An 88,403-nucleotide genomic window follows, 5' to 3' on the forward strand; every position below is an offset into this window, starting at 1 on the left:
GTTTGACTTGAGCAGGGCACGCTTTTGTCCTGTCGGACAAAGCTTCAGTGGGTCTTGAAGGCCATCCTAAGACATTATGGCTTCACCGGTCGTTTTTTCCTTAACCTAACAGCATTGCCCTCCGCCGAGGGGAACCAGAGGACTTTGCCCTCTGGACTCCCCTTTTCGTGCTTGCACGTTTGTTCGTGGTCGGCGGGTAGGCTCGATCGAGGCACGCTTTTGTCCTGTCGGACAAAGCTTCAATGGGGGGTTAACGGACGTTTCCCCTTAATCTAACAGCATTACCTTCGGTCTAGCCATCGCCAGGAGCGGCCCGGTAATCGGACGGCGAGAGCCCGTAATAATTGCGGAACGCTTTGCTGAAATAGTTCTTGTCCTTGTACCCCAGCATGTCGGCAATCTCCTGAATCTTCAAGCCGGGATCGCCCAGCAGCTCCTTCGCCTTGTCCATCCGTACCTTCTGCATATATTCATGTATGCCGACCCCGTACTGCTGCTTGAACAGCTTCATGAGGTATTCGCGGCTCAGGTAATACTTCTCCGTGAACATGGAAATCTTGATATCTTCGAAGTAATAACGATCGATATAGTCCCGCACGTCCGTAATCTGAAAAGGCCGGCTGCCGGCCGCGCTCTCCAAGATGCGCTCCCCGTACTGCTGAAGCATCGCGGCCATCGCCGCCTCGAATTGCGCGAAGTCCGCGAAGTCCGGTCCTCCGCCCCGTTCGGTCTGGCCGCCGGTTCCCGCGCCGGGCAGCAGCTCCGTCCCCGCGCCCAGCTCGGCGGCCAGATCGCCAAGCAGCACCTGGAACTCGCGAAGCCGCACATCCGCTTCGGCCAAGCTGAACGAGCCCGATTGTCTTAGCTGCCCGAGATAATCGGCCAGCACGCTGCGTGCCTGCAGCAGGTTGCCCGCCTCCAGGGCGCTCCGGAATTGGCCCATCCTGCCCGCAAGTCCCAGCGTCGTGCCTCGGGATTCTCTGCCTGCAGATATGCCGCCAGCCTCCGCAGCGGTGCCGGGCTTCAGCAGATTGATCCGCTTCAGCGCGGACTTCGCCTCCTCGTAGGAACCCGCTAGCTCCAGTACGTCCGGACAAGGCGTGCCAAGCCCGAACGCGACCTGCATCCCGAATAGATCGGCCAGCGTGGCGACGGCTTGCTTCACCAGAATGCCCGCCGTGAAAGCCAGCTCGTCCGCATAGCCGCCGTCCGCGGAATAGACGACGATGATCTCGCGGGCGAGCTTCGGATCGGCGAAGCTGAACGCCTGCAGCCGCTTGCCGCCCACGTCGCTCAGTACATTGGCGACGGCGAACTGCAGCAGCGCGTTCTCTTGGTTGAATCGTCTGGCGCAGATATCGTCGAAATTCATCACCCGAAGCACCGCGGCCATTTGGCGTCCATTCGTCTTGTCCGCGCCGATGAGCGGCAGGAACGCCTCGTTCGACTGCCGATTGAAGCTGCGCTCGAAGATCGAGAGATACAGCTTCTCCTTCAGCTTGGGCAGCGACATATTGAGCGTAATGTTGCGGTTAATCAGCTCGCTCTGGCGCTCGCGCCTTGCTTCGAGTACCTGAACCGCCTTGCGCAGCGCCTGATTGAGATCCGCGCGATTGACCGGCTTCAGCAAATAATCGGCGACCTTCGAGCGAATGGCCTGCCGCGTAAACTCGAAATCGTCGTAGCCGCTGATGACGATCGTCAGCAGATCCGGATGATCCCGCTCCGCCTGCCGCAGAAACTCGACTCCGTTCATTTCCGGCATCTTCATATCCACCATGACCACGTCCGGCTTGCGCGCCGCAATCATGTCCAGCGCGCTTCGGCCGTCCGCTGCCTCTACAATTTGCAAGACGCCCAAGCCCTCCCAGTCCCCGAGAATCCGGATCGCTTCGCGCACATGCTCTTCGTCGTCTATGATCAAGACCGTGTACATCTCGTTATCCTCCTCCTCGCGGCAGCGTCATCGTCATGCGAGCGCCGCTCTCGCCTGCTTCGATCGCAAGTTTCGCCGCCTCGCCATACAGCAGCTTCAAGCGCATATGCAAATTGTGCAGGCCGATGCTCTCGCTCTCCCGCTCGTCCCAATCGGCGGCCAGCAGCCGCTGAACCTCCTCCAGCCGCTCTGGCGTAATGCCGGGTCCGTCGTCTTCCACGACAATGACGGCGTGATCGTCCGCAAGCTCCGCGCGGATGACGACGGAGACGGGACGAGATACCCGTTCGACGCCGTGCTTGATCGCGTTCTCCACGAGCGTCTGCAGCGACAGCTTCGGCATCCGCAATTCCGTTAGTCGCGAATCCCATTCCGTCGCGATGAGCAGCCGGCTGCCGAATCGCGCTTTCTGCAGCGAGAGATACCGTTCCATATGCCGCAGCTCCTCTTGGGCGAGCACGATATCTTTGCCGCTGATGCAATACCGAAGCGTCATCGCGAGCGCGTCGACCATATCCGCCACCTCGTCCGTCCCCTGCTTCAGCGCCTTGGTCGAGATCGCCTGCAGCGCATTATAGAGAAAATGAGGATTGATCTCCGCTTCGAGCGCCTTGAGCATCGCGTTCTTCTCCACCAGCTTCATCCGGAACCGTTCGTTGATCAGCTCGTTCGTCCGTACGACCATCTGATTGAAACGCCGGGTCAGGAACGCGATCTCGTCCCGGCCCTTCACCTGCGCGGCCGCGTCGAACGTGCCCTCGCTGAATTTGCGCATCTGCACGGACAGTTTCTTCAGCGGCAGCGTAATGGCATTCGCGGTCAACGCGACGAGAATGACGGCAATGACGAGGAAAATAAGTCCGATCATATAGCTGACGTTGCGTGTAGCGTTCGCCGCCGCATAGATTTCGCGGTAAGGAATCGGCTTGACCAGCGACCACCCCTCCACTTGCCCTGCATGGTGAACGACCATATATGCGTCGCCCGTCCCGTCCCAATCGTACTGGCCATTGCCATTGCCGCTGCCGAGCAGCCGGATCGTCAGCCCTTCCTCGCGAGCCTGCCGATAGAACGAGACGTCGTCGACGTAGAAAGGCGTTCGCGCAGGATCGAGCAGCATTATATGCTCGCCCTCGCTAAGCGGCACGTCCCGCATCGTCTCCTCGATCGCCTTGTCGTTGAAGTAGAACGACAGCACCGCCTGCGGCTCGCGGCTGGCGATCGAGCGCAGCACTTTGTGGAACGCCATGAACACCTTAGCTGGATTCACGTCATAACCGGTCGTCTCGCCGGGCAGCACGAACGATTGATACGCGCGATTCTGCTTGCTCGCCATCATTTGCTTGTACCAGTGCTGCCCCGTAATCGACGCATCCGTTCCAGTCCCGCTCGATATCGTATAGGTCTCCCGGTAGATCGTATAGTATTTGCCTTCCTCTACGAGATAGAGATAGATCGCCTCCAGATCGTTCCGGGAGAAGAACAGATCGCGAAGATAGTTCTCCAAATATTGGCGCGACGCATAGTCCTCCGCTTCGTTCTTGATCGCGTGCACAATCTCGTCATAGCGTAGCTGCGGCTGAGACAGCGCTTCCATTCCGGCGAGATATCCTTCGATGTTTTTGTTGACGAGCGCCAAATTGTTCGTCGTGCTGGCGATGCTGCTTGCGACCGACTCCCGCTGGCTCATCTGGTAGGAAATTACAGTCAACGACCCGACGACAAGAATAATGATGCTCGTAAACAGCAGAATCAGCTTGTTGACGAGTCGACGTGTCGCGCGGTCGACAACAGCTGTCATGGCTCTTTTGATGCGGTCGATCACTCGTTTCGCCCCTTTTCGTTCCCCGGTCTGCACAGTTCACCTTTTTACCCTTAACAGTCCCCTTTCCTCCATTCTGCGTGCCCGGCCCCCTAATTTATAATCCATTATAGCGAAAACCATCCCGAAGCAAAGACAAAAAAAAGAGGTGCTCTATGCGCAATCTAAGTAGAAAATGGGGCGACAAGCTCGAATTCGGCATCTTTACGCTGCCCGTGCTTATATGCGTGGCGATCGCGTTCTACATCCCGTTCGCCATGACGGTACGTTACTCGCTCACCAAGTGGAACGGGATTTCCAAGCACCCGAAATTCGTCGGCCTGGACAATTTCAAGCAAATTTTTCTGCACGACGCGAACTTCGCCCACGCGGCCTGGTTCACCGTCAAATACGCGGTGCTGTACATCGTGCTCGTCAACGTGCTGGCGATTCTGCTCGCGCTCGTGCTCGATATGAAGCTGAAATCGTCGACATGGCTGCGGATGGCGTTCTTCACGCCGTATATTCTGAGCCTCGTCATCGTCGGCTTCATCTGGAAATTCATCTTTATGCAGGGCTTCGAGTCGCTCGGCGCCAGCACCGGATGGGGCATTTTCGACCTCAGCTGGCTGGGGGAGCCGGGACTTGCCTTCGTCTCCATCCTCGGCGTATCCATCTGGCAGTCGATCGGCTTCTATATGGTCATCTACATCGCGGGTCTCCAATCCGTGCCCGACGACTTGAAGGAAGCGGCGGTCATGGACGGCGCAGGCCCGATCCGGCGGTTCTTCAGCATCACGCTGCCGCTGCTCGCCCCGTCGATCACGATCTCGGTGTTCATGGCCTTGACGAACTCGATCAAGATCTTCGACGTCATCCTGTCGCTGACCGGCGGCGGACCGGGCGGCACGACGTACAGCGTCGCCTACGACATCTACCGCGACACGTTCCAGAACAATCTGTACGGCTACGGCACGGCCAAAGCACTCATCCTGTTCGTGGCGGTGCTGCTCATTACGATCGTCCAATTAACCATCTTCAAACGCAGGGAGGTTGAAGCCTAATGAAGCCCAATAGAACCGGACGTCTCCTGCTCGAGGTCTTCATGGTCCTCCTGTCGCTCGTCTTTATTTATCCGCTCTTGCTGACGATCATCAATGCGTTCAAAAGCTTCCAGGAGGTCATGACCGACGTCATTGCCCTGCCTAAGAAGCTGTCGTTCGCGAACTATGCGTACGTGTGGGATTTCATCGATTATCCGCGGCTGTTCCTGAACAATACGATCATTACCGTGCTCGGTCTGGCCGGCATCGTCCTCGTCTCGTCGATCGCGGCCTACAAGCTCGGCCGTACGAAGACGCGGATCAGCGCCCTGATCTACATGCTCTGCATCATGCCGATGCTCATTCCGTTCCAGTCGATCATGCTCACCGTGCTGCAGCTGGCCAAGGATCTACATCTGTCGGAGAGCACTTGGGGGCTCGGCCTGCTGTATTGGGGCTTCGGCGCGCCGCTGGCGGTATTCATCTACCATGGCTTCGTCAAAGGCATTCCGCTGGAGATCGACGAGAGCGCCAAGATTGACGGCGCTTCCGGCTTCCGCCTATTCTTCAGCGTCATCTTCCCGCTGCTCAAGTCGGTGACGACGACGATCATCATCATCGATGTCATGTGGATCTGGAACGACTTCCTGCTGCCGCTGCTCATGGTCAACGGCTCCCCGTCCACGAAGACGCTGACGCTGGCCGCCTACACGTTCGTCGGGCAGTACACGTCGGATTGGCAGTATGCGATGACGGCCATGGTCATGGCGGTGCTCCCGTCCATCGTCGTGTTCATGCTGCTGCAGAAGTATATTGTCAAAGGCGTTGTGGCCGGGGCGGTGAAAGGGTAACAACCGCCCAAAGCACAAAAAGGGATCCCGAAAGTCATCCAGGATGACAGCGGGATCTCATTTTTTTCTTAAAAATATGCGGTAACCGTATCCACTCTAATAGTTTATGACAAGAGTTGTCACGATTAGCGAATACAATAGACCTCGAGCCCGGCATTGTCGTCCGAGCACAACGAATCGAGAAGGAGCTGTTGAATCATGACGTTTCAAGTTACGCCTTTTATCACGCTGAACGGAAATGCTAGAGAAGCGATTCAATTTTACGAATCCGCGCTGGAGGCCCGCGTCGTCTTCCTGCAGACGTACGGAGAAGGACCCGAGGATCCGTCTCACCCGCTGCCGGTACACGCGAAAGATCGGGTCGCGCACAGTGTGTTGAAGATCGGAGAGGCGGAATTATTCGTGGCGGATTCGATCTCGGACGAGCCGAATGCAACCGGCGATCGCTTGCAGATCTGCATCACAACCCCCGATGCCGCAACATCGGCCCGCTTCTTCGATGCTCTCCTGGAGGGCGGCCAAGTGGTGATGCCCTTGCAAGAAATATACTTTAGCCCCGCTTTCGGCGTCATAACGGACCGATTCGGCATCACGATCCAAATCTTTACCCCAAGAGACAAAACGTAGGACGGGACGGCGCTAAGGCGGCTCGTCACGTATTCGGCAGATGAATGAAAAACAAACTGCCAGCGTCATACACGCAACGAACCAAAGCCGGTCTGCTCCGCGTTGGAGACGACCGGCTTGTTCGAGTAAATCTCAAGACGGGCGTTGAGTCATCTTCGGCTCATTGTTTCCATATGGACCCCCAGCTCAAAAATCCCCATTCTCTCCCCGGGAACAATCTCGCCAAGCAGATGCTCGTTCACAAGCAATCCCTCCAATGTTCAATATCCCTATATTGACAAAATTCCCTATGTTCTGAAACCCCCTCCTGGTTATGATCATTTTCTGTTGACACCATTTTTCGCCAATGATAGAATGCTAGCAATAAATTCCTATATTTTCAGTCGGAATAATACGCGTTCAGGAGGCATGTCCGATGGTACATCCGTTCATTCGTTCGAAAAAAGCGCTCGCCGCCGCTCTTTCGTTATCCTTGCTTGCCGCGCTCCCCGCGCAAGCCCTGGCAGCCGAAGCTGCCGCCAAGCCGGCCTCTTCTACAGCCGCATCCGTGCAATCGTCCAGTCAGAAAGCCGCGCTTCCCGAGAATTACGCCCTGTTTCTAGAAGACAAGTTCGGCATCCAATTTGGTTCGAACCTCACCCGCGGCGAATTCAGTATTGCCCTTGCAACCGCTCTTGAGCTGACGGCGAAGAGCGAGGAGGCCGCCGCTAGCGGTGCAAGCCGCGCCGCTTCAGCCATTGCCGCGCTTCAGAAGAGCGGAATTATCAGCACGACGGACATTCCAGCCGATCAAGCGCTGACTACCCTGCAGGCCGTATTCCTGGCGGTCAAAGCCGCAGACCTGAAGGAACTTGCCTACACATATCCGAAAGACAAAGCCGCCGCCTCGTTGAAACGCGCCAGTCTAAGCCTCGCGCAGTTCGGCTCCCTCTCTGCCGCTCAGGAAGTCGCGGCCGCGATCGATACGGGACTCGTCGACGCAGCGTCTTACAACCAGCTAGCCCCGGGAACGAAAACTTCCGCCGCTTTCGCAGCAAAGCTGCTCGGCCGCGTGCTTGAAGCGAAAGGCTTATATAAGCACTATCTGGGCGAGACGTCCGATTTCGATATCTATGCGAAGCTGACCGACGCATACCGCACGTCCGATATTCTGAAGGGCGGCGAGCTCGAGGAGATCGCAAGCGGCGCCCTACAGCAAGGACTGGTTACCGGTTATAACCTGAAGGACAGCCGCTACGACGCGAATTTCGTGGACGCGCTGTCGCTTACATACGGGCATTCCGATCTCAAGCATGCGATTCAGCTGATCGGCCTGCTGCGCAGCGAAGGCATCCATGCGAAGGTGCAGTTCGAGCCGAAGACGTCGGCGTTCGTCCATCTCATCGAATGGGGCGAGCCGGAGCCGTCGGAGGATTACCAGTACAAGAAGCTCGATAACGGCAACTATATTGCCTCCGCCAAGGAATATGATATCGCCTTCGAATTCGATTCGGCGGCGGATAAGGCACGCTTCCAACCTGTCATTTTGCAATATGCGAAGAAGAACAGCGAGGATGCGCAAGGGCTGATCAGCGGCTCCTGGTGGCAGCCGCTCTACTACTCCAATACGAAGCTGGCCGACTACGACGTTATCACGAACAACAAGCTGCTGGGCGACGGTTATGTGTATGCCCAATCCTTCTCGCTGAACAAAGATTCGGCGGCCGTCATCGCCGGCTTCAAGAAGCTGAATCCAAGCGCGAACGTCGTTTCCTACGAGTTCTGGGTCGATCATCCGTTCCACAACTATCTGACCGGCGAATCCCATCTGTAAACGAAAAGGCATGTGCTCTGCCACCTTGGCAGAATGCATGCCTTTTTTGCGCTCGCACGACTGCTTTCCCGGCCCCGAGCTCCGCTGGCTAATTACGCGCTCCGGTTCGTAGAGCCGGGGGCGGCCCCTGCCGGGTAAGGGGAACGGATTTTCCCGCGCCGGCCCGACCAAAGCGCATAACCGAGCCAAACCAAAGCCAAGCCCATCGGCACCGCTAACAATCGGTCGAGCGGGTGCGGTAGCAGCGAAGACGAGAGGGTTGCCACGGTGGCAAAGGCTAGCAGAGCGGCTGCCCCGCGAGGCAAGATACCGGCGCGATACGCAGCAACGCCGAACAGCAGGCCGCCAAGAATGTACAATCCTCCTGCCAGCGGGGCAACAGCCGGGAGAACGCCGAGGTTCGCCTCGCCGGCGCCTCCGCTGAAAATGCCCAAGTAGCCCTCCACGAATCCCGGCGCATCGTCCGGAAGCAGCGGCAAGATAAAGGCTTCGACGAATGTAAAAGCTATCGTCGCGATCCAAAAGAGGCTTAAGAAGAGAAAGCCGGCCAATCCAAGCCATCCGGCCTCCTTCACTTGAATGGCGTATAGGCCCGTAATACCGATCAGACCGAAGAGCGCCATGACGATGGTTAAATAATGGACGATTGCCCATCTGTCAGTCGAGACGGACGAAAGGGTTTCAGGCGGATGAATCGCCTGTATGCCGATGAAGAGGATGCCTGCCAATATGGCGGCTAATCCCGCCCCGCGGGCGAGAGTCGAGGTTGTGATCATGGTTTTGCGCTCCTTTGTTTAGATGTAATTTTTGTTGCGTGAATGCGTTACGATCTCTTCGCCGACATCCGCCGGCATGACCGAGATCAATGGCAGGCCGAGGTCTCGAACTTTCCTCAGCAGACCATGTAAGGCGGCCTGATCGGCCACAGGTCCGGCAAGAATCGTTGTTCCATCGTTCTCGTAGCCGAAGCTCAGGCCTTCGAAGCTTTCCGACCACCGGTCATGGACATGTCCCTTGACCCGAATTTCGTATGCCGTTGATACGCGTGCTTCTCTCATTTTGCGTCTCCTCCTTCTTCCCGCATGCATTCGTTTCGGGGTGGCTTACCTTTAAACTGAAGATACACGAACAAGCGGGGAAGAGGCATCACCACATGTGGTGATTTAGATGGTGATCGAGGGGAAGAACGGGCATTTTGGGAGGCCGTGAGTTTGGATGAAATGAAAATAGCCCCGGCACGGTTGATTAACCTGCCGGGGCCGGGACTAGCGATATGAGGCAGCTAGATCAGATCGAGTTCTTGAGCCAGACGAACCGCCGATCGGCGGTTGTTGACCCCAAGCTTGTCGTAGATGTTCTTGGTGTGAGTCCGCAAGGTGTTCAAGGAGACATGCAGTCGCCGGGCAATGTCCGGACCGCTCATGTCGGTTTCGAGCAGCCGAAGCACTTCGCGTTCTCGTTCGCTCAGCTGCTCCGTGATCATGGGCTTAGCGACGGGCGTATGACCTTCCGCTTTGCCGAAGACGGCCAGGAGCCGGCGGACATAACTTGGCGCAATTCCTTGTTTGGCAGCTGTTTCCAGCAGTTCCGCCATAGGTCGGCCTTCGTCCGCAAACATGCGAACATAGCCCTCCGGCTCAGCCAGCGTCAGAGCCTTCCGCAACGGCGCAAGCGAAGCGGAGGCGTCGCCTCGCCTATGCCGAGCCAACGCCTGAACGATCAGGATTTCGATGACGCTTCCCGTTCTCCCGCCTTCTTCGGCTGCCGAAAGGAGCCGCTCCGCAAGTCCCAAAGCCTCCGATATGCCGCCATCCTCGCGATCACGCTCATGCCGGGCTAACAGCACCCTGGCCAAGGTGATATGTTCGAATTCGCGCAGGTAGGAAAGGTCGTCGCAGGCGGATAAACGCCGCTCGCGCACCCAATCGAGAGCCTCGTCCAAATTGCCCTGCGCGAGGCGAACCCGTGTCTTCAGCGCCGCCAACGGACGCACATTCGGAAATAGACCGCCTTTATATACGCGTTCTGCCTCGCCAAGCAGGTTGAGCGCGCCGTCCAGGTCCCCTTGCGCCTCACGCATGCGGGCCATGGCGATAAGCCAGCGGTACCTGCCTTCGCCCATTTCCTTGCTTCTCGACAGGAGTTCCATAGCGAGCTGCAGCTCGTCATGCTCTCGATAAAGCTCGCTCATCCCCGCGTAAATATCCGCCGCTGCCTGACAGACAAGCTTGTCCTGCCCCTTCGCAAGCTCTAACCCCCGTTCATAGGTTCGCATCGTTTGGCGGAGTCTGCCTTGCGCCATCCGGATGTCGGCCAATGCGGCGATGCCTCCGATCGCGTCGTAGACGTTGCCGGCCAATTGAACGCTAGCCATGCCATCGGCGAATGTTTGGTGCGCCGTTTCGAGATCGCCGATCGTCCAGGAGGCAAGTCCCAGAAGAGCGGTTGCCGCCCCCCGCCGAAGATAGTCGTCCGCAGGCGCGAGATCAAGCGTAAGCCGGGCGTATTTCATGGCGGCGGCAATATCGCCCTGCGCTTGGGCAAGCACGGCGCGATAACCGGCGATCGTACCGGGGAGACAATGGAATTCCTCTTCGTCGACAATGACCATTTCCCCTGAAGCGGCACTTGGCCTCGCAAGCGGGTCTTTCGTCAAAGCCAGCCATCGTTCGGCGTCCAGCAGCCGGTCTTGAGCGGCTTTGAGCTCGCCGCGAGTCAGCAGCGCCCACGCATAGGCGGCGCTGAGAACGGGTCTGCGGCGGACCAGCTCGTCCGGAATGGACTTCAGCCAGCTTAACATCGCCGCTCCCCGCTTCCCCTGGCGCATGGCCGGCCACGCCAGCTCGAGCAGGTCCGCCGCTCGCGCGAAATCCGCGGCGGCCAGCGCATGACGTATCGCTTCGTCGGCCGTGCCATGCTGCTCGAACCAGGCGCTCGCGCGCCGATGCAGCGCGGCCGCCAGCTCAGGCTGGTCTGCCTTCAAATGCGCGGAGAGTACCTCGGCAAAAAGATGGTGATAGCGATACCAATGCCGCGCATCATCCAGCGCGACGATAAAGAAGTTCCCCCGCTCCAAGGCATGGAGCCGCGCGCTTCCTCCCTCTTGCCCGGTTACGGCATCGCACAGCGGTCCATGCAGCCGGTCAAGAATCGAGGTTTGGAGCAGAAAACGCCGCATAGGCTCGGATTGTCGGTGAAGGACCTCTTCGACCAGATAGTCCACGATATACCGGTTATCCCCGGCGAAGGCCTGAATAAAGGCGGGAATGTCCTTACGACCTTGCATCGAGAGCGCCGCCAGCTGAAGCCCCGCGATCCAGCCTTCGGTTCGGCCTTCCAGCATGGTAATTTGGCTGGCCGCGAGTCCTAAGCCCATCGCCTGGTTGAGGAATTCGGCCGCTTCGCCGGGCGTGAAGCACAAGTCCGCGACGCGCAGCTCGGTCAAGTGTCCCCGGGCGCGCAGCCGGCCCAGCGGAAGCTGCGGGTCTTCGCGAGTCGCGATGACCAGGTGCATCTGCGGCGGGGCATGCTCGAGCAGGAAGGTAATGCTATCCTCTACCGATTTGGCCCTGATCGTATGATAATCGTCAAGCACCAGAACGAATGGATGCGGGAGAGCCGAAATTTCATTGATCAGCATCGTAAGCATCGACTCGGTAGATGGCGGCTGCGGAGATAAGAACGCGCGAATAACGCCTCCTCCAATATGCTCCGCGATCCTCTGCAAGGCCGCGATAAGATGAGTCAAGAAACGAGGGAAATCGTTGTCCCCTTCATCGAGGGTCAACCATGACAGCGGCCGTTGGCAACCGGCTGCCCATTCGCTCACCAGCGTCGTCTTGCCGTAACCGGCCGAAGCCGCAATAAGAGTCAGTTTGCGATCCAGTCCCTCGTTCAAACGTTCGAACAGGCGCGGCCGGAAGACAATCTTCGTCCTTGGCGCGGGGATATGAAGTTTAGTGGCTAAAACGGCAGTTGGCCCGTTCATTAATTCGTACCTGTACGAACATGGCGTTCGCCCGCATATTTCCGCATCGTTGATTGCCCCATTCTAAGAGATCTTATCCATCATGATAGCTTCCATCGGCGACTTTCTTCACAAGGGTCTGCTTCGGCACGTTCTCGACACGGTGAACAAAGAAACCGACTAGGGTCCCTTGGCCGTAATCGGTTTATACTCGAACGTTTTGTTCCTATGATTACGTTGACGCCGACCGAAACCCCTCAAGCACATGCAGCACCAGCTGCTCCACATACGCATCGTCAACCGGGTCGCCGGATACGAGCAGCCGGTAGAAGATCGAGCCGTAGATCATATCGGTGATCAAGGCCGCGTCGAGGCTTGCCGGCAGCTCCCCGCGCTGCTGTCCCTTCTCTAGAATGCCTCGAAACTCCAGCCGGCGCGGTTGAATGTAACGGGTTCGGAACGCTTCCGCCAAGGAAGCGTCGACCTGACCTTCCCCGATAATTTCCAGCAGAACCACGCCTTCCCGGCTTCGCGTGAAGCGGGCCATATTGGTCGCATGCGCAAGCATGTCGCTTCTTACCGAGCCCGTGTCCGGCACGGGCAATCGCGCGGTCGCCGCGAATAGGAAGCCGTCCATAACGACCGCCGCCTTGTTCGGCCACCATTTATAAATCGTCGCCTTGCTCACCTTGGCCCGCTCGGCGATTTTCTCTACGGTGACCGCGTCAAATCCGCATTCGAGCAATAAATCATAAGACGCGGTCAGAATCGCGTCGTGCGTATCCATATTGCGAGGCCGTCCTCTTTTCGCCTGCACAGCTAGTCCTCCCTGGTTGTTTCCGTCTAGGCTTCTTCAAAACGATACGTTTAGTATACGAAAGACAAGCGGTGAAAAAAAGCCTATTTACAAAACGGTACGTTCAGTATATGATTTGGAACAAATAATTACTGAACACCGCGTTCAGTATATACCGCGGAGGTGGATTAGGATGCGCATAGAATCCGGTAATCAAGAACGTCGCATTTCGAAATGGATGGTGCTGCTGCTGGCGGCCGCGTGCGGACTGATCGCTGCCAATCTATACTACGCGCAGACGCTGGTAGGACCGATTCGCGACGCGATCGGCCTCTCTTCGACCGCAACCGGGTTCATTGTGACCGTAACCCAGATCGGGTACGTCATTGGCCTGCTGTTCATCGTGCCGGTCAGCGACATCGTGGAGAATCGGCGGCTCTCGGTCGGGATGCTGCTCGTCGCGGCGCTTGCGTTACTAACGGCCGCTTTCGCGACCACGGCGCCGTTGTTTCTCCTTGCCGCCCTCCTGATCGGCATCGGTTCCGTCGTCGCGCAAATTCTCGTCCCTCTAGCCGCCTCCTTGGCAGCGGAAGAACAGCGCGGCCTCGTCGTCGGCAACGTCATGAGCGGTCTCTTGCTCGGCATCATGCTTGCCCGGCCGGCAGCCAGCTTCGTCGCCAGCTTATGGGGCTGGCGGGCCATCTTCATCCTATCTGCCGTCGTCATCGCGCTGTTAACCGTACTGCTCGCTTACGTGCTTCCGGCGCGCAAGCCGACCAAGACCGTTCGTTACGGCAAGCTGATTCTCTCCTTGGGGTCGCTATGGCGGCATACGCCGGTGCTGCGCCGCCGCGCCTTGTATCAAGCTTCGTTGTTCGGGGCGTTCAGCTTGTTCTGGACCGTCGTTCCGCTGCATCTGGCCGACCGGTTCGGCATGTCCCAGCAAGGCATCGCCTGGTTCGCGCTCGTCGGCGTCGGCGGCGCGATCGCCGCGCCGATCGCGGGACGGCTGGCGGACCGCGGCTGGAGCAAGGCAATGACGGTGACCGCGATGGTCGTGGCGGTCCTGTCCTTCCTGGCGATTCATCTGTTCGACCGTCATTCCACGCCGGCGCTCATCTTGCTCTTCGTCTCCGCCTTCACGCTCGACATGGCGGTGTCCGGCAACCTGGTCGTCGGCCAGCGCTCGATTTATGCTTTGGGCAATGAAGCGAGAGGACGCCTGAACGGCCTGTTCATGTCCGTGTTCTTCACGGGCGGCGCGATCGGATCGTCCGTGGGCGGCTGGGCATATGAACAAGGGGGCTGGGGGCTCGCTTCCTGGATTGGAACGGCGCTGCCGCTGCTTGCATTGGGATACTTTCTTACGGAGAGACGTTTGGAGAAAGTCGGCAAGGCAGCCGAAGGGGTCTCTTCCGCCGGTTAGCGCGGCTGGTAATCGGATCGCGGAAGATGATTGCATATTTGCCGATGACGAAAAAAGATGATTCCTGTCCGGTTCAGGAATCATCTTTTAAGTGCGTCTACCTTTTTTCAAAGGGGCTCTGACGAAGGGGCCGGTCACACTCCGCTGTACCCCTTACGTTGTATAGTGATGTGCTTCGCTATCGTCATGCGTAGGTCTTCTTCTGCTTGTCATATTGATAATAACTGTACAGGAACGTGACGAAGCAGATCACAAAAATCCAGGCCGGCAGGAAGCGAAGCATCGCGAACGGGGTCTCGAATAGAAAGGCGCGCCAAAAGGAAGCTCCCTCCCTCTCCCATAAGCCATCCGTCAGATAGCTTGCTTTGATATTGAACAATCCGGTGAAAATATTGCCGTTGAACACGACGTTGGCGTAAATGAAGAAGAGACATGCCGTACTCGCCGCATATTGGGTCAGTCGCTTATAGAAGGCTACTAACGAGCCGGCATCGGAGAAAATCTCGTCGCGTCCGTCGGAAGGCTTTTGCCAATATTGCACGCTCCCCCATCGGCTGCCCTTCAGAAGGGTCCATCCGAAATCCTCGTAGGTTATCTTGTAGTCCTCGTATTTCGCTGCGCTCATCCGATTCTGATAGTCGAGACGGATCACCATCTTGCGGCTGGAAGGTTCAAAGGTATATCCGCCGAGCAGACCGACCCGCTGGCAAGCGTACCCTTCGGCCAGTCGGTCGTTGAGCCACTGCTCCTCTTTCAGCAAGTTAATGAACCATCTACGTTTTCTCATGAGTATCCCTCGTTTCATAAAGTGATAGCAGATGCTCGATCCTTCTTCGCTCGATTTCCAGGATACGTTGTCCTTCCTGCGTAATCCGGTACACTTTTCGGCGGCCCGTCTCGCCCGGCACCGGCTCGATCCAGCCGTGCTTGCTCAAGTTCTCCGCGGCCCCGTACAGCGTTCCGGCCGCCAGGATGACGGTGCCCGCGCTTATCTGCTCGACCGTTTGCATAATCGCGTACCCGTGAAGCGGCTCTTTAAGCGAGAGCAAAATATAATGCATCGTTTCCGATAGCGGCAGCAGCGGATGCTTCATGCAGCGCCCCCCTTCCCTCCTGCATTTCCAACTATACAGTTGAACTTCATAATTTCATTATATACAGTTGAACTATACATTTCAACTGTATACTAAATATTGGGCAACAATGAGGACGAAAAAAAGATGACTCCTGTCCAGTACAGGAATCATCTTCTACGTGCGTCCAAATCCTTTTTGTCAAGATCTCTTTGTCGGAGAGGCCGGTTTATATCTCGCCTCTTCTTTATGCCCCTCTTCCGCGGCCAGCTCTGGATTTGCTGTAATCCGATACTTTCTTAACCGTCAAGCCGCCCTGTACGTCTTCCATTTCTTCCTCCGAAAGCTCTTGGGTAATATCCTCGATCTCTGTCGTGTTCGGCTGCTGTTCTTCTGGTTTTTGATTGTCTGGCATCATCGCACCTCCGGCTATAATGAAGCCATTTTAACATGATTCGACACCGAAGAAGTATACCCCGAACGGGTGATAGAAGCGGCCAGGTTACCCCTCCTCGAACCGGTTCTTGTATTCCGTCGGATTGATCCCGTGATACTGCTTGAAGATTCGCGAGAAATGGATGCTGTTCTCGTAGCCGACCCGATCTGCGACTTCGTAGCTTTTCAGGTTCGTTGTCAGCAGCAGGTCGCGGGCTTTGCGCATCCGGACGTTGATACAGTACGTCCAGATCGTCATCCCCGTCTCCTCCTTGAACAAGATGGCGAGATAAGATCGGCTCATCGCCACGTGATCGGCCACATCCTGCAGGTTCCATTTGCCTGCATAGTGCAGCTCGACGTAATGCTTGACCTGGTCAACGACGCTTTGCTTCTGGAGGTTCTTGTTCTTCCTCGCGCCGGCCATGAGCAGATTGGCCACCTCCTCGAGACGCCGAACCGCGCATAGCCGAAAATAATGCCGCACGCCCCGGCTCTCCAGCAGCTCCCCACCCAGACCGTCGTCCGCGCCTTCTTCATACTCGATAACAACGCCATGCTTCTTCAACTCGTCGATCACGAGTCCTGTCCACGCCATCGCCAGCTCGCCAAGCAGCTCATGGCGCCCATCCAGCCAGTCCTCGAACGCGGCCAGCGTCTCGACGATGAGCAGCGGCTGGCGGTGCAGGAAGACCGACAGCACCATGTCCACCCATTGATCGAGCAGCGGCTTACACCCCGGCAACCTGCGGAGCAGCAGCTGGCCCGCTTCGTAACGGCGACGGGTATGAAGCTGCGCGCACGCCTTCGCCACCACCTCGGCGAGCGACGCCTGCTCGATCGGCTTCATGATGTAGTCGACCGCGCCCAATTGCAGACTGCGCTTGGCGTATTCGAAATCATCATGGCTGGAGATGACGATGCAGCTCATCCACGGGTATCGCTCGTTAATCGCTTCGATCAGCTGAAGCCCATCGACGAGCGGCATCCGAACGTCCGTCACGCAGATGTCGGCGAAGTGGCCGTCCAGCCACTCCAGCGCCTTCTGTCCGTTCGCCATGGCCGCCGAGACGCTCACGCCCTGCACTTCGGACAACCGCATGGACAAGCTTTGACGAATGAGATGCTCGTCGTCCACGACCAAGATTCTATACATCGCACCAATCCTCTCCTCCCGTGCTCTTGTTGTCGAGATGCAGCGGGAGTGTAACTTCGACGACGGCTCCGCCCGCAGGTCCGTCATTATAGAACGCGATGTCCGCTTCGCCCCCGTAGAACATGTGCAGACGATAGATCAAGTTCGATAGACCGACGCCCGTCAACGGATAGGCCTGCAGGCCGTCTCCACGAAGCTCCCTGCGCAATTGGATCAGCGCTTCCTCCGAGAATCCTGCGCCGTTATCCCGTACGGATAGCTTGAGTTTGTCCAACCCTCCCACCTCCGCCGCGACCCGGATCGTCACCGCCTCCGCCGTCGTCTCCCGCGTATGCTTGATGCAATTCTCGATGAGCGGCTGCAGCAGCGCTTTGGAGCAGCGGGCCCGCCTCAGCTTAGGCGGAATATTCAGCTCATAGGTCACCTCGTCGCCGAACCGGACGTTCATAATGCCGAGATAATCTTCGGCATGCCGGATTTCGTCTTCGAGCGTCACTTCCCACTCCTTATAGTTCGACGTATAGCGCAGCATGTGCGAGAGCGACACGGCAACCGTGCCGATATCCGGATTGCGCGAGATGAGCGCCATCGAATTGATCGTCTCGAGCGTGTTGTACAGAAAATGCGAATTAATTTGCGATTGCAGCGCCGTGATCGCCGCCTTATGCTGCTGCACCCGCGTCTCGGCCAGATCGTGGACCGATCGCTCGAGGTGGCCGAGCAATTTGTTGAACGACGCGCCAAGATCGGTCACCTCGTCGGTCCCCTCCACTTGCGCGCGCAGGTTGAAATCGTTCTTCACCTGCGTCAACAGCATCGCCTGCCGCAGTTTCGCGATCCGCTTGACGACTGAACCGGCTGCCCAATAGGTCAGAATCACCGCGATAATGAGCGCGATGACCGAGATGACGATCGTCGTATTGCGTACATGATAGAGGCTGCCCGCGATTTTCTCATAAGGGATGATGGCAAGGATCTGCCAGCCTGTGCGCGCGATGGACTGGTAGACGATCAGCTCTTGCCGGGACGAATCGTAGATCGACCCCTGCTGTTTCGCCGCCAGCAGCTTCACGACCCGCTCGTCCATCCGCTTCATCACTTCGCTCGAATCGGAATGGTGGATGATCATGCCGCTTCCGTCGATGACGGCCGCCACGCTCGAATCGACGATATTAATCCGGTCCATGACGTTCTGCGACGGGGTCAGCGAAATATCCATGCGAAGATAGCCGTCATAGAATCGCTTGAACAGCGTCAGCACCGGCTTCGCCATCCTCTTGTTCGACCGGTCCATATAATAATCCGCGATTCTCGGGATGAACTTCACTTTGTCGTACTGCCCGCTCTCGCCCAGGAACGCCTCGCTGCGGATGCTGTAGTCATCTGCCAGAATCGCCGCGTTCGTGAAATGCTGCTCCAAGCCGCCCGGACTGTACATCGAGACGGATATCACTTCCGGATATTGCAGGAATACGCGATTCAAGTAATTCTCCTTGATGCGCTCGTAGTAGCGAACCGATAACGACGTCAGCGATGGCTGGCTCGAGGCATGCAGCCATTCGCGGTATTCCAGGCTGCTCCCGAGCAGGAGGAAGATCATCTCGTACTCCGTATAATAACGGTCGAGATTCATGTTCGCTTGAGTCAAAATCTGCTTGCTCAAACGATCGATATCTTTGCCTACGGAACGCATCGTCTGGTTGTAGCCGACATATCCGATCGCCGACACGGTCAAGATCAGAATCGCCGCGATCATCGTCACCAGCTTCCATTTGAGCGATTGTTTGACCTTCTTCGTGATGCTAGCTAGCAAACCGGCAGACCCCCTGTCGAAACTTGTACCGCCACTTCCACTGTAACCGACGCGCGTGTTTTAGGAAAGACAGGGTGAAACGCCATTGGCAGCGAACCGCTCCTACCGTCTAGCGAGCCGTATTCTACTAGGGCGCCTCGAACACCGCACTCGCCGTGCTCGGCCCCAGCGTCGTCCAGTTGCCGGCCGCATCCGACGCCTCCACGTTATACGCCGCTTCTGCACCGTCCTGCCCCGCATCGGTATAACTTGTCTTCCGGCCGTCCACCTGCGCAATGATTACCCCGTCCCGGTACAGGCGGTACTGCGTCACCTCCGTGTCATCTTCAGCCCGGTCCCACCGCAGCTTCACGCCGTCTTTGCCAAGCGTCGCCATAATCCGGGATTCGCTCGGCCATTGCGGGAAGATCGTATCCCGCGCAAGCGTCCGCAGCTTCTCCGCCTTGAGCGGCTTGGAGACGTTACCGGCCGCGTCGACCGCGACAATATGGACATAATAGGAACTCTCTTCCTGAAGACCTGTGATGAAGTAGCCGCGCATCGTCTTCCCGACCTCGACAACCAGGCGATCGTCCACGTAAATCCGGTAGACTTCCACTTCCGTCTCATCCACCGCTTGCGGCCATGCCAGCCACCCGCCGGAGACCGATTCGGACGAGACGACGGCCTTGCTGCCCGCGTTCCACTTCGGCGGTGCGGTGTCGGCGGCCGTGATCGTCAGCTTGAGCGCGGCGCTCTCCGTCTCGTTGCCTGCGGCATCTCGCGCGGCAATGCGGATCGTATAAGCCGTTCCCGGCCGCAGACCGGCAAGCGGGTAGGCGATCACCTTCCCCGGCAGCTCCGCCACGGCCTTCGTCCCGTTATAGACGACATACGTCTCGACGCCGTAATTGTCGCTAGCGGACGGCCATTGGATCGTCGCGTTGAATCTGCCGATATCGATGGCTCGCGGCGCCGAATTCGCCGGCCACACCGGAGGCGCCGTATCCGCGACCGGCATCGCGATCCGCAGCGTCGGCCCGTTCGTCGATTCCTGCGCAGCATCGAACGCCTCGACTTTGAAGACGTACGACGCGGACGGACGCAGTCCTTTCACCTCGTAGGCCAATTGATCCGCCGCGACCGTTCCGATCGCGATCCCTTCCTGATAGATGCGATACCCGTTCACGCCCGCATTGTCCGCCGCGGCGGTCCAGGCGAGCGTCGCGCTGTGCGGCTTCACGCTGCCCGCCTCAAGCCGGCCGACATTCCACACTGGAGCTTCGGTATCGGAGGGGACGTCTTCCGTACCGATCAGCAGATAAGGCTTGAACGCAGCATTCGCCCCGGAAGCTTCTCTGGCGTACATGTCCACATTCTGATCGAGCCACTTGTCGTCCGTCAGTTTGAAGCTAACCACCCGATCTCCGTTTATCTCCGAGACGACGTAACCGGTGACCGGAATCGACTTCCAATAGCCCGCGTTCCGTACGACCGTGCCGCCGATCCGACTCCCATCGGCCGGCTTGTTCTTCCAATTGATCGTCGTCTCCGTCCAATCGTCGCCGGTCGCATAGACATCGAGTCCAATATCTACATTTGGCGTCTGGACCGCGTAGACGTACAGATTCAGCGTCGCCGAATCGATCGATCCTTTGATGTCGTGCAACGGGAATTGCAGATAGACCCGCCGATTGTTGCCCGTATTCCGGTTCTGCTCGCTCCCCGATGCGCCCGCGGCGTTCTTGTACCGCAAGTAGCCGAGGGCGTTCTGGTTCGTGCCGTCGCCTCCGAATACGGCGGGAGCTTGAATGAAGGCGTCGCCGCTCGGATACACCTTCGTCTCGCTTCGAACGACGCCAGCTGGCGTCGTCACTGCGACGGACGGTCCGCCGGATGACCAGTTGCCGGCGTCATCCCCGGCTTCGATCCGGAACGCGTATGTGCGCCCAGACTCCAGCCGCTCTACCGCATATTCTTGGACGCCGCCTTCTACGGTCGCAATGACATCGCCATTTTGCACAATCCGATAGTTGGCCACATCTTCGTTATCGGCAGCGGCCGTCCAATGCAGCGTAACGGACCGGTCCGTTAGCGAAGCGTATTCCAGCTTGCGGCTCGAAGGCCAGCTCGGCTTCGTGACGTCACGCGATGCGGAAGGCGTCACAATCGTCAGTCTCGGCCCCGTATCCGACCAATTGCCCGCGTCGTCGGATGCTTCCACACGGAACGTGTAGCCGCCCTTCTCGGACAGGCCCTCGATCCGATAAGATGCTTCCGACGGCGGCAGTGTAACGATCTCCCGGTCGCCCTCGAAAAGCCGGTAAGCCGCTACGCCAACGGCATCTTGCGCGCCGCTCCAGTGCAGCGTTACGCCGTCCGCGGTCAGCTCGGTAGACGTCAACGCCGGCTGCATCCATGCCGGAGCCGCTGTATCCGTCGCCCAATTCGTCCGGAACGCTGCGACGAGACCATCTTCGGACAAGTTGCCTTTATTATCCTTCGCCACCACGCGAACGGTGTACGGCGTATTCGGGGACAAGCCGTTCAGCGTATAATCGCGCGCAGCCGTCTCGCCTTCCAGCTGACCGTTCACGTAGATTTTGTAGCCGATAACTTTGCCTTTGCGGTCGTCGGCGGCCGGCCACTTCAGCTGGACGCTTGTCTCGCCGGGCTCGCTCAGCTTGAGCAGCGAACCTCGCTTCCAGCCAGGAAGCGTCTGGTCCGCATCGGACAACGTCTTCACGGGCATATTCCCGCCCAGAACCGAACGATTGCCGGCTCCGTCCACCGCTTCGACGGCGAACGTGTAGCTCCGGCCGGGCGCAAGCCCCGTCACATCATAGCGGGTCACGTTCGCCGCCGTCTCGAGCAGGAATGTCCCGTCCTTGTAGATCCGGTAGCTCTTCACCGCGATATTGTCCCGCGCGGCCGGCCAGCTGAGCGTCACCGACGTTGGCGACGGATCCGACGCGCCGAACGCGCTGCCGTAAGGCCAGACGGGCGCCGTCATGTCCACGCCCGTCGCGGGCAGCGGCAGCGGCTCGAACGGTTTGGCCGGCTGCGGCTGCTCGCCCAGAACGACGGTTACGCGACGCTCGCCGTTCTTCAGGAAAGAAACCGGGGTCGTCTGACTGACGCCATCGTAGGTCACCCTTACTTCATAGTTGCCGTAGAAGCCTCGTGCTGCATATACGCCGCTCGTGTCGGTCTCACCCTCTGCTTCCGTCCACCAAGCGTCGTAGATCAGGCTGCGCCACGCTTCGCCCGACGGCTTCAAGCTCCAGTCGCTGCGGAACAGCGGAGCGTTATTCTGCCAATGTGCGCCGTCCCAGAAGCCCCACAGCGTGAACGACGTCACGTTCGGATGGCTGAACATCGCCAGCAGCAGGTCATGCGTGAACTTCCCCTGGATGTCCTCGCGCGGGGAGTTCATATCGAACTCGGTAATCGCAATCTCCGGCGCATATTGAGCGAAGTGCGTCACCTGGTCATAGAACGCCATCGGACTGACCGGCGTGCTGCCGAAATGCGCCTGGATGCCGACGCCGTCGAGCGGCGCGCCTTGATCCTTCAGCTTCTGCAGCATCGAAGAGAAGCTGGCGATGACCGGCGCGTCCACGCCGAGAATTTGCGTCTCGTTCACGAACAGCTTGGCGGCCGGATCGGCTTCTTTGGCCCGCTTGAACCAGTCCGCCGCGATGGCGTCGCCGTATTGCCCCCGAATCCAATGGTTGAGCACAGGTTCGTTCAGCACATCCCAATCCAGCAATCGTCCGCGGAAGAAGCCCGCCGTCTCGTAGATGTGATTGGCGATTCGCTCCTCCAGCTTGACGCTGTCCTGCAGCAGCCCGCCGATATCCGCAGGCAGCCGGCTTTCGCTGTCCCACAGCAAATTGTGCCCCCGCACGGAGAAGCCGTTCTCGCCGACCCAGTTGTACAGCTTAACCGCCCGGGACCGATCTGCTTCCCACCACGGCCACTTCATCTCGTTCTCCATGACGGCCGAGTTGAAATTCTCCTTTAGCTTGGTTCTGTATTGCTCGGCGTTCGAGTCGGTCCCCATCACCATCGCGCTGTTGACCGCCGAGCCGAATTTGAATTCATGGTTCGTCATGTTAAGCCGAACATCCGCTCCTGCCACGGGCTGGCCCTGCTTGTCTACGACGACGATCTCGAAGTCGCCTTTGCGGTATTGCTCGATCCGCTGGTTCGCTTCGGCGCGCCAAGGCGCATCATCCTCCATTCCTTCGTAGCTGATCGGCGTGCTCGGCAGCTGATCGAACGTAACCGCTTTCATAAAATTGGTAAGCGTAAGCCCCCCAATCTCGACCGTCTGCGGCTTGAAGCCCAGTCGCAGCGCCAGCTGCGATTGCCCTTTCGGCATGTCCACCGCGGCCCGGATCGGCACGATGAACTTCTTCCACTGCGTCGGAATCGCGACCGTCTCGGTAAGCGACTTCTCCCAGGTCCCTGTCTTCTCCAGCACGAGCGCCATCTGCCCTTCGCCCGTCTCGACGGTCGAGCTGACCGTCCGGGCATAGAACGTCGCGAGCAGCACGTCGTCCTTCGCGATCGGTGCATCAATAGGCAGCACGTATTGGAGCAGATAGGTGCTGGCCGGCTGCGTGACCGTCCGGAACCGGAGCGCTTCCGCGAAAGACTGGCCCTCGGCTGTTACGCTTTCCATCGTCCCATAGGCAGCTGCCTCCGCATTCAAGGCCGCGCCTTCCTTGCGCAGATCGTCGATCAGCACCTGGCTGCCTTCGATAGCCCCCAGCTCTTCTTCCGTCAACGGCTGGGCGAACGCCGCGCTTGCCAAGCAGGACGTCCAGATCAATAGGCCTACCAGCAGCATCGTGATTCCTTTGTACGACCGGTGAAGCATCATGCTCACCCTTTCCGGGAATTAAGTTTTCCCTCTCCGCAGGTTAAGGAGGGCTCCGCCCCTTTGACTCCCCCTTCCCCCTCCGCCGAGGGGAACCAAAGGACTTTGCCCTCTGGACTCCCTTCTTCGTGCAGCCATGATTGTTCGCGGTCGGCGGGTGGGCTTGAGCGGGGCACGCTTTTGTCCTCGCGGACAAAGCTTCAGTTGGTTTTGAAAGGCAGTCCTCAGATGTCAGCGTGTAGAAGCCTGTCAGCTTAGGCCACAAGCGGCTTTGTCGGACGTTTCCCCTTAACCTGACAGCATTGCCCTCAGCGCGGGAAGAGGGACATCCGTTCAAACTCGCTTCTTTGGCTGAATGCTGCATTCTCGGTCTTTCGACCGTGAACGCAAACCAATCAGCTTCATTAGCTGAATGCTGCATTCCCAATCTTTCGATTGGGAACGCAAACCAATCAGCTTCATTAGCTGAATGCTGCATTCCCAATCTTTCGATTGGGAACGCAAACCAATCAGCTTCTTACTTCCGGTTCTCGTTGTACCAAGCCGTCATTTCCTCGATCGCCTGCTCGCCGCCCTGCTTCTTCCAGCTCGCGACGAACTCGTCGAAGTAATCGAGCGGTTTCTCGCCGAGCACGATTTTGGCCGCCGCCTCCTGGAACAAGCTGCCTTTGAACGACAGCTCCGCGTTCTGGGTCATCGCCGGGGAAGGCGCCATGCCTGCCGTCGGGTTCTCGATCCCTTCGCTGCGCGACGTCTCGATCGTCGCCATTAGCTTGTTGAACGCTTCCTCGTTGTTGATCTTCACCTTCTGCGCCGCTTCGTTGAAGCCGTGCAGCGTGAAGACCGCCTGTCTCCACTTCAGATCCTTGTCGGCCTCCGCGTTATACGTCAGCTGGTCGCCCGCTTTCGTGAACGTCTCGCCTTCGATGCCCAGATCGGCGAACAGCTGGCCTTCCTCCGTCGCGAGCCAATCGAACATCCGGACGATCGCCTCCGGATTCGCGGCGTCCTTCTTGACGACGAACGTCTTCAGCACCGATTTCTCCACGCGGCCGACATCGCCCTCGTAACCAATGCCCTTCGGCGTCGGAATCGCCACGACGTTCGGCTTCTTGTCCGCCAGCAGCGTGCTCATCTCCTTCTGCCAGGAGTCCCAGACGCCGAGCACGACGTGATTCCACGAACCGACGAGATCGGATTTGATTTTCTGATCCCACACCGCCCGCGAGTTGGTCAGAAATTCCGGATCGATCAGCTTCTCTTCGTACATCGTGCGAAGCAGCCCGAGCGCCTGCTTCATGTTCGGCGTGACGAAGCCGGGCATCACCTTCCCGTCGCTGACTGTATTCGAGTCCAGGTTCACGCCGTACATGCCGAGGACGTTGTCCATCCATTCGAACTTCTCGCGGCTCGCGAACGGAATTTCATCCTTCTTGCCGTTGCCGTTCGGGTCCTTATCGCGAAACGCCCGCAGCATATTCAGGAATTCGTCGGACGTCTTCGGCACGGCGAGGCCGAGTTTATCCATCCAATCCTTGCGGACGTAGAGAACCCGTTCAGCCGGCGCGTTGCCTTGGGCGACCTGCGGAATGGCGAGGATTTTGCCGTCCAGCGTCACCGCGTCCCAAGCGGATTGCGGGATTTCTTTCAACAAATTCGGGCCGTACTTCTCCAGGTATGGCTTCAAATCGAGCGCGAGGTCGTTCGTCACCAGCTCCGAATTCTCGATGCCCCATACCATATGAACGTCGGGGATATCGCCGCCCGCGAACTTGAGGCGCAGCTGCTCCATGTAGTTCTCGTGCGGCAGGAACGTAATGTCCAGATTCGTGTTCGTTTTGCCGGCCAGATACTTCACCGTGGCCAAATCCATCGACTTGCCGGGCGGAATTTGCTCCGCGTTGTTGGAGACGAACAAGCTGATCGAAGCCGGTTCGGCGGCAGCCTCGCCTTTATTGGCCGCAGCATTGGAAGCGTTGGCGGCGGGTGCTGCTTCGTTATTGGCTTTGTTATTACTTGCTTCACCGCATGCCGTGCCGGTGATCGTTAGAGCTGCGATGCATAGTGCCGCTAATCTTTTTTTGTACGCTGCTTTCATAAGAGTATGACCCTCCTTGGAATGAATGCATGATGATGCCTGATGCTGCCTGGTCTGCCGCCTCGTGCCGATCGTCGATGCCGCCATCACCTCCTTGCATAACGGAATTCGAGTCGCCTCCTCGGCTCCCCTTATTCTTTCACGGAGCCGAGCAGCGCCCCTTTGATGAAATGCTTCTGCAGGAACGGATAGATGATGACGACCGGCACTGTGGCCACGACGATCGTCGCCATCTGCAGCCCTTGCGGCGTCAGCCGGGAGGAAAGTTCCAGCACCGATTCGCCGCCGGCCGAGTCCATATCGAATTGAGAAATAAGATTATATAGGTAGAGCTGCAGCGGCTGCTTGGACCGGTCGGTCACGTACAGGAGCGGTCCCAAATAATTGTTCCAATGGCCGACTGCATAGAACAGCATGAGCGTTACGTTAATCGGCATCGAGAGCGGCGTCACGATGCGCCATAGGATCCGGTATTCGTTCATGCCGTCGACGCGCGCCGCCTCGAACAGCTCCTCCGGGATCGACCGCAGGAAGGTGATGCACAGCAGCATGTTGAAGGCGCTGAGCGCGCTCGGGATGATCAAGGCCCAGATCGAATCGAGCAGATGCAGCTCTTTGATCAGCAGATACATCGGCACCATCGGCGCCTGGAAAATCATCGTGAAGATAATGAACAGCATAATCGGCCTGCGTCCGCCCAGCCACGCTTTGGACAACGGGTAGGATGTCAGCAAGGTCATGACCATATTGATTGCGGTGCCGATGACGACGATCATGATCGTTACGCCGAACGAGCGCCAGAACACCGCATTATGAATGACGAAATCGTAATTGTCCAGATTAAAGCCGACCGGCCACAGCCGTACCTCGGAATGCATGATCGCCTCGTTCGAGCTGAGCGAGCCGGCCACCACGTAGAGCAGCGGGATCGCGACGGCCAGACAGCAGATGGCTAGCAGGATCGCATTGACCGCGTCGAACGTTCTTTCTCCCATGGAGCGTTTGATTCTCATCGCGTCTTCAGTCCCTCCATCCTAATAAATGCCTTCGCCGGTCGTCCAGCGGCTGACGCGGTTGGCGATGACGAGCAGGACGAAGCCGATGACCGACTTGAACAATCCGATCGCCGTCGTGATGCTGTACTGCCCCTGCAAAATGCCGACGCGGTATGTGTAGGTGTCCAGCACGTCGCCCGTCTCGAACGCGGCGGGAGTGAGGAACTGATAAATCTGCTCGAAGCCGGAGTCGAGAATATGGCCGATTTTGAGCAGAAGCAGAATCATGATCGCGGGCAAGAGGCCCGGCAGCGAGATGTGCAAGAACTGCTTCCACCGGTTCGCCCCGTCCATCTTGGCCGCCTCGTACAACGATGGACTAATACCGGCCAGCGCCGCGATGAAGATGATCGCATTCCAGCCCATCTCCTTCCAGATGCCGGAAATAATGATGACCGGTCGGAAGTATTCGGATTGCTGCAGGATGCCGCCGTCGGCGCCCATACCGGAGAAGATCGACGCGAACAGGCCGTTCGTCGGCGAGAGCAGCATGTACGACAAGCCGAAGACGATCGTCCACGACAGGAAATGCGGCAGGTACAGCACCGTCTGCACGATGCGCTTGTACGCCATCTGGCGTACCTCGTTGAGCATCAGAGCGAGCAGAATCGGCAGCGGGAACGCGAACACGATCTGATACAGGCTGATGACGAGCGTATTCTTAATCAACCGCCCAAAATTCGGGTACTCGATCAGCTGCCGGAACCACTTCAAGCCGACCCATTCGCTGCCCGAGAAGCCTTTGAAAATATTAAAGTCTTGAAAGGCGATGAAGCTGCCCGTCAGGGGCAAATACTTAAACACCAGGAAGTACAGCAGGCCGGGCGCCAGCATGATGTAGAAGGCGCGGTGACGGAGGAAGTACCGCCACGGCCCTCTCCTGGCGGCAGCTCGTTCGGCACCCGGTCGTGCCGCTTTCGCGAGCGAGGTCGTCGTCATTATCAGGTCTCCCCTAATGGTATTTGTCGTTCGTAAGCTCATTATAGGTTGACCGCCGGACCCCAACAATGTGGGTGGAATTCGATTTAGTGCAGTGATCGTCCACTTTCTTCCTCGCCCCTTCCCCCTCCAGTGGAGGGGAACCAAAGGGCTTCGCCCTCTGGACACCCTTTTTCGTGCTGCCACCATTGTTCGCATTCGGCGGGTTGGCTTGAGCACGGCACGCTTTTGTCCTGACGGACAAAGCTTCAGTGGGTCCTTTCGGATGGAGCCCGCTTGTCCTTCGGGCAGGCTGTTGTTCGAGCTTCGTTCGCCACGTTTTGCCTTGTGTTGGTATCCTGTTGGGTTTATGCGTTTGATGAGGCTCTGCGCTGACCTTCGCTTTCGTCCGCTTGGGCGGACACGCTTTACTATTTCTTATCCCCCAAAAAAATCCGACACGGCCAAAAAATGCGGCGCTTACGCAATCGAATGTAAGCCTTTACAATTCGGTTTACAGGAGCAAGCAAGCGAAGCCATTCACGTGCGGCTCACTCACGAACAGCGTTACTGGCCCAAGGAGGGCTTGGCTCTAACGCGCCGAAATCAAAGGAGGCATTCACAACGATGCGTGCGAAATCCAAACAAGTACTGACCGCGGCGACAAGCCTGATCCTCGTCGCCGGACTGGTCGCGGGATGCGGCAACAACGCGAATTCGGGGAATAACGCGAACTCGGGCGGTGCCGAGCAGACGAACAATGGCGGCACGGAAACGAATGCGGCGGCAAACAGCAACGCGCCGGCCGACGGCGCAAGCTCGGAGCGTTACGCAGAGACCGTCACGCTGAAGATGCTGATCGACAATCAAACCTCGACCGAAGGACTCAAAGCCGTCACGGACGAAATCGAGAAGCGCTTCAACATCAAGACCGAATACGAGCTCCGTCCGGGCGGGGGCGAAGGCGACAATCTCGTGAAGACGAGACTCGTCTCCGGCGAAATGACCGACCTGAACTTCTACAATGCCGGCTCCCTCTTCAAGTCGCTCCAGCCGGAGAAATATTTCGTCGATCTGACGAGCGAGCCGTTCATGCAGAACGTCATGGACTCGTTCCTCCCGACCGTCAGCGTCGACCGCAAAGTCTTCGCTGCGCCAAGCGGCTCCTCGCAAGCCGGCGCATGGCTGTACAACAAGAAGGTCTATGCCGAGCTTGGCCTCGCCGTGCCGAAGACGTGGGACGAATTGATGGCGAACAACGAGAAGATCAAGGCCGCCGGCAAAACCGCCGTCATCGGCTCCTACAAGGACAGCTGGACGTCCCAGCTCATCCTGCTCGCGGACTACTACAACGTTCAAGCCGAGATGCCGACGTTCGCGGACGACTTCACGAACAACAAGGCGAAATTCGAAACGACGCCTGCGGCGGTGCGCGGCTTCCAGAAGCTTGCGTCCGTGAAGAATTACATGAACAAAGACTACCTGGCGACGACGTACGACCAAGCGCTCAAAATGCTCGTCGACGGAACCGGCGTCCACTACCCGATGCTGACGTTCGCGCTCTCCAACATTTTCGCCACCTACCCGGACAAAATCGACGACATCGGCGTCTTCGCCCAACCGGGCGATAGCGCGGACAAGAACGGTCTGACCGTCTGGATGCCGGCTGCCATCTCCATCTATAAGGAGAGCAAGAATATCGAAGCCGCCAAAAAATGGATGTCCTTCTTCGTCACGCCGGAAGCAATGGCGCTCATGGCAACGAAAGCAAAGCCGGAAGGTCCTTACGTGATCAAAGGCGCCATGCTGCCGGACGACGCCTACGGCGGCGTCAAAGATATGATGCCGTACTTCGATAACAACGCCAACGCGCCGGCGCTGGAGTTCCTCTCCCCGCTGAAGGGACCGAACCTGCCGCAAATTACGGTCGAAGCCGGCGCGGGCATGAAATCGCCGGAGGACAGCGCGAAAGCCTATGATAAAGATGTCGAGAAGCAAGCGAAGCAGCTCGGAATCGCCGGCTGGTAAGCGAACGGAACCGACCGACGGGGGCCCTGCCGAGCGCAGGGTCCCTGTCGTAAATAGGATTTGGGAGCGATCATAATGACAAAGCTGAGCAAGCATTACTATAGCTATGCGTTCATCCTGCCCTTGGGCATCATCTACTTCATCTTCTTCCTTCTGCCGACCGTCATGTCGTTCTTCTTCAGCTTGACCCGCTGGGATCTGGCGGACTGGGAATTCATCGGCTTGGAGAACTACGTCACGTTCTTCTCCGAATCGTCGCTGACGATCGGATTTCGCAACACGCTCATCTACGCGGTCGTCACCTGCGTGCTGAAGGTCGCGCTTGGCCTGCTTTTGGCCGTTGCGCTGACGTCCAATTTGAGAAGCAAAGGCTACTTGCGCTCCGTCGTCTTCTTCCCGACCCTGCTGAGCACGATCGCCGTCGGCATCGCGTTCAGCACGTTGATGCATCCGACCCAAGGCTTGATTAATCAAGGCTTGTCTTACTTGAATATCGTCGGACCCGATTGGCTCGGGGATACGAGCATCGCGCTGCTCTCCGTCGCCTTCGTCGATGTATGGAAAGGCGTCGGCATGGCAACCGTCATCTATATCGCGGGCATCATGTCCATTCCGCAAGACTATTCCGAGGCGCTTCAGATCGACGGCGGTACTGCCTTCGACAAGTTCAAGCACATTACGATTCCCCTGACCGCCCCGGCGATGAATTCGGTAATCATCCTGTCCTTCATCGGCGGGCTCCGCTCATTCGATCTCGTCTGGGCGATGACCAAGGGCGGACCGGGCTTCAGCACGGACCTGATCGCTTCGATTATTTATAAGCAATACCAAGGCGGCTTCTACGGCCTCGCGACCGCAGGCAACGTGATTCTATTCATCGGCGTCTCCTTGCTCGCCTTCCCGCTGTTCATGCTGCTGTCCAAGAGAGAGGTAGACCTATGAAGAAACGCAGCGCAGTCCGCTTATTCTGGGAAATCGTCGCCATCGCGCTTTCGGTCGGCATTTTCTGGGTTCCGTTCTATTTCGTCATCGTCAACTCGTTCAAGGACCGGACGGAGTCGTCCCTGCTCAACATCGATTGGCCGAAGTCTTTTCATATTGTCGATAACTATAAAGAGGTGCTGACCGCGCAGGACGGCATGGTCATCCGCGCCTTCTGGAACAGCACGCTGATCACGCTGCTCTCCATCGTCGTCCTGGTCATCGTGTGCGCCATGGCCGGATACGTGCTGCAGCGACGCGCCGACCGCTGGTCCGGGCCGATCAATTTTCTCATTCTGGCTGGATTAATGATCCCGCCGGCGATCGTGCCGACGATCTGGGTGCTCGACTCGATCCATCTGTACAAGACGATCACGGGTATCGTGCTCATCGAGACCGCGCTCGGCGTGTCGTTCGCAACGATTTTGTACAAAGGCTTCATGGCGACCATCCCGCGGGAGATCGACGAAGCGGCGCTGGTCGACGGCTGCGGTCCGGTCCGGATGTTCTTCCAAATGATTTTCCCGCTGCTCATGCCGGTCAACTCGACGGTCATCGTGCTGTCGGCCGTCGGCATCTATAACGACTTCGTCAATCCGCTGTACTTCCTGCCCGGCGCGAAGAACGCCACGATCCAGCTGACGCTCTATAACTTCACGAGCATGTACAACACGTCGTGGAACCTGCTGTTCGCGGATATCATCTTAATCTCGCTGCCGCCGCTGATTTTGTTCATTTTCTTTAATAAACGGATTGTGGCGGGGATGACGGCTGGGGCGGTGAAGGGGTAGTACCCCTTTGATCCCCTTTTCTCACGCAACCCTCGGTGTTTCTACCTCCCCCTTCCCCCTCCGCCGAGGGGAACCATAGGACTTCGCCCTCTGGACTCCCCATTTCGTGCTGGCTTGTTTGTTCGCGGTCGGCGGGTTGCTTCGAGCTGGCACGCTTTTGTCCTCGCGGACAAAGCTTCAGTCGGTTTTGAAGTCTAACGTTTTTCCTTAACCTAACAGCATTGCCCTCCGCCGAGGGGAACCAAAGGGCTTCGCCCAAGCGTATGCTTCCGAAGTGCGTTTTCCGTTGAAAAACGCTCAGGACACCCAATTTCGTGCTGCCACGATTGTTCGCGGTCGGCGGGTTGGCTTGAGCTAGGCACGCTTTTGTCCTGATGGACAAAGCTTCAGTAGGTTTTTCATTTAGTTAAACTGATGTGTCTTTTCTGAGGGCAGCTCGCTTGTCCTTCGGACAGGCTCTTGTTCGAGCTTCGTTCGTTACGGTTTGCCTTGGGTGGTATCCTGTAGGGGTTCTGCGCTTGATGCGGCTTCGTGCTGACCTTCGCTTACGTCCGCTTGGGCGGACACGCTTTACGCCCTCGGAGCCACTGTTCAGTGAAAATTATGTTCTAGACTGAAAACCTTGATCAGACGGGTTTAAATAGATTGGAAATCGTCAGACTTCGAAATTTAAGTATTAGACTGACTATAAAAATGAAAGAGCGGCGGACCAAGACTTGAAAAATAAAGTCTTAGACTGCCGCTGTCTGAGTTCAACTAACGTTCTTATAGCTTAACGGCTGCGGCCAGTCTACAACTTTATTTTCACGGTCTAATACTTTATTTTTCAGTCTAATACTTTATTTTTACCGAACAGCCCGTACGGAATCGTCCGCACCGGGCAATGGTATCCGGGCTCCCTCCCAGAGTCTGCGGAGCCAAGTCTCAGGGGCGGCTTGTTCGGAGGAGAATTACGATTCGTTAGAATAACGGGGGATTTTTCCCCCTAGCCTGACAATTCTGTATTCCAATCGCCGTATTCTATGACAAAACGTTCAACTTTTTCGCACATACTTAACGATTCGTCAGAGCGTGATATAATTTCCAACAAGGAGGATTGTCATGGACGAAATCGATCTTCAGATCTTGCGGTTGCTTGAAGAAAACGGAAGACTCACTCACGAGGAGATCAGCCGGCTGCTGCATATTTCCCGCCCGACCGTTCACCAAAGGGTGAGCAAGCTGGAGAAAAACGGTGTAATTCGGGGATACCGGTGCGTGGTGGATTGGAGGAAGCTGGAACAGAAAATCAAAGCCCTTATCTTCGTCAAGGTCAAATGCCAGAATTACAGCGAGCTGGCGGGCATCGTTGTAGAGCTGCAAATCCCGGGTGTCACCCTCCTGGAATGCCAGCGTCTTGCGGGCGAGTGGTGTATGCTCTTGAAGGTGCGGGTTTCCGCCCCGGAGGATATCACCAGGCTGATCGATCATTTGGTCAAGTTCCCGGAAATTCTGGAAACCTCCACAACCTTCATCCTGTCTACCATACTTGAAAACGAAATAAAAGAAATATAAGAATCACGAGCAGAGGAGAAGAACCGAATTGAAAACACGGAGTGTACCGGATCAAGTTTCATCTATTAAGGGTTCAACACCTTGGATCGTTATCATCGCTCTGTTATCCGTCTACATATTCTGGGGCGGCACTTACTTGGGCATGAAGGTAGCTATCGAAACCATGCCTCCATTCTGGATGGCGGGAACCCGGTTTCTCATAGCCGGAGGCGTGCTTTACGTCTTAGCCCGGATGCAAGGTGAAGGCCGGCCCTCTGCCCGGGAATGGCGAGGAGCCGGGATCGTAGGGGCATTGCTGCTGTTGGGAGGCAACGGGATGGTGGCATGGGCGGAGCAGCGGGTCCCTTCGGCTATCGCATCCATGCTGGTCGCGACCGTTCCTCTATGGATCATCGCCTTCAACTGGGCTGGCAGCCGAAAGGCGCCCGGCATAGGGACTATTGCGGGTGTCATCCTGGGGTTCAGCGGAATCGTGGTTCTGGTCTCGCATACAGGCGGTGAATCCGACAAAAGCCTGGATGCCATTGGTCTGATCACCCTAGTGATTGCCTCCATCTGCTGGTCGGCCGGCTCCATGTACTCCCGCAGAGCCCGTTTACCCAATTCGCCGATGATGTCCACGGCGGTCCAAATGCTTGTGGGCGGTGCCCTGCTTCTCATCGCTTCCTATTTTATGGGGGACTGGTCCAAGCTTCATCCGAGCGACATCTCCCTGCGTTCTTACCTGGCATTGGGCTATTTAATCTTCTTCGGCTCCATATGCGGCTACACCGCCTACATCTGGCTGCTGAAAAGTGCGGATCCCACCTGGGTATCCACCTACGCCTTCGTCAATCCGATTGTCGCGTTATTCCTGGGCTGGTGTCTGGCCGATGAGCAGCTTACCGTCAACTCTTTGGTAGCCTCCGTCATTATTATCGCTGCGGTTATTGTGATCACCGTATTCGGGAGGAAGCCGCAGAGCTCTACTACTCGGATTCAACCATCAAACGTTACCGCAGCTGCAACCTCCAAAAGATAATTCTCAAGCCTCCTATGGGACATCCATGGGAGGCTTGTTTGCTTGTTTGGCTAGAGCAGCTCTTTATGGCGCGGGATAAGATACTCGCGTTCACCGGAAATCACAGCTAATAGTTAGCAGCCAGAAATTCATAGAAACTCCATTAGAGTTCAACAACTACCCGAGAATTTTACGGCAATCACTACATGTTCTTGTCATTTACGGCTAAGGATATATGTTCTTGTCATGCACTTTTGACAAGAACATATATCCTTAAAAAGAAAAAACCGCAACATATGCGGCCTATAATGAATATATGTTCTTCCTCCGACAATGGCAGTAAATGACAAGAACTTATATAGTTATCCGATCTCCCTGTATGTTTGTAAGCTGCCCTCTCAGTGATTATTAAGCTAATGTCTCCAGTTAGCTTAACAACTTAGTGCGAATTGAGGAAAAAGTGAATATCGTCCAACGCACTTGTTGCATGGGATCTAACAAACTCATTTGGATCATTTAATGCGTTACGTACAATGGGAAGAACTTTGTCTTGTTCCAGATCACCGTGAATCCTGGCAAGGTGACCAAAACACAAGATCGCTATCCCTCTGACGTTTGGATTCTGGTCGGAACTGCAGCGAATACATATTTCCTGTACAGCTTTCCAATCATCATTATGAAAGGTAAGTGCCAGTAGAGCATCTACGACTTTCTTAACTTCACCCGAGTGCAAAGCCTCCATCGCTTTGTCGTAATTGTATCCGTTAATTTCTTGGTAACGTTCGTTATTCAGTCTTCTCACCGCCTAACATGATCATTAAGCTATCGTTCCCAGTTAGCTTAATCACCGCTTAACTGCTTTGAGATATATTCCCTCGGTTTTTACTGCTATCGCTGATTTTACGTCTTGTTCTTTGATTTTATACAATTCCGTACCTATCTGATAAGTGTTTGAAAAAGCATCTACAACATAGTGCTGTCCACTTTTATTGGAATACGACTTCACTTCTCCGACTTTCTGTTCAATACTTTCGTCCTTCACTTCCTCATCAGTTACCATGTAGTTCAATCCCTGAAAAATGACGATTTTCAATGATTGTTCATCTGTTACTTCTGCGTTGTCGCTATCCGTACATGAGGATAACAAGCCTATAAACAAGACAAGAAATAAACTGAGTATGATTCTTTTCTTCAAAAAATTCTCGCCCCCCGTTCTTGCGATTATAAGTACCCTGTTAGACGAACCTGTTTTACATAATGTTGCTGTAATCTGCCCGTTAGCGCAACGACGACAGCCGATCTATCTGGCCGGCTGCCGTCGTTGGTTGTTGAGCTATCGTTCTCCGATAAGTTGAAGGAAGTGGGTCTGAAATAGCCTTAATTTTTCAAATCCGGATTCTTAATTGCATCCAATACCCCCATGGAATACTCTAAGAGCTTGAGAGTGCTTTTCGGATAAGCAGCGTCTGGTATATTGACCGGTTTGAAGCTCAAATTTTCCAGTTCCTCTATTATTATCTTTTCAATATCTTCGGTCAGCTTGGATATATCCGCAGGATGATGAACTCCTCTTGATATTATTTCACCGACCTGTTGACCGAACAACGGCAACTTGAGGAATTCTCTATAAAGCCACTTTTCATATGGAGCATACCTATGATTCAGTAGAAAAACAACTTTCATAATATGTTCTACATATCTGCCCCATAACAGACTAGCTGAAATGATATCTCCGCGCTTAACTGACCTTTTTACATATTGAACATCCCATTTCCATGCTTCTTGAAGATGAGAAGCCAACCGCTTTTTCCAAACATCTTCAGAGTAGTATTTTTTAAACGAATCAAATCGGTTAGACATTTCTCCGAATTCATCGTAAAAAATGGGGTAGTGCGTTATTTCGAAGAGTTTTTCCTCAGAAATATTCAACCATTCAGTATCAGAAACCGGAGCATAAGTGACTCCAATCTTAACCATCATAAACTCGTCATTATTCAAGATTGGACAGGAGTACTTAGCCTCTTCAGGATTTGACCAACCATACCCCAAATATTGTTTCGGTAAGAGCTCGAGAGCTATCCTTAAATTCTCTATATAGCTTGATTTAATTTCTTTTGGCAACCAAATTGCAAAGCCTGGTCCCCATCCGTGGTCACGAGAAACTTCGTCATCGTTCCCATGGCATTGTGACCCTCCTCCTAATCCTGCTGCTAAGTAGGGTAATACTTCTGGGGCAGTTTCTTTAATCCTTGGCAATCCTTCTTGAAAAAAGAATAGCTTACAAAGTTCAAGCCCTTTCATAATTCCCCTCCTTGTCGCTTGCGTTTATCGCCCCTCCATATTAACACATATTGGAATTAATCTGCCCGTTAGCGCAACAACGACAGCCGATCTTTCTGGCCGGCAAGGTCCCCCACCTTTCGTAACAAAAAACGAAGAAGCCATAAAAAGGTAACACCGTTTGCAAAAAAAAAGAAAAGACACCCCCGCGGGATGCGGGGATGTCGCTAGCTGCATGTCATTCAATGATCGTTTGAGGCGGTCGCTGCATGGTAACGCGCTGATTTTTGTTTTCCGTTCAGCCGGCAAATGAGGAGAGCGGCCACAATCGCAACCGCGACACCTGCCGCGCCAAGCCATGGAGTGAACGAAAGCGAGACCGTTTCGATCGCGGCCCCGCCGAGTCCAGCGCCCGCAGCCATTGACAGCTGCATCATGGACTGATTCAGGCCGAGCATAACGCCGGTCGCTTCAGGCTCAATAGTTGTCAAATGATACTGCTGCGTCGGCCCCGTCGACCATGCGGAGAACGACCAGACCAATAGAATGGCGATAACGCCAGCCGGTGAATCCGTCACAAGCGATAGAAGAACCAGCATCAAGATATGAATCGCCATCCCGCCGAGCAATGTGCGATAAACGCCCCACCGGTCCGTACTATAACCGCCGAGTTTGGATCCGATCAGACTGGCAATTCCGAATACGAGCAACGTTCCGCTCAGATAACGCTCAGGCAGCCCCGATACCTGAAGCAGGAACGGAGACAAGTACGTATAGGCGATGGAATACCCTCCGACCCAGAAGAAGGTAACCGATAATCCCAGCGCGACTTTAGGCTTCTTCAAGAGACTGAGCTGCTTCCGCAGCGGGATAGGCGCATCCCCTTTAACTTCAGGAAGCGTAAGCGCAAGGATGACAATAGCGACGATGCCAAGCATTGCGACTGCTGCAAATACGGTCTTCCAGCCATAAACGTTCGCGATCACCCGGCCAAGGGGGACGCTGATAATTAACGATGCGGTAAAGCCCATAACAACCGTGGCGATAGAACTCGCCTGCCTCCCTTCGGGAGCGATTTTAGCAGCAATATTCAGTGCGGTCACAACAACCGTCCCTGCGCCGACGGCCATGAGAATGCGAGCGCCCATAAACCACCCATACCCTGGAAGCACAAAGGCGAATATGTTGGAAATCACAAATAACCCCACACTGTACAAAATCAGTTTCTTCCTGTCCATCCTGGCCGTCATTGCCATGAGGATCGGCGTGAATAGCCCGTAGACCAAAGAGAAAATCGTAATCAATTGCCCGGCTGCAGCAAGAGAAACATCCAAAGCGCCAGCCACCCGGTCCAGAATCCCGGATAAAACATACTCGGACGTACCGATCAAAAAGCTGACAAGGGCAAGTAAATAAATTTTCCAACTGTTTGACATTGGAATATCTTCAACTCCTTTATTCAAATTCGATTTATACAAAGATGATTCGTGAATTATCGATATGTTAATTTCAATAAGACATATCGCAAATTATCGATGTATCACACCAAAAAAAACGGATTCGCATCACGAACCCCTTTTTCTCCTACATATCCTCTCGCATGTAATCGGCAAGCCTGGATATCGCTTCCTCATTTCGCAGATAGTACGTATATTTGCCGATTCGTTTGGTCTTAATTAAGCCCGCCCGCTGAAGCATTGTAAGGTACTGGGATGCGGTCGACTGCGTCATGTTCAGTTTTTCGGTAATTTGACTTACGCACACCCCGATTTGTTCCATATCCACTCCTTCATGGGGATGAAAATGAAGATTGGGTTCTTTCAGCCATTGCAAAATCTGGAGCCTTGACTCATTCGACAACGCTTTAAAGACGTCTATTGGTTTCATACGCCTTATTATATCGATCTTTCTCGATATGTCAATTGATAAGACCGTCTGGATTTGCACGGACTTGAGTCCGAATTTCAATCCCACTATCTTTTTAATCGGCCGCCGCAGTGATTTATAAAGCTATCGTTTCTACGTTAGGACTTCATTTGACCCAAAAAGATAATTTAGTCCAAGGCTTGGATAACCCATTCTCCATTCGATTGTTTTCTGATCCAGAGCATAAACGTTCTATACTCCTCGCCCTTACTATTTTTGCAATTTGCGTATGCTGTTGCGAATGTTCCCTCTTTATTAAAGGTAAACTCAGCATCGGTGAAGGTTACCCCATCGCTTATCTCTTCTAAATACCTCCAATAATCATCCACTGCCTCTTTCTCGGTAAACTTTTTGGAGAACTTAGTTATGTCATTCGACACGTAAGCATCAACTAATTCCTTGACAATCGAGTAGATTTCCTGATTTCGCTCATCATTCGGATATTTAACTTCTTTCATTATAGATGCTTTATCAATATGTTTTGGCGCTAGCTGGGTATCACCATACGCATGAGCATCTAAACTGAAACTAAGCACTAAGACTGAAATCATACCCCGCCAAAACAACGGAAACACCTCCATTTATCTTCCTAATATTCCTAACTTTTATCGAATTATCCTGACAGTTAGCGTACGGTAGCGGCTGTTCTACAACTTTATTTTCACGGTCTACTACTTCATTTTTCAGTCTACTACTTTATTTTCAGCTCACAGCCACACCTCGAACAAAAATAGCAGCCTCAGTCGGTTTTCCGACCAAGACTGCCATGCTATTACTCCGTTTTCTCCGCCTCCGCCAACTGTTTGTTCGTCCGATCCAGCTCGAGCTGCCCTTCGTTCTGAATGGACGTCATCGCCTCGTCCAGGCTTTTGCTGCCGGATACGACCGCTTGCAGCTCTTTGCCCGTAAGCTGTCTGAACGATCTGTTGAAATCGCTCAGCGTGTGCATATGCACGGACTGTCCTCTAGGTTGCAGCGTATAGAAGGGATCATAATTGACGCCATCATTGGACGTATTATACTGTGTCCGGGTCATTAAGTTCCCGTTGTTGGTTTTTGACAGCAGCTTCGCAGCCACATCCCCGTTGATATCCTTCACAAGCTGCCATGCCGCCTTCTTATTCGCCGAATTCGCATTCACCCCGTAGATTTCCGTTAGCGCAAACGAGGAGGAAACGTCGGGATTGGCCGGATCATAGGGTTCCGTGAGCCACCCCCAATTGATCGGTTTCTTCCCCAGCGTTGCATACACCTTCATGGTTCCGGCATAAGAAGTTCCTTTCAGCGTCATCGCGGCTTTGCCCGAGAAGAACAAGTCTGCATTCAAATACTCGTCAAAACTCAGTTGCGAATAATCCAGATCACCCGGAAAATAGAAGGCACCCGACTTCTGAGCATCCACGGCCATTCCGAAAGCTTGCTTCCACCCATCGGTCTGAATGGTCACCTTCTTGCCGAACGCATCGGTGTATCGAAAACCTGTCGTGTCGCCGATCGTAAACCCGAGACTCGACAAATGATCATCCATCGTAAATCCATAAACCCGTTCTTCCTCGCTGCCTGTCGTCGGGAACCGCTTCGCCAGTTCGATCACTTCCGGCCAGGTCATGCGCTCGGTCGGAAGCGGCACCTTGAATTTGTCGAACAGGTCTTTATTATAATAGAGGGCATTGGCGGAAAAATACGGCGATATCCCGAATAATTTGCCGCTGCCCTGCTCTCTTAACAACTGCAAGGAAGCGGCCAACAGATCGGCGCTCTTGAAATCTTCCTCGACGAGCATCGGTTCCAAATCCAACAGGGTGCCCTTCTCAACAAGCTCGCTATATTGCGTCACGGTGTTCATCAAAATCACGTCGGGATTTTCCTTCTCGATGAGATCAGGTTGAGCCGCCACGACTTCAATCTCGATATTGGGATACTTCAGATTGAACGCATTGCCATATTGCTGATTGAACGTATCCTCATCAACATACATGACCTTCAGCTGCCCTGCTTCATTTGTATCTAAGGCATAATCCTCATTGTCATCGCCGCTGCAGCCTTGAACTAAAACAGCAGAAACGACCACAAGTGACGCGAACACCCTTTTGGGCCCCTTCATCTTCAACCCCCTCCTTTCTTTGTCTTATCGGCCTTTCGCAAGCCTCTTGTTCAGCATATCCAACTCGAGCTGCCCTTCGTTCTGCAGCGTCGCTAACGCCTCGTCCATGTTCTTGCTGCCGCTTACGACTGCCTCCAGTTCTTTATTCATAAGCGGTCTGAACGATCTGTAGAAGCTGCCCAGTTTGTACAACATCGACTGCCCTCTTGGCTGAAGCGAATAGAACGGATCATAATTGACGCCTTCATCGGGCTTATTGTATATTGTGCGGGTCATCAAACACCCACTGTTATTGGATCGAGAAAGCAGTCTAGCAGCCTCATCCCCATTAATTAACTTCACAAGCTGCCATGCCGCCTCCTTATTGGCCGAATTCGCATTTACCCCATAGATCTCATTGAGATAGAACGAGGAGGAAACATCGGGATTGGCTGGATCGACAGGTTCCCTGAGCCATCCCCATTTGACCGGCTTGATCTTCCCGGACGTTGCGACATGCTTCATATAGTCGGCATAATAAAATTCTTTAAGCGTCATCGCGGCTTTGCCGGATATGAACTTGTCTGCTTTCAAGGACTCTTCATAACTTAGCTTGGAATAGTCCAGATTTCCTGGGAAATAGAAAGCTCCCGACTTTTGAGCATCCGCAACCATTCCGTAAACTTGCTTCCATCCATCCGTTCGAACGGTCACCTTCTTGCCAACCGAATCGGTGGTCTGCAGTCCTGACGTCTCTCCGATGGTTAACCCAAGGTCAGACAAATAAGTGTTCATCGTAAACCCGTAAATCCGCTCTTCCTCACTGCCTGCCGTCGGGAACCGCTTCGCCAGTTCAATCACTTCCGGCCAGGTCAAGCTCTTGGTCGGAAGCGGTACCTTGTATTTATCAAACAGGTCTCTATTGTAATAAAGGGCATTGGCGCAAAAATACGGCGATATCCCGTATAATGTGGTGCCGCCCTTCTCCCTTAACAGCTGCAAGGAACCTGGCAGCAGATCGGCGCTCTTAAAGTCCTCCTCTAGCAGCATCTGTTCCAAATCCAACAGTTTGTTCTTCTCCGCTAGTTCGCTATATTGATTTAACGTGTTCATCAAGATCACGTCGGGCTCTTCCTTCTCTATTAATACCTTGTAGTCCTCCTCCGTATTGACGTCAAGCGTATACAGCTGTTGGGTCCCTACGATTTCAATTTCAAGATTAGGAAACTTTGAGCTGATCAAATTGCCATATCTCTGATTGAATGTATCCTCATCCTGATACATGACCTTCAACTTCCCGGGTTCCTCTGGATTAAAGGAGTCATTGTCGCTACACCCTTGAACGAGAATGGCGGAAATGACTATAAGTGACGTTAGCACCCCTTTGGAAAACTTCATTTTTCACCCCCCACGTTATAAAAATACAGCTAGATTCTACCAAATTCCTTTAATTTGTCAATTTTCACTACCGCCTTCTTTTTGGCCGAGTTGATTGATAGTCCTTTTGAGGAAACCTTTATTCTATGGTCTGTAAACAAGATTAGGAAATAAGACGTAAGTCTCGTAGCATTCTAGTCGAGTATCGCTCGCTGAACGGCAACGCCCTTGCATTCATCCGTTGATGAGATCACGGGTGTTTTTGATTGCATACAAAAAAGCTTGATTTCTCAAGCTTTGTTCACTCCTGCGTCAGCGCCTCCCGCAGCTCCTTCATATACATCTCCGGCGTGTAGTCGCGATTGGCGACGAGCAGCTGGGCGTTATCCCACGCGACTTTCTGGGCGGCGGGCGTGAACAGCGCCTCGAACCAGAGCGCTCCGTTCCGGACGCCGCTTATTTTCTCCTGCACCATCTGGGTCAGCGGCGACATCGAGGCGGGCATTCGGTCGAGGTTGAAGCCGGTCAGAAAGCCCATCTCGTTCATCGCTTTGTCGCCATAATTGCTGAACACGTGCTTCATCCAGTCCTTCATCTTGTCATTGTAGGCGTCGGCGGAGAAGGAGGTCGTCAGTCCCGCATTCAGCAGCCAGTCGTTCATCGTGCCGACTCCGCCTTCCACGAGCGGAATATTGAAAAAGCCGATCTGGTCCGCGCCGATTTTATTTTGAGCCGGATCGTTGAAGTCCCGCAAGCTCCAACTGCCCGAATAGTACATCGCCGCCTTGCCCTGCAGAAACGACGAAGCCGCGGAGTTCAGATCCGTCATGTTGACGTTGTCGCCGAGATACCCGTTCAGCCCCATGCTCTGGACGACGCTCGCCGCCTTAATAAAGCCCGGATCGGTCACCTTGAGCTCGCCCTTGGCCACCCGCTGCATGGCGTCATAGCCGTACAGGCGGATGACGTAGCCGTTAATGAGCCGCGTAATCGGCCATTTCACCGAACCGGCGACCGAGAACGCCTGAATGCCGCTGGCCTTGAAGACGGCGGCCGCCTCCAGCATCTCGCTCCAGGTGCGCGGCTCCTGCAGCCCGTATTTGGCGAACAGCCCTTTGTTATACCAGAAGCCTTCGAGATTCATTTCGAGCGGCAGGGCGTATAGCCCTTTGCCTCCGACCATGGACTTCATGAGCTTCACCGCCGTCGGGTTCAGCTCCTCGTACAAGCCCAGCTCCTTGAACGCCTGCTCGAGATCCAGCACGAAGCCGTTGTCCGCCAGCACCTCCAGCGGCTTCCCCGATTCGAAGGCGAACATCTCGGGCAGATCGTTGCTCGCGGCGAGCAGCTGGATTTTCTGCAGCAGATCGGTCGTGTTGACGTTCTCGAATTCATACCGGACATCCGGATGCGCGCTGCCGTATTCCTCCGCCAGCTCGCCGATGATTTTGGCGCTGCCCTGATAATCCAGCATGGACGACACGTATTGAATCGTCTGCGTCTTGTCCTCGACCGTGTTCTGACGGGGAATCTGGCCGGCGCCGGCCGCGCATCCCGACAATAACGCGCCGGTCAACAGCGCGAGCGCGAATGTAACGCATCTTCTCCTCATGCCTTACGTTTGACCTCCTCCGTGCTTAAGCTCATGCTGCTCCCGGTACTGGCTCGGCGTATAGCCGTAATGCTTCTTGAACAGCTCCGTGAAGTGCCGGTACTTGTAATAGCCGACCTTCTCGCACGCCTCGCCCACCTTGAGACCGCTCCGCAGCAGCGCTTTTGCCTGCTCCAGCCGGATACGGGTCACGTACTTGATATACGAGGTGCCGGTCTTCTCTTTAAACAACAGACTGAAGTAGGTGGCATTCATTCCGACGTGATCGGCGACCTCCTGCAGGCTCAGATCGAGATGGTAATGCTTCCGGATATAGTCCTGCGCCTTCTCGATCAGCTGATGCTTCGGCGCCCGGCGCGCTTCTTCCGCCCGCTCCATGAGCGTCTCCATATGGCGACGCAGCCAGGCGAACATCGCTTCCCGCGTGTGCATGCCGCTCAATTCCTGATGCTGAATCGCGGCCGGCTTCCCGGGCTGTCGCGCATCGATGCCCATCTCCTTCACCGCCTGCATGCCGATGTAGGCCAGCTTCAGCATCTCCTGCTCCGCATGCTCGGGATCCAGCCGCTCGCCGACCATCCAGCTATTGAACGCCTCCAGCTGCCCGATCAGGCCGGCTTTATTATTCGTGCGCATATGGAAGAGGATCGCTTCCTCATGTTCGGACATGTTGCCCGGGTCGGCCGCCGTGCCGCCCACATGCTCGATCCGCACCCAGCCCGGCTCTTCCAGGAAACGGCCGTAGCGCAGCGCCCGCTGCGCTTCCAGGTAACTTAGCCTCGCGCCTTCCACATCCCCGTAAGTCTGGCCCGAGCCGAACGTCTCCGACATTTCGGCCGATGCGGACGCGAGCTCTTCCCACGCCGCCTCGACCGGCCACTCCATATGAACGAGCAGCACCGCCCATACCGCGCCCAGCTTCATCACGATATGACGGCAGCCGAGCTGGGCGCTGACGGCGCTCGGAGAGCTCGGGAACACCAGCACGGTTACCGCCGCGATCTGCCGGGCCTCCTCGCCGAAGCAGGCGCGGAAGCGATCGGCCCCCTCCTCCCCGAGCAGCAGCAAATCCATCGCGGCTTTCGCAAGCAGCTCCTCCCGGCTTTCCGCAAGCCGGCTTTCCAGGGCGCTGACCTGCTGCCGCTGGCCAAGCTTCCGCATCGTCCGTTCGAGCGCCTCCTCGACTTTCTCGATCGTGACGGGCTTCTCCAAATAATCGACCACGTCCAGCTTCATCGCGGTCTTGATATAGTCGAATTCGTTAAATCCGCTGAACACGATGCAGATCGTACCCGGCTCCTCTTGCATGACCTGTTCGATCAGCTGCAGTCCGTTCAATCCCGGCATGCGAATATCGGTCATGACGATATCCGGCTTCACCCGCCGGAATAGATCGAGCGCCTCCAGGCCGTTGCCCGCCGTACCCGCGAGCTCGATGCCGTAGCTTGCCCAATCGATATGCTCCTTCAGTCCCTCCAAGACAATGTATTCGTCGTCGATGAGCACCGCTTTCAGCATGCGCGCCGCCCTCCTTCTTCTCTCCGTCTATAAGCGGAACCGGATTTCGATGGTCGTCCCCGCGTCAACCTCGCTCTTGATCGTGAAGCTGCTGGTCGGGCCGTAATAGAGCGCTAATCTCTCTTTGACGTTGCCAATGCCGTAGCCTTGATGAATGGCGGACATCTCTTTGATGCCGATCCCGTCATCCGCCACGATGAACGTGACGATCCCGTCCTCGAGGCGTCCGGTCAGCCGCACGGTCCCTTCTCCGAGCTTGGGCTCCAGGCCATGATAGATCGCGTTCTCGACCAGCGGCTGGAGCAGCAGCTTCAGCATGTCCAGATGCATTAGCTCCGGCGCCACGTCCCCGATATACGTAAACCGGTTTTTGAAGCGCAAATTTTGGATCGTTATATAATGCTCGATATGCTTCAGCTCCTTGAACACGGGGATCGTCTCCTTCCCCTTGTTGAGGCTGAGCTTGAAGCTTTCCGACAGCGCGACGGCCATGGCCGCAATATCGCGATTGTTCTGCTTGATGGCCATCCAATAGATCGAATCGAGCGTGTTGTAGAGAAAATGCGGCTTGATCTGCGATTGCAGCGTCTGCAGCTCGGCCTCGCGCTCCTTCAGCTGGGCATGGATGAGCCGTTCCTCCAGCTGCTGGTTCTCCGAGGAGATCCGCTTGAACGTCTCGCCGATCGCGCCGATCTCATCCTCCTCGAAGGAGGCTAGCTGGGTCTGCGCGCCCGAGCCCTTCGACCAGTCGACCATCAGCTTCTTGATTCGCAGAAGGGGTCGGATGATGCTGCCGGACAGAATAAGGGACAAGATCATCGCGACTGCCGCAATTAAAGCGGCGAACACCCAGGTAATGCTTCCGATCCGGTTCGCGTCCTTCAGCAGCGAACCGCTCTCGACGATATGCATGAGCGTCCAATCCGTCGTCTTGTTGCGGTAGCCGATCGACAGATAACCCTCGCGGCGAAGCTGCTCGAACCATGTTTCCTCGGACATTCGTTCATCTATACGGCTCGCAAGCCCCGGCATCTCTTCATACACGGGCTGCATGCTGCCGCCCGTCGAGTCGAGTACCATCAAGCCGCCATCCTCCGTCTCGTTGACCGCTTCGCGAAACATCGACGTGCGGATATTGATGACCAGCATGCCGAGCGTCTGGAACCGGTCGGGGTCGCGCAGCAGCTTGACGCTGGAGAACGCCTGGCCGGTCGTCGAGCTTTGAAGCACGTTATAACCGAAGAAGACTTCCTTCCCCTTGGCCGCGGTCGCCTGCCGGTACCAGTCGCTGGATGCGATCTCGCGCCTGCCTTCTTGCGTGACGTAATACCCGGTGAAGGCATCCGTGCTGCCGTAGCATACCGACTGGAAGCCCCGGTCGAACAAGCAGATCGAATCGATGTAGCGGGTATCGATCAAGTTCGTCACGACCAGATTCTGCAGCCGGGTCGAGGTGCGGACATCCAGCGGCCGATTGCCGGCATAGCTGGCTTTCAGCTCCGCCCGCAGCTCGGGGTTGGCTAGAATGAGCCGGTGCATATTAATGACATTGCGCAAGAGCAGATCGGCGACTTCGCTGGCGGTCTTCAAATTTTGCACATTGGTGGTCATATGGTTCGCCACGATCGTCGCCCTCGAAATATTCGTCGATATAAAGCCTAGCAGGAGCAGCGGCGGAACGGACAATAGGACCATCGCGGCGAGTATGCGCGTTCGAAGCTTGCGCGGCTTGATGCGCAGCCATAGCTGGCGAAGTGAAAGCTTCATCCTATAACCGCCTTATGGATTAGTCAGGTACAATCCTTTCTATTGTAAGCGATGTCACGTCTAGCGGCGCATGCGAAAAAATCAAAACAAACAATGGCCGTCCAAGCAGCCATTGTTCGTGCGGCAATGTTCATTCTACAACCCATAACGGCGAATCAGGTAAGTCGGCGTGCAGCTCCAGGCATGGCAGTAGCTGTTGATGAGCGGGCTGCCGTAAGGGGAGAAGCTCTTATTGTTCGGGTCATACAGCTCCCAGAACGTATCCGCGCCGTCCTGCGCCATCGCGCCCCAATAGGCTTTCATCTGCGCGATCGCTTCCTCCTTGCAGCCCGCGATGAGCAGCGCCTCGACGAAATGATGCATCATATACGGCGTCATCATCCCGACCTCCGGGCTTTCGGCCTGCAGCCGCAGCAGCAGGTCGCGATTGTCCGCATCGGGCAAAATTTCGGCTAACGCCATCCACACTTGGCCGGCCCACGAGATCTGGCGGTCCGATCCGCTGACGAAGAAGCGCCGCTCCGGGTCCCACAGCTCTCGCATCGTCGCGGCCGCCAGCTCGTTCAGCTTATCCGACAGCAGCGCGGCCGTACCCTCTTCGCCAACCGCCTCCGCCAGATGGACGGCACGCTTCAAGGTGTACAGGAGCACCCCTTGCGACGGCGCTTGCTTGTTTAACCGGTCCTGCCAGTCGATGAACGACCACCACGACTCGTCATCGCGGACGATCCCCGTTTCATCCACCTTCTCAAGCGCCAATTGCACCTGCCTGAATGCGGTCGGCCACAGCTCGCGAAGCGTCTGCCGGTCGTTCGTCGCGGCGAAGTAATCGTACAAGCTGGCGGTGAAGAACAACGAATAATCGAACAAGTACGTGTCGTCCGCGATGACCGACGGCTGGATGAACAGATTGGCCGATACGCGGCCCTGCTCATCCGGCACGCCGGCGAACAAATACAAGCATCGTTTCACCAGATCGTTCTGATTGAACGTCTCGTAATTCGCGAGCGCCTGCAGCCGGAGATCGCCGAGCCATAAGCGCCGGTCCCGCTTCGGGCCGTCCTCGAACACATCCTGCATGCAGTCCGCCAGCGTCCGAATGCTGATCCGGTCGAGCTGCTCGAGCACCGGGTCGGCATGATGGAGCGGGGCAACCTTGCCGCTGTCGGCGGACGTAACCGCTCTGCAGCCGACATCGTGGAACGAGACTTTATACTTCTGCGATGTCGCCATAATCTCGACCTTCACGTAACGGAAGCTGTAACGCCGAGGCAGCTCGACGCGATGCGGCATCACGTCGATGAATATCGTCTCCTCCTGCAGCCAAGCGCTGCTAATCCAGCCGTCATAAGTATCGAAGGGCACCGCGACCTCGACCGGCATTTCGCCGAAGGTCAGCTTGAGCTTCAGCGGAGCGTCGGGCGGACTTCCTACCGTTCTGACATCAAAGGACATATAACCGACCCGATGATCGCCAAAGTCGAGAATGAAGGAATCTCCCTTGCCGAAGCTTCTTGCTTCTAATTCGGCCGCATCCGCAACCGGATTGCAGCGATAGCCATGCACGGCGGCCGAGTCGGCTTCGATCTGAACCAGCCGACGCGGACGAGCAATTGTCTCATTGAGTAGCGGCTTTAGTCGCTCTGCTTCTTCCAGGAACGCTTCGTTACGAATAATGACGGCAGTCGAAGCTTGCATCTTGGCTTGCTCGGTCATGGCGCATAAACTCCTCTCTCATTAGACAGCTCCGAACCGTGCAGCACGGATGGGCACCGGTTGGCGGCTTCCCTTAGGGCAGCAGACGGGACGACCTCCGTCTCCAGCACGAATTTCCCGGACGATTCGCCCACCAGAACGCGGAACGCCCCCGCCGGCACCACCCATCGGTCCTGTCTCGGATCCCAGCCGCTGAAGGCTCTTGCGTTCAAGACCAATTCGACCGTGACCGTCTGGCCGGACTGCACCGGCAGCTTGGCGTAATTCTTGAGCTGCGCCGGCGGTTCGCCAGCCTCTTCAGGGAAGGCGACGTAAATCTGCGGCACCGCTTTGCCATCGCGATCGCCTTCATTGCGGACATCGAAGCTCACTTGCAGGCTCGGCAGACCCTTGATATTCGTCTCTTGAACGCGCAGGTTGCGGTAACGGAATTCCGTATACGACAAGCCATGCCCGAACGGAAATAGCGGTCTCTCTTTGTTGGCGGCGAACCACCGGTAGCCAACATGCAGCTTCTCCGTGTACACGGTGTCTTGTCCGATACCGGGATATTGCCCCATTGTCGTCACGGGACCTTGTCTTTCCGAACTCGGGAAGCTCATCGGCAGACGCCCGGATGGATTGACCTCGCCGAACAGCACCTTGGCGATCGCTTCGCCGCCCTGCATGCCCGGGTACCAAGCTTGAACGACGGCCTTTACGCCGTCCAGCCACGGCATCGCTGCCGGACCGCCGGTATTGAGCACGACGATCGTCTGCGCATTGGCCGCGGCTACCGCTTCAATGAGTCGATTCTGCGAACCCGGTAAGTTCAGGTTCGGTTTATCGAAATTCTCGGTCATATAGTCGTTCGCGAACACGACCGCGATATCGGCTTGCGAGGCTGCCTCGACGGCTTGGGCGATGAGCGCTTCGTCTTCTCCGGCGAACCATTCCAGCGCGATCGACGGCAGCTGGGCTTCGCCGCCGCCGGATGCGTAATGCACCTCGACCGCGACCGGCCGCCCTGCTTCGAGCCGCTTCACCCCCGTCTTATACAGCGAACGCGGCTCCCAGTTATCGATGACGAGCTCTCCGTCCAGCCATAAGCGGGACGCGCCGGAAGTCGGTAAATAAACCCGCCGTCTCCTGCGGAACGAGCGTCCCCGTCCATCTGGCGGAGGCGGGATGCGGCACGCCGGCGAACTGCCAGTTGATGTTCAGATTCGCAGCGGTCTCGGCGCGGACGGGTTCGCCGCTCAGATCGGGCGTGTCGTACGACAAGGCGGCCAGACCGTTCTCGAATGCTTCCGCGGGCACGGTCAGGAACGCAAGCGGCGAAGGATAAACGAAGGACGGACCGGTCGGGACGGGCGCCGTGCCCTGTGCGTACAGCACCTTTCGCCCTTTCCCGGCGCGGCGTTCGATGGCTTGAAGCGGCGTACCCTTCGCCCCGCTTGGCACATGAGCGCTGCCTCCCCCGGACGCGATGAGGTGGACCGCCGCTTGTCCGATGACGGCAATCGTGCCTTGGGCGCCGATCGGGAGCAATCCGCCTTCGTTCTTCAGCAGCACGATGGATTCTTCGGCCAAGCGCAGCGCTTCTTCTTCGCGCATCGTCAGCTGCTCGGCAGGCACCATCCCTTCGCCCGGCGCGCGATCGAACAATCCGATGCGGAACATCTCCTTCAAGACCCGGCCGGCGCTCGCATCGATCAGCGATATCGGCACGAGACCTTGCGCAACGGCTTCCTTGAGCGGTTCGCCATAATAGCGCTTGAACGGAAGCGTCAGCTCATAGTCCAACCCCGCGTGAATCGATTTGACCGTGCTTTGCGTGGCCAGGAAATCGGAGACGACGAAGCCTTCGAAGCCCCAATTATCCTTGAGGATGCGCGTGAGCAGCGGCTGGTTCTCCGCGCCGTGCGCGCCGTTGATCTTGTTGTAGGAAGCCATGACCGAGGCGACCTGGCCTTCCTTCACCGCTGCTTCGAATGCGGGCAAATAGATTTCGCGGAGCGTCCGCTCGTCGATGATGCTGTTCTGCGTGAAGCGGTCGGCTTCCTGATTGTTCGCCGCGTAATGCTTCACGCACGCCATGACGCCCTGCTCCTGAATGCCCCGAATGACCGCCGTTCCCGTCGCGGCCGACAAATACGGGTCCTCGCCGTACCCTTCGAACGTCCGGCCGTTCAGCGGCGTGCGCGCGATATTCACGGTCGGCCCGAGCAGCAGCGAGGTCCCCCGCTCCCGCGATTCCTTGCCGATAATCTCGCCATATCGATAGGCGGCTTCCTGATCGAACGCCGCGCCCAGCGCGACGGGGGCGGGGAGCTGCGTGCCCGCCGCTTCCTCGGGTCCGGTCACGCCGCCGGGGCCGTCGTTCAGCTTCAATGCCGGGATGCCGAGCGCGGCATCCGGCGTGCCTCCGTGCATCATCGCCAGCTTGTCATCCAACGTCATCGCGTCAAGCAGCCGCTGCACCCGCTCGTCCACTGACAGTACCTTATTCATCCAAGGCTTCATGCTCGATCCGCCCTTCCCGATAGCAGTTCTCTATTTACAGTCAACTTTGGCGCGCCAATCCGCTTGCCGGATTACCCGATGCTCGAATATCCGACAGCGGAGGATGGCGCTTGTTAGCGCCGTTAAATCAGGGTTTTACCGTGAACCATCTCCAAGTGCTTGCATGCATCTTCGTATCGCGATATCTTTATTAAAACGCTTTCGCCGGCCGATCACAATTCCGCTTTTACGGATCTCATTCTTCTTTTTACAGCTATTATGCGCAAGATGTGCCGGGACAAGTTCGACTTGGAATGCGATACAAGGTGGAGGATAGCCATGGACCCTATCATGCTGGATCACTACTTGAGGGCAATCAACGAGGTCGAAGCCGAGCAGCTCGCGAGCGGGGAGAACGTGAACGACTTGCCGTTCCCGAATGGACCGGAAGACGGAGAAGCTTATTTTCGCATGCCGGATACGCCCTTCTTTCAGAACGGGCCGATTCATATCCGCAAGCATCATCGCTTCGCGCCCATGCCTCCGCATTATCACAGCTTCATTGAATTGAATTATATCTATTCGGGGGTATGCGAGCAGCGGATTAACGGGGAGAAGGTCGTTTTGCGGGAAGGGCAGGTGTGCCTGCTCGATTCCGAGGTCGTGCACAGCATCGAACCGATGGGCCACGACGACATTCTGATCAACATCATTATGAAGAAAAGCACGTTCTTGTCTTCGTTCTTGAGCCGCTTCGGCTCTAGAGGTATCGTCTCGGACTTCCTGGCGAACGCCATTGCTTCGAATACGAACCACAACCGCTATATCGTGTTCGAATCCGAGCACCACGAAGACCTCCAGCTGTTCATGCGGCAGATGATGTGCGAAGCGTTCGGCAGCCGGGCCTACGCTCAGGAAATGATCTACAACTATATGATGCTGATCTACACCGAGCTCATGCGGGTCTACACGTATCGGACGAACGAGGAGCACCGGCAGCGCCACTCGCGGACGGATCTGCTCCGAATTCTCGACTATATTGAGAAAAACTATCAAACGTGCACGCTGACCGAGCTGGCGAACGCCTTCAACTTCAACGCCAACTATCTGGGCAATCTGCTGAAGAAACGAACGGGCAAGACGTTTATGGAGCTGGTGAAGACGCAGCGCATGATTCACGCCGCCGGCTTGCTGGCCAACACCGAGCAGTCCGTCGCGGATATCGCGCATGCGGTCGGCTATCAGAGCATGGGGTTCTTCTACCAGACGTTCGCCGATTTCTACCGCATGACGCCGTTGGCCTATCGGAACCAGTGGGCAGAGCACGGGGAGGGGGAGCGGACATGAGCATAACGTGCCGAAACAGGTAAAAGGCTGTTCTCCGATCTACGGAGAACAGCCTTTTCATTCACGTTTACATGTCTTCAGACCGGTGAGTTTCAGAATCTCATTTTGATCATAAACAAGTAATAATAGATGGCAGGTAATACAACGACAGCAGATAGTATGGTAATTACAACATGTGCCTTCATTTCGTCTCGTAATACGAATCGCAAAAGCTTATATCCCATAATCCCAATCCATCCACCTAGAGAATTGAGAATGACGTCATCAATATCTGCCGTTCCAATGCCCAGAAGCCCCTGAATGATTTCGACCAATAAACTCACGATAACGATAGTCAACAGATTGAATGCTGCGTTTTTTTTATTTTTAAACAACGCCAAATAGCCGCCAACGGGAATGAAAATAAGGATATTGCCCGCCACATTAGCAAAAGCAAAATCTTTTAAATTAGCAGAGCCGCCAGATATAAATTCACTTATGCTATAAAAGGGAATAAGATTGATTGACCTCATTATTGACCTTTGGCTATCAAATAGTTCCCAAATCGAAACTCTCGATAAGAACAGTATTTTGATTAACAAAAGGTTGTAACAGATGAAAACGCCATATAAAAAGACGCTTTGTATTCGTTCCCATTTATTCATGATGTCTCCTCCTTTTTTCATTATGTTGGATTACATCCGCAATTAGCCGCGATAGGCGTTATAAGTACGTGGAAAGCCCTAGAGAACAAATACCGCTGTGCTTCTTCCACCTCCCAATCCGCGAGAAGAATAGCTTTGTTAGACACATCTTCATATGTAACGATATCGGCAGGCGTTTGGTTGAGATTATGCGAAACCATGCTGGTTCTTTCCCTCAAACGGCAAACGATATCTATTATTGTCACCCGAAGCGCCCTCTTATGAGGAGACGGAAAAAGCCTGCAGGAAGGACTCTGAGCCTTACGTAAAACCGATACTGCGGCTTGCAGTCATGCCAAAAAGGCCGCCCGAAAGATGAGCGACCTCTACCGCTAGATGCTACATGCTATCCCTTCGATCTCGATTCCCCTGCCTACGCATGCCAGACGCGCGGCATCGGCATGGCCTCCTTGCCAAGCTCGGCCCAGGCGTATTTCAGCAGCAGCTCCGACTTCAGGCCGGCGTAATCCGGATCGGCCCATCGGTTGCGAAGCTCGCCCGGGTCCTCCTGCAGATCGAACAGCTCGCCGTACGTCTGGCGGTAGTAGACGGTCAGCTTGTAACGGGCGTCGACGTACGTCTTCTGGTGAATCGTCGTCGGCTCGTGGCGGAATTCGCACAGCGCGTGATCGCGCGCCGACGATTGCAGTCCCCGCCATACGTCGCTCTGATCGACGCCGGTCATGCCGGGCGGGGGCTCGATCCCGCACAGCGACAGGAAGGTCGGCGCCAGATCGACCAGCGACTGGATCGCCGGGTTCTGCGCGCCAGCCGGCACCTGTCCCGGATACCGCACGAGGAACGGCAGCCGGATCAAGTCCTCGTAATGGAATCCGCCCTTGTACTGAAGGCCGTGCTGGCCGAAGAAGTGACCGTGATCGGTCGTGAAGACGACGATCGTGTTCTCGGTAAGTCCCAGCTCGTCGAGCTTATCGAGTATTTTCCCGATATATTTGTCCATCAGACTGATCATGCCATAATAGGTGGCGACCAGCTGCTTGGCTTCGTCGTCCGGCACCAGATGCGAGCGATAGCCGTGAATGCCGTGCCCGGTCTCCAACAAGTGAGCGAAGTCCGGCTCCTGCTCCTGCGTCATGCGAAAATGCGGCGGGTTATGGTCATGCTCGCCGTCTACGAGACCGGGAATCGTTAGCGTGTTCGGATCGTACAGCTTATCCCAAGGCTCGGGGACCAGATAATCGGGATGCGGATCGAAGAAGCTCGCCCACAGGAAGAACGGCTCCTCTTGGTCGCGGTAGTGTTCCAGCCAAGCATTCGTGCGCTCCGCGATCCACGTATTGTAATGAAACTCTTCCGGTATCGCCCACGTGTGCGTCACCGAGGGATCCATCGTGCCGGTCGGCGGCAGGAAATAATCCCGCCAGTTCGTACATCCCTTGTCTTCCATCCAGAGGGCGTAATGCTGGCCGACATGCGCTTCGTTCGTATGATTGCGCGCCAGCTCCACATGATCGAATCCATAGTATGGCCCGTGGAAGGAGCGCCAGAATTCCAGATCCTGCAGCAGCGGGTACGCTTCCAGCGAAGGATATTCGTCCGTCCCCCGCAGCGGCTGAAAATGGGCTTTCCCGATCAGCGCCGTCCGGTAACCGCTCGCCTGCAAGTCCTCGCCGACCGTATGACGGTCCTCGAGCAGCTTCGTCCCGAGCGTCCACGCGCCGTGCTGACTCGGATACATGCCCGTAATGATCGACGATCGGCTCGGCGTGCACACCGGACTCGGACAATACGCCCGGCTGAACGTCGTCCCTTCCCGGGCCAGACGATCCAGATTCGGCGTCTTCAGCTCCGGATTGAACGCGCCGATCGTATTCCAATGCTGCTGGTCGCTCGTAATCAATAGAATGTTCGGTTTGCTCATCCTTGCATCTCCCTCCATGGGCGAGTTCCGTCCATCATTCGCATCATTCGATCTCTTCTCCCCTCCCGCGCTTCGCCTTGAGTTCGAGCGCGTACACCGAGGCGGGGCGCAGCGGGTAACCGCCGTGCGTCCAGACAGCTGCCGGGACGATGCGCTCCCGGGCGGCGATGCGATCCGGCGCGAAGACGGAGTTGATGTCATCGATTGATTCTCCCGTGATTTCATGCAGCACCGCATCCGCTTCGAACTCGAAGCCAGTCAAGCTCAGCTCGGCCGTTACCTCCCGCAGGCTGCGGTTGACGATGAAGACGGTGACGACGCTCCCGTCTTCGCTTGCGCAGGCGGCGACGTCCAGGTCGGGCAGCGCGTCCAGCGCGACCGGCGCCGGCTTGGCCGACCGGACCGCGAAAGTGCCGCAGGCGGCTTCGGCTGGCAGCATCCGACTAATGTTCCGGCTCGCATACAGCTTCATGACTTCATAGGTAGGCGTACCATATACAGTAAGTGGATGACCGCTCCACCCCGGCACCTTGCCGCAATATTGATCCGCATAATAGTCGCCTACCCGAATACAGCCTCCGAGCCAGCCGTTCACGAGATCGGAGAAGCTGCCGATGTCGACGATGTCGCTTGCGCGCAGCATCTCGTTCAAGTTCGCGGCGTTCGCGACCGCGGCTCCCAGCGTGTGCTCGTCCGGCAGCCCTTTGCGGATCGTGTTCGGATAATACATCGTATTGTACTCGGTGATGGCCAGCTTCACGTGACGATGCTTGGCATGCGCGCGAATCTGCGTCTGTGTCCGCCGAATATTGTCCCGGGTCCATTCCGGGAACGAGGCGATCGCCTTGTACCGCTCCTCCGCGGGGGTATCCCGGTTCATCCCGAACCGCCCATAACCGTGGTACAGATGGAGGGTCAAATAATCCATATGCTCCCCGGCGATGTCGAGCACCGTCCGGTTCCAGGCCTGGTCGGTATGTCCGCAAGCGAGCAGGATCACCGAAGGGTCTGCCGCCTTCATCGCCTGCGCGAACGCAACATAGCGCTTCGCGAATTCATCCGCGGAACAAGTGCCGACCTGCCAGTCGCCCCACACCTCGTTACCGATCTCCCAATACCGGACGTTGTACGGCTCAGGATGTCCGTTCGCTGCTCGGCGCGCGCCCATCGGCGTGTCGACGCCGCCGTTACAGTACTCGACCCACTGTGCGGCTTCCTCCGGCGTGCCGGAGCCGTCGTTCACGCAGATGAGCGGCTCTACCGCAAGCTCCCGGCAGAACCGGATGAATTCGTCCGTGCCGAAATATTTGCTCGCCCAGCCGCCCCACGCTTCGTTGTAATTGACGGGACGCTCCAGTACGGGACCGACCCCATGCTCCCAGTGGTAAGCGCTGATGTAATTCCCCGCGAGCCGCATCATGCCTGCGTTCAGGGGCCTTGCCATCTCGATAACCTCGCGCTTCACCTCGCCGACGTGATCCTCCGGCAGCAGCGACACATGGTCGAGCCAGAGCATGCCGGTCGACACGTGATCGCTCCATCTCGGGTGTTCGGCCGGCACGTATACGCGGAGTTCGGCATCGTGACAGGCGCGGGCGATGTCCAGCCGCGCCTCGTAAGTCCGCCAGTTATGGCTGATAAGGTCGATTCGGACCAGACCAAGCCGCTCCTCCGAGCGCCGGTCGACCGCTTCCACAAGCACGTAGCGGAGCTCAATCGAAGCCCGCGCGACCAAGCGAACCTCGTAGCCGAGCGGACCTCTGAGCGCAGCCCGCTGCGCAAGACCCGCATACGCCTCGTCGTCGCTTCGAATATGAATGCGCTGCGCGCGGCCCGAATGCCGGGGAGCCGGCGACTCGAGCGCATAGCGCGTATTCCGTCCGTTCGTGTAGGCGCTCCAACTGCCGGATACCAAGGCCGTCCCTTCGGCTTCGCTCTCGAAATCCATATCCTTGAGCGGATAAGCAAGCATCGCGTCCATATGGTCGCGAATGTCTTCCACGAAGTGGCCGAACAAGAACGGGTTGATCGTATGCCCGCTCTTCGTTCCGCCGTCAATCGTAATCCTCGCGTTCGTCATTCCCTTCAACCTCCCGGATGTGTTAGCCTTTGATCGACCCAATCATGACGCCTTTGACGAAATGCCGCTGCACGAACGGATACATCAGCCACACGGGCAGACTGGAGATGATGATGACCGCGTATTTGATGCTTTCGGCCAGCAAAATTTTGTCCTCCAGCCCCACGTTGCCGTCAATGGCATCGGATTGGCTGATCATCAAGATTTCGCGCAAAATGAGCTGCAGCGGATAGAGCGATTCCGTCCGAATGTAAATTAGCGCGTTAAAAAACGAGTTCCAATGGCCGACCGCGTAGAACAACGCCATGACGGCGATAATCGGCTTCGACAGCGGCAAAATAATGTTCAGCAGCAGCCGCCAGTTCGTGCAGCCGTCGATGAGCGCCGCTTCCTGCAGCTCCCAGGGGATGCTCGACTGGAAATAGGTACGCATAACGATCAAATTGTACGTCGAGATCGCGCCGGGAATGATGAGCGCCCACATTGTATCGACCATGCCGAGCGACTTGACGAGCAAGTAGGTTGGGATAAGCCCGCCGCCGAAGAACATGGTAAGCGTAATGAACAGCATGAGCGCCTTGCGCCCCGGCAGATCCGGCCTCGACAGCGGGTACGCCGCCAAGATCGTCATGATCAGATTGATGGCCGTGCCGACCACGGCGTAGAGGATCGAGTTGCGGTAGCCGATCCATAATTTCTCGTTCTGCAAAATATTCGCGTACGCATCCGCCGATACGCCCTTCGGCAGCAGCCAGACCTCCCCGGCGAGCACCTTCGCCGGATCGCTGAACGAGGCGCTGACGACGAACAGCAGCGGGTACAGCACGATGGCGATAATGATGGCCGCGACGGCATACACCGCCGCGTTGAACAGCCGCTCCTCCGACAGGCGGCGGACCGCAGCTGGCTTGGACATGTGGTCGCCCCCCCTTTACCAAAGACTCGTCTCGGACGTCTTGCGCGCAAACCGGTTCACCAGCAGGAGCAGCACTAGATTGATGACGGAATTGAACAGTCCAATCGCGGCCGTATAGCTGTATTCCCCTTTGAGGATGCCCGTCGTATACACGAAGGTCGAGATGACGTCGCTAGATTCGAGATTCAAATTGTTTTGCATGAGCAGCACTTTCTCGAAGCCGATATTCATGAAATGGCCGATATCCAATATGAGCAGAATGACGATGACCGGCACGATCCCGGGCAGGGAGACGTGCCAGATGCGCCGCAGCCGGGAAGCCCCGTCCATCTTGGCCGCCTCGTACAGCTGCGGATTGACGCCGGCGAGCGCCGCGATATAGATAATCGACTGCCAGCCCATGTTCTGCCAGATGTTCGACCCGATGAAGATCGTCTTGAACCAGCCTGCTTCCTCCAGGAAGCGGATCGGCTCGCCCCCGAACGTCTCGATCAGCGTGTTGACCGGACCTCCCTTAGGCGAGAGGAACAGCGTCAACATGCCGACGATGACGACGATCGAGATGAAATGCGGCAGGTAGGTGATATTTTGCAGCCACTTGCCGAACGCCTTGCTCGGAATTTCGTTGATGAGCAAGGCCAGGAATATCGGGATCGGGAAGGCGATCAGCAGCGAGAACAGGTTGATGGAGAGCGTGTTCCACAGCAGCCGCCAGAAGTAGTACGAGTTAAAGAACCGTTCGAAATGCTCGAAGCCCGCCCAGTCGCTTCCGATGATCCCTTTCGCCGGATTGAAATGCTTGAACGCGATCTGCAGCCCGTACAGCGGCCCGTAGTGAAAGATCAAATACCAGGCGATTGGCAGCAGCAGCATTAAGTAGAGATCGTATCGCCTGGCCGCCTGCTTGAGCAGCCGCGGAACGGGTCTTGAACGAGACTGTGCGGCAGCGGTTGTCCGCCCGACCTGCGCCGTCTTCATAGGCTTGCTCCTTCCGCTATGTTATTTCTTCATGGCGTCATAGGCCGTTTGGTAGATCTGCTCCAGCTCGTCGATGTTCAGCTTCGCAAGCGTCGACTCGAATTTGTCCCATTCGTCGAAGCCGATGGCGCCCGCGATGAATTTCGTGCTTTGCTCCTCGTAATACTTGTCGATATCGGTGCGGAGCACGTCGACCCTGCGAGCCGTCTCCTCGTCGAACATCGGAGCCGCGTAGCGGATCTTCGGCATGTACGGGTCCAGCTTCTTCTGCGCTTCCTGCACCTGCGGCGGGTTAATGAAGGACGCGACCTTCTCGCTGATCAGATGCGGCGCGCCGCCGCCGGCATACGGCGTGATTTTCGCTTGATTGCCCGATTTGAGGAAATCCTCTTTGTAGTACGGAATGCCGTCCTTCAGCTCGTAATGCTCGCCTTCCCGCCCGAAGCGGAGCAGCGTCGAGCCTTCGTCGCTGTAGAAATAATCGACCCAGCGCAGCGCGGCTTCCGGCGTCTTGTTGACCGAGGTGATCGCGAACGAGCCGAAGTCCCGCGGCACCGGCGCGCCTTGGCTCTGGATGCGATCCCCGTGCGGACCTTCGAGCGGCGCGATGCCCGTATATTGATCGGCGATCTCAAGGAACGGGTTGTTCGTCTGGTCGAAGAAGAAGCCCGCGTTGCCGGATCCTTGCTTGGCGAGGTAGTCCGCTTCCTTGTGCGAGAACACCTCGGGGTCGAGCAGCTTCTCGCTGTAGAGCTTATTCAGATATTGCAGCAGCTCCTTGTTGCGCTCGCTGCCCATCCAGATGTCTACTTTGCCATCCGTCAGGTTAATGTTGTAGCCGAGCTGATTGTCCAGGCCGAACGACCCGCTCATCATGTTGACGACCGGCAGCCCAAGCCCTGGCCCGCTGCTTGCGCGCGCCGTCATCGGGATTTCGTCCGCCTTGCCGTTCCCGTTCGGATCGCCGTCCCGGAACGCGACGAGCACGTTGTACAGATCCTCGGTCGTCACGGGCTCCTTCAAGTTCAGCTTCTTCAGCCACGCCTGATTGATCCACTTCTTGTCCGTCCGCGCCGCGCCGAGCGTCACGATCGTAGGGAGGGAATAAATATGCCCTTCCGGCGTCGTAATGGCGGAGCGAATCTCCGGATACTGGTCCATCAGCTTCTTGAAATTCGGCGCGTAATCGTCGATCAGCTTCTCCAGCGGAATAAGCTGGCCGGCCGTGCCGTAACGGATCGTCTCAAGCGGCGTAAGTCCGGCGCGGAACAGCACATCCGGGAGCTCGTTGGACGCGAACAGCAAGTTCTTCTTTTCCTGGAAGCCGTCCGTCGGCACCTCGGTGAATTCCGCGTGCACGTTGCTCAGCTTCTCATAATCTTGGAAAACGGGCATATCTTTGAATGGACCGTTCACCGGCGCGATCCGGGCGAACATCTTCTGCACCAGCGGCTGCGCGACGATCGGGAATCCCGTTTTGCTCACGTCCGATGCTGCTTCTTCTTTGGGCTTGTTCGCCCCATTCCCGTTCGCATCCGCATTCGCGTCTGTGTTCGACTCCGAACTGCACCCCGCAAGCACGAGACTCAGCGCAATCGCCGCGCCCAGCGTTGTTTTTCTCCAATGGTTACTCATCTAATGCCGCCTCCCCAAAATCATAGTAATCTAAGTTATATAGTAGGTTTTAAGTGCTATATTTAGCATAACGTATCGGGCGGCACATAGAAATGACATTTCGTTGTCACTCATTTAGCATTTCGTTCGGTAGGAAGAGGCGGGCGCGATATTTCGAAGGCGACATGCCATAGAACGTGCCGAACGCGCGCGAGAATGTATACAAGTCCGTATAGCCGAGCGAATGCGAGATTTCGGTGACGGATAATGTCCGGCTCCGCAGCATTTCGCCCGCGCGCTCCATCCGCAGCTTGATCAAATAATCCCGCGGACTCATGCCGACGCTATCCTTGAACCTGCTGGACAGATGGGAGCGGTTCATCCCGGCGAATTGCGCGACGTCCGCGACCGTAATGCCTTCGGCGTAATGCGTCTCCATGTGCCGCAAGCATGCACGCAGCCAATCCTTGTCCTCCGCCGCATGAGGAAGCGGCCGCGATAACAGCTCGAATAACCGGTACAGCATGCTCTGCAGCTGCAAATCCCCTTCGTTCTGCGAATTGTCCATCCGCTGCATGCAGCCTTGCAGCAGCCCGGACAGCTCAGCCGTGAGCTTGTTGCGCATATACGGTCTGCGTTCCGTCAGCCCGATGCGGCTCACCAATAGCTCCGCCTGCGGTCCCGTGAACGCCAGCCAGCGCAGCCGCAAAGGCTCGTCGGCGTCGTATTGCGAGACCCAGTAGCTGTGCTTCACATCCGGGAAGAGACAGAACATGCTGTCTTTCGTCAAGGTGACCGTCTCTCCCATGGTGGACAGCGTGACCGCGCCGCTTAGGACGAAATGAAAGGAATAGCATTCGATTACCCTCGGCCCCACGCTGTAGTTGGCCTTCGCCACGTTGTGCCCCGTGCGCAGCGGCCAGAGCCCGCCCAGCTTCTCGAACTCGCTCGGCGTGTAGAACAAAATATCCGCGTATTCGTGGCCTAAATCTTTCATAAGTTTTTTCAACTCGCCCCTTCCCCCTCCACTCGGAGGGGAACCAGAGGGTTTGCACCCTCTGGACTCCTCAATTAAGCGTAATTCGATTCGCGGCCGTCCCTGATGTGTCCTTTCGAAGGGAGCCCGCTTGTCCTTCGGACAGGCTCTTGTTCGAGCTTCGTTCGTTACGTTGAGCCTTGTGGTGGTATCCTGCTTCGTTCCGACTCTCTTGGTGCTTTCGTGCTGACCTTCGCTTTCGTCCGCTTGCGCGGACACGCTTTACGTTGAGCTGTTGCATAATCTCCTTAACTCTTAAACAATAAAAAAAGACATGGCAGAATAAAACCTGCCATGTCTCTAGTTTTCTAGTCGACACTCGGAAGCTTGGAAGCTTGCTCGCTGGATTGAATAAGACTCTATTATACGCCCTCTTCACCAGCTCGTCGACAGCCGCACGATGTCCGTCTCGTCTTGCACCTGCCCGATTTCGACCTGCACGCACAGCAGCGCCGTGTCTGCCTGCACGCCATGGCGCGCGCCGCGCGGGAATCGCATGACCTCCCCTGGCCCCAACTCGTGGATTTGGTCCTCCAGGATGAAGCGCCCGCGCCCGGACAGCACCGTCCACACTTCCTCTTTCCTCGCGTGCGAATGGTAGCTGGTGCGGCCGCCGGGATGCAGCTCGACCCGCCGCGTGAGCACGCCTCCCTGCTCTGTCTCCATGTAATCGAGCGTCCGGCATATGCCCCATCGTTTCTCTTCGTACATCGGCATGCGCGCTTCCTCGCCCAGCAGCGATTTGACAAGGTTGGACTCACTCTTCCTCGCGACAAGGATGCCGTCCGGGCTTGCCGCGACAATCGCGTCCGGCACCCCGAGAACATAGATTGGGCGATCAAGCTCGTTGACCAGGTGCGTGTTCGGCGAGTCCTCGCCGACGTGTCCCCGGCCGACCCGCCGCTCCTCCATATGCCGCGTGAACGTCTCCCAGCTCCCGAGATCATGCCAAGGTCCCTCATAGACCAGCGCGATTCTGCGCGCGGACCGCTCGACCACTTCCTCGTCGAAGCTCGCCTCCGGCAAGCCGGCGTACTTGTCCGCCCACTCCGCCGGCGTCGTCGGCTGTCCTTCCCCTCGCATTCTCTCCAGCATATGCCCCAGTCGAAAAGCGAACACGCCGCAATTCCATAGCGCCCCCTGCTTCATCAGCTTGGCGGCGGCTGGCGGGTCGGGCTTCTCCGTGAAACGCTCGATCCCGATCCAGCCCGGCGCATCCGTACCTTCCGCTCCGGAGGGGACGGCGCCTGCCCGACCCCGCCGTCCGGAAGCCGCCTTGCGCCTCGGCACCATATAGCCGTATTGGCTCGAAGGATGGGAAGGCGGGGTGCCGATCAACCCGATGTCGGCGTCCGCCTGACGCAGCGCCTCCGGAAGCTGCCGCAGCACGCGGAAGAAGGAAGACTCCACGAATAGATCGACCGGCAGCACGACAATCGTTTCGTCCGGCGCAGCCTTCATCTCGGCCGCTAGGACCGAGCATGCCAGCGCGATCGCCGTATACGTTCCCCGTTTGAGCGGCTCCTCGATAATCGGAATGTCCGCTCCGGCGTGTCTGCGCGTGATCTCCGTCTGGCTGCAGTGGGTGACGATAACGGCCCGCTCGAGCAAGCCCGCTGCCTCAAGCTGCCGGCAGACGCGCTGCATCATCGATTCCGGCTGGCCGTCCTCGCCCGGAAGCAGCTTCAAGAACAACTTGGACCGGATCTCGTTGGACAGCGGCCACAGCCGCTTGCCCGAACCCCCGGATAATAGCACGATTCGCAACGTTGTTCGATGCCCCCTTTCTGTTCATGCGCGCATCTATCGAGGATGCCGCCTGATGCTGCTGCCCAGCCACGGTTGGCGGTTCTGTTCCGGGTCCCCTGCACGTGGCCCCCCGGCCCTCGCCGCCTTCGGCACGGCTTTCCCTTTCAGCAACACCCCGCCTGTCAGGCGCGCCACTCGCGGTCCGCGACCATCCGCCACGACCCGAGCAAGCACGGATGCCATGGCGCGTCCAGCCGCATTCCAGCCTAGGCCCAGCATGTCCCGGCGCGCCAGGCGTCCCTTCTCGCGGCAGAGCGAGGGATTCGCATAGGCACGGCGCATTTGCATCTTCAGCATGCCAAGGTCAACCTCGGCCCACAGCTGATCTTGCTCCGCAAACAGCCCGCTAAAGGAACGGGAAATAGCGGAACTCTTGCCCATGGAAGCCGCTGGCCGCATAAGCCGGTAAGGGACAAGGAAGGAATTGGACGGCGTCAAGAAGTCCATCTGCCCGCCCCATGCCGTCGCGATCGCCGGAATGCCGCTCGCCATCGCTTCCATGAACGGCATGCCGACGCCTTCGCCCCGGGTGGGGAGCACGAATGCATGTGCCGCGGTATAGAGACCTTTCATCGCGCGGCTGTCCATATGGCGGGTCAAGAGCAGCAGCGGCGCCGGACGATGGGGAATACGCAGCGATGCGCGGTAGCGGCTGATCTGGCTTCGGATCCATGCTCCGTCCTCGCTGGCGCCGTATCCGCTCGTCTTGATGACGAGCAGCACGTTGTCTTGATCCGTGAATTCCTCCCAGTAAGCGCGCAGCAGAGCCTCGGGATTTTTGCGGTGCTGGAAGCCGAATACGGAGAGGAACACGAATTTGCCCTTGCTCCCGAGCAGCCGGGCAGGCGGATTCGACGGGCGATAATCACCCGTATTCACGCCATGCGGCGCCAAATATACGGGGACATGGACGCCGCTGCTCTGCATCGCCGTCACGTTATGACGAGTCGGTACCAGCACGGCGTCATAGCGGTTAATCGCCTGGCGCCAGTTGGCCGGAATCCTCGTTGTTTCCCATACCGTGTTGAGGACGACCTTGTCGTAGCCAAGCCCCCTCGCGCGTTCGGGGTTCATCGTATGCGGCGCGTAATGATAGACCAGCACGCGCTTCTCGCGGGAGGCGGGCGGCCGCGGGATTAGGAGGGAAGAGCTGGCGTGAACCGGAATGCCTTGGCGCCGAAGCGCCCCCGCATAAGCCTTGCTGGCCCCGCCCAGCCCCCCTCTCCGGTGAAGGGGACCGTGCCAATAGACCCGATACCGCGGCGAGCGGGCGGCACCGGCCGCCAAGCCGCGCATTCCTGCCCGCCGCTTGCGATATCTGTTCGCCGCCATCCGCTCAGCCTCTGCGCGCAGCTGCCGTCTTGCCGCGCTTCAATCTGATTCCGCTCCGCGATGGTTGGGAAGGCGCCGGACGAGAAGACGCGCTCCGAACGTATCCTTTACGTTCATGGAAGCTTACGGAGCGGTATCGGGCCGCCAGTGTTTTATAGCGCCGAGCCGTCATCCGGCCTACGCGCGTGTGCAGCGCGCGGTTGAGAGCAGGAAGCAAGCGGACGCTGTTCGGATAACGGGTGTACACGTAGTTGCCGTAGGTCTCGTATTCGCTAAAGCCGAACTGCTTGGTCCGGTCGATGCTGTTGAGGATGGCTCTGTACCAGCTCGTGCCGTGTCTGGCTTCGATGACCCGCTTCATCTCGCGCAGCTTGCTTTTCTCGAACAGCATGTAATGGGTGACCAAGGACCGCGGCGACGAAGCTTCTCTTCCCATCAGCTTCCGGTACGTCCGGAAATATTCCGGCTGGCTCCATCCTCGCGTGTAGAACGTCGTGCGTCCGCCCGAGTGGAATCGGTGGGGCCGAATCAGCACCGTGTCCGCGTCGATGACAAGAAAATGCTCCGACCTTACGAGCTTATCGCCGCTCAGTTTCAGCAGCTGTTGGAACAGCCATCCCGATCGCTCCCAGCGGGCCGAACGGTAATGAATATGCTTCTTCGTAATCGGCAGTACCGTGTTCTCGTCCACGAATCGCCATCCGTGGGCGCGGCAAGCGGCCATGATGGCCTCCTCCCGCGGCGCGACGATGACGACTTCGCCGATCTTATGGCGCGAGTGGCGGCGAACCGCCTCTACGACGTGCGGCAACGTCTTCAGATCTTTGCTGATAGCAGGAATAAGAACGTCGATCCGAATGCCGGATGCACCGGCTCCCTCTGATTGATTCGGCATGCTGTCATCTCCATTGGGCCATGAATTTGTGACTCTTCCTCTCTCTGTCACTAACATATGCTGCTGATGGATACCCGATTGGGCCAACCCCATGAAGGGGCAGACGTTCACTTCCGTGTAAATTCGACAAATGCAGTTCGTTCGCCAACGCAAAAAAGAGACCGACCACAAAAAGTGGTCGGTCCCTTGCGCCGATCGGCGAATTGCCGCTATTCGCTTCTAATGAAAAGCCTCCGTGACGACCTGCTCCTTCCCAAGCTTCGCCTCCGGTTTCCCGGCCAAGCCGAAGAACGCAAGAAGCGCCAGCACGCTCGTGCACACGATGATGACGCCCATCGGCACGGCGGAATACTCACCCGCGACGCCGACGAGCGGCGACGTAATGGACCCGATGACGAACGGGAGCAGGCCCAGCAGCGCGGACGCGCTTCCTGCCCGTTCACTTTGCGAGCCCATCGCCAGCACGAAGGAAGCGGTCGCCGTCATCCCGATGGAGGCGACGAAGAAGAACAGCGGAATGACGAGCGCGAACAGAGGCCCCTGCAGCAAAATCACGAGCAAGGCCGTCAAGCTGGCCGCGCAGGACATGAGCAAGCCGAGAATGACGAAATTCCGTTCCGAGAACACCCGGCTGAACCGCCCGACGACCTGCGAGCCGATAATCAAGCTGATGCCGTTGGAGGCGAACAGCAGCGCGAAGAGCTGCGGCGACGCGCCATAGATGTTCTGATAGACGAACGGCGTCCCGGACACGTACGCGAATACGCCCCCGATCATAATGCCTTGGGCCAGCGCGCAGCCGATGAAATGCCGGTCCCGAATCAGCGACCGAATACCGGTGACCAGCTCGCCGAAATTCCCGGGCACCCGCTTCTCGGCCGGCAGCGTCTCCTTCAAGTTCGTCGTGGCCAGGATGACGAGCGCAATTCCGACGACGCCCAGCACGATGAATACGCCTACCCACGTCGTAAAGGAGATGACGCCGCTGCCGGCCATCGGCGCGATCATCGGGAACAGATTGTTGACCAGCATCAGCATGGAGAAGAACTTCGTCAGTTCCGTCCCGCTGTACAAGTCGCGCACGATCGCTCTGGAGATGACGATGCCCGCCGAAGCCGCGAATCCTTGCACGAAGCGCGCCCCGATGAAGAAGTAAATGTTCGGCGAGATCGCGCAGACGAACGAAGCGACCAGGTAGAGCGCCATCGAAATGATAATCGGCATGCGTCTCCCATGGACGTCGCTCAGCGGTCCCATAATAATCTGTCCCAAGCCCAGCCCGATCAGACAGGCCGTCAAGCTGAGCTGCACGAGCGAAGCCTGCGTGCCGAAATCGGCTGTAATCTCGGGGAAGGACGGTAAGTACATGTCGATCGTAAGCGGGCCTAGCGCCGAAAAAGCGCCAAGCAGCAGGACTAGCCGCAAACGGTCCAACTTGTTTGATTTTGCCACTGTCATGGTTTTCTCCTCGTCTCCATAGTGTCGATCTTCGTAAGGCCTGAATTGGCGATCCTCTCTCTTCTTATCGCCCAGCCTAAATCTTCACCTACTATAGCAGATTAAAGTTAGAAAGGAACTATACAAAACTAACTAAATCAAGGCGAAACGGCAATTGCCGTCTTTTGCGGCGAGGCGCGTTTCGTTCCCGAGAAATACAACTACCCAATCCCACGATTTGTAAAAACTTAAATTTGTATAGGTTAATCTTTAATTTCTCAAGTTCAAATGAATGCGCTTTCTCTTATTATTTTCCTAGCGAGGAGGTGGTCATCGACAGCTCAAAGAGGCTGATCCAACATCATGTACGGCAGCGCGAATCGGCAGACGAATCGAGTGCAGGCATGTCGTTCCAACCCAACTTATTAGGAGGTTATTAATGATGAAGATGAACAAGAAAATGTTGACTGGCATTATGGCGGCTTCCATCGGGTTCAGCGCGTTCGCGGCTTCCGCGAGCGCGGCGACGGACTACTGGCAGAACTGGACCGACGGCGGCGGCACGGTCAACGCGGTCAACGGGTCCGGCGGCAATTACAGCGTCAACTGGTCGAACACCGGCAACTTCGTCGTCGGCAAAGGCTGGACGACCGGCTCCCCGACGCGCACGATCAACTACAATGCCGGCGTCTGGGCGCCTAGCGGCAACGGATATCTGACACTTTACGGGTGGACGCGTAATTCGCTCATCGAATATTACGTCGTCGACAGCTGGGGCACGTACAGACCGACCGGCTCGTTCAAAGGCACGGTGACTAGCGACGGCGGCACGTACGACATCTATACGACGACGCGCTACAACGCGCCATCCATCGACGGCACGCAGACGTTCACCCAGTTCTGGAGCGTCCGTCAGTCGAAGCGGCCGACCGGCAGCAACGCGGCCATTACGTTCGGCAACCACGTGAACGCCTGGAAGAGCAAAGGCATGAACCTGGGCAGCAGCTGGTCCTACCAAGTGCTCGCGACGGAAGGCTACCAAAGCAGCGGCAGCTCTAACGTCACGGTGTGGTAATCAGCCGGTTGCAGGCAAGATAACCAGACCGGACAGCTGGTCGAATGTCCGGCTATGGAATGATAACGAGGTGCTCGTCACCTTGGTAACGAGAGGTCGTCTAAAGGTATAGGCCGTCCGCGGCCTATGCCTTTTCCCATCCCAATCGAGGAGAATTGCTAACCTATGAGATGGCGAATCATTGTGCTGTTGGCCGCGGCGGCGGTGGCCACCAGCGGCTGTTCTTCGAGTAAGGCCGAAGTGATGCAGCCTGCCCCGACGCAGAACAAACAGACGCAAGCGGAACAGACGTCAAGAGAGCTGGCCAAGACGGACAACCTGGTGCTTGTCGAAGGCGGCGCTTTCAAGCATGCCAAGTTCGGCCACTATGGCAAAGACGAGACGATTGCGAGCTTTTATATCGGGAAATACGAGGTTACGCAGCAAGAATGGACGACGGTCATGGGCAGCAACCCCTCCCAGTTCAAAGGCGCGGATCAGCCGGTGGAGATGATAAGCTGGTACGACGTCGTGGAGTATTGCAACAAGCGGAGTCTGCTAGAAGGCTTGCAGCCCTATTACGCGATCGACAAGACGAAGTCAGATCCGAATAACAAGAGCGAGTACGATACGGTGAAGTGGATCGTCACGATCAATACGGGCGCGAACGGCTACCGCCTGCCGACCGAAGCCGAGTGGGAATACGCCGCAGGCGGCGGGCAGCTCAGCAAGAGCTATTCGTACAGCGGTGGCGGCAATCCGGATGAAGTCGCCTGGTATTGGCGCAATGCCGGCGACCAATACTTATCCGGTGATTGGAACTGGCCGATCATCGAGAGCAACCATAGTCGCACCCACGCCGTCGGCGGCAAGAAGCCCAACGAGCTGGGCTTGTACGATATGTCCGGCAATGTGCGGGAATGGTGCTGGGATTGGTATGCGGAGACGGGCTCGGCTAGCGATAGCGGCTCCATGCGCGTGCTGAAGGGCGGCGGCTGGATGGGCGACGTCAAGAGCAGCGAGCTTGCGTATCGCGGCAAATTCGAAGCTAATGGCTATGGTCCGGACCAAGGGTTCCGCGTGAGCCGGGATGCGTAGATGGGAGGCGGCCCGGCGAGCGAATACAACACGCGAGATAATCCACATCCTTGATTGGATGTGGGTTATTTTGCATGCGGTTAACGGTAGGCATATCGACCGCATAATAAGGCATGCTGTTGGTATCCACGACTTTGCCCCGCACCTTGCTATTTAATTGTGCAACGACTGCCGCTTGCTGGATGGAAGACTTCAGCGCCTCGGTGACTGTATCTCGTTTGGAGATATAATCGTTCGACCACAGAATCAATCCGATACCTAAGACCAGAAACAACGATAATAGCCGCTTATTGCGCCTCAAAAATGTCATGCTTCGTCACCTGCCTCCAACCCAGTATCGTCTTTGGCGCTCCATCTCATTACACCCTCATTACCCAAACAATCTCTCTGATAAAGCTCCTTCGTTCCACTTGGGCCAATGAAAGACGCGTTCGCGAAATGTTGCGTTCAGACGTGGATGACATCGTCGACACGGTCGCCATGTGCGGCAAAGCAGCGTCGCTAAGACCATTCCAGGCAGCGTGCATAATACGAGGTGACGAATGTCCGAAGTTACCCGGCTCGCTAACCCCGTTCATCCATACACCTTAAACTCCTAGCTGGCCGCGTTGCCGCCGCTGTAGCTGGAGGTGGTGACCGTAACTCGGATATATAGGTAAGTACTGCTAAGCATATCGGTGGTCAACCCCTGCGTCGAATTCCCCGTTCGTTTCGTCGTGTAGGTCGCATTGTCGTTGCTGCCTTCGATCTCGTATTACAAATACGTATAATTACGGTTGATCACCAGCAGGTCATCCTGTTCCTCGCAAGCGACGATTCGTCGTACATGACGGGGAACAGCTTGATCGTAGACGGTGGGTATACGGCGCAGTAAGAGAGCAGCATGCAGGTAAGGCTTTGCGATAAGCTCGGCTTCCCCTATCCCTTCTCCCTGGACAAAAAGCCCGAAGCGATCGCTATTGGAGACGAATAGTCCAAATTGCACAAACAACCGATTCTATTCAGAATCGGTTGTTTGTGTCGATAATTTTTAACCGTAAGTTTACACCAAAGATTCCAAATTGTCGGCCAGGCGATAGAGAGGCTTTTCTGCATGGCGGTGCAGCCGATACAAGAACGAGGGCCGCTGTTGTTCACTCAGCAGTCTCTTCACCGCACCCAAGTCATGGAGCTCGCTCAGGCGAGCAGATAGCATCCCCGGCGTCACCTGCTGAAGGGCCTGCTTAATATCTTGAAAATGTTCATCGTCAAAATGAAGCGCAAGCAAGACGGGCAGGTTCCAGGCTTTCGCAGACAACCTGCCGTATCCGAGCTCGTGCTCAGCACGTATTCGGGTAACGCGGGATGGCGTCGTTCATGGGGAGACAGATGCTGGAGCAGTCCGCTTTCGGTCATCCGTTTTAGATTTTCGCTTAGTCGCGCAGGGGAAATTTGCAAATGATGCTGCATGGGTGTAAATCGCCCCCTGCATGTCTCCAACGCAAACAAGATCGGTACTGTCCATTGTCCCGACATCTCCTGCGACAGCTGGAGTACGCGAATTTCTGTACTCAGAGCGGGTCAATTCCTCGGATAACACCAGACTGTGCCCGTCGGGGTCAGCGAATGTTGCCAGTTTCACCATGTCCGGTACGGTTTCTATTTCCCCCATGAACACTACGCCTTTTTGTTCCAAAGATTGCTTAGCTGCCTCGATATCATAGACCTCGAATACAGTCGAAGAGGTGGAAGGAATGATTTCTTCCGCCTCCGAAAATCCGATTATGCAACCCTCGGTTGAGGTATTCATCATGGCCATTCCCGAGGCGGAGTCGTGGAACGCGAGATCAAATCCTAACTTTTCTTTATAAAAAAGAATCGATTCGTTCAAGCTTTTGACGCTGTACCATATCGTTACGCCTGGTTTAAACATGAAGCACCTCCATAATTTTTAATATCGTTATTAAACCAACTTTCACCCTGCGCCTGAGTGAGACTTAGCTTCGCTTTCAGCGGTAAGAAGACGGCGTCTGAACCTTCCGCCCGTACTTTCAACGGCGAGCGGCAGCCGAGCGTTTGGCCCGGTTGCCTGCGTTGGTTTTATAGTGCTATCGATCTTCGCTAGTTCTGTTTCTGTCGAATCAACGCTTTACGAAGCTTTCTTCGAAATCCTAGATTCACTGTCGAAACCGCTTTATCCGCCGTTTTCGCGCTTGCTGAGCTGCATTTCTTGCAGACTGTCACTAGCTTTCCGTCCGAGTTTGTCGCAGCATAAAGCAGCTTTATTCTGGTCGACAAGCAAATCGGACAAATCCCCCTACCTCTAGAAGCTGTGTTCCACAAGCCTTTACCGCGTTTCGTTTTAGCCATTTCAGGCTCCTCTCAATAATGAATAATAGAAAATTAAACCATTTTTGTTAATCGTTAATTTAGTTTAATCATACTGGTCAGGCAACTCGATATAAAGGTAAAAAACGGTTATGGATAAACTGTCCTCCGTTAACTTAATGCCGTTTCCCAACAGTTTGCGTTAATTTTATGAAAAACAAATAACCGGATTCACTCCGGTAGCGGAGTGAATCCGGTTATCAAAATCCGAACAAACGGGGTAGATTATTTCCCCCTCGCCACATTCTCCGCCGTGCGGAAAGCCAAAGCCAGAATTGTCAGCACCGGATTCACGCCGCCGTTGGTGACGTGCACCGATCCGTCGCTCACCCACAGATTGTCGTAGCCATGCACGCGACCCGTCGGGTCCGTCACCGACGTCGAGGGATCATCGCCCATGCGCAGCGTCCCGGCCTGGTGCTGCCCGGCGCTAAGACCTGCGCCCGGCGCGGTCCGCCAGACTTCGCGCGCGCCCGCCGCCCACAGCCACTTCTCCGCTTGCTCGGCCAGCAAGGCCGAAGCGCGCAGCGACTCGGGGTGAGCACCGCCGGAGAGCTGCGCGACGGGGAGTCCGAAGCGGTCGCTCGCCGTCTTCGATAGCCGAACTCTGGAGTCGGGGGTCGGAATTTCTTGGATCGGACCCTGAATATGGCTGGTGCGCAAGTACGTCTCGCGCATCGTCGCTTTGCCTGCGCTCCCCCATCTAGGCGCATGCGGGGCAAGCGCGCGGTACCAATGCAGGATCGGCAGCCGCGTGAACTCGTTGGCCAGCAGTCCTCCCCCGATGATGCCGCTGTCTTGACGATGGTCGAAATTGAAGGTCGCGATGCTCACGCCCGGACCAAGGCCGTCTTGCACCGGTTCATCGAACAGTCCGTAAGCGCCCGAGTAGACATGGCCTTGAAGATGCCGGCCGACCTGTCCGTGCCGGTTACCAATCCCGTCCGGCTCCGCGTCGCTCGTCGAGCCCAGCAGCAGCCGCGCGCTCTCGATCGCGCCCGCCGCGACGACCACATGACCTGCCCGCACTTGCCGCCGCCGGATCGAGCCGTTGCCTTGCTGAACAAGCCGCACGCCGGTGGCATGCTTGCCGCCCTCGGTATCGATGTAAGCGACTGCGGTATCGCAGATTAGATCGCAGTTGCCGGTCGCGATCGCCCGCACGAGCATCGTATTGTGCCCGCCGTTCTTGCTGTTCGTCGGACAAGCGAAGCCGACGCATTGACCGCAGCGGCCGCAAGCCGGCCGGCCATCCCGTTCCACGGAGTTGATGAGGAGCGGCACCGGACCCGCATCCCAGCCCAGCTTGTCTGCCGCCCGGGCCAAGCGCTGCGCTTCGAGCGTTCTCGGCAGCGGCGGCATCGGATACGGGCGCGTCCGCTTCCCGCGTCCCGGGTGGGCGTCGCCATCGCCGGAGACGCCCACCTCCCATTCGGCACGCTCGTAATAAGGCTCGAGCTCCTCGTAACGAATCGGCCAGTCCTGAAGCGAGCTTCCCTCCGGAATGCCGTAGCGGCTCGCCATGCGGAAGTCATCCGGATGAAATCGCCACGCCTGCGCCCCGTAGATTCGCGTCCCGCCGCCCACCGTCATCGCGTTGTTATGGTAGTCGCCTTCATGGGGCGAGGTGACCCGCTCCTCCCCGCTCGGGAGAAGAATCGTTCGCGGGCTGCCTTGGAGCGCCGGTCCCGTGTTATGGCCGTACTTGCTGAAACGATGGTTGCGCAGATGATCGCTCCCGATCTCGCCGTACCGAAGCCAGCTTCCACGCTCGACGACGAGCACGCGAAGCCCAGCCTCGGCCAATACGGCGGCCGCGACGGAACCCCCGGCTCCGGCTCCCACGATCACCGCGTCGTATTGGTCTCGAAGCTCATCGAGCGATTTCTGCGGAAGCTCCGTCTCCGGAATAGGCGCCTGCCGCTCATCTGCCGTGCCAGGGCGGAACCCGACCATCGCCCAAGACTTGGCCTCTAGATTCCCGCCTGAATCCGGGCTGCCATAATAACCTTCCATGACCAACGGCAATAGGGCATTGAAGAAGCGCCGCGACGAAACGGGCCAGTCCCCGAAAACATCCTGCTCCGCTTCCTGCAGCAGCCAATCTTGTTCCTGCGCAGCCAACGCCGCAAAGGGATGGCCATAGCGGGCGATGGCCGCGGCTTCCAGAGCGTGAAGTCCCGGCTCGATCACCTCGCGCCAGTCTGCGCTATTCTCTGCCGCATGACGCGCCAAAAAGGACAGGACGCCGCCCTCCGCCCCCGACGGCCAGGCATCTCCTGGAATCATCCGATCGGTAACCGCTTCCAAAATTGGCCGAATTGCATCGAATCGCGGATCTTTCATCCACCTTCCACTCCCTAACATCGAAATCAAAGCAAGCTCGTTCTAAACCTATGTCCATTATACGTTTCGCCGCTTATCGCGCACTGTCGAATTTTGAACCCCTATTAATAAATGACGTCCGTCTCTCAGGCGCGGCGTTGGCGAATTGCATCCGATTCAGTTATCATGATCCCATACGCGATACGCGTACCGAGCCGCAGCAATAGGAATACATTCCAGTTCCTCGCGGTTCGTTAAGTTGAACCGTTCTTCTGCGCAAGCGGGACGAGGAGAAGCCCGCAGACGAGCGAGGAGATCGGAATGACCAGGGCATTCGGCGTAAGCGTGTTGATGGGCGTCAGAAGGGACGCTAGAGACAGTGGAACGAACGCAAACAGCAGAAGATGCCCATTTACGCGAACCCCTCCCCTCTTCAAGAAGAGAAGGGAGATCAACACGCCAATCCCAAAATAAATTGCTCTTTCGCTCCAGAAGAATGCTTGGTACTCTCCAACGCTTTGAAACTTGTCGATAGCCTGCTTTTCAAGGTGGGAAGCCCAGAACAATAGGGCAATAAGTGCGGCAGACCACAGGAGATAGAGGGCACTGGTCAAAACGCTTTTTTGGTTCAATTCGATTCACCACCCAGTCAAAGATTCAGAGTAAAGCTGATCTGCTAGCGTAAAAATAGTAGGAGCGGACTCAATCGAGTTGCTCCTACCATTTGTTCATCTATCAAGATTTATGCGCGATTATTATGAGTCAGGACCCATGATGAGCCAAAAGCTGTCAAGGTTGCTGTAGTTGTGATTCCAACATTTGCAGGTAGCGATGATCCCGCATTAGTTACGGCAACTACATTACTAGGTACACTATAGCTAAAAGAAAGTGTAGTAGGGGAATAACTTGGGGAATAACTTGGGGAGTAACTAACTAAACTACCGTTAAATGTCATACCGCGTTCTTAGTTTGCTCGTTGTAGGAGTTGATCTTTATCCTGAATTTCTATATAAGTGATTAGCTCAGGAGCTGCTATGTTTGCTGCAAATACCGATGAAGTAGGATCCATTCACCTCCATCCAACTATTTTACAGTTGACTGGTAATTATTAGTGTATACAACAATTCGCATCTGTCAACTGTGATTTAAACGAGAGGTAACGTGCATATCTTCGTTCCACTTGAGTTCCTGTTGTCGTTTTAAGTTCGCTAAAGCACGGCGTTTCTCAGCGACATTCGTCTGGGGATGCTGACTATCGGTGCTATACTTTATTTTCAGCTGACAGGAGATGCATGGATGGATATAACCAAAGACCCGCTCATTCAGAAAGCCTATGCCATCCCGCGGCTTAGGCAGCATATCGTCAACAAAGGCACGATGTACCTCTACTGCGACTACGCCGGCTTCGCCGAACGCAACGTGTACGGCACGGCTGTCTGCGCGGTGTACAACCGCACGGTGCGGGTCGCCGCCAAGAAGCTGCCGATCGAGCGGGATCAAGGTTCGATCTACGGCGAAATGATGGCCATCGTCCTTAGCCTGGAGACGCTTGCCGACGCCTTACTGGAGCATCGGCCGAACAACGCCGTCATCTATACCGATTGCAGCCGCATCTCGCGCCTCCTCGCGCAGGACCGCTTCGCACATCCGCAGGACGAGGTAGGCCGCAATGAACTATTGGCCGCGCTTCGCGATCTCCATCGCCGGTATCCCGAGGTGGACGTCCAAATCAAATACATGCGCAGCCATCGGAAGAACAACCATTTGCATCGGATAGCGCACAATGCGGCCAGGAAAGCGGCCGATGCGCCAATAATCTAGGAGTAACGCTAACCCGGGCACGGCCGCATGGCTTCGCTCGGGTTAGCGTTTATTCGCGGTTGCGCCTACATTGACCCGCTCGCCTGCTTCATCAGCTTCCCCTTGTCGTAATAACAACCGACGCAGCATTCTTCGCCAAATCCATTTTCGACCTTAATCCGCAGGTTTTATCCCGCTCGCCCCATACAGCTAGACGACCTTCCTCGACTTCGTCCAACACGAAAGGTACAGTCTCTTGTCGAATTTAATGGGCACGCGGACCGCAATCCGGCATATAGTTATAGTGCCATCGAGTAAGGCGCTTACATGGCGAAGCGCGATTTTACGCGATAATGAGGTGGGAAAAATGCCAAAAGGCGGCGTGGTGTACTTCTCCGCGGAGTTCGGAATCGACGAATCCTTGCTAATCTACTCGGGCGGTCTCGGCATCTTGGCTGGCGACCATGTCAAGGCGGCATCAGACCTGAATATTCCGCTTACGGGCGTCGGCATATTGTATGGCAAAGGGTATTTCCAGCAGCGCATTAACGAGGGCGGCTGGCAGCAGCATCTGTATCCCGATATCGACTTGGAGGCGAGCGTCTACCCCGTTCGGCTCGTGCGAGATGGCGAAGATCGTCCGCTCGTCATCGACGTGACGCTCGCCGGCAGGCAGGTGCATGCCCAAGCGTATGCCGTCCAGGTGGGCGCGGTGACGCTGTATCTGCTCAATACCGACGTGGAATCGAATCGGGAAGAGGACCGGCGCTTGACCGACACGCTCTATCCGAGCGATCCGGACGTCCGCATCCGTCAAGAGATGCTCCTTGGCGTCGGCGGCGCGAAGCTGCTTGCCGCGCTGGACATCCGTCCGAACGTCTGGCATATGAACGAGGGGCACTCCGCCTTCCTGGCGCTCGAGCGCATCCGGATGCTGTCCGCCGAAGGCATTCCGTTCGAGACGGCGCTCGAAGCGGTCAAGGCGAGCACGGTCTTCACGACGCATACGCCGGTGCCGGCGGGGCATGACGTCTTCGCCATCGACCTAATGGACCGCTATTTCGGCGACTATTACTGGCAGCTCGGGACGGACAAGGAACGCGTGCTGTCGCTCGGGCAGTTGGGCGGCGCGTTCAACATGACGCGGCTGGCCGTCAGCACGTCATCCAAGGTGAACGGCGTGAGCAAGCTGCACGGCGAGGTGACGCGCGATCTGTTCCACGGGTGGACGCCGCACATTCCAAGACATGACATTCCAGTGGATTCGGTCACCAACGGCATTCATATCGGGACATGGCTCGCGCCCGGCATGAAGGAATTGTTCGACCGGCACCTCCCGTCCGATTGGGCCGTACGCGCGGCCGACCGGGACATCTGGACCCCTGTGCGGGATATTCCGGCCAAAGAACTGTGGGAGGCGCATCAGCAGGCGAAATCCGAGATGATCCAAGCGCTCGGCCTGCCAATTGAACAGTCCGGAGATGGACCGCTCGTCATCGGCTTCGCCCGGAGGTTCGCGACGTATAAGCGGGCGCTGCTCATCTTCCGCGACCTGGAGCGGCTCGCGCGTATCTTGGGCGATCCGCAACGCCCGGTCTGCCTCGTGTTCGCCGGCAAGGCGCATCCCGCGGATGGACCGGGTCAGGAGCTGATCCGCAGACTCGTCGAGCTATCCCGGGAAGAGCGGTTCAAGGGCCGCGTTCACATCGTGGAGAACTATGCGATGGATAAGGCGAAGAAGCTCGTGCAAGGCGTCGACGTCTGGCTCAACACGCCGGTGAAGCCGATGGAAGCGAGCGGCACGAGCGGGCAGAAGGCGGCGGTGAACGGCGTGCTCAACTGCAGCGTGCTGGACGGCTGGTGGGTGGAAGGCTACAACGGGCGGAACGGCTGGGCTATCGAAGGCGCGACGGATGGCGATCCCGAGCATCAGGCTTGGCAGGACAGCGAAGCGCTCTATCGGCTGCTGGAGGACGAGATCGTGCCGCTGTTCTACCAAAGAGGGGAGCGCGGCGTCCCGACGGACTGGGTCGGCATGATGAAGGAGTCGATCGGCTCGCTCGCCCCCGTCTATAATACCCACCGCATGGTGAGCGATTATTGGCGCAAGGTGTATGTCCCTGCGAGCGCGCGGGGCGAGCGGTTCGCCGCGGACCACTTCGAGGTCGCCTCCCGGGTCGCTGCCTACAAGCAATTCGTACGCGACAACTGGTCCGCCGTCCGCGTCCGCAAGGTGGAGATTCTGGCCGACCACAGCAGCCGGATCGGGCTGGCCAAGACGGCCTTCCGCGCCGAGATCGGGCTCGGCGCCATCTGGCACAAGGACGTCCGCGTGGAGGCGGTCGGCTCCGACGGTAAGCAAGGCATCTGGAAGGCGAAGCTCGAGCAGGTCCAGCAGCAGGCCAAGGGGCTGTACGTCTACGAGGGCGTCTCGCCCGACATCCCGATCCACATCTGGCGGACGAACGTCAACGTCCGGGTCACGCCGATCAGCCCCGATTTCGCGAGCGACTTCGAGATGGAGCTGGCCGCTTGGGGATAACGAGTGAATTACTCCCCATGCAAGATCGCTTTGCAATATGCAGGAAAGGCTCCTGGCGTCGAGGTCGCGCCGGGAGCCTTTCCTTACGCGGCATTCGCAGCCGCCGTTCATCCGGTCTGCAATTTGCCCTATCAGATGGCGGCCGCCTCCGCCTTTGAGGGCGCCTTCGCCTCGTCCTTCCCGCCGCGCCACAAATACCACGTCAGCCCGGCATAGAACAGGATGCCACGCTCAGACAAGACGCTAATACTCCGACGGCATCTTCTTAAATGCCTTCAACCGGTCATACTCGTCCATCGTAATCTTCAAGATCGTGCCATGCTTAAAGCCATACGGGAACGTGAAGGATTGGTCCGAACGTACGAACTGCCCATCCGCCAGTTTCTCCGCGATGAACGGCACATACCCTTGCTTCTCCGCGGAGACGCCAAAGTGGTCCGCGAACAAACACCACCGGCCATCTTCTAGTTGAACGGCCGTCGGCGCCTCGTAATGTCCGCCTTCCAGCGCCGCCATGCTGTCATCGAACGCAGGAATCTTCTCGAACGGCCCGGTTATGTGCTCGGATACCATCAGTATGATGCCGGTCGGGTTCTTCTCGCTCTTCAGGAACAAATAATACTTCCCGTCTTCCTCGTAGATGGCCGAATCGATAATGCCGCTGTCGTCCTTCTGTATAAGCAGCTGCGGTTCCGAGAAATGTACAAAATCCTTGGTACGGGAATAGTAGATGCCTTTCTCGCCAAAGTTATTGCTGCGATGCGAAGATGACCAATGCACGACGTAATCGTCGCTTAGCTTGTCGTAGATGATATCCGGCGCCCATAGGCAGCCGAAGTCCTCATTCCCCAGCTGGACCATCCGCTGCTCCGACCAGTGAATCAGATCGTCCGACTCCCACAGCGCGAGACATTTGCTGCCGTTCCGGGAGATCTCCTCCCACGAATGCCGATACTGGTTCAACATCCCATACGACAAGCTCAAGTCCGTCGCGAGAATGACAAACTTGCCTTCAGTCGTCCGCGTGATTGTAAAATCCCGGACGCCCTTATCGCCGTAGTAGCTCCACAGCACGGGACTGCCTTCATTCACCGCTTCCCACTGAAAGCCGTCCTTGCTAATGCCGAAGTACACTTGTTCGCCGTCCGGCGTTCGCTTCTCCTTAAAATGGACGAATAAATAGGCTTGCATGATCGTTCATCCCACCCTTGATCAAGTTGGATCGATATTGTAGTTATTTCAGCTTCCCGTTCGCCCGCCGTCCCCGAACGCCGCCAGCAGGCGGCTGCATTCGGCGGCAGTAATCGGGATAACGCCGCCATGGCGCTTCTTGGTTGTCCCCAGGTCGAACGTCTCATCCGGCAGCACGCGGAATTCGCCGCTATCCAGATCGGTGGTCAGCAGGGGCAGATACCCTTTGCCTTCCGCGAAACGATCCACGATCATACACCATTCCTCGCGGTTGTTCATTTTGTAGATTTGCGGGCCCTCCACGCCCAGTAAAGCCTCGAGCCCCGGAGCGTGCAGCGGGACGAACGCGTCGCTCGCCAGCGAGGCGCCTTTCTCGGCACGGATATTCTTGGTCGTCTCGTCCTTGGAGTACCGGTAGTAGGCGCCATTGTGCGCGATGATCGTCGTGTCGATAATATGGTTGTCGCGTTCGATATACTTCTCAGGCTCGGTGAGGCTGCGAAAATCGCGGGTACGGGCGCTGTAGATGCGCTGCTTCCGCTCTTCCTCATGCGGCCCCTGCGTGGCAGAAGCCCAGAACACGAGGAACTCCTCGGCCGCTTCATCGTAGATCGCCTCCGGCGCCCAGACGCATCCGGCATCCGGCACGCCGACCGTGACCCCCCACGGCGAGGACCATTCGACCAGGTCGGCGGATTCCCAAATAATGATGTCGCGGCTCCCTTCATTCACCGCGGCAGACCAGCCTTTGCCGCTCGCGATGCGAAGATCCGTAGCGATCAGATAGAACTTATCCGCCTTGGGCGAGCGCACGAGGAATGGGTCCCGAACACCCTGCTCCCCAAGCTCGGATCTTAGCACCGGCAAGCCTTCGTTCAGGTCCTTCCAATGCAGGCCGTCCTCGCTGTAGGCGAAATACACCTGCTCGCCGTCAGGCTGTTCCCCAATAAAATGCGCCAATAAATAACCTGCATAAACGCTGTTCGGCACGGTCACAAGATCCCCCCCTCAACTCGATCATAGCTTCGTTAGGCTCGCAAATACGCGTTGCTTGGTCATGCATGCAGAGTTAGATGAGAATGTCGGCATGTTGAATTCATTATATTATTAATCCAATGATAAAAACATTAATTCAATTTTCATATTAAAAGATATAAGGCCGGAATGCAATTGTTAACTTGCCTGCCGAACATGCAAAGGGCTGCCCCTCTCGGAGCAGCCCTCATCGCGTTTATTCAGTCAGCCTGCGCTTCGTGCCTTTGGCCTTGCTGCCATACCGGCCATCTTCGGTCCCTGCTGGAATCCTCTAGCCCGTGGAGGCGCTGCATACGGGAAACCTTCATATTATAATTGGATCATCTCTCCCGCGCCAACCTTCACCGGTTCGTCATCCGCGCTGAACCAGACGTCGATGGCGGAAGGATTGTGCGCGAGCCGCCGGTCGGCGGAGAAGCGAAGCGCTCCGAGCGCTCGCCGATACGCGAGGATCTCGCTCATGGTGGCGTGCCAGACGGATTCTTGACCCTGCAGCAGCTCGCCGACCCGATCCATCAGGTCCCAATTGCCGTCGCTCTCGAATTCGAAGCTGTGCCCCCACACCAGCAATAGCTCCATCTTGTTGCGGTAAGGCAGCGATTGCAGGAAACGCTCGGCCGCCTCGATCATTCCCTTATGGTGGCAGGTCGGATGCCAGCGCAGCGGATCGGCGGGCAGCTCGAAGCCGCCGTGGCTTCGTATGGTGCGGGCATATTCGATGCCGAGCGCCGGCAGCAGCGCCGCGACCCGATCGTCATAGGTGCCGAACGGATAGCTCATGCCGCGCACGGGATAGCCCGCAAGCCCTTCGAGCGCTTCGCGGTCCGTCATGATTTCGTGGACGATCTGATCGTCCGGAGACTGCTCCAGGAAAGGATGACCGACCGTATGGGCCGATACCTCATGCCCCTTGTACAACTCGGCGACCTCATCGGGACGGACGTGTCCGTCGCGCCCGAGGACGCCGGAATTCAGATGGAACGTCCCCTTCAATCCGTATTGGTTCATCGACGCCACCAGCCTGCGATCGTGATCGCGCCCATCGTCGAAGCTGAACGCGGCCGCCTTGCGCAGCCCGCCCGGGAACCGGTCGAACTTGATTGTCACTGCCCCCATCAGACCCTTCACCTCTTCCTTTCATCGCGATTCATCGGATCGAAGATGCACGAACGGCTTCGAGCCTCTTGATTCCGCACAACGCCTCCGCGCAAGGCGAGACGGCTGGCGCCGTCCTTTGCGGCGAGGCGCGTTTCGTCCCAAAAAATTACAAAATGACTTGTAGGCGTGAACCATATAAATGCAGTATTTAAAAAGAAGCTCCGTCGTTCAAACGGAGCTTCCAATCGAGCCGAATTCCCTCTTCGCGAGCGGCGCCCGCGCTTACGGCGCTTGCAGGAACAGCTCTCCGAAGGCGGATGTATTCGTCCAGTTGTCGGCCGTTCCCGCCCACACCGTCTGGCTGTGCCGGCCGTTGCCGTCGTCCTCGTCGTTGTTCGCCACGTCGAAGCCGATCGTCATCCCGGCCGACGGCGTAATGCCGAGCGAGCTCCATGGAATCGCCATCTCCACGCTGTAGCCGGCCGTCGTCGCGGTCCAGGCATGCAGCACGCCGCTCGTCAAGCTTCTGGCCTCGAACAGCGAGCTATCGTTCCAGCCCTTGATAAATTGCCGGTCGAAGCCGTCATAGACCGTGCCCTTGTTGTGATCGCCGTCGATGTAGATCTCGATAGAATCGTCGGCATACGGCTCCGCCGAATTGTTGGATAGGTTGCCGTCGACGACGCTCGCCGCGACGTAGAGGTAATCGTCGTCCCACAACACGCCGAAATTCGTCGTATTGTTCGCGGTTCCGCTCACGGCCTTGCCCGCTTGCTTCGTCAACGACCACGCTTGTTCGTTCAACGATCCGTCGATCGCGACCGCGGCATTCGTCTTGCCCGCATGGATCAGCGTATACGAAGCATCCATGGTGACGCTGACCGCGTTGCTGGCCGCGGACACGTTATGTTCCGCGTCGATCGCTTTGACGGTGAACGCGTAACTCGCATTCGGCGTCAAGCCCGTGACCGTATAGGTCGTCGAGGCGACCGTCGCCACCAGATTCGCGCCGTTGTAAATCTCGTATCCGGTCACGCCCACATCGTCCGTGGACGCGGTCCAAGACAGCTCCGCCGTCCGGTCGGTGTGCGATGGCGATACGAGATTTTGCGGCGCCGTCGGCGCCTGCGTATCCCCGACCGTGCCTGTGGAGAGCACCAGGGTGCCGAATGCGGACGTATTCGTCCAGTTGTCGTTCGTGCCCGCCCACATCTGTTGGCTTTGCCGTCCGCTGCCGTTGTCCGTGTCATTGCCAGCCACGTCGAAGCCGATCGTCATGCCGGAAGTCGGCGTGATGCCAAGCGAACTCCAAGGGATTGCCAACTCCACGCTATAACCGCCCGGACGCGCGGCCCATCCATGCAGCACGCCATTCGTCCGCCCTCCCTGTTCCCAGAGCGTGCTATCGTTCCAGCCCTTGACGTATTGCCGGTCCTTGCTGTCATAGGTCGCGGCTTTGTTGTTATTGCCGTCGATATAGATCTCGATGGAATCATCGTAATAGGGCAGCGTGGCGGTATTATACAGATTGCCGTCGATGACGTCGACCCCGACATACAGGTAATTGTCGTCCCAGAGCGCGCCGAATTGCGTCGTGTTGTTCGGAGACCCGATGATCGCCTGGTTTGCTTGTTTGGCCATGGACCATAGATTCTCGTTCAACGCGCCGTCGACCGTAACGGCAGACAGCGTCTTCTTCGCTTGAAGCAGGTACGGCTCCGTCGTGACGGCGAGCGGGGCGCTCGCTCCGGACAGGTTGCCGGCGGCATCCTTGGCCTTGACCGTAAAGGTGTACGCCGAATTAGCCGCAAGCCCGGTCGCCGTATACGACGTCGACGTCGCGGTTCCGGCGAGCGCGGAACCGTTGTACACCTCGTATTGCGTGACGCCGACGTTATCCGTTGACGCCTGCCAGGACAAATCGACCGTCGTCTCTCCCTTGGATACGAGCTTCACGTCCCCCGGCGCGGTCGGCGGCGCGAAGTCGCGGTCATGGATGACCTTGACATCGTCGAATTCGACACCCGTTTTGAAGGCGTAGAGGCCGATTTTGCCCGAAGTATGACTGGTATCCGCGACCGATAATTCCTTGAACCCGTTCACGTAGAAGTCCAGCGCGCTGTTATTCAAGACGGCCGTGAAGTTATACACGACGTTCGTGGCCATCGGATAGTTCTTCTGCGCGATAATCGTGACGGTCCCGTTCACCGACTTGCCGATCTGCAGCTTGCCGGCTTTGATGCGGAAATAATAGAAGTTGTTCGGATCCTGATAACGAGCCGTAATGCCGGCGGCTAAATCGATATCGTTCTGCGTCAGCTTGATGTTCGTCTCCACGCTATAATTCGCATACGCGCTGGCATCCGCCGTGCTGAACGCATTGACGGTCGTCCAAGCCGATTGCTTGTAAACTTTGGAGCCGCCCGACGTGACGACGGCCCATGTTCCGTTCGCAATGGTCCAGCCGTCGGCCGCGCCGTCTTGGAAGTCGTCGCTGAAGGCGAGCGTGCCCGGGCCCGCCGCGGTTGTCGCAGCAAGCGTGTTGCTTGGCGCCGACAAGGCTCCGGCACTGTCGAAGGAACGAACCGTGAGCGTATACGTTCGGTCCGGCAGCAATCCGTTCAACGTATGCGTCGTGCCGGTCGTGGCGCCGACCAGCGTCGTGCCGCTGTAGACGTTATACCCGGCCACGCCGGACAGATTGGACGGCGGATTCCAGCTCAGCGCGATGCTGGTCGCGGTCGCCGCCGTCGCCGCAATATTCGTCGGCGCGGCCGGCGGCGGCGCCGTCGTCACGCTAAGCGCAGCGCTTGCGGCCGAGAGATTGCCCGCTCCGTCCTTCGCCTTCACGGTGAAGGAATAGGCGGTGCTCGGCGTCAATCCGTTCACGACGAAGGATGTACTCGACGGCGATGTGGTGGAACCCGCGAACACGCCTCCGTTATAGATGTTATAGCCCGCGACGCCCGTATTGTCGGTGGAAGCGGTCCACGACAAGCTCGCGGTCGTGGCCGTCTGCGAAGGAGAAGTCACGTTCGTCGGCGCCGTCGGCGCTACGGTATCGCTTCCTTCGCTCGCTAAGGTATCGCCATAATACACGCCGGTGCCGTTCGTGCCGATGTAGACGCGCCCCCACTTCTGCCTGTCGCCTTCCATCGTGTTGGCTTCATCCCCGATCGCCGGATCGAGCACGTCGATCTTCACCCACGTGGCGCCGAAATCATCGGAGCGGAAAATCCCTACCTCATTGTCCACCTTGCCATAGACGAAGACCGTCGGGTACGGCGACCCGAGCCTGTTCTTGCCGAACGCGAACAATTTGGCTTGCTGCACGCCGGGCACCGGCGTCCAGGTGTCGCCCGAATTGCTCGAGCGGACGAGACCGCCCGAATCCAAGCCGACCCACACTTCCCCCGCCATGCCAGGGGCTGCCTTGACGCTGAAGAAGGCCAGATTCGCGGTCGATGACGGCATCGTGGACGCCTGCGACCAATTCGCCCCACCGTCGGTGCTGCGCAGGAATTTCCCCGTCGCGCGCTCCAACAGATAGAACGTATCCTTGTTCACCCTGTCGGAGGCAAGCGGCTGGTACCAGACCCAGAAATCATGGATCAAGCCGGATGGCGCGCCCGTGCTCGGCGTCCACGTCTGTCCCCGATTGGTGGAATAGAGCGGGCTTCCGTATTGCGGCACCCAGACCATCGTCTCGCTGGCGGCCGATACGGCGATGCGGCCGGCGATGCCAGGCGGGTTCGGGAACGCCGTCCACGTCGCGCCGTTATCGGTGCTGTAGCCGCCGCCGCCCGAGTTCTGGTAGCGGGTGGAGCCTACCCGGGCGACGAAATTCGGATTGCTCTCCTGGAAGTCGATGGAGACCGTATCGCCCAACGTCGGACCGCCGAACTTGGCGCTCGGGAATGCCGAGAGCGACGTATGGCGCATGCCGTCGACATCGGCATGCCCGCTCAGCAGCGGAGCGCCGATCGGCGTGCTGCGAAGCGCGAAGTTAACCACTTCCTCATGGCCTTCTTCGTACGAATACCAGTGGGACGGACTGGCCGTAATATCGTCCGTGCGCCAGATGCCGAAGAAGTCGGTCAGCCAGACCCGGTTCGGGTACACCGGATCGATCGTCAAGCTCGCCGTGTTGGCCGCGAACCAATTCGACGTCCACCAAGGGACGTCCGGATGCTTCGCGAACGTGACCTGCGTCCAATTCCCGCCGCCATCCGTGGAGCGGTAGATCGGCGCCGGGAAGTTCGTCCCCGTCGCGATGGCCGTCATGATGACGTTCGGATTCGCAGGGTCCACCGTCATGCCGTTATATTTGCCTGCTGTCGGCGGCGTAATGTTAGTCCATGCGCCGCCGGCGAACTTGGCGACGCCCGTCTCGTGACTGACGTACAGCGTGCCGTTCGAGGCCACGGCCGCCCGGTTCGGTTTGAGCGGACTGCCGCTCAGCAGCGCCCATGACGAGCCCCCGTCTGTGCTTCGGTACACGCCGCTATCCTCGACGCCGACATAGATCGTTTGGGTGGGATTGCCGGGCGTCCCCGCATTCTTGTCGAACACGACGAAATTCAGTCCGAACGGCGAGGTGCCGACGGCCGGGAACCCGCTGACCTGCTGCCATGAGCCGGCGCTCGCGCCGGACGTGCTTCTCCACAGCCCGTCGGTTCGGGTTCCCATATAGATAATCTGTCCGTTGTTCGGGTCTACCGCGAGCCGCTCGCCCGCATCGCGCCCGGTCCCGTTGCCGTAATTCTGGGGAACGAATCCGGTCGGCGTCCAACTGGCGCCCCGATTCGTCGATTTCAAGATATCCGACTGCGATCCCGGCCAATTGAACTTACCCGCCGCGACGTACACGACATCCGGATTCGACGGGTCGATGGCCACGCTGTCGATGCCGTACAAGTTGTACTTCTCTCGCGGCAGCGCGCCTAGAAGTTGAATCCACTTCTTGTTCGCTTCATCCCAGCGATAAGCCCCGCCGACGTCGGTGCGAACGTAGACGAGATTGGGCTCCGTCGGGTGAATGGCGATGCCGGTGACGAAGCCGCCGCCGCCAATGCGCACGTTCTGCCAATTGTACCCCTCCTGCGAAGCGGCATGGACGGCAGGCGCCACCCATCCGTACGTCGCGATCAGCAACAAACATGCGAGGAAACCGCTCAGCTGCCGTCTCCAAGTAAAGCCTTGAAAATCCATCTTGAATCCCTCCTATACTCGGTAGATGCTCGCGCGCTCTCAGAGCTGTCCGGATATTGCGGGTTCTCCCCTTTCGCCGCTTCGCAGGGGCAGCCGATCACCCCCTCTATGTGCTGCTCTTCTCCCTGAACTCCAGCGGCGTCATGCCGAAATAGCTTTTGAACACTTTGCTGAAATAATGGGTCGTTAAATAACCGGTCTGCGTGGCGATCTCGTAGATCTTGTCGCTGCCGTCCTGCAGCAGCCTCGCGGCCAGCGCCATTCGCTGCTTCAACACGTAATCGCCCACGTTCATGCCGGTCTCCGTCTTGTACGCCTTGGAGAGATAAGCCGGATGCAGCTTGACATGATCGGCGATCGCCTGCAGCGTCAAATCGTTCGCGATATTTGCCTCGATGAAGTGATGGATGCGTTTGACGATCAGCTTCCGGGAGTCCTTCGTATTGCGCTGGGCGTCCTCCGACAGCCTTGCGAACGCGAGATAGACCGCGTCCCGAAGCTGCTTGTAGGAGGAAATCGGTTGAACGCCCTCCATCCATCCGTGATGTCCGCCGCCCATAATCTCGCCGAGCTGCCTTCCGTTCTTATGGGCGACATAATGGAACGAGCTCATGACGGAGAACAGCACTTCCTGCGCATATTCCGGGGACTCCGCCCACTTCTGGGCAAGCTCCGCGAACATATCGTCCAGCTTGCGGGCCGCCTTCTCCCAACTGCCGGTCTCCAGCAAATGAATGAGCAGCGGCGGCTGATAGGGGACCCGCAGGCCGCGCGCTATGGATGGCTCGGACTCCTCCCGGGCCGTCACGAAGAAATCGGATTCGTCTCCGATCTGCCGCCGGATGGCGGACAGGCAGATTTGGTGCATGCGGGAGAGCCGCTCGGGGAACGCCTCGAATCGATCGGACACCGCGATGGACACGCTGCGTTTCAAGTACGCGCCCGCGCTTCGATGCATGCTCGCCGCCAGCTTTTCGACCTGCCGCCATTCCGCCGCCTGGTCCCCCTCATCCGCCTTCTTCGCCTTCAGCAGGAAGACCAAATTATCGTAGGTATCTTTGCAATGCCACAGATGATACCGGTCGCCGAATATTTCCCCGGCAATGTTGGCCACGGCGAATTCCATCAACGACAGATCGTAATCGTCGAAGTCGTCGAATCCGTCCTCCAAGCGCATCAAGAACATCCCGGTCCGATCGCCGATGCGAAACGGGAGATCGAGCATGCCCATTCGGCGTGCGATTACCGCCTGCGGATACCGTCGGTCCTGCAGCAGATGGTTCAGCAACTCCCCGCTCAACAGCGACATATGTTCGCGAAGCGTATGCACGGCCCGCTGATAGGAAGCGACCTCCTCCCATTCCGCGTGAAGCTCGGCAACGACGCTGGTCAGCGTCCGGATCAGCTCCTCCGTCTCCACGGGCTTAAGCAAATAATGAGAGGATTGCAGCTCGATGGCTTGCTTGGCATAGTCGAAATCCGCGTGACCGGAGATGAAGATGCATTTGGTCTTGCCGGAACTCTCCCGAATGCGCTGCAGCAGCTCCAGACCGCTCATGCCGGGCATGCGAATGTCCGTAATGACGATATCGACGGTGCACGACTTGACGATGTCCAGCGCTTCCATGCCCGAATAGGCTTTGTATACTTCGCCGATGCCCAGCTCTTCGAACGGAATCGTGGAGACCATGCTCTCCACCTGATCCGGATAATCGTCGACGATCAGCACATGAAACATGACGTTTTTCCTCCCTCGCAGGTTAAGAAGGGGCTCCGCCCCTTTAACCCCACTTTTGTTGCTACCTCCCCCTTCCCCCTCCGCTGCAATGCTGTCAGGTTAAGGAAGTGAGTGGGGTAATAAGTAGTAAAACAGTAAAGTAG

65 protein-coding genes and 2 pseudogenes are annotated in these 88,403 nt (G+C 57.0%); 16 read left to right on the plus strand and 51 right to left on the minus strand.

Going from position 1 to position 88,403, the window contains the following annotated elements; translation table 11 throughout:
- Window positions 1–292: 292 nt before the first annotated feature.
- Both ACFFSY_RS14090 and ACFFSY_RS14095 read right to left on the minus strand, forming a co-directional pair.
- Window positions 293–1,936, minus strand: a complete 1,644-nt coding sequence (locus tag ACFFSY_RS14090; RefSeq protein ID WP_377494973.1) for a response regulator — start codon at window positions 1,934–1,936, stop codon at window positions 293–295.
- Window positions 1,937–1,940: 4 nt separating this feature from the next.
- A complete protein-coding gene (locus tag ACFFSY_RS14095) occupies window positions 1,941–3,761 on the minus strand; it encodes a cache domain-containing sensor histidine kinase (RefSeq protein ID WP_377494975.1) in 1,821 nt (606 codons plus the stop codon).
- A gap of 152 nt (window positions 3,762–3,913) precedes the next feature.
- On the opposite strand from ACFFSY_RS14095, the gene ACFFSY_RS14100 reads away from it, so the two are divergent.
- The 4 genes from ACFFSY_RS14100 to ACFFSY_RS14115 all read left to right on the plus strand — a co-directional run bounded on the left by ACFFSY_RS14100 (window position 3,914) and on the right by ACFFSY_RS14115 (window position 8,071).
- Complete coding sequence (locus ACFFSY_RS14100) at window positions 3,914–4,801, plus strand: carbohydrate ABC transporter permease (RefSeq protein WP_377494977.1); 888 nt, start codon at window positions 3,914–3,916, stop codon at window positions 4,799–4,801.
- Window positions 4,801–5,631 (plus strand): carbohydrate ABC transporter permease, encoded by an 831-nt coding sequence (locus ACFFSY_RS14105; protein ID WP_377494979.1) that lies wholly within the window; start codon window positions 4,801–4,803, stop codon window positions 5,629–5,631. Before ACFFSY_RS14100 ends, ACFFSY_RS14105 begins: the two co-directional genes overlap by 1 nt.
- A gap of 198 nt (window positions 5,632–5,829) precedes the next feature.
- Window positions 5,830–6,258 carry a VOC family protein gene (locus tag ACFFSY_RS14110; protein WP_377494981.1) on the plus strand — a complete coding sequence of 143 codons (429 nt, stop codon included), beginning with the start codon at window positions 5,830–5,832 and terminating at the stop codon, window positions 6,256–6,258.
- Between the two features lie 415 nt (window positions 6,259–6,673).
- Window positions 6,674–8,071 carry a hypothetical protein gene (locus tag ACFFSY_RS14115; RefSeq protein WP_377494983.1) on the plus strand — a complete coding sequence of 466 codons (1,398 nt, stop codon included), beginning with the start codon at window positions 6,674–6,676 and terminating at the stop codon, window positions 8,069–8,071.
- A 92-nt stretch (window positions 8,072–8,163) separates the two neighbouring features.
- On the opposite strand, the gene ACFFSY_RS14120 is transcribed toward ACFFSY_RS14115, so the two are convergent.
- The 4 genes from ACFFSY_RS14120 to ACFFSY_RS14135 form a co-directional block, all read right to left on the minus strand.
- Window positions 8,164–8,847, minus strand: a complete 684-nt coding sequence (locus tag ACFFSY_RS14120) for a hypothetical protein (protein ID WP_377494985.1) — start codon at window positions 8,845–8,847, stop codon at window positions 8,164–8,166.
- 18 nt (window positions 8,848–8,865) lie between these two features.
- A complete protein-coding gene (locus ACFFSY_RS14125) occupies window positions 8,866–9,129 on the minus strand; it encodes a DUF8691 family protein (protein WP_377494987.1) in 264 nt (87 codons plus the stop codon).
- Between the two features lie 224 nt (window positions 9,130–9,353).
- Entirely contained in the window at window positions 9,354–12,059 is a 2,706-nt protein-coding gene (locus tag ACFFSY_RS14130; RefSeq protein WP_377494989.1) for a winged helix-turn-helix domain-containing protein, read from the minus strand.
- A 211-nt stretch (window positions 12,060–12,270) separates the two neighbouring features.
- Window positions 12,271–12,855, minus strand: coding sequence for a TetR/AcrR family transcriptional regulator (locus ACFFSY_RS14135; RefSeq protein ID WP_377494991.1), 585 nt, complete (start codon window positions 12,853–12,855; stop codon window positions 12,271–12,273).
- A 172-nt stretch (window positions 12,856–13,027) separates the two neighbouring features.
- Here ACFFSY_RS14135 and ACFFSY_RS14140 point away from each other — a divergent pair, with 172 nt between their 5' ends.
- Window positions 13,028–14,260: an MFS transporter gene (locus ACFFSY_RS14140; protein WP_377494993.1), complete on the plus strand. Its 1,233-nt coding sequence runs from the start codon at window positions 13,028–13,030 to the stop codon at window positions 14,258–14,260.
- Between the two features lie 184 nt (window positions 14,261–14,444).
- Here the strand turns inward: ACFFSY_RS14140 and ACFFSY_RS14145 are convergent, their stop codons facing one another.
- From ACFFSY_RS14145 to ACFFSY_RS14185, 9 genes are all read right to left on the minus strand, one after another.
- Window positions 14,445–15,047 carry a DUF2812 domain-containing protein gene (locus ACFFSY_RS14145; protein WP_377494995.1) on the minus strand — a complete coding sequence of 201 codons (603 nt, stop codon included), beginning with the start codon at window positions 15,045–15,047 and terminating at the stop codon, window positions 14,445–14,447.
- A complete protein-coding gene (locus tag ACFFSY_RS14150) occupies window positions 15,034–15,354 on the minus strand; it encodes a PadR family transcriptional regulator (protein WP_377494997.1) in 321 nt (106 codons plus the stop codon). The genes ACFFSY_RS14145 and ACFFSY_RS14150 overlap by 14 nt, the downstream gene beginning before the upstream one ends.
- A gap of 226 nt (window positions 15,355–15,580) precedes the next feature.
- Window positions 15,581–15,748, minus strand: coding sequence for a hypothetical protein (locus ACFFSY_RS14155; protein ID WP_377494999.1), 168 nt, complete (start codon window positions 15,746–15,748; stop codon window positions 15,581–15,583).
- Window positions 15,749–15,835: 87 nt separating this feature from the next.
- Complete coding sequence (locus ACFFSY_RS14160) at window positions 15,836–16,924, minus strand: response regulator (RefSeq protein WP_377495001.1); 1,089 nt, start codon at window positions 16,922–16,924, stop codon at window positions 15,836–15,838.
- A complete protein-coding gene (locus ACFFSY_RS14165; RefSeq protein ID WP_377495003.1) occupies window positions 16,917–18,737 on the minus strand; it encodes a sensor histidine kinase in 1,821 nt (606 codons plus the stop codon). Before ACFFSY_RS14165 ends, ACFFSY_RS14160 begins: the two co-directional genes overlap by 8 nt.
- Before the next feature lie 127 nt (window positions 18,738–18,864).
- A complete protein-coding gene (locus ACFFSY_RS14170; RefSeq protein WP_377495005.1) occupies window positions 18,865–23,607 on the minus strand; it encodes a fibronectin type III domain-containing protein in 4,743 nt (1,580 codons plus the stop codon).
- Window positions 23,608–24,121: 514 nt separating this feature from the next.
- The gene (locus tag ACFFSY_RS14175; protein ID WP_377495007.1) at window positions 24,122–25,702 is read right to left on the minus strand and encodes an extracellular solute-binding protein; all 1,581 of its coding nucleotides are present in this window, start codon (window positions 25,700–25,702) and stop codon (window positions 24,122–24,124) included.
- Window positions 25,703–25,833: 131 nt separating this feature from the next.
- Window positions 25,834–26,715, minus strand: coding sequence for a carbohydrate ABC transporter permease (locus ACFFSY_RS14180; RefSeq protein WP_377495009.1), 882 nt, complete (start codon window positions 26,713–26,715; stop codon window positions 25,834–25,836).
- Window positions 26,716–26,736: 21 nt separating this feature from the next.
- On the minus strand, window positions 26,737–27,696 hold the full coding sequence (locus ACFFSY_RS14185) for an ABC transporter permease (RefSeq protein ID WP_377495011.1): 960 nt from the start codon (window positions 27,694–27,696) through the stop codon (window positions 26,737–26,739).
- Window positions 27,697–28,302: 606 nt separating this feature from the next.
- On the opposite strand from ACFFSY_RS14185, the gene ACFFSY_RS14190 reads away from it, so the two are divergent.
- The 5 genes from ACFFSY_RS14190 (at window position 28,303) to ACFFSY_RS14210 (ending at window position 34,050) form a co-directional block, all read left to right on the plus strand.
- Window positions 28,303–29,703, plus strand: a complete 1,401-nt coding sequence (locus ACFFSY_RS14190) for an ABC transporter substrate-binding protein (protein ID WP_377495013.1) — start codon at window positions 28,303–28,305, stop codon at window positions 29,701–29,703.
- Between the two features lie 75 nt (window positions 29,704–29,778).
- A complete protein-coding gene (locus tag ACFFSY_RS14195) occupies window positions 29,779–30,645 on the plus strand; it encodes a carbohydrate ABC transporter permease (protein ID WP_377495015.1) in 867 nt (288 codons plus the stop codon).
- Window positions 30,642–31,475, plus strand: a complete 834-nt coding sequence (locus ACFFSY_RS14200) for a carbohydrate ABC transporter permease (protein WP_377495017.1) — start codon at window positions 30,642–30,644, stop codon at window positions 31,473–31,475. The genes ACFFSY_RS14195 and ACFFSY_RS14200 overlap by 4 nt, the downstream gene beginning before the upstream one ends.
- A 1,101-nt stretch (window positions 31,476–32,576) precedes the next feature.
- Window positions 32,577–33,029, plus strand: a complete 453-nt coding sequence (locus ACFFSY_RS14205; RefSeq protein ID WP_377495020.1) for an Lrp/AsnC family transcriptional regulator — start codon at window positions 32,577–32,579, stop codon at window positions 33,027–33,029.
- A 28-nt stretch (window positions 33,030–33,057) separates the two neighbouring features.
- Entirely contained in the window at window positions 33,058–34,050 is a 993-nt protein-coding gene (locus ACFFSY_RS14210) for an EamA family transporter (protein ID WP_377495022.1), read from the plus strand.
- Window positions 34,051–34,468: 418 nt separating this feature from the next.
- Here ACFFSY_RS14210 and ACFFSY_RS14215 read toward each other — a convergent pair whose 3' ends face one another.
- The 14 genes from ACFFSY_RS14215 to ACFFSY_RS14280 all read right to left on the minus strand — a co-directional run bounded on the left by ACFFSY_RS14215 (window position 34,469) and on the right by ACFFSY_RS14280 (window position 50,813).
- On the minus strand, window positions 34,469–34,771 hold the full coding sequence (locus ACFFSY_RS14215; protein ID WP_377495099.1) for a HEAT repeat domain-containing protein: 303 nt from the start codon (window positions 34,769–34,771) through the stop codon (window positions 34,469–34,471).
- Between the two features lie 102 nt (window positions 34,772–34,873).
- Window positions 34,874–35,224, minus strand: a complete 351-nt coding sequence (locus ACFFSY_RS14220; RefSeq protein WP_377495025.1) for a hypothetical protein — start codon at window positions 35,222–35,224, stop codon at window positions 34,874–34,876.
- A gap of 182 nt (window positions 35,225–35,406) precedes the next feature.
- A complete protein-coding gene (locus ACFFSY_RS14225; RefSeq protein ID WP_377495027.1) occupies window positions 35,407–36,330 on the minus strand; it encodes a DUF4037 domain-containing protein in 924 nt (307 codons plus the stop codon).
- Between the two features lie 221 nt (window positions 36,331–36,551).
- The gene (locus ACFFSY_RS14230) at window positions 36,552–37,745 is read right to left on the minus strand and encodes an MFS transporter (RefSeq protein WP_377495029.1); all 1,194 of its coding nucleotides are present in this window, start codon (window positions 37,743–37,745) and stop codon (window positions 36,552–36,554) included.
- Between the two features lie 148 nt (window positions 37,746–37,893).
- Entirely contained in the window at window positions 37,894–38,196 is a 303-nt protein-coding gene (locus tag ACFFSY_RS14235; RefSeq protein ID WP_377495031.1) for an ArsR/SmtB family transcription factor, read from the minus strand.
- A gap of 167 nt (window positions 38,197–38,363) precedes the next feature.
- Window positions 38,364–38,801, minus strand: a complete 438-nt coding sequence (locus ACFFSY_RS14240; protein ID WP_377495033.1) for a hypothetical protein — start codon at window positions 38,799–38,801, stop codon at window positions 38,364–38,366.
- 206 nt (window positions 38,802–39,007) lie between these two features.
- The gene (locus tag ACFFSY_RS14245; protein ID WP_377495035.1) at window positions 39,008–40,339 is read right to left on the minus strand and encodes an ABC transporter substrate-binding protein; all 1,332 of its coding nucleotides are present in this window, start codon (window positions 40,337–40,339) and stop codon (window positions 39,008–39,010) included.
- A 24-nt stretch (window positions 40,340–40,363) separates the two neighbouring features.
- The gene (locus ACFFSY_RS14250; RefSeq protein WP_377495037.1) at window positions 40,364–41,716 is read right to left on the minus strand and encodes an ABC transporter substrate-binding protein; all 1,353 of its coding nucleotides are present in this window, start codon (window positions 41,714–41,716) and stop codon (window positions 40,364–40,366) included.
- Window positions 41,717–41,996: 280 nt separating this feature from the next.
- Window positions 41,997–43,307 (minus strand): ABC transporter substrate-binding protein, encoded by a 1,311-nt coding sequence (locus ACFFSY_RS14255; RefSeq protein ID WP_377495039.1) that lies wholly within the window; start codon window positions 43,305–43,307, stop codon window positions 41,997–41,999.
- A gap of 3 nt (window positions 43,308–43,310) precedes the next feature.
- Window positions 43,311–44,825 carry a response regulator gene (locus tag ACFFSY_RS14260; RefSeq protein WP_377495042.1) on the minus strand — a complete coding sequence of 505 codons (1,515 nt, stop codon included), beginning with the start codon at window positions 44,823–44,825 and terminating at the stop codon, window positions 43,311–43,313.
- Window positions 44,826–44,852: 27 nt separating this feature from the next.
- The gene (locus tag ACFFSY_RS14265; protein ID WP_377495044.1) at window positions 44,853–46,592 is read right to left on the minus strand and encodes a cache domain-containing sensor histidine kinase; all 1,740 of its coding nucleotides are present in this window, start codon (window positions 46,590–46,592) and stop codon (window positions 44,853–44,855) included.
- A 135-nt stretch (window positions 46,593–46,727) separates the two neighbouring features.
- A complete protein-coding gene (locus ACFFSY_RS14270; RefSeq protein WP_377495046.1) occupies window positions 46,728–48,308 on the minus strand; it encodes an alpha-L-rhamnosidase-related protein in 1,581 nt (526 codons plus the stop codon).
- Window positions 48,305–49,477: a glycoside hydrolase family 3 C-terminal domain-containing protein gene (locus ACFFSY_RS14275; protein WP_377495101.1), complete on the minus strand. Its 1,173-nt coding sequence runs from the start codon at window positions 49,475–49,477 to the stop codon at window positions 48,305–48,307. Before ACFFSY_RS14275 ends, ACFFSY_RS14270 begins: the two co-directional genes overlap by 4 nt.
- Window positions 49,365–50,813: a glycoside hydrolase family 3 protein gene (locus ACFFSY_RS14280; protein ID WP_377495048.1), complete on the minus strand. Its 1,449-nt coding sequence runs from the start codon at window positions 50,811–50,813 to the stop codon at window positions 49,365–49,367. Before ACFFSY_RS14280 ends, ACFFSY_RS14275 begins: the two co-directional genes overlap by 113 nt.
- 318 nt (window positions 50,814–51,131) lie before the next feature.
- Between ACFFSY_RS14280 and ACFFSY_RS14285 the strand changes: the two genes are divergently transcribed.
- Complete coding sequence (locus ACFFSY_RS14285; protein WP_377495050.1) at window positions 51,132–52,139, plus strand: helix-turn-helix domain-containing protein; 1,008 nt, start codon at window positions 51,132–51,134, stop codon at window positions 52,137–52,139.
- Window positions 52,140–52,231: 92 nt separating this feature from the next.
- Here ACFFSY_RS14285 and ACFFSY_RS14290 read toward each other — a convergent pair whose 3' ends face one another.
- The 11 genes from ACFFSY_RS14290 to ACFFSY_RS14340 form a co-directional block, all read right to left on the minus strand.
- Window positions 52,232–52,783, minus strand: a complete 552-nt coding sequence (locus ACFFSY_RS14290; protein WP_377495052.1) for a VanZ family protein — start codon at window positions 52,781–52,783, stop codon at window positions 52,232–52,234.
- A gap of 412 nt (window positions 52,784–53,195) precedes the next feature.
- Complete coding sequence (locus tag ACFFSY_RS14295; RefSeq protein ID WP_377495054.1) at window positions 53,196–54,704, minus strand: sulfatase family protein; 1,509 nt, start codon at window positions 54,702–54,704, stop codon at window positions 53,196–53,198.
- Between the two features lie 43 nt (window positions 54,705–54,747).
- Window positions 54,748–56,784 carry an alpha-L-arabinofuranosidase family protein gene (locus ACFFSY_RS14300; protein WP_377495056.1) on the minus strand — a complete coding sequence of 679 codons (2,037 nt, stop codon included), beginning with the start codon at window positions 56,782–56,784 and terminating at the stop codon, window positions 54,748–54,750.
- 22 nt (window positions 56,785–56,806) lie between these two features.
- Window positions 56,807–57,700, minus strand: coding sequence for a carbohydrate ABC transporter permease (locus ACFFSY_RS14305; protein ID WP_377495058.1), 894 nt, complete (start codon window positions 57,698–57,700; stop codon window positions 56,807–56,809).
- A 15-nt stretch (window positions 57,701–57,715) separates the two neighbouring features.
- Window positions 57,716–58,678 carry an ABC transporter permease gene (locus tag ACFFSY_RS14310; protein WP_377495060.1) on the minus strand — a complete coding sequence of 321 codons (963 nt, stop codon included), beginning with the start codon at window positions 58,676–58,678 and terminating at the stop codon, window positions 57,716–57,718.
- 21 nt (window positions 58,679–58,699) lie between these two features.
- Window positions 58,700–60,313, minus strand: coding sequence for an extracellular solute-binding protein (locus ACFFSY_RS14315; protein ID WP_377495062.1), 1,614 nt, complete (start codon window positions 60,311–60,313; stop codon window positions 58,700–58,702).
- A gap of 106 nt (window positions 60,314–60,419) precedes the next feature.
- Window positions 60,420–61,301 (minus strand): AraC family transcriptional regulator, encoded by an 882-nt coding sequence (locus ACFFSY_RS14320; RefSeq protein ID WP_377495064.1) that lies wholly within the window; start codon window positions 61,299–61,301, stop codon window positions 60,420–60,422.
- Window positions 61,302–61,703: 402 nt separating this feature from the next.
- On the minus strand, window positions 61,704–63,086 hold the full coding sequence (locus ACFFSY_RS14325; RefSeq protein ID WP_377495103.1) for a sugar phosphate nucleotidyltransferase: 1,383 nt from the start codon (window positions 63,084–63,086) through the stop codon (window positions 61,704–61,706).
- A 45-nt stretch (window positions 63,087–63,131) separates the two neighbouring features.
- Window positions 63,132–64,469 carry a glycosyltransferase gene (locus ACFFSY_RS14330; protein ID WP_377495066.1) on the minus strand — a complete coding sequence of 446 codons (1,338 nt, stop codon included), beginning with the start codon at window positions 64,467–64,469 and terminating at the stop codon, window positions 63,132–63,134.
- A gap of 4 nt (window positions 64,470–64,473) precedes the next feature.
- Window positions 64,474–65,364, minus strand: coding sequence for a DUF6492 family protein (locus tag ACFFSY_RS14335; protein ID WP_377495068.1), 891 nt, complete (start codon window positions 65,362–65,364; stop codon window positions 64,474–64,476).
- 219 nt (window positions 65,365–65,583) lie between these two features.
- Window positions 65,584–66,822 (minus strand): multidrug effflux MFS transporter, encoded by a 1,239-nt coding sequence (locus tag ACFFSY_RS14340; RefSeq protein ID WP_377495070.1) that lies wholly within the window; start codon window positions 66,820–66,822, stop codon window positions 65,584–65,586.
- Between the two features lie 418 nt (window positions 66,823–67,240).
- On the opposite strand from ACFFSY_RS14340, the gene xynA reads away from it, so the two are divergent.
- From xynA to ACFFSY_RS14355, 3 genes and pseudogenes are all read left to right on the plus strand, one after another.
- Window positions 67,241–67,876, plus strand: coding sequence for an endo-1,4-beta-xylanase XynA (gene xynA / locus ACFFSY_RS14345; RefSeq protein WP_377495072.1), 636 nt, complete (start codon window positions 67,241–67,243; stop codon window positions 67,874–67,876).
- A 165-nt stretch (window positions 67,877–68,041) separates the two neighbouring features.
- Entirely contained in the window at window positions 68,042–68,953 is a 912-nt protein-coding gene (locus ACFFSY_RS14350) for a formylglycine-generating enzyme family protein (protein ID WP_377495074.1), read from the plus strand.
- 787 nt (window positions 68,954–69,740) lie between these two features.
- A pseudogene (locus ACFFSY_RS14355) lies at window positions 69,741–69,827 on the plus strand (SDR family oxidoreductase); the annotation flags it as partial.
- 168 nt (window positions 69,828–69,995) lie between these two features.
- Here ACFFSY_RS14355 and ACFFSY_RS14360 read toward each other — a convergent pair.
- The 6 genes and pseudogenes from ACFFSY_RS14360 to ACFFSY_RS14380 all read right to left on the minus strand — a co-directional run bounded on the left by ACFFSY_RS14360 (window position 69,996) and on the right by ACFFSY_RS14380 (window position 74,277).
- Complete coding sequence (locus ACFFSY_RS14360) at window positions 69,996–70,250, minus strand: winged helix-turn-helix transcriptional regulator (protein WP_377495076.1); 255 nt, start codon at window positions 70,248–70,250, stop codon at window positions 69,996–69,998.
- Window positions 70,157–70,468, minus strand: a complete 312-nt coding sequence (locus ACFFSY_RS14365; protein ID WP_377495078.1) for a winged helix-turn-helix transcriptional regulator — start codon at window positions 70,466–70,468, stop codon at window positions 70,157–70,159. The genes ACFFSY_RS14360 and ACFFSY_RS14365 overlap by 94 nt, the downstream gene beginning before the upstream one ends.
- Window positions 70,469–70,544: 76 nt before the next feature.
- Window positions 70,545–70,865, minus strand: a pseudogene (locus tag ACFFSY_RS14370) (VOC family protein); the annotation flags it as partial.
- Window positions 70,866–71,053: 188 nt separating this feature from the next.
- Window positions 71,054–71,302, minus strand: a complete 249-nt coding sequence (locus tag ACFFSY_RS35130) for a hypothetical protein (RefSeq protein ID WP_512699692.1) — start codon at window positions 71,300–71,302, stop codon at window positions 71,054–71,056.
- A 243-nt stretch (window positions 71,303–71,545) separates the two neighbouring features.
- On the minus strand, window positions 71,546–73,666 hold the full coding sequence (locus tag ACFFSY_RS14375) for a GMC family oxidoreductase (protein WP_377495080.1): 2,121 nt from the start codon (window positions 73,664–73,666) through the stop codon (window positions 71,546–71,548).
- Window positions 73,667–73,899: 233 nt separating this feature from the next.
- Window positions 73,900–74,277 carry a hypothetical protein gene (locus tag ACFFSY_RS14380; RefSeq protein WP_377495082.1) on the minus strand — a complete coding sequence of 126 codons (378 nt, stop codon included), beginning with the start codon at window positions 74,275–74,277 and terminating at the stop codon, window positions 73,900–73,902.
- A gap of 664 nt (window positions 74,278–74,941) precedes the next feature.
- On the opposite strand from ACFFSY_RS14380, the gene ACFFSY_RS14385 reads away from it, so the two are divergent.
- Both ACFFSY_RS14385 and glgP read left to right on the plus strand, forming a co-directional pair.
- Window positions 74,942–75,466: a hypothetical protein gene (locus tag ACFFSY_RS14385; protein WP_377495084.1), complete on the plus strand. Its 525-nt coding sequence runs from the start codon at window positions 74,942–74,944 to the stop codon at window positions 75,464–75,466.
- Between the two features lie 346 nt (window positions 75,467–75,812).
- On the plus strand, window positions 75,813–77,987 hold the full coding sequence (gene glgP, locus ACFFSY_RS14390; protein WP_377495086.1) for an alpha-glucan family phosphorylase: 2,175 nt from the start codon (window positions 75,813–75,815) through the stop codon (window positions 77,985–77,987).
- A gap of 243 nt (window positions 77,988–78,230) precedes the next feature.
- On the opposite strand, the gene ACFFSY_RS14395 is transcribed toward glgP, so the two are convergent.
- The 5 genes from ACFFSY_RS14395 to ACFFSY_RS14415 all read right to left on the minus strand — a co-directional run bounded on the left by ACFFSY_RS14395 (window position 78,231) and on the right by ACFFSY_RS14415 (window position 88,260).
- Entirely contained in the window at window positions 78,231–79,178 is a 948-nt protein-coding gene (locus tag ACFFSY_RS14395; protein ID WP_377495088.1) for a glycoside hydrolase family 43 protein, read from the minus strand.
- Between the two features lie 48 nt (window positions 79,179–79,226).
- The gene (locus ACFFSY_RS14400) at window positions 79,227–80,174 is read right to left on the minus strand and encodes a glycoside hydrolase family 43 protein (RefSeq protein WP_377495090.1); all 948 of its coding nucleotides are present in this window, start codon (window positions 80,172–80,174) and stop codon (window positions 79,227–79,229) included.
- A gap of 348 nt (window positions 80,175–80,522) precedes the next feature.
- Window positions 80,523–81,329: a polysaccharide deacetylase family protein gene (locus ACFFSY_RS14405; protein WP_377495092.1), complete on the minus strand. Its 807-nt coding sequence runs from the start codon at window positions 81,327–81,329 to the stop codon at window positions 80,523–80,525.
- A gap of 264 nt (window positions 81,330–81,593) precedes the next feature.
- Entirely contained in the window at window positions 81,594–86,522 is a 4,929-nt protein-coding gene (locus ACFFSY_RS14410) for a sugar-binding protein (RefSeq protein WP_377495094.1), read from the minus strand.
- Window positions 86,523–86,628: 106 nt separating this feature from the next.
- Window positions 86,629–88,260, minus strand: a complete 1,632-nt coding sequence (locus tag ACFFSY_RS14415; RefSeq protein WP_377495097.1) for a response regulator transcription factor — start codon at window positions 88,258–88,260, stop codon at window positions 86,629–86,631.
- Window positions 88,261–88,403: the final 143 nt, after the last annotated feature.

This window comes from Paenibacillus aurantiacus (genome assembly GCF_042431225.1).
Lineage (GTDB): Bacteria > Bacillota > Bacilli > Paenibacillales > Paenibacillaceae > Paenibacillus_Z > Paenibacillus_Z aurantiacus.

What these genes read in the sequence shown, in the direction of transcription:
- ACFFSY_RS14235 (WP_377495031.1), bottom strand. Translation starts at nt 38,196, where the DNA reads ATGAAACCAATAGACGTCTTTAAAGCGTTGTCGAATGAGTCAAGGCTC.
- ACFFSY_RS14330 (WP_377495066.1), bottom strand. Translation starts at nt 64,469, where the DNA reads ATGGCGGCGAACAGATATCGCAAGCGGCGGGCAGGAATGCGCGGCTTG.
- ACFFSY_RS14350 (WP_377495074.1), top strand. Translation starts at nt 68,042, where the DNA reads ATGAGATGGCGAATCATTGTGCTGTTGGCCGCGGCGGCGGTGGCCACC.
- ACFFSY_RS14215 (WP_377495099.1), bottom strand. Translation starts at nt 34,771, where the DNA reads ATGGAGGCTTTGCACTCGGGTGAAGTTAAGAAAGTCGTAGATGCTCTA.
- ACFFSY_RS14300 (WP_377495056.1), bottom strand. Translation starts at nt 56,784, where the DNA reads ATGACGAACGCGAGGATTACGATTGACGGCGGAACGAAGAGCGGGCAT.
- ACFFSY_RS14160 (WP_377495001.1), bottom strand. Translation starts at nt 16,924, where the DNA reads ATGTATAGAATCTTGGTCGTGGACGACGAGCATCTCATTCGTCAAAGC.
- ACFFSY_RS35130 (WP_512699692.1), bottom strand. Translation starts at nt 71,302, where the DNA reads ATGGCTAAAACGAAACGCGGTAAAGGCTTGTGGAACACAGCTTCTAGA.
- ACFFSY_RS14140 (WP_377494993.1), top strand. Translation starts at nt 13,028, where the DNA reads ATGCGCATAGAATCCGGTAATCAAGAACGTCGCATTTCGAAATGGATG.
- ACFFSY_RS14195 (WP_377495015.1), top strand. Translation starts at nt 29,779, where the DNA reads ATGACAAAGCTGAGCAAGCATTACTATAGCTATGCGTTCATCCTGCCC.
- ACFFSY_RS14385 (WP_377495084.1), top strand. Translation starts at nt 74,942, where the DNA reads ATGGATATAACCAAAGACCCGCTCATTCAGAAAGCCTATGCCATCCCG.
- ACFFSY_RS14310 (WP_377495060.1), bottom strand. Translation starts at nt 58,678, where the DNA reads ATGAAGACGGCGCAGGTCGGGCGGACAACCGCTGCCGCACAGTCTCGT.
- ACFFSY_RS14260 (WP_377495042.1), bottom strand. Translation starts at nt 44,825, where the DNA reads ATGCTGAAAGCGGTGCTCATCGACGACGAATACATTGTCTTGGAGGGA.
- ACFFSY_RS14110 (WP_377494981.1), top strand. Translation starts at nt 5,830, where the DNA reads ATGACGTTTCAAGTTACGCCTTTTATCACGCTGAACGGAAATGCTAGA.
- ACFFSY_RS14170 (WP_377495005.1), bottom strand. Translation starts at nt 23,607, where the DNA reads ATGATGCTTCACCGGTCGTACAAAGGAATCACGATGCTGCTGGTAGGC.
- ACFFSY_RS14150 (WP_377494997.1), bottom strand. Translation starts at nt 15,354, where the DNA reads ATGAAGCATCCGCTGCTGCCGCTATCGGAAACGATGCATTATATTTTG.
- ACFFSY_RS14090 (WP_377494973.1), bottom strand. Translation starts at nt 1,936, where the DNA reads ATGTACACGGTCTTGATCATAGACGACGAAGAGCATGTGCGCGAAGCG.
- ACFFSY_RS14375 (WP_377495080.1), bottom strand. Translation starts at nt 73,666, where the DNA reads ATGAAAGATCCGCGATTCGATGCAATTCGGCCAATTTTGGAAGCGGTT.
- ACFFSY_RS14405 (WP_377495092.1), bottom strand. Translation starts at nt 81,329, where the DNA reads ATGGGGGCAGTGACAATCAAGTTCGACCGGTTCCCGGGCGGGCTGCGC.
- ACFFSY_RS14280 (WP_377495048.1), bottom strand. Translation starts at nt 50,813, where the DNA reads ATGAAGCCTTGGATGAATAAGGTACTGTCAGTGGACGAGCGGGTGCAG.
- ACFFSY_RS14245 (WP_377495035.1), bottom strand. Translation starts at nt 40,339, where the DNA reads ATGAAGGGGCCCAAAAGGGTGTTCGCGTCACTTGTGGTCGTTTCTGCT.
- ACFFSY_RS14265 (WP_377495044.1), bottom strand. Translation starts at nt 46,592, where the DNA reads ATGAAGCTTTCACTTCGCCAGCTATGGCTGCGCATCAAGCCGCGCAAG.
- ACFFSY_RS14290 (WP_377495052.1), bottom strand. Translation starts at nt 52,783, where the DNA reads ATGAATAAATGGGAACGAATACAAAGCGTCTTTTTATATGGCGTTTTC.
- ACFFSY_RS14105 (WP_377494979.1), top strand. Translation starts at nt 4,801, where the DNA reads ATGAAGCCCAATAGAACCGGACGTCTCCTGCTCGAGGTCTTCATGGTC.
- ACFFSY_RS14145 (WP_377494995.1), bottom strand. Translation starts at nt 15,047, where the DNA reads ATGAGAAAACGTAGATGGTTCATTAACTTGCTGAAAGAGGAGCAGTGG.
- ACFFSY_RS14175 (WP_377495007.1), bottom strand. Translation starts at nt 25,702, where the DNA reads ATGAAAGCAGCGTACAAAAAAAGATTAGCGGCACTATGCATCGCAGCT.
- ACFFSY_RS14155 (WP_377494999.1), bottom strand. Translation starts at nt 15,748, where the DNA reads ATGCCAGACAATCAAAAACCAGAAGAACAGCAGCCGAACACGACAGAG.
- ACFFSY_RS14225 (WP_377495027.1), bottom strand. Translation starts at nt 36,330, where the DNA reads ATGAAAGGGCTTGAACTTTGTAAGCTATTCTTTTTTCAAGAAGGATTG.
- ACFFSY_RS14120 (WP_377494985.1), bottom strand. Translation starts at nt 8,847, where the DNA reads ATGATCACAACCTCGACTCTCGCCCGCGGGGCGGGATTAGCCGCCATA.
- ACFFSY_RS14130 (WP_377494989.1), bottom strand. Translation starts at nt 12,059, where the DNA reads ATGAACGGGCCAACTGCCGTTTTAGCCACTAAACTTCATATCCCCGCG.
- ACFFSY_RS14415 (WP_377495097.1), bottom strand. Translation starts at nt 88,260, where the DNA reads ATGTTTCATGTGCTGATCGTCGACGATTATCCGGATCAGGTGGAGAGC.
- glgP (WP_377495086.1), top strand. Translation starts at nt 75,813, where the DNA reads ATGCCAAAAGGCGGCGTGGTGTACTTCTCCGCGGAGTTCGGAATCGAC.
- ACFFSY_RS14185 (WP_377495011.1), bottom strand. Translation starts at nt 27,696, where the DNA reads ATGACGACGACCTCGCTCGCGAAAGCGGCACGACCGGGTGCCGAACGA.
- ACFFSY_RS14315 (WP_377495062.1), bottom strand. Translation starts at nt 60,313, where the DNA reads ATGAGTAACCATTGGAGAAAAACAACGCTGGGCGCGGCGATTGCGCTG.
- ACFFSY_RS14205 (WP_377495020.1), top strand. Translation starts at nt 32,577, where the DNA reads ATGGACGAAATCGATCTTCAGATCTTGCGGTTGCTTGAAGAAAACGGA.
- ACFFSY_RS14125 (WP_377494987.1), bottom strand. Translation starts at nt 9,129, where the DNA reads ATGAGAGAAGCACGCGTATCAACGGCATACGAAATTCGGGTCAAGGGA.
- xynA (WP_377495072.1), top strand. Translation starts at nt 67,241, where the DNA reads ATGATGAAGATGAACAAGAAAATGTTGACTGGCATTATGGCGGCTTCC.
- ACFFSY_RS14255 (WP_377495039.1), bottom strand. Translation starts at nt 43,307, where the DNA reads ATGAGGAGAAGATGCGTTACATTCGCGCTCGCGCTGTTGACCGGCGCG.
- ACFFSY_RS14250 (WP_377495037.1), bottom strand. Translation starts at nt 41,716, where the DNA reads ATGAAGTTTTCCAAAGGGGTGCTAACGTCACTTATAGTCATTTCCGCC.
- ACFFSY_RS14100 (WP_377494977.1), top strand. Translation starts at nt 3,914, where the DNA reads ATGCGCAATCTAAGTAGAAAATGGGGCGACAAGCTCGAATTCGGCATC.
- ACFFSY_RS14340 (WP_377495070.1), bottom strand. Translation starts at nt 66,822, where the DNA reads ATGACAGTGGCAAAATCAAACAAGTTGGACCGTTTGCGGCTAGTCCTG.
- ACFFSY_RS14285 (WP_377495050.1), top strand. Translation starts at nt 51,132, where the DNA reads ATGGACCCTATCATGCTGGATCACTACTTGAGGGCAATCAACGAGGTC.
- ACFFSY_RS14305 (WP_377495058.1), bottom strand. Translation starts at nt 57,700, where the DNA reads ATGTCCAAGCCAGCTGCGGTCCGCCGCCTGTCGGAGGAGCGGCTGTTC.
- ACFFSY_RS14200 (WP_377495017.1), top strand. Translation starts at nt 30,642, where the DNA reads ATGAAGAAACGCAGCGCAGTCCGCTTATTCTGGGAAATCGTCGCCATC.
- ACFFSY_RS14230 (WP_377495029.1), bottom strand. Translation starts at nt 37,745, where the DNA reads ATGTCAAACAGTTGGAAAATTTATTTACTTGCCCTTGTCAGCTTTTTG.
- ACFFSY_RS14115 (WP_377494983.1), top strand. Translation starts at nt 6,674, where the DNA reads ATGGTACATCCGTTCATTCGTTCGAAAAAAGCGCTCGCCGCCGCTCTT.
- ACFFSY_RS14395 (WP_377495088.1), bottom strand. Translation starts at nt 79,178, where the DNA reads ATGCAAGCCTATTTATTCGTCCATTTTAAGGAGAAGCGAACGCCGGAC.
- ACFFSY_RS14335 (WP_377495068.1), bottom strand. Translation starts at nt 65,364, where the DNA reads ATGCCGAATCAATCAGAGGGAGCCGGTGCATCCGGCATTCGGATCGAC.
- ACFFSY_RS14365 (WP_377495078.1), bottom strand. Translation starts at nt 70,468, where the DNA reads ATGTCGGGACAATGGACAGTACCGATCTTGTTTGCGTTGGAGACATGC.
- ACFFSY_RS14180 (WP_377495009.1), bottom strand. Translation starts at nt 26,715, where the DNA reads ATGAGAATCAAACGCTCCATGGGAGAAAGAACGTTCGACGCGGTCAAT.
- ACFFSY_RS14295 (WP_377495054.1), bottom strand. Translation starts at nt 54,704, where the DNA reads ATGAGCAAACCGAACATTCTATTGATTACGAGCGACCAGCAGCATTGG.
- ACFFSY_RS14270 (WP_377495046.1), bottom strand. Translation starts at nt 48,308, where the DNA reads ATGACCGAGCAAGCCAAGATGCAAGCTTCGACTGCCGTCATTATTCGT.
- ACFFSY_RS14190 (WP_377495013.1), top strand. Translation starts at nt 28,303, where the DNA reads ATGCGTGCGAAATCCAAACAAGTACTGACCGCGGCGACAAGCCTGATC.
- ACFFSY_RS14410 (WP_377495094.1), bottom strand. Translation starts at nt 86,522, where the DNA reads ATGGATTTTCAAGGCTTTACTTGGAGACGGCAGCTGAGCGGTTTCCTC.